General features: G+C 70.4%; 104 protein-coding genes and 1 pseudogene (2 of these 105 running past the window's edge). 38 read left to right on the forward strand and 67 right to left on the reverse strand.

The annotated features are described in order from the left end of the window. Positions 1-365, forward strand: partial view of an HAD-IB family hydrolase gene (locus tag HCT63_RS14325; RefSeq protein ID WP_167007162.1) — the end only. It extends 463 nt beyond the left edge of the window; only the last 365 of its 828 coding nucleotides appear in the window; the start codon falls outside the window, past its left edge; it ends in the stop codon at positions 363-365. 6 nt (positions 366-371) lie between these two features. Here the strand turns inward: HCT63_RS14325 and HCT63_RS14330 are convergent, their stop codons facing one another. From HCT63_RS14330 to HCT63_RS14375, 10 genes are all read right to left on the reverse strand, one after another. Beyond that, entirely contained in the window at positions 372-1,673 is a 1,302-nt protein-coding gene (locus tag HCT63_RS14330; RefSeq protein WP_243843040.1) for a lysophospholipid acyltransferase family protein, read from the reverse strand. Beyond that, entirely contained in the window at positions 1,666-2,649 is a 984-nt protein-coding gene (locus HCT63_RS14335; RefSeq protein WP_167006082.1) for an NAD-dependent epimerase/dehydratase family protein, read from the reverse strand. Before HCT63_RS14335 ends, HCT63_RS14330 begins: the two co-directional genes overlap by 8 nt. Before the next feature lie 16 nt (positions 2,650-2,665). Beyond that, entirely contained in the window at positions 2,666-2,767 is a 102-nt protein-coding gene (locus HCT63_RS14340) for an AURKAIP1/COX24 domain-containing protein (protein ID WP_100414870.1), read from the reverse strand. Positions 2,768-2,875: 108 nt separating this feature from the next. After that, the gene (locus HCT63_RS14345; protein ID WP_167006085.1) at positions 2,876-4,066 is read right to left on the reverse strand and encodes an acetoin utilization protein AcuC; all 1,191 of its coding nucleotides are present in this window, start codon (positions 4,064-4,066) and stop codon (positions 2,876-2,878) included. 66 nt (positions 4,067-4,132) lie between these two features. Beyond that, positions 4,133-4,930, reverse strand: a complete 798-nt coding sequence (proC, locus tag HCT63_RS14350) for a pyrroline-5-carboxylate reductase (RefSeq protein ID WP_167006087.1) — start codon at positions 4,928-4,930, stop codon at positions 4,133-4,135. 41 nt (positions 4,931-4,971) lie between these two features. Then, a complete protein-coding gene (locus HCT63_RS14355) occupies positions 4,972-5,709 on the reverse strand; it encodes an ABC transporter permease (protein ID WP_167006090.1) in 738 nt (245 codons plus the stop codon). Positions 5,710-5,715: 6 nt separating this feature from the next. Then, a complete protein-coding gene (locus HCT63_RS14360) occupies positions 5,716-6,453 on the reverse strand; it encodes an ABC transporter ATP-binding protein (protein ID WP_167006093.1) in 738 nt (245 codons plus the stop codon). Further along, positions 6,450-7,049, reverse strand: coding sequence for a TetR family transcriptional regulator (locus HCT63_RS14365; protein ID WP_167006096.1), 600 nt, complete (start codon positions 7,047-7,049; stop codon positions 6,450-6,452). Before HCT63_RS14365 ends, HCT63_RS14360 begins: the two co-directional genes overlap by 4 nt. 50 nt (positions 7,050-7,099) lie before the next feature. Beyond that, entirely contained in the window at positions 7,100-7,930 is an 831-nt protein-coding gene (locus tag HCT63_RS14370; RefSeq protein ID WP_167006099.1) for a sugar phosphate isomerase/epimerase, read from the reverse strand. 21 nt (positions 7,931-7,951) lie between these two features. Next, positions 7,952-8,875, reverse strand: a complete 924-nt coding sequence (locus tag HCT63_RS14375; RefSeq protein WP_167006102.1) for a Ppx/GppA phosphatase family protein — start codon at positions 8,873-8,875, stop codon at positions 7,952-7,954. Positions 8,876-8,924: 49 nt separating this feature from the next. Here HCT63_RS14375 and HCT63_RS14380 point away from each other — a divergent pair, with 49 nt between their 5' ends. The 5 genes from HCT63_RS14380 to disA all read left to right on the forward strand — a co-directional run bounded on the left by HCT63_RS14380 (position 8,925) and on the right by disA (position 13,457). After that, a complete protein-coding gene (locus HCT63_RS14380) occupies positions 8,925-9,671 on the forward strand; it encodes a DUF3109 family protein (protein ID WP_167006105.1) in 747 nt (248 codons plus the stop codon). 44 nt (positions 9,672-9,715) lie between these two features. Continuing rightward, positions 9,716-10,354 (forward strand): VOC family protein, encoded by a 639-nt coding sequence (locus HCT63_RS14385; RefSeq protein ID WP_167006108.1) that lies wholly within the window; start codon positions 9,716-9,718, stop codon positions 10,352-10,354. 88 nt (positions 10,355-10,442) lie between these two features. Further along, positions 10,443-10,889, forward strand: a complete 447-nt coding sequence (locus HCT63_RS14390) for a hypothetical protein (RefSeq protein ID WP_167006111.1) — start codon at positions 10,443-10,445, stop codon at positions 10,887-10,889. Positions 10,890-10,947: 58 nt separating this feature from the next. Beyond that, entirely contained in the window at positions 10,948-12,348 is a 1,401-nt protein-coding gene (gene radA, locus HCT63_RS14395) for a DNA repair protein RadA (RefSeq protein ID WP_167006114.1), read from the forward strand. A gap of 20 nt (positions 12,349-12,368) precedes the next feature. Then, positions 12,369-13,457 carry a DNA integrity scanning diadenylate cyclase DisA gene (gene disA / locus HCT63_RS14400; RefSeq protein ID WP_167006117.1) on the forward strand — a complete coding sequence of 363 codons (1,089 nt, stop codon included), beginning with the start codon at positions 12,369-12,371 and terminating at the stop codon, positions 13,455-13,457. A 33-nt stretch (positions 13,458-13,490) separates the two neighbouring features. On the opposite strand, the gene HCT63_RS14405 is transcribed toward disA, so the two are convergent. After that, positions 13,491-14,258 carry a hypothetical protein gene (locus tag HCT63_RS14405; RefSeq protein WP_167006120.1) on the reverse strand — a complete coding sequence of 256 codons (768 nt, stop codon included), beginning with the start codon at positions 14,256-14,258 and terminating at the stop codon, positions 13,491-13,493. Between the two features lie 46 nt (positions 14,259-14,304). Here HCT63_RS14405 and HCT63_RS14410 point away from each other — a divergent pair, with 46 nt between their 5' ends. After that, complete coding sequence (locus HCT63_RS14410) at positions 14,305-15,189, forward strand: A/G-specific adenine glycosylase (protein ID WP_167006124.1); 885 nt, start codon at positions 14,305-14,307, stop codon at positions 15,187-15,189. Between the two features lie 2 nt (positions 15,190-15,191). Here HCT63_RS14410 and HCT63_RS14415 read toward each other — a convergent pair whose 3' ends face one another. The 5 genes from HCT63_RS14415 to HCT63_RS14435 all read right to left on the reverse strand — a co-directional run bounded on the left by HCT63_RS14415 (position 15,192) and on the right by HCT63_RS14435 (position 21,584). Continuing rightward, on the reverse strand, positions 15,192-16,220 hold the full coding sequence (locus HCT63_RS14415; protein ID WP_167006127.1) for a sulfotransferase: 1,029 nt from the start codon (positions 16,218-16,220) through the stop codon (positions 15,192-15,194). A gap of 133 nt (positions 16,221-16,353) precedes the next feature. Continuing rightward, entirely contained in the window at positions 16,354-18,891 is a 2,538-nt protein-coding gene (locus tag HCT63_RS14420; protein WP_167006130.1) for an ATP-dependent Clp protease ATP-binding subunit, read from the reverse strand. 206 nt (positions 18,892-19,097) lie between these two features. Beyond that, positions 19,098-19,592: a GtrA family protein gene (locus tag HCT63_RS14425; protein ID WP_347877943.1), complete on the reverse strand. Its 495-nt coding sequence runs from the start codon at positions 19,590-19,592 to the stop codon at positions 19,098-19,100. A 28-nt stretch (positions 19,593-19,620) separates the two neighbouring features. Beyond that, on the reverse strand, positions 19,621-20,580 hold the full coding sequence (locus HCT63_RS14430; RefSeq protein ID WP_167006135.1) for an NAD-dependent epimerase/dehydratase family protein: 960 nt from the start codon (positions 20,578-20,580) through the stop codon (positions 19,621-19,623). Beyond that, positions 20,577-21,584, reverse strand: a complete 1,008-nt coding sequence (locus tag HCT63_RS14435) for a glycosyltransferase (protein ID WP_243843041.1) — start codon at positions 21,582-21,584, stop codon at positions 20,577-20,579. The genes HCT63_RS14430 and HCT63_RS14435 overlap by 4 nt, the downstream gene beginning before the upstream one ends. 172 nt (positions 21,585-21,756) lie before the next feature. Here HCT63_RS14435 and HCT63_RS14440 point away from each other — a divergent pair, with 172 nt between their 5' ends. Beyond that, on the forward strand, positions 21,757-23,241 hold the full coding sequence (locus HCT63_RS14440; RefSeq protein WP_167006138.1) for a hypothetical protein: 1,485 nt from the start codon (positions 21,757-21,759) through the stop codon (positions 23,239-23,241). A gap of 6 nt (positions 23,242-23,247) precedes the next feature. Here the strand turns inward: HCT63_RS14440 and HCT63_RS14445 are convergent, their stop codons facing one another. Next, positions 23,248-24,243: a glycosyltransferase gene (locus HCT63_RS14445; RefSeq protein WP_167006141.1), complete on the reverse strand. Its 996-nt coding sequence runs from the start codon at positions 24,241-24,243 to the stop codon at positions 23,248-23,250. A gap of 91 nt (positions 24,244-24,334) precedes the next feature. Between HCT63_RS14445 and HCT63_RS14450 the strand changes: the two genes are divergently transcribed. Next, positions 24,335-25,039: a class I SAM-dependent methyltransferase gene (locus tag HCT63_RS14450; protein WP_167006144.1), complete on the forward strand. Its 705-nt coding sequence runs from the start codon at positions 24,335-24,337 to the stop codon at positions 25,037-25,039. A 5-nt stretch (positions 25,040-25,044) separates the two neighbouring features. Here HCT63_RS14450 and HCT63_RS14455 read toward each other — a convergent pair whose 3' ends face one another. Further along, positions 25,045-27,066, reverse strand: coding sequence for a hypothetical protein (locus tag HCT63_RS14455; RefSeq protein ID WP_167006147.1), 2,022 nt, complete (start codon positions 27,064-27,066; stop codon positions 25,045-25,047). A gap of 137 nt (positions 27,067-27,203) precedes the next feature. Here HCT63_RS14455 and HCT63_RS14460 point away from each other — a divergent pair, with 137 nt between their 5' ends. Beyond that, positions 27,204-29,042: a glycosyltransferase family 2 protein gene (locus HCT63_RS14460; protein ID WP_167006150.1), complete on the forward strand. Its 1,839-nt coding sequence runs from the start codon at positions 27,204-27,206 to the stop codon at positions 29,040-29,042. Here the strand turns inward: HCT63_RS14460 and HCT63_RS14465 are convergent. Genes HCT63_RS14465 through HCT63_RS14475 form a run of 3 tightly spaced genes read right to left on the reverse strand, consistent with a single transcriptional unit; the run spans position 29,002 to position 34,459 of the window. Next, entirely contained in the window at positions 29,002-31,572 is a 2,571-nt protein-coding gene (locus HCT63_RS14465) for a CDP-glycerol glycerophosphotransferase family protein (protein ID WP_243843073.1), read from the reverse strand. The two genes, HCT63_RS14460 and HCT63_RS14465, sit on opposite strands and share 41 nt — an antisense overlap. After that, positions 31,572-34,199, reverse strand: coding sequence for a rhamnan synthesis F family protein (locus HCT63_RS14470; protein WP_167006156.1), 2,628 nt, complete (start codon positions 34,197-34,199; stop codon positions 31,572-31,574). Before HCT63_RS14470 ends, HCT63_RS14465 begins: the two co-directional genes overlap by 1 nt. Beyond that, positions 34,196-34,459: a hypothetical protein gene (locus HCT63_RS14475; RefSeq protein ID WP_167006159.1), complete on the reverse strand. Its 264-nt coding sequence runs from the start codon at positions 34,457-34,459 to the stop codon at positions 34,196-34,198. Before HCT63_RS14475 ends, HCT63_RS14470 begins: the two co-directional genes overlap by 4 nt. A 185-nt stretch (positions 34,460-34,644) precedes the next feature. On the opposite strand from HCT63_RS14475, the gene HCT63_RS14480 reads away from it, so the two are divergent. Beyond that, positions 34,645-37,683 carry a glycosyltransferase gene (locus HCT63_RS14480; protein ID WP_167006162.1) on the forward strand — a complete coding sequence of 1,013 codons (3,039 nt, stop codon included), beginning with the start codon at positions 34,645-34,647 and terminating at the stop codon, positions 37,681-37,683. A 9-nt stretch (positions 37,684-37,692) separates the two neighbouring features. Here HCT63_RS14480 and HCT63_RS14485 read toward each other — a convergent pair whose 3' ends face one another. The 3 genes from HCT63_RS14485 to lysS form a co-directional block, all read right to left on the reverse strand. Further along, positions 37,693-39,630: a methyltransferase domain-containing protein gene (locus tag HCT63_RS14485; protein WP_167006165.1), complete on the reverse strand. Its 1,938-nt coding sequence runs from the start codon at positions 39,628-39,630 to the stop codon at positions 37,693-37,695. Between the two features lie 92 nt (positions 39,631-39,722). Beyond that, complete coding sequence (locus tag HCT63_RS14490; RefSeq protein ID WP_167006168.1) at positions 39,723-40,061, reverse strand: Lsr2 family protein; 339 nt, start codon at positions 40,059-40,061, stop codon at positions 39,723-39,725. Between the two features lie 61 nt (positions 40,062-40,122). Further along, a complete protein-coding gene (gene lysS / locus HCT63_RS14495) occupies positions 40,123-41,628 on the reverse strand; it encodes a lysine--tRNA ligase (RefSeq protein WP_167006173.1) in 1,506 nt (501 codons plus the stop codon). Positions 41,629-41,738: 110 nt separating this feature from the next. Here lysS and HCT63_RS14500 point away from each other — a divergent pair, with 110 nt between their 5' ends. Then, positions 41,739-43,187 carry a glycerophosphodiester phosphodiesterase family protein gene (locus tag HCT63_RS14500; protein ID WP_167006176.1) on the forward strand — a complete coding sequence of 483 codons (1,449 nt, stop codon included), beginning with the start codon at positions 41,739-41,741 and terminating at the stop codon, positions 43,185-43,187. Positions 43,188-43,194: 7 nt separating this feature from the next. On the opposite strand, the gene HCT63_RS14505 is transcribed toward HCT63_RS14500, so the two are convergent. The 5 genes from HCT63_RS14505 to HCT63_RS20515 form a co-directional block, all read right to left on the reverse strand. Beyond that, positions 43,195-43,962, reverse strand: a complete 768-nt coding sequence (locus HCT63_RS14505) for a type III pantothenate kinase (protein WP_167006179.1) — start codon at positions 43,960-43,962, stop codon at positions 43,195-43,197. 26 nt (positions 43,963-43,988) lie between these two features. After that, positions 43,989-44,414, reverse strand: coding sequence for an aspartate 1-decarboxylase (panD, locus tag HCT63_RS14510; protein WP_167006182.1), 426 nt, complete (start codon positions 44,412-44,414; stop codon positions 43,989-43,991). Continuing rightward, positions 44,414-45,280, reverse strand: a complete 867-nt coding sequence (panC, locus tag HCT63_RS20505; protein ID WP_243843042.1) for a pantoate--beta-alanine ligase — start codon at positions 45,278-45,280, stop codon at positions 44,414-44,416. Before panC ends, panD begins: the two co-directional genes overlap by 1 nt. Beyond that, entirely contained in the window at positions 45,277-46,200 is a 924-nt protein-coding gene (locus tag HCT63_RS20510; protein WP_243843043.1) for a DUF2520 domain-containing protein, read from the reverse strand. Before HCT63_RS20510 ends, panC begins: the two co-directional genes overlap by 4 nt. Positions 46,201-46,311: 111 nt before the next feature. Next, on the reverse strand, positions 46,312-48,444 hold the full coding sequence (locus HCT63_RS20515) for an acyltransferase family protein (RefSeq protein WP_243843044.1): 2,133 nt from the start codon (positions 48,442-48,444) through the stop codon (positions 46,312-46,314). A gap of 109 nt (positions 48,445-48,553) precedes the next feature. On the opposite strand from HCT63_RS20515, the gene HCT63_RS14520 reads away from it, so the two are divergent. Beyond that, positions 48,554-49,660 carry a mannose-1-phosphate guanylyltransferase gene (locus HCT63_RS14520; protein WP_167006185.1) on the forward strand — a complete coding sequence of 369 codons (1,107 nt, stop codon included), beginning with the start codon at positions 48,554-48,556 and terminating at the stop codon, positions 49,658-49,660. Here HCT63_RS14520 and HCT63_RS14525 read toward each other — a convergent pair whose 3' ends face one another. Together HCT63_RS14525 and rfbA are read right to left on the reverse strand one after the other, a co-directional pair. Further along, positions 49,661-51,913: a CDP-glycerol glycerophosphotransferase family protein gene (locus tag HCT63_RS14525; protein WP_167006188.1), complete on the reverse strand. Its 2,253-nt coding sequence runs from the start codon at positions 51,911-51,913 to the stop codon at positions 49,661-49,663. Beyond that, on the reverse strand, positions 51,910-52,773 hold the full coding sequence (rfbA, locus tag HCT63_RS14530) for a glucose-1-phosphate thymidylyltransferase RfbA (RefSeq protein WP_167006191.1): 864 nt from the start codon (positions 52,771-52,773) through the stop codon (positions 51,910-51,912). The genes HCT63_RS14525 and rfbA overlap by 4 nt, the downstream gene beginning before the upstream one ends. 69 nt (positions 52,774-52,842) lie before the next feature. On the opposite strand from rfbA, the gene HCT63_RS14535 reads away from it, so the two are divergent. From HCT63_RS14535 to HCT63_RS14565, 7 genes are all read left to right on the forward strand, one after another. Then, on the forward strand, positions 52,843-54,606 hold the full coding sequence (locus HCT63_RS14535) for a glycosyltransferase 61 family protein (RefSeq protein WP_167006193.1): 1,764 nt from the start codon (positions 52,843-52,845) through the stop codon (positions 54,604-54,606). 36 nt (positions 54,607-54,642) lie between these two features. Continuing rightward, a complete protein-coding gene (locus tag HCT63_RS14540; protein WP_167006196.1) occupies positions 54,643-56,436 on the forward strand; it encodes a glycosyltransferase in 1,794 nt (597 codons plus the stop codon). 80 nt (positions 56,437-56,516) lie between these two features. Beyond that, complete coding sequence (gene rfbB / locus HCT63_RS14545; RefSeq protein WP_167006199.1) at positions 56,517-57,515, forward strand: dTDP-glucose 4,6-dehydratase; 999 nt, start codon at positions 56,517-56,519, stop codon at positions 57,513-57,515. Next, the gene (locus tag HCT63_RS14550) at positions 57,512-58,891 is read left to right on the forward strand and encodes a bifunctional dTDP-4-dehydrorhamnose 3,5-epimerase family protein/NAD(P)-dependent oxidoreductase (RefSeq protein WP_167006202.1); all 1,380 of its coding nucleotides are present in this window, start codon (positions 57,512-57,514) and stop codon (positions 58,889-58,891) included. Before rfbB ends, HCT63_RS14550 begins: the two co-directional genes overlap by 4 nt. A gap of 64 nt (positions 58,892-58,955) precedes the next feature. Further along, complete coding sequence (locus tag HCT63_RS14555) at positions 58,956-59,783, forward strand: hypothetical protein (RefSeq protein ID WP_208322445.1); 828 nt, start codon at positions 58,956-58,958, stop codon at positions 59,781-59,783. 108 nt (positions 59,784-59,891) lie between these two features. Beyond that, positions 59,892-60,584, forward strand: coding sequence for a class I SAM-dependent methyltransferase (locus HCT63_RS14560; protein ID WP_167006205.1), 693 nt, complete (start codon positions 59,892-59,894; stop codon positions 60,582-60,584). A 45-nt stretch (positions 60,585-60,629) separates the two neighbouring features. Next, positions 60,630-61,547: an SAM-dependent methyltransferase gene (locus tag HCT63_RS14565; protein WP_167006208.1), complete on the forward strand. Its 918-nt coding sequence runs from the start codon at positions 60,630-60,632 to the stop codon at positions 61,545-61,547. Position 61,548: 1 nt separating this feature from the next. On the opposite strand, the gene HCT63_RS14570 is transcribed toward HCT63_RS14565, so the two are convergent. Further along, the gene (locus HCT63_RS14570; protein WP_167006210.1) at positions 61,549-63,186 is read right to left on the reverse strand and encodes a long-chain fatty acid--CoA ligase; all 1,638 of its coding nucleotides are present in this window, start codon (positions 63,184-63,186) and stop codon (positions 61,549-61,551) included. Between the two features lie 186 nt (positions 63,187-63,372). Between HCT63_RS14570 and HCT63_RS14575 the strand changes: the two genes are divergently transcribed. The 3 genes from HCT63_RS14575 to HCT63_RS14585 are packed head-to-tail and all read left to right on the forward strand — an operon-like array spanning position 63,373 to position 66,865. Beyond that, complete coding sequence (locus tag HCT63_RS14575; protein WP_167006212.1) at positions 63,373-64,752, forward strand: M14 family zinc carboxypeptidase; 1,380 nt, start codon at positions 63,373-63,375, stop codon at positions 64,750-64,752. A 47-nt stretch (positions 64,753-64,799) separates the two neighbouring features. Beyond that, a complete protein-coding gene (locus HCT63_RS14580; protein ID WP_167006214.1) occupies positions 64,800-66,026 on the forward strand; it encodes an NADH-quinone oxidoreductase subunit D in 1,227 nt (408 codons plus the stop codon). Positions 66,027-66,079: 53 nt separating this feature from the next. Further along, positions 66,080-66,865 (forward strand): metallophosphoesterase, encoded by a 786-nt coding sequence (locus HCT63_RS14585; protein WP_167006216.1) that lies wholly within the window; start codon positions 66,080-66,082, stop codon positions 66,863-66,865. A 15-nt stretch (positions 66,866-66,880) separates the two neighbouring features. Here HCT63_RS14585 and HCT63_RS14590 read toward each other — a convergent pair whose 3' ends face one another. The 3 genes from HCT63_RS14590 to HCT63_RS14600 are packed head-to-tail and all read right to left on the reverse strand — an operon-like array spanning position 66,881 to position 69,335. Beyond that, positions 66,881-67,840 (reverse strand): ABC transporter substrate-binding protein, encoded by a 960-nt coding sequence (locus HCT63_RS14590; protein ID WP_167006219.1) that lies wholly within the window; start codon positions 67,838-67,840, stop codon positions 66,881-66,883. A gap of 41 nt (positions 67,841-67,881) precedes the next feature. Further along, a complete protein-coding gene (locus tag HCT63_RS14595) occupies positions 67,882-68,619 on the reverse strand; it encodes an ABC transporter permease (protein ID WP_167006222.1) in 738 nt (245 codons plus the stop codon). Beyond that, a complete protein-coding gene (locus tag HCT63_RS14600; protein ID WP_208322446.1) occupies positions 68,616-69,335 on the reverse strand; it encodes an ABC transporter permease subunit in 720 nt (239 codons plus the stop codon). Before HCT63_RS14600 ends, HCT63_RS14595 begins: the two co-directional genes overlap by 4 nt. Before the next feature lie 24 nt (positions 69,336-69,359). Between HCT63_RS14600 and HCT63_RS14605 the strand changes: the two genes are divergently transcribed. Next, a complete protein-coding gene (locus HCT63_RS14605) occupies positions 69,360-70,481 on the forward strand; it encodes a betaine/proline/choline family ABC transporter ATP-binding protein (protein WP_167007181.1) in 1,122 nt (373 codons plus the stop codon). A gap of 12 nt (positions 70,482-70,493) precedes the next feature. Here HCT63_RS14605 and HCT63_RS14610 read toward each other — a convergent pair whose 3' ends face one another. The 13 genes from HCT63_RS14610 to HCT63_RS14670 form a co-directional block, all read right to left on the reverse strand. After that, on the reverse strand, positions 70,494-71,114 hold the full coding sequence (locus HCT63_RS14610; RefSeq protein WP_167006224.1) for a hypothetical protein: 621 nt from the start codon (positions 71,112-71,114) through the stop codon (positions 70,494-70,496). A 53-nt stretch (positions 71,115-71,167) separates the two neighbouring features. After that, complete coding sequence (locus tag HCT63_RS14615) at positions 71,168-71,650, reverse strand: DUF3180 domain-containing protein (RefSeq protein WP_167006227.1); 483 nt, start codon at positions 71,648-71,650, stop codon at positions 71,168-71,170. Between the two features lie 4 nt (positions 71,651-71,654). Then, positions 71,655-72,218: a 2-amino-4-hydroxy-6-hydroxymethyldihydropteridine diphosphokinase gene (folK, locus tag HCT63_RS14620; protein ID WP_167006230.1), complete on the reverse strand. Its 564-nt coding sequence runs from the start codon at positions 72,216-72,218 to the stop codon at positions 71,655-71,657. Next, positions 72,215-72,592, reverse strand: a complete 378-nt coding sequence (gene folB / locus HCT63_RS14625) for a dihydroneopterin aldolase (RefSeq protein ID WP_167006233.1) — start codon at positions 72,590-72,592, stop codon at positions 72,215-72,217. Before folB ends, folK begins: the two co-directional genes overlap by 4 nt. After that, entirely contained in the window at positions 72,589-72,993 is a 405-nt protein-coding gene (locus HCT63_RS14630; RefSeq protein WP_167006236.1) for a nuclear transport factor 2 family protein, read from the reverse strand. The genes folB and HCT63_RS14630 overlap by 4 nt, the downstream gene beginning before the upstream one ends. After that, positions 72,986-73,837: a dihydropteroate synthase gene (gene folP / locus HCT63_RS14635; RefSeq protein ID WP_243843045.1), complete on the reverse strand. Its 852-nt coding sequence runs from the start codon at positions 73,835-73,837 to the stop codon at positions 72,986-72,988. The genes HCT63_RS14630 and folP overlap by 8 nt, the downstream gene beginning before the upstream one ends. Next, positions 73,837-74,430 (reverse strand): GTP cyclohydrolase I FolE, encoded by a 594-nt coding sequence (gene folE, locus HCT63_RS14640; RefSeq protein WP_167006239.1) that lies wholly within the window; start codon positions 74,428-74,430, stop codon positions 73,837-73,839. Before folE ends, folP begins: the two co-directional genes overlap by 1 nt. A gap of 1 nt (position 74,431) precedes the next feature. Beyond that, positions 74,432-76,474 carry an ATP-dependent zinc metalloprotease FtsH gene (gene ftsH / locus HCT63_RS14645; protein ID WP_167006242.1) on the reverse strand — a complete coding sequence of 681 codons (2,043 nt, stop codon included), beginning with the start codon at positions 76,472-76,474 and terminating at the stop codon, positions 74,432-74,434. A gap of 171 nt (positions 76,475-76,645) precedes the next feature. Further along, complete coding sequence (gene hpt, locus HCT63_RS14650) at positions 76,646-77,188, reverse strand: hypoxanthine phosphoribosyltransferase (RefSeq protein ID WP_347877948.1); 543 nt, start codon at positions 77,186-77,188, stop codon at positions 76,646-76,648. Between the two features lie 65 nt (positions 77,189-77,253). Beyond that, entirely contained in the window at positions 77,254-78,240 is a 987-nt protein-coding gene (tilS, locus tag HCT63_RS14655) for a tRNA lysidine(34) synthetase TilS (RefSeq protein WP_167006248.1), read from the reverse strand. Between the two features lie 10 nt (positions 78,241-78,250). After that, positions 78,251-79,333, reverse strand: coding sequence for a zinc-dependent metalloprotease (locus tag HCT63_RS14660; protein WP_243843046.1), 1,083 nt, complete (start codon positions 79,331-79,333; stop codon positions 78,251-78,253). Between the two features lie 10 nt (positions 79,334-79,343). Continuing rightward, the gene (dacB, locus tag HCT63_RS14665) at positions 79,344-80,813 is read right to left on the reverse strand and encodes a D-alanyl-D-alanine carboxypeptidase/D-alanyl-D-alanine-endopeptidase (protein ID WP_167006251.1); all 1,470 of its coding nucleotides are present in this window, start codon (positions 80,811-80,813) and stop codon (positions 79,344-79,346) included. A gap of 9 nt (positions 80,814-80,822) precedes the next feature. Further along, on the reverse strand, positions 80,823-82,514 hold the full coding sequence (locus tag HCT63_RS14670) for a 5'-nucleotidase C-terminal domain-containing protein (protein WP_167006254.1): 1,692 nt from the start codon (positions 82,512-82,514) through the stop codon (positions 80,823-80,825). Positions 82,515-82,659: 145 nt separating this feature from the next. On the opposite strand from HCT63_RS14670, the gene HCT63_RS14675 reads away from it, so the two are divergent. Next, positions 82,660-83,154: an inorganic diphosphatase gene (locus HCT63_RS14675; protein ID WP_167007190.1), complete on the forward strand. Its 495-nt coding sequence runs from the start codon at positions 82,660-82,662 to the stop codon at positions 83,152-83,154. Positions 83,155-83,329: 175 nt separating this feature from the next. On the opposite strand, the gene HCT63_RS14680 is transcribed toward HCT63_RS14675, so the two are convergent. The 8 genes from HCT63_RS14680 to HCT63_RS14715 all read right to left on the reverse strand — a co-directional run bounded on the left by HCT63_RS14680 (position 83,330) and on the right by HCT63_RS14715 (position 92,213). Further along, complete coding sequence (locus tag HCT63_RS14680; protein ID WP_167006257.1) at positions 83,330-84,571, reverse strand: C40 family peptidase; 1,242 nt, start codon at positions 84,569-84,571, stop codon at positions 83,330-83,332. A 52-nt stretch (positions 84,572-84,623) separates the two neighbouring features. Further along, positions 84,624-86,267, reverse strand: coding sequence for a phosphoglucomutase (alpha-D-glucose-1,6-bisphosphate-dependent) (gene pgm, locus HCT63_RS14685; protein WP_167006260.1), 1,644 nt, complete (start codon positions 86,265-86,267; stop codon positions 84,624-84,626). 9 nt (positions 86,268-86,276) lie between these two features. Next, on the reverse strand, positions 86,277-87,074 hold the full coding sequence (locus HCT63_RS14690) for a hypothetical protein (protein WP_167006264.1): 798 nt from the start codon (positions 87,072-87,074) through the stop codon (positions 86,277-86,279). A gap of 76 nt (positions 87,075-87,150) precedes the next feature. Continuing rightward, positions 87,151-88,062, reverse strand: a complete 912-nt coding sequence (locus HCT63_RS14695; protein WP_167006267.1) for a carbohydrate ABC transporter permease — start codon at positions 88,060-88,062, stop codon at positions 87,151-87,153. Beyond that, the gene (locus HCT63_RS14700; protein WP_208322447.1) at positions 88,059-89,057 is read right to left on the reverse strand and encodes a sugar ABC transporter permease; all 999 of its coding nucleotides are present in this window, start codon (positions 89,055-89,057) and stop codon (positions 88,059-88,061) included. The genes HCT63_RS14695 and HCT63_RS14700 overlap by 4 nt, the downstream gene beginning before the upstream one ends. Beyond that, complete coding sequence (gene ngcE / locus HCT63_RS14705; RefSeq protein ID WP_167006270.1) at positions 89,054-90,469, reverse strand: N-acetylglucosamine/diacetylchitobiose ABC transporter substrate-binding protein; 1,416 nt, start codon at positions 90,467-90,469, stop codon at positions 89,054-89,056. The genes HCT63_RS14700 and ngcE overlap by 4 nt, the downstream gene beginning before the upstream one ends. Positions 90,470-90,502: 33 nt before the next feature. Beyond that, positions 90,503-91,258: an SIS domain-containing protein gene (locus tag HCT63_RS14710; protein ID WP_167006273.1), complete on the reverse strand. Its 756-nt coding sequence runs from the start codon at positions 91,256-91,258 to the stop codon at positions 90,503-90,505. Between the two features lie 28 nt (positions 91,259-91,286). Continuing rightward, positions 91,287-92,213, reverse strand: coding sequence for a MurR/RpiR family transcriptional regulator (locus HCT63_RS14715; protein ID WP_167006276.1), 927 nt, complete (start codon positions 92,211-92,213; stop codon positions 91,287-91,289). Positions 92,214-92,318: 105 nt separating this feature from the next. Between HCT63_RS14715 and HCT63_RS14720 the strand changes: the two genes are divergently transcribed. Then, the gene (locus HCT63_RS14720; RefSeq protein WP_167006279.1) at positions 92,319-93,329 is read left to right on the forward strand and encodes a BadF/BadG/BcrA/BcrD ATPase family protein; all 1,011 of its coding nucleotides are present in this window, start codon (positions 92,319-92,321) and stop codon (positions 93,327-93,329) included. Here the strand turns inward: HCT63_RS14720 and HCT63_RS14725 are convergent. Further along, complete coding sequence (locus HCT63_RS14725; protein ID WP_167006282.1) at positions 93,321-94,235, reverse strand: GNAT family N-acetyltransferase; 915 nt, start codon at positions 94,233-94,235, stop codon at positions 93,321-93,323. The two genes, HCT63_RS14720 and HCT63_RS14725, sit on opposite strands and share 9 nt — an antisense overlap. Positions 94,236-94,240: 5 nt before the next feature. Further along, positions 94,241-95,905, reverse strand: a complete 1,665-nt coding sequence (locus tag HCT63_RS14730) for a DUF885 domain-containing protein (protein WP_167006285.1) — start codon at positions 95,903-95,905, stop codon at positions 94,241-94,243. Between the two features lie 119 nt (positions 95,906-96,024). On the opposite strand from HCT63_RS14730, the pseudogene HCT63_RS14735 reads away from it, so the two are divergent. The 3 genes and pseudogenes from HCT63_RS14735 to HCT63_RS14745 all read left to right on the forward strand — a co-directional run. Then, a pseudogene (locus tag HCT63_RS14735) lies at positions 96,025-96,622 on the forward strand (ribonucleotide-diphosphate reductase subunit beta); the annotation flags it as partial. A gap of 37 nt (positions 96,623-96,659) precedes the next feature. Beyond that, positions 96,660-97,136: a GNAT family N-acetyltransferase gene (locus HCT63_RS14740; RefSeq protein WP_167006288.1), complete on the forward strand. Its 477-nt coding sequence runs from the start codon at positions 96,660-96,662 to the stop codon at positions 97,134-97,136. Between the two features lie 31 nt (positions 97,137-97,167). Further along, positions 97,168-97,803, forward strand: a complete 636-nt coding sequence (locus HCT63_RS14745; RefSeq protein ID WP_167006291.1) for a maleylpyruvate isomerase N-terminal domain-containing protein — start codon at positions 97,168-97,170, stop codon at positions 97,801-97,803. Here HCT63_RS14745 and HCT63_RS14750 read toward each other — a convergent pair. The 4 genes from HCT63_RS14750 to HCT63_RS14765 all read right to left on the reverse strand — a co-directional run bounded on the left by HCT63_RS14750 (position 97,790) and on the right by HCT63_RS14765 (position 100,184). Continuing rightward, entirely contained in the window at positions 97,790-98,164 is a 375-nt protein-coding gene (locus HCT63_RS14750; protein ID WP_167006294.1) for a DUF2809 domain-containing protein, read from the reverse strand. The genes HCT63_RS14745 and HCT63_RS14750 overlap by 14 nt on opposite strands. An 88-nt stretch (positions 98,165-98,252) precedes the next feature. Continuing rightward, positions 98,253-98,885 carry a (2Fe-2S)-binding protein gene (locus HCT63_RS14755; protein WP_167006296.1) on the reverse strand — a complete coding sequence of 211 codons (633 nt, stop codon included), beginning with the start codon at positions 98,883-98,885 and terminating at the stop codon, positions 98,253-98,255. Positions 98,886-98,902: 17 nt separating this feature from the next. Next, positions 98,903-99,493 carry a class I SAM-dependent methyltransferase gene (locus HCT63_RS14760; RefSeq protein ID WP_167006299.1) on the reverse strand — a complete coding sequence of 197 codons (591 nt, stop codon included), beginning with the start codon at positions 99,491-99,493 and terminating at the stop codon, positions 98,903-98,905. Positions 99,494-99,590: 97 nt separating this feature from the next. Then, positions 99,591-100,184, reverse strand: coding sequence for a TetR/AcrR family transcriptional regulator (locus tag HCT63_RS14765; protein WP_167006302.1), 594 nt, complete (start codon positions 100,182-100,184; stop codon positions 99,591-99,593). 78 nt (positions 100,185-100,262) lie between these two features. Between HCT63_RS14765 and HCT63_RS14770 the strand changes: the two genes are divergently transcribed. The 4 genes from HCT63_RS14770 (at position 100,263) to HCT63_RS20280 (ending at position 104,694) form a co-directional block, all read left to right on the forward strand. Further along, on the forward strand, positions 100,263-101,765 hold the full coding sequence (locus tag HCT63_RS14770) for an NAD(P)/FAD-dependent oxidoreductase (protein WP_167006304.1): 1,503 nt from the start codon (positions 100,263-100,265) through the stop codon (positions 101,763-101,765). Continuing rightward, a complete protein-coding gene (locus HCT63_RS14775; protein ID WP_167006307.1) occupies positions 101,762-103,051 on the forward strand; it encodes a cytochrome P450 in 1,290 nt (429 codons plus the stop codon). The genes HCT63_RS14770 and HCT63_RS14775 overlap by 4 nt, the downstream gene beginning before the upstream one ends. 53 nt (positions 103,052-103,104) lie before the next feature. Beyond that, positions 103,105-104,073: an NADPH:quinone oxidoreductase family protein gene (locus tag HCT63_RS14780; protein WP_167006310.1), complete on the forward strand. Its 969-nt coding sequence runs from the start codon at positions 103,105-103,107 to the stop codon at positions 104,071-104,073. Positions 104,074-104,163: 90 nt separating this feature from the next. Then, positions 104,164-104,694: a tail fiber protein gene (locus tag HCT63_RS20280; RefSeq protein WP_208322448.1), complete on the forward strand. Its 531-nt coding sequence runs from the start codon at positions 104,164-104,166 to the stop codon at positions 104,692-104,694. 95 nt (positions 104,695-104,789) lie between these two features. Here the strand turns inward: HCT63_RS20280 and HCT63_RS14790 are convergent, their stop codons facing one another. After that, entirely contained in the window at positions 104,790-106,319 is a 1,530-nt protein-coding gene (locus HCT63_RS14790) for an amino acid permease (RefSeq protein WP_167006313.1), read from the reverse strand. Between the two features lie 165 nt (positions 106,320-106,484). Here HCT63_RS14790 and HCT63_RS14795 point away from each other — a divergent pair, with 165 nt between their 5' ends. Genes HCT63_RS14795 through HCT63_RS14815 form a run of 5 tightly spaced genes read left to right on the forward strand, consistent with a single transcriptional unit; the run spans position 106,485 to position 111,581 of the window. Beyond that, positions 106,485-107,852, forward strand: a complete 1,368-nt coding sequence (locus tag HCT63_RS14795) for a glutamine synthetase family protein (protein WP_167006314.1) — start codon at positions 106,485-106,487, stop codon at positions 107,850-107,852. 7 nt (positions 107,853-107,859) lie between these two features. Further along, positions 107,860-108,567 carry a gamma-glutamyl-gamma-aminobutyrate hydrolase family protein gene (locus HCT63_RS14800; protein ID WP_243843047.1) on the forward strand — a complete coding sequence of 236 codons (708 nt, stop codon included), beginning with the start codon at positions 107,860-107,862 and terminating at the stop codon, positions 108,565-108,567. Next, a complete protein-coding gene (locus tag HCT63_RS14805; protein ID WP_167006320.1) occupies positions 108,564-110,030 on the forward strand; it encodes an aldehyde dehydrogenase family protein in 1,467 nt (488 codons plus the stop codon). Before HCT63_RS14800 ends, HCT63_RS14805 begins: the two co-directional genes overlap by 4 nt. After that, positions 110,027-110,806 carry a 3-oxoacyl-ACP reductase gene (locus HCT63_RS14810; RefSeq protein WP_167006322.1) on the forward strand — a complete coding sequence of 260 codons (780 nt, stop codon included), beginning with the start codon at positions 110,027-110,029 and terminating at the stop codon, positions 110,804-110,806. Before HCT63_RS14805 ends, HCT63_RS14810 begins: the two co-directional genes overlap by 4 nt. Before the next feature lie 37 nt (positions 110,807-110,843). After that, a complete protein-coding gene (locus HCT63_RS14815; RefSeq protein WP_167006325.1) occupies positions 110,844-111,581 on the forward strand; it encodes an FCD domain-containing protein in 738 nt (245 codons plus the stop codon). On the opposite strand, the gene HCT63_RS14820 is transcribed toward HCT63_RS14815, so the two are convergent. The 4 genes in view from HCT63_RS14820 to HCT63_RS14835 are tightly spaced (at most 3 nt apart) and all read right to left on the reverse strand, a layout consistent with a single transcriptional unit that may run on beyond the window. Continuing rightward, the gene (locus tag HCT63_RS14820) at positions 111,578-112,411 is read right to left on the reverse strand and encodes an ECF transporter S component (RefSeq protein WP_243843048.1); all 834 of its coding nucleotides are present in this window, start codon (positions 112,409-112,411) and stop codon (positions 111,578-111,580) included. The two genes, HCT63_RS14815 and HCT63_RS14820, sit on opposite strands and share 4 nt — an antisense overlap. Further along, the gene (locus HCT63_RS14825; protein ID WP_167006328.1) at positions 112,408-114,033 is read right to left on the reverse strand and encodes an ABC transporter ATP-binding protein; all 1,626 of its coding nucleotides are present in this window, start codon (positions 114,031-114,033) and stop codon (positions 112,408-112,410) included. The genes HCT63_RS14820 and HCT63_RS14825 overlap by 4 nt, the downstream gene beginning before the upstream one ends. Then, entirely contained in the window at positions 114,030-115,112 is a 1,083-nt protein-coding gene (locus tag HCT63_RS14830; RefSeq protein ID WP_167006331.1) for an energy-coupling factor transporter transmembrane component T, read from the reverse strand. Before HCT63_RS14830 ends, HCT63_RS14825 begins: the two co-directional genes overlap by 4 nt. Before the next feature lie 3 nt (positions 115,113-115,115). Beyond that, positions 115,116-115,343, reverse strand: partial view of a hypothetical protein gene (locus HCT63_RS14835; protein WP_167006334.1) — the final stretch only. The gene runs 471 nt beyond the window's last position; 228 of the gene's 699 nt are visible here — the last part of the coding sequence; its start codon lies beyond the right edge, outside the window; the stop codon is at positions 115,116-115,118.

The following is a 115,343-nucleotide window of genomic DNA, read 5'->3' on the forward strand; positions in this document are numbered from 1 at the left end:
GCGCGCTCGGCACGGTGGCGGAGTCCGTCGACGGCGTCTACACCGGTCGGCTGGTCGGCGACATGCTTCACGGCCCCGCCAAGGCGGACGCGATCCTCGCGCTCACCCGCGACGAAGGCCTCGACCTCGATCGCTGCTCGGCATACTCCGACTCCTTCAACGACCTGCCCATGCTCTCGCTCGTCGGCCACCCCTGCGCCGTCAATCCCGACGCGCACCTGCGCGACCACGCGAGGCGCGAGGGCTGGATGATCCGCGACTTCCGCACGGGGCGTCGCGCGGCGAAGGCCGGGCTCGTCGGCGCCGCGATCGCGGGGGCCGTCACCGGCGCCGCCCTCGGAGCGGCCCGCGCCCGCCGCCACTAACCCGCGTCAGATGAAGGGGTGGCCGCGGTCGACGAGGAGGGCGTACAGCGTCTGCTGGATCGTCTCGCGCACCTGGTCGGTCACGTTGAAGACAAGCATCGGGTCGTCGGCCGCCTCAGGCGGATAGGCGTCGGTACGGATCGGGTCCCCGAACTCGATGATCCACTTGCTCGGCAGCGGGATCATCCCGAGCGGGCCGAGCCACGGGAAGAACGGCGTGATCGGCATGTACGGCAGCCCGAGCAGCCGCGCCAGCGACGGCACGTTGCCGACGAGCGGATAGATCTCCTCGGCCCCGACGATCGAGACCGGGACGATCGGCACACCCGCACGCATCGCGGCCGACACGAAGCCGCCGCGGCCGAAGCGCTGCAGCTTGTAGCGCTCGCTGTAAGGCTTGCCGACGCCCTTGAACCCCTCGGGCCACACCGCGACGATGTGCCCCTCGGCGAGGAGCCGCTCAGCGTCCTCGCTGCAGGCCAGGGTGGCTCCCATCTTGCGTGCGAGCTCACCGACGAACGGGAGGGTGAAGACGAGGTCGGCCCCGAGCAGCCGCAACGTACGGTGCGCGTGGTCGTTCACGACGAGCGTGGTCATCGCGGCGTCGACCGGGATCGTGCCGGAGTGGTTGGCGACGACGAGGGCACCGCCGTCGGACGGTATGCGCTCCGCGCCGCGCACCTCGATCCGGAACCACTTCTCGGCGATCGGACGGAGTGCGGCCATCCCGATCGCGTGCAGCTGCGGGTCGAGACCGAAGCTGTCGATCTCGTAGTCGCCGGTCAGGCGTCGGCGCAGCTGCGCGAGGAGCTGCGCTGCCTTGGACTCCCAGTCCTCGCCGAGAACGCTCTGCGCCCCTTCTGTCAGCGCGCTCACCCAGTCGGAGAGCGGGATGCCGGTAGGGGGGGTCGACGCGTCCGCGTCGTCGTCCTCGCCGTCGTTGCGGATCAGCTCGAGGCGTGGCGCGACCGGCTCCGGCTCGGGCGGCTCCGGGGACTCGGGCGGCGACGGCATCTCCTGCGGCGTCACCGAGATGAGCTCGACCGGGCTCCCGATCGGCGGCACATCGACCTTCGGCGCGATCTGGACGGCGGACGTTTCGGGTTCGACCGGGGAACCGGCGGCCTCGGTGGTCTTCTTCGCCGGCTTCGCGGCGGCGGTCTTCTTCGCGGCGGTCTTCTTCGCGGCCGTCTTCTTCGCGGGGCCAGCCAGCGACCGGGCGGCCGAGGACGGGGTCGCCTTGCCCGTCCCTCGCCCTGGGCGTCCACGCGTCCCGAGGGGGGCGTCGTCCTTCGGCACGTCAGCCACGCGCGCCTCCCAGCGCCGAGAAGAGCCCCGGATCGATCGCCTCGGCGAACGCGTCCAGGGTCTGCGGAGTGGAGTAGAGGACCTCGTACTGGAGCTCACGCTCCAGCTTGCTGCCGTCGACCACCCGGCCGTACATGAACAGCCTCGTCAGCTCGGGCGTGAAGTCGGAGCTCATCAGCCGCACCACGCGCTCGGTGACGCCGTTGAAGCCGACCGACGGCAGCCGCAGCAGCGGGCGCCCGAGTCTGCGGGCCATCTGGCTCAGCGTGAGCACCCCCGGCCCGACGACGTTGTAGCTGCCTGTGACGTCACCGGTCGCCGCGAGGGCCAGCACGTTGAGCGCGTCGTACGGATGAAGGAACTGCAGCCGCGGGTCGTACCCCAGCATCGCCGGGAGGACCGGCAGCTTGAGGTACTCGCCGAACGGCGACAAGACGTCGGCCGCGAGCACGTTGCTCAGCCGAAAGGTCGACACGGCCACGTCGGGGCGGCGCCGCCCGAAACCCCGGACGTACGCCTCGACGTCGACCGCATCCTTCGGGAAACCGACGGCGATGCCGGAGCGCGCCGCCATCTGCTCGGTGAACATCGCCGGGTTGCGCGCCGACGTGCCGTACACAGCCGTCGACGACTGCACGACGAGCCGCTCGACGGTCCGCGAGTTCTGGCACGCGGCGAGCAGCTGCATCGTGCCGATGACGTTGATCTCCTTGACCGCACTGCGCGAGCCGAGCTGGCGCTGCGGAGGAGCGACGTTCATGTGCACCACGGTGTCGACGTCCTCGACGGCAAGGACCTTGCCGACGACGGGCGTGCGGATGTCGGCGCGCACGTATTTGATCCCGTGCATGTCGCCGCTCGGCGGCGAGACGTCCAGCCCGACCACCTTGTCCACGCCGGGCGTGACGACGAGGCGGCGCGCGAGCCTCGAGCCGAGATCGCGCGCGACGCCGGTCACCAGGACGACGCGGCCCATCGCGGTGCGCCGAGGGCTACTTGCCGAGCTTGCGACGCTGGACGCGCGTGCGCTTGAGAAGCTTGCGGTGCTTCTTCTTGGACATCCGCTTGCGGCGCTTCTTGATGACAGAACCCACGGTTCACCTTCTCTGTATCTGACGCATGCCCCGGGCGTGGGGCAGACCAGCCAAGGGTACGGGCACTGCGGGCAGGAGCGCCAAACGCCCCTGCCTGCAGAGAGAAGATCAGGGCATCGGGTCGAGGCCCCAGAACGGAAATACCTCGTTGCGGGTGGCGAGGATCTGCCGGTCGAGCCAGCTCGCGGGGTCGTAGCCCGAAGACCAGTCCCGGTACGACGTCGAGCGCCCGTCGGTCATCCGCAGAGGCGCGCTGCCGCCGCCCTTGATCTCCACGACGCGGCGCCGCCACGCCTCCGGCGTGAGGGTCTCAGGGTCGATCGGGCGCCCCGCGACGATTGCCATGAGGTGCGCCCAGGCCCGCGGCACGACGTCGAGGACGGCGTAGCCGCCCCCTCCGTACGCCACCCAGCGCCCTTCGCAGACCTCCTGGGCGAGGTCGTGCAGCGCGAGGTACGACGCGCGCTGGCCGTCGACGCTGAGCATGAGGTTGGTGAGCGGGTCGTCCATGTGGGAGTCGCAGCCTTGCTGGGTGACGAGCACGTCGGGCTTGAACTCGCGGACGACCTGGGGGACGACGGCGTGAAAGGCCCGCAGCCAGCCGGCGTCGGAGGTGCCCGGCGGCAGGGCGACGTTGACCGAGGTGCCCTCGGCGTCGCCGGCCCCGATCTCGGAGGCCAGGCCCGTCCCCGGGAACAAGGTCTGCGGTGTCTCGTGCAGGGAGACCGTGAGGACCCGGGGGTCGTCGTAGAAGACCGCCTGGACGCCGTCGCCGTGATGGGCGTCGACGTCGACGTATGCGACCCGCTGCGCACCGTGGTCGAGCAGCCAGCGGATCGCGACCGCGACGTCGTTGTAGATGCAGAATCCGCTCGCCCGGTCGGGCATCGCGTGGTGCAAGCCCCCGCAGACGTTGAGTGCGTGCAGGCTGTCGCCGGTCCACACCCGCCGCGCGGCCTCGACGGATGCGCCGACGATCAACGCGCTGGCGGCGTGCATGTCGGCGAAGGCCGGGTTGTCGTCCGTCCCGATGCCGACCGAAGGGTCGGGGCGCGAGGGGTCGGCGCTCACCGCACGGACCGCCTCGATGTAGCGCGGCGTGTGCACGGTCGCCAGCAGCTCGTCGGAGGCGGCTTCGGCGCCCACCTTCTGCAGGCCGTCGCCGATCACGCCGAGCTCGGTGGCCAGATCCATCGCGAGGTCGACCCGGATCGGCGCCATCGGGTGCGTGGGCCCGAAGTTGTAGCCGGTCAGGCGATCGTCACAGACGACGCAGGCGCTCCCGGGTCCCTGATCCATGCCACCCAGCGTAGCCCTGGCGTGTGAGACAGGTCTCTCCGTGTCGGTGTCCCCCGACGGCCGCCGTCAGCCGCCGATCTCGGCCGACCGGTCGCGAGCGGCCCTCGTGGCGGCGAGGAAGGCAGCCCGGATCCCGCGGGCCTCGAGCTCGCCGAGCGCCGCCGCGGTCGTCCCCCCAGGAGAGGTGACGCGCTCGCGCAGCACGGCGGGGTGCTCACCGGTCTCGGCAGCCAGTCGCGACGCACCGACGAACGTCTGCATGGCGAGCTGCGTCGAGGTCGTACGAGGCAGCCCCAGGTGGACGCCGGCCTCGATCAGCGCCTCGATCGCCAAGAAGACGTACGCCGGACCGGACCCGGAGACCGCTCCTGCAGCGTCCTGGAGCTGCTCGGGCACCCGGACCACGGTGCCGACGGCGCTCATGATGTCGTCGACGACGCCCAGCTGCGCGTCGTCGCAGGACGCGCCCGCCGAGATGACGGAGACTCCGGCGCCGATCTGCGACGGCGTGTTGGGCATGACCCGGGCGACCGACGTCCCCTCAGGCAGGGCGGACTCCAGATGCGCCGTCGTGAGTCCGACGGCGAGCGAGACGACCAGTGCATCGGGCCGCAGGCGGGGCCCGATCTGCATGAGGACCCCGTGCACGTCGTACGGCTTGACGCCGACGAGCACCACGTCGGCCTTCGCTGCCGCTGTGACGGCATCGGTCACCTCGACGCCGTACGACTCCCGCAGCGCCTCGGCGTGCTCCGGCCGTCGCACCGCCAGCACGAGATCGGCGGGCTGCCACCCCCGCGCGAGCATCCCGGCGACGATCGCCTCTCCCATCGCACCGGCACCGACCACTGCAACTGTGCTCATGATCCGAGGATAGAGGGACGGCCGCCTGTGCCGGTCGGGCGTCAGGGCGTACGACGGCGCAGCGTCGCCGAGCCGAGCAGCAGTGCGGCAACCACGAATCCGACCAGCACGAGCACGTCGACGGTGAGGTCGCTCGTCCAGTCGGCGTGCGCCGCGACCTGCGACGCCGCATCCACCGCGTACGTCAGCGGGGTCACGTACGAGACCCACTCCAGCACGACGGGGAGCTGGTCGGTCGGCACCAGCAGCCCGCACACCAGCAGCTGCGGCAGCACGAACGCGGGCATGAACTGCACGGCCTGGAACTCCGTCGCTGCGAACGCCGAGACGGCCAGGCCCAGTGCCGTCCCCAGCAGGCCGGAGAGCACCGCGACCCCGACCAGCCGCCCCATGCCTCCGGCGACGTCGAGCCCGAGCAGCCACACCGAGAGCCCGGCGACCAGCGCGCCCTGCACCAGGGCGACCACCGCGAACGCCAAGGCGTACCCGACGAGGAAGTCGAGCTTGGCCATCGGCAGCGTGAACAGGCGCTCCAACGTGCCCGAGGTCCGCTCCCCCAGCGTCGTCACCGAGGTCACGAGGAACATCACGACGAAACCGAAGATCCCGAGCAGCTGCGGGCCGATCCCGTCGAACAGCGCCCCGGCGTCGGAGTAGACCCACCACAGCAGCGTCATGAGGACGCACGGAACCACCAGCATCAGCGCCATCGTGCGGCGGTCGTGGCGGAGCTGGGTGAGCACCCGCACGGTGACGGCAGCCGTGACGCGGCCGTTCATCGCGCCTCACCCCGCTTTCTCGGCGACGAGGGCGAGGAACGCCGCCTCGACGTCGGACGTGCCGGTACGCCGCAGCAGACCGGCCGGAGTGCCCTGGGCGAGCAAGGCCCCGTCGCGGAGCAGGAGCAGGCCGTCGCAGCGCTGCGCCTCGTCCATCACGTGGCTGGAGACGAGCAACGAGATGCCGTCGGCGGCGAGGCGCGCGAACAGGTCCCACAACCGCACGCGCAGCACGGGGTCGAGGCCCACCGTCGGCTCGTCGAGCACGAGCAGCCGCGGCGATCCGAGCAGTGCGGCCGCGAGCGAGACGCGACTGCGCTCGCCGCCGGACAGCCGGTCGACACGCGTGCTGGCGTACCGGGTCAGGTCGACGAGGTCGAGCACGCGGTCGACCTCGCCCGTACGGGCCCCCAGGACCCGCGCGAAGAAGCGCAGGTTGTCGGCGACCGTGATGCCTCCGTACACGCTCGGGCTCTGCGTCATGTAGCCGACACGGTCGCGCAACGACGGGGACCCTGCAGGCTCGCCCAAGACGCGGACCTCGCCGCCGTCGACCGTCTGCACCCCCACCACGGATCGCATGAGTGTGGACTTGCCCGAGCCCGACGGCCCCAGCAGCCCCGTCACCGTCCCCACCGGCACCGTGCACGAAAGGTCAGCGAGGACCTCGCGACCCTGGCGGACGACACGGAGGCCGTCGACCGTCACAGCGTCGTTCCGTCCGGCCGGCGACCGGTCCGTCATGTGGCGGCGGCCCCTTCGGACGAGCGCAGCGCCAGGTAGCCCTGCACTGTCGGTCCGACCACCTCGACGATCTCCTCGACCGGCATCGAGGCCAGCGGCTCGACCGCCAGCAGGTAGCGTGCCGTCAGCAGGCCCACCATCTGCGACACCAGCAGCGCGGACGTCAGCGGCGGGGCCTCCGGGCAGTGGCGCTCGACCAAGGCGGCGATCTGCCCCTTCAGGACGAAGTCACGGGTGAGCTCGCCCTGCTCCGCGCTGCCCAGGCCGCTGCGGGCGGCAGCAACCACGGCCTCCCGGTTGACGGGGTCGTCCCACGAGGTCAGCAGGACACGAACGAAGGTGCGGCCGACCTCCTCGTACGGGGCCTCGAGCACCGGCTCCATCGCCTCGCTCATGGCGTGCGGGAGCTGGAGCGCCGCAGCGACGAGCCGCTGCTTGTCCTTGAAGTAGTGGTGGACGAGAGCCGGGTCGACACGGGCCCGGCGAGCCACGGCGCGGATCGACGTACCGTCGTACCCGCGCTGCGCGAGCTCTGCTCGCGCTGCGGCGACGATCTCGCCGCGAGTGTCCGGTGTGCCCGGCCGCCTTCCCGCCATGGGCGAAGCGTACGACCGGAACTGGTCCGCGACGGGCCGAAATGCATCGATCAAAGATCGTGCGAGGCGACCGCAGAGGCCAGATGGAGCCTCGTGAAAGCAAGCGCCTCCGCGAGATCGGCCTCGCGCTCGAGGCGGTCGGCGGCCTTGCGGGTGGTCACCTCGACGGCGACGTCGCCGGCGTACTCGTGCTCGGCGAGCAGGCCGAGCAGCTCGCCGACGGGCTGGTGCCCACGTCCGGGGACCAAGTGCTCGTCGCGGGCCGAGCCGGTCCCGTCACCGAGGTGGACGTGCGCCAACCGACGTCCGAGGTCGGAGGCCATCTCGAGCGGGTCGGTGCCCGACGTCGCACAGTGGGAGACGTCGAGCGTCACGTGCTCGTAGCCGAGCACCACCGGGTCCCAGCCCGGGGCGTACGCCTGGAACTCCCGCTTGCCGGTGCGCCAGGGGTACATGTTCTCGACGGCGAAGACGACGCCCGTGCTGTCCTCCAGCTTGGCCACACCCTCCTCGAACGCGCGCGCGTAGTCGCGCTGCCAGCGGAAGGGTGGGTGGACGACGACGAGCCCGGCTCCGCAGGCACGTGCCATCTCCGCGCTCTTCTCGAGCTTGACCCAGTGGTCGGTCCCCCAGACGCGCTGCGTGATGAGCAGGCACGGCGCGTGGACGGAGAGGACGGGGATCTCGTGGTACTCCTGCAACCCGACGATCGCGTCGATGTCGGCGCTCGTCGCGTCCGTCCCGACCATCACCTCGACCCCGTCGTAGCCGAGCCGCTTGGCGATCTCGAAGCCGACCTCCGTCGACTCGGGATAGACCGACGAGGTCGAGAGCGTCACCCGTGCGGACGGCACGGAGACAGGCGGCACAGGGTCTGTCACTGCTCCAGGTTACGCGGTGTCTCACATGTGGTCGTGGCGCTCGAGCAGGACGCCCTCGCGCAGCGCCCACGGACACATCTCGAGCTCGGGGAGCTCGAACAGGTCCATCACCGCGTCGGCGACGATCGCACCGGCCACCATCTGGTGGGCACGGTTCGGCGAGACCCCCGGCTGCTCGGCGATCTCGGTCACCGACATGGTGCGCAGCTCCTCGAGGTGCGCGACGACGAGGTCGTGGCGCAGCGACCTCTTGACGTACGGCCCGGCCTCCGACGGCGCGGCACCGGACAGCCGTGCCAGCGACCGGAAGGTCTTGCTGGTCGCGACCACGTGGTCGAACCCGCCACCCCTGCGCAGTGCCCCGACCGAGTCGGCGATCTGCTGGCGGACGAACAGCCGCAGGGCGTCGTACTGGGCGTCGCTGGGGACCCCGTCAGGGAACCACTCGCGCGTCAGCCGCCCCGCGCCCAGAGGCAGCGAGGTGCAGACGTCGGGAGTCTCGTCGCGCCCGGTCGCGATCTCGAGCGAGCCGCCGCCGATGTCGAAGACGCCCAGGCGACCCGACGACCAGCCGAACCAGCGCCGTACAGCCAGGAACGTCAGCCGCGCCTCCTCGTCTCCGGGCAGCACGTCGAGGCGCACCCCGGTCTGGGACTCGACCTTCGCGAGCACCGCGTCGGCGTTGACCGCGTCACGCAGCGCCGACGTCGCGAACGCGATGACCTCCGAGCACCCCTTCTCGGAGGCGACGGCACGCGCCTCGTCCACGAACCGCACCAGCGCCTTGACCCCGCGCGGGTCGACAGCGCCGTCGTCGTCGAGGTGCTCCGCGAGCCGCAGCGGCTCCTTGTAGGTGAACGCGGGCAACGGCGGAGCGCCACGATAGGCGTCGACCACGAGCAGGTGACCCGTGTTCGAGCCGATGTCGAGCACTCCGATGCGCATGACATCGAGCGTACCGACCACATGTGGCGATCCGTTCTATGGTGGAGGCGTGCCCGAGGTGATGCTCGACTTCCCCCGTACGTGGGCAGAGTTCCCGGACCCCGCCGACGACGACCAGGTGTTCCGCTGCGATCTCACCTGGCTCACGTCCCGCTGGACCTGCATCTTCGGCAACGGGTGCCGCGGGATCTACGCCTCCGCGCCCGACGTCGGCTGCTGCACGCTCGGTGCGCACTTCGCCGACGAGGCGGACTACGAGCGGGTCGCCCCGTACGTCGAGAAGCTCGGCCCCGAGGACTGGCAGCACCGCAAGGAGGGGCGCAAGCACGGCTGGACCGAGCGCGACGAGGACGGCGAGCTCAAGACCCGCGCTTACGAGGGCGCATGCATCTTCCACAACCGTGAGGGCTTCGCCGGCGGCGTCGGGTGCGCCCTGCACAAGTGGGCCCTCGACCACGGCGAGTCGCCGGTCGCGGTCAAGCCGGACGTGTGCTGGCAGCTGCCGATCCGCCGCCAGTTCCGCGAGGTCGAGCGCGGCGACGGCACCTCGTACACAGAGGTCGCGATCGGCGAGTACACCCGGGCCGGCTGGGGGCCGGGCGGTCACGACCTCGACTGGTACTGCTCGTCCAACACCGAGGCGCATGTCGGCCTCGAGCCCGTCTACGTGAGCAACGCCGACGAGCTCACTGCTCTGATGGGCCCAAAGGGCTACAAGCAGCTCGTCAAGCTCTGCGAGGAGCACCTTGCCGGCGAGCACCGTCGTACGCGACACCGCGCCGACCCCGGGGCCTGACCCCACCCTCGAGGCGGTATGTGTCGCGGGTCACAATGACGCACATGCGACTGGACCATCTCTCGTTCGCCGCCGGGCCAGACGGCCTCGCCGCGACCACCGACCGGCTCGGCACGCTTCTCGGCGCGGATTTCCTGGACGGCGGCAACCACCCCCGCTTCGGCACCCGCAACATGATCCTGCCGTTGGTGGGCGACCAGTACGTCGAGGTCGTGGCCGCACTCGACCACCCCGCGTCGGACAAGGCTCCGTTCGGACAGGCCGTGCGCGCACGGACCGAGCTCGGTGGCGGCTGGCTCGGATGGGTCGTCCGCGTCGACGACATGACGCCGGTCGAGCACCGGATGGGCCGGCACGCGGTGCCCGGCAACCGCAGGCGCCCCGACGGCTTCAACCTCGAGTGGAAGCAGATCGGCGTACGAGGAACGCAGGCGGACCCTCAGCTGCCGTTCGTCGTCCAGTGGGAGGTCCCCGACGAGCAGCACCCGTCACGCTCGGGCCCCGCGGCACTGTCGCTCGGCTCGCTCGAGATCGCCGGCGACCCCGCGCGCGTGACGCAGTACCTCGGGGAGTCGGTCCTCGACGCGCTGACCGACGTCGAGGTGCGATGGGTCGCCCCGAACGGCACGCCGGGAATCGTCGCGGCCACCTTCGTCACTCCGGAAGGCACCGTCCGGATCTGAGGTGGTCGAACTGATTGAGATCCGAACTGGTTGAACTGAGTACTACAACGGATGGTCTGAGGCTCAGGCTCGCCACACCCTGGAGAGCATGAGCAGTGTCCTCGGAATCACCGGCCACCTGGGCGCAGTCGCAACCGTCGTGGTGTCGATGGCCGCCACGGTATTGCTGGGGGTCGTGGGGATCAACCTGCTGGTCACGCAGAGCGCCGGAGCGGCGGGCTACGACGCGGCGGCGGTCATGGCCGCGGTCGTGGCGCTGTGCTGCTTCGCCGGATCACTGGCGCTGATGCGCCAGACGGGCAAGCTGCGTCCCGCGCTGTGGGGCTATCTCCCCGGGCTGATCGCGGTGCTCACCGCCGGGCTGCTCGTCAGCGAGGGCGGCACCCACGCGGCCGCCGACGCCGTGCCACCGCTGATCGGCGCGGTGCTGTTGCTCGTCCCGTCGACGTGGCTGCCGATCTACGCCGCCGTCCGCGCCCACCTCGAGACGCGCCGCGAAGACGTCAGCGCGCGGTCCTGGCGCGGCCGGCTCTGATCCACAGGTCGGGCGAGCCGCTGCCGACCTGTCACCCCTCTCGCCTAGCGTGTCCGTCATGGCGAGAAGCGCGACGACGTTCCGGTGCAGCGAGTGCGGGTGGACGAGCACGAAGTGGGTCGGCCGATGTGGCGAGTGCCAGACGTGGGGCACGGTCGACGAGACCGGAGGCCCTGCCACCGCGCGCACCACGCCGACGTCCGTCACCCGAGCCGCGCGCCCGATCGGGCAGATCGACGTCGAGTCGTCGCGCTCGCGTCCCAGCGGCATCGCCGAGCTCGACCGCGTCCTCGGGGGCGGCTTCGTCCCGGGGGCGGTGGTGCTGCTCGCGGGTGAGCCCGGCGTCGGCAAGTCGACGCTCCTCCTCGAGGTGGCCGCGCGCTGGGCCCGTGGGCTTGCGACCACTCTCTATATCTCCGGCGAGGAGTCGACCGCTCAGATCCGCCTGCGCGCCGACCGTACGCGGGCCGTCCACGACAGCCTCTACCTCGCCAGCGAGACCGATCTCGGCGCCGTCCTCGCCCACATCGACGAGGTGAAGCCCTCGCTGCTGGTTCTCGACTCCGTCCAGACCATCGGCTCGAGCAGCATCGACGGTGTGCCTGGCGGTGTCACCCAGGTCCGCGAGGTCGCCTCGACACTCATCCAGGTCGCCAAGTCCCGCAACATCCCGACCGTCCTCGTCGGCCACGTCACCAAGGACGGCTCGATCGCCGGTCCCCGCGTGCTCGAGCACCTCGTCGACGTGGTCCTCCAGTTCGAGGGCGACCGCAACACCCGGCTCCGGCTGCTCCGTGCCGTCAAGAACCGCTTCGGCCCGGTCGACGAGATCGGCTGCTTCGACCTGTCCGAGGAAGGCATCGTCGAGGTCCCCGACCCGACGGGCCTGTTCGTCTCGCGCCACCACCAGCCGGTTTCCGGCACCTGCATCACGGTGACGATGGAGGGCAGGCGCCCCCTGCTCGCCGAGGTCCAGTCGCTCGTGTCCGCCACCGAGCTCCCCCAGCCTCGCCGCGCGACGAGCGGGCTCGACAGCTCGCGGATGGCGATGATCCTCGCGGTGCTGTCGCGTCGCTGCGGCCTCGTCCTCGGGCGCAGCGACGTCTATGCGGCGACGGTGGGCGGGGCACGGCTCAGCGAACCCTCCGCTGACCTCGCGACCGCCATCGCCGTCGCCTCGGCGGCCACCGACACGATCGTCCCCAGCGATCTCGTCGCGCTCGGCGAGGTCGGGCTGGCCGGCGAGGTCCGGCGGGTGACCCACCTGGGGCATCGCCTGCGCGAGGCCGCCCGCCTCGGGTTCCGGCGCGCGATCGTGCCGCGCGACGGCGCCGACGCGACGCCCGACGCACGCAAGGTCCCTGGGTTGTCCGTCGTCGCGGTCGACGACCTCGCAGGCGCGCTCCGCGAGCTCGGCGTCGGTGCGGGGACCAGCCACTACACTGATCGCAGTCATTGAACCAATCTCGCGGGGGAACTGTGTCGATCAACGATCGAGCGGGCGGCACGCCGCCGATCCTGCGGGCGACGCTCGCCTCGGTGGCCCCAGGAACGGCACTGCGCGAAGGCCTCGAGCGCATCCTTCGAGGACGCACCGGCGCACTGATCGTCTTCGGCCAGGACAAGGACATCGACGCCCTGTCGACGGGCGGCTTCGTGCTCGACGTGCCGTTCACGCCGACCGCTCTGCGGGAGCTCGCCAAGATGGACGGCGCGATCATCCTCGACAAGGGCGCGACCCGGATCCTCCAGGCGGGGGTCCACCTCATGCCCGACCCGTCGATCCCCACGCACGAGACCGGCACCCGGCACCGCACGGCCGACCGGGTGGCGAGGCAGACCAACGTCCCCGTCATCTCGGTGTCGGCGTCGATGCACATCATCGCGCTGTACGTCGAAGGCAACCGCCGCGTGCTCGAGGAGGCCGGCGCGATCCTCGGCCGCGCCAACCAGGCGCTCGCCACGCTCGAGCGCTACAAGCTGCGCCTCGACGAGGTCTCCGGCGCACTCTCGGCGCTCGAGATCGAAGACCTGGTGACCGTGCGTGACGTCGCAGCGGTCGCACAACGGCTCGAGATGGTGACCCGGATCGCCGTCGAGATCGAGGACTACGTGCTCGAGCTCGGGACGGACGGACGCCTCCTCTCGCTCCAGCTCGACGAGCTCGTGACCGGTGTGGAGAGCGAGCGCGAGCTGATCGTCCGCGACTACGCCCCTGCTGGCCGTCGGGGCAAGCCCCCGGCCGAGGTCCTCGCCGACCTCTCCGAGATCGTCTCCACCGACCTCGTCGACCTGGCCGCGATCGCCCGCGCACTCGGCCTCGGCACCGGCGAGCACCTGGAGTCGGCGGTGTCTCCTCGGGGCTACCGGCTGCTCGCCAAGGTCCCCCGGCTCCCCAACAGCGTCATCGAGCGTCTGGTCGAGCACTTCGGCACGCTCCAGAAGCTCCTCGCTGCGAGCATCGAGGACCTTCAGGCCGTCGAGGGTGTCGGCGAGCTCCGCGCCCGCAGTGTCCGCGAGGGTCTGTCACGCCTCGCCGAGGCGAGCATCCTCGAGCGCTACGTCTGACCGACAGCCCCGCGGGCGCTCACGGGGACTGCGTCACGGGGTCTGAGCCGTCGACGGGCTCGTGCTGGGCTTGCCCGTGGCCGCCGGCGCTGTCGGCTTCGTCGTCGGTGGCGGCGTGGGTGTGGGTGTGGGTGTGGGCGTGGGCGTCGGAGGCGCGGCGAGCGTGAACTCGCCGATCGCCGGCTCACCGCCGAGAAGCGCGGCCTTCGCCTCGTACGCTCCGGGCTTCACGAATGCGCCCTCCTTGTCGCACCCGTCACCGTCGGCCCGCCCGCTCCACGGAACGTCCACCACCGTCGCCCAGGTGGGGTGGACATCGACCGTCAGACCCCGGATCCGGTCACAGGTCTGGGTGTCCCAGACCTGTCCGTCGGAGTCACGCACCTCAAGGACGAAGGTCGTCGGGTCGATCCGGACCGTGCACGGCTCCTTCGCCGACGTGACGACCCGCAAGGTCACGGGGATCGCCCGACCCGCCAGCGTCCCGGCGGCGACCGACGGGACGACCTGGACCGAGGCAGGGGCGCAGGACCCGGTGACCGTACCGAGCCGGACCCCGACCTCGACGTCCTTTGCCTTGCGGCTGCGCGGCGTGGGAGGCGGCGTGGTCGGCGCGGGCCCGCTCGGCGTCGCCGAGGGGCTGGCGGGCGACTTCGGGGCCTTCGCGTCTGCGTCGTCACCTCCGCCGACGACCCGCGAGACCAACCAGACGACCAGCAGCACGACGACGGCCACGACGATCCGTCGACGCCAGTAGACACCGGGGGGCAGCTTGCCCGAAGGCCGCATCACCGAGCTCACGCCCACACGCTAACCGTCACCACGGCCGTGGCAGGATCGACTCGCCATGGTCGCCCCGAGCTCCTCCTCACTCCACACCGCCGTCGTCGCCTGGTACGCCACGCACGCCCGCGAGCTGCCGTGGCGCCGCAGGTCCACGACCGCCTGGCACGTGCTCGTCTCCGAGGTCATGCTCCAGCAGACGCCCGTGGAGCGGGTCGCCCCCGTCTACGAGCAGTGGGTGGACCGATGGCCGACACCGTCGGCGCTGGCCGCCGAGCCGAGCGGCGAGGCGGTCCGGGCCTGGGGACGCCTCGGCTATCCCCGCCGGGCGCTGCGCCTGCATGCTGCCGCCACCGCCGTCCGCGACCGGCACGACGGGGTCGTCCCCGAGGATCTCGACACGCTCCGCGCCCTGCCCGGCGTCGGTGAGTACACCGCCGCCGCAGTCGCCGTGTTCGCGTACGGGCACCGGCACGCGGTGCTCGACACGAACGTTCGGCGGGTGCTCGCACGGGTCCTCGACGGGTCGGCGCTCCCCTCCCCCGCCCTCACCGCCGCCGAGCGTGTACGCGCGGCGGATGCGCTGCCGGACGACCGCTCGACGGCGGCGACCTGGTCGATCGGACTGATGGAGCTCGGCGCGCTCGTCTGCACGGCACGTTCGCCGCGGTGCGGGGACTGCCCGATCCGCGCGCGGTGCCGCTGGTTCGATGCCGGGCGGCCGGCGTACGAGGGTCCGGCGCGGCGGGTGCAGACCTATGCAGGCACGGACCGTCAGTGCCGCGGGCGTCTGCTCGCCGTGCTGCGCGAGTCCGACGTGCCCGTGGGTGGTGAGGTCCTGCGTGCCGTCTGGGACGACCCCACCCAACGCGAACGCGCGCTCGACGGCCTGCTGGACGACGGACTCGTGGCCCTGGTCGACGACGACGTCTACGGTCTGCCCGGCTGAGCTCAGCTCGCCCGCGGAGGACGGATGCGCCGCGCGACCGAGCGCAGTCCGCTCTCGCGGCCCGACCGACGCCGTGCGCGGGCGACCGCGGCCTCCCGCTCGCGGCGATAGTGGTCCGCGGCGAAGGCGACAGCCTCCTCGTGCTGGGCGGCGTACGCCGCGCCGAGCGCGTCGAAGGTGTCGTCGAGGTCGGGTGTGAGGGCCTCCTGGTCACCGGGGGCGGCACTGAGCGCTGCGTACGCCTGCCACACTCCCTCGCCGAGCTCCACCAGCGCGGCGGGGATCTCGAGCCCCGACCAGTCGACGACGTTGCGCCGAAGTCCCGCGTCGAGGAACTCGTCGACCGGGTGCGGCTCGGTCGTCAGGTCCGGCTCGTACGTGAGGTCGAGGCCGCGGCGTACGCGCTCGGCCTGGCCTCGCCAGTCCTCGAGCAGGTCGGTGTAGCGGACGACCACCCTGTGGGCCCCTCGGGTCACCCGCTCCGACTCGAGGGCGATGTTGACCCAGCCCCCGATCTGGCGGACGGCCAAGGCACGGCGGCGGTCGTCGTCGGTCGACTTCGTGTAGTGCATGGTGCGGCTCGCGGAGACCTCCGCCGGGTGCCGCATCATCGTCACGAAGCCCGGCGTGATCCCGAGATCCTCGGCCGTCTCGAGCCACAGACGCGAGAGGAGGACGGTCCGCGGGTCCTTCACGATGATCTGCTGCGACTGGGTCAGGGCATCGGCGAGCCACGTGCGCAGGCGCTGGGCGTAGTCGCCGCTGCGAACCACCGCGTCGACGCGAGCCGGAGCGTCGGGGGCGAGGTCGAGCGTGCGGACACTGGCGGCGTCGAGGACCTCTTTGTGGAAGTCGATGACCCACTGTGGCTCGTAGAAGCCGCGAGGGTTGCTCTTGTTGGGCGGGACCTCGGGCTTCGGGACGTGAAGACCCAACCGCGCGAGCGTGCCCGCCATCGAGCTCGTCCCGCTCCGACCGGGCCCCAGGATGATCACGAGTCGTGAGCCGGTCGGGGTCGCGGGATCAGGCACGAGAATCCACCTCGGCGCGCGCGGCGCCAGTCGTCTGCAGGGGCGGTGGCTCACGCTACCACGCGTCTCAGCGCACCCCGGAGACGTCGAAGGGGACCCCGTACGGGGTCCCCTTCGGTCGTCGTGACGTCGGTCAGCCGGCGGCTGCGGTGCCACCGTTGGTGCCGCCGTTGCCACTGCCCGCCGTTGCCTCGAGAGGCGTGTCAGGCAGCTCGGCCTTGGCCTCACCCTTGAAGGTGAAGGTCGCGGCGGGGCCTTCGCCCTCGACGTCGACCAGCACGATCTGGCCGGGACGGACCTCCCCGAAGAGCAGCTTCTCGGCGAGGGTGTCCTCGATCTCGCGCTGGACCGTCCGGCGAAGCGGACGGGCACCGAGCACCGGGTCGAAGCCGCGCGAGGCGAGGAGGTGCTTGGCGGCCGGCGTGAGCTCGAGCGCCATGTCCTTGTCCTTGAGCCGCTTCTCGACCGAGTCGAGCATCATGTCGACCATGTCGACGATCTCGTCCTGCGTCAGCGGCGGGAACACCACGATCTCGTCGACACGGTTGAGGAACTCGGGACGGAAGTGCTGCTTGAGCTCCTCCGACACCTTGGCCTTCATCTTGTCGTACGAGCCCTGGACGTCGCTGGCCTGGCTGAAGCCGAGGTTGACGCCCTTCGCGATGTCTCGCGTGCCCAGGTTGGTCGTCATGATGATGACGGTGTTCTTGAAGTCGATGACCCGACCCTGCGAGTCGGTCAGTCGACCCTCCTCCAGGATCTGCAGGAGCGAGTTGAAGATGTCCGGGTGGGCCTTCTCGACCTCGTCGAACAGCACGACCGAGAACGGCTTGCGGCGCACCTTCTCGGTGAGCTGGCCACCCTCTTCGTAGCCGACGTAGCCGGGAGGCGAGCCGAACAGCCGCGAGACGGTGTGCTTCTCGGAGAACTCGCTCATGTCGAGCTGGATGAGCGCGTCGTCGTCGCCGAACAGGAAGTTGGCGAGCGCCTTGGACAGCCAGGTCTTGCCGACACCCGAGGGCCCGGCGAAGATGAACGAGCCGCCGGGGCGACGCGGATCCTTGAGGCCGGCACGCGTACGGCGGATCGCCCGCGACAGGGCCTTGATGGCCTCTTCCTGACCGATGACCCGCTTGTGCAGCTCGGACTCCATGTTGAGCAGCCGGGTCGACTCCTCCTCGGAGAGCTTGACGATCGGGATGCCGGTCGCGAGCGCGAGGACCTCGGCAATGAGCTCCTCATCGACCTCGGCCACCTCGTCCATGTCACCGGCGCGCCACTGCTTCTCGCGGTCGGTCTTGGCGGCCAGGAGCTCGCGCTCCTCGTTGCGCAGGGACGCTGCGGACTCGAAGTCCTGGACGTCGATCGCGTTCTCCTTGCGGCGGCGCACGTCGGCGATCTTGTCGTCGAAGTCGCGCAGGTCCGGCGGTGCGGTCATCCGGCGGATGCGCAGCCGCGAGCCGGCCTCGTCGACGAGGTCGATGGCCTTGTCGGGGAGGAACCGGTCGGAGATGTAGCGGTCGGCGAGCGTCGCGGCCGAGACCAGAGCCTCGTCGGTGATCGTCACGCGGTGGTGCGCCTCGTAGCGGTCACGCAGGCCCTTGAGCATCTCGATCGTGTGCGCGATCGACGGCTCGGCGACCTGGATCGGCTGGAAGCGGCGCTCCAGCGCAGCGTCCTTCTCGAAGTGCTTGCGGTACTCGTCGAGCGTGGTCGCGCCAATGGTCTGCAGCTCACCACGGGCCAGCATCGGCTTGAGGATGCTGGCGGCGTCGATCGCACCCTCGGCCGCGCCGGCACCGACGAGCGTGTGGATCTCGTCGATGAACAGCACGATGTCGCCGCGGGTGCGGATCTCCTTGAGGACCTTCTTGAGGCGCTCCTCGAAGTCACCGCGATAGCGCGAGCCGGCGACCAGCGCGCCGAGGTCGAGAGTGTAGATCTGCTTGTCGCGGAGCGTCTCGGGGACGTCGCCGCGGACGATATCCTGCGCGAGGCCTTCGACGACCGTCGTCTTGCCGACGCCGGGCTCACCGATGAGCACCGGGTTGTTCTTGGTGCGGCGCGAGAGCACCTGCATCACGCGCTCGATCTCCTTCTCACGCCCGATGACCGGGTCGAGCTTGCCCTCGCGGGCAGCCTGCGTGAGGTTGCGACCAAACTGGTCGAGGACAAGTGAACTGCTCGGCGCGGACTCGCCGGCAGGAGCCCCGGCGGACGCGGTCTCCTTGCCCTGGTAGCCCGACAGCAGCTGGATGACCTGCTGGCGCACACGGTTGAGGTCGGCGCCGAGCTTGACGAGGACCTGGGCGGCGACGCCCTCGCCCTCGCGGATCAGGCCGAGCAGGATGTGCTCTGTGCCGATGTAGCTGTGGCCGAGCTGGAGCGCCTCGCGGAGGCTGAGCTCGAGGACCTTCTTGGCACGCGGCGTGAACGGGATGTGGCCGCTCGGCGCCTGCTGGCCCTGGCCGATGATCTCCTCGACCTGCTCGCGGACCGCCTCGAGCGAGATGCCGAGGTTCTCCAGCGCCTTGGCCGCGACACCCTCACCCTCGTGGATGAGACCAAGAAGGATGTGCTCGGTGCCGATGTAGTTGTGGCTGAGCATGCGCGCCTCTTCTTGGGCGAGCACGACAACACGACGGGCGCGGTCGGTGAACCTCTCGAACATGCAACTCCCCTTGATCCGAGACCCTTCTCCAGGTCGGGCCCCTCAGTCCGTTCCATGCTAGTCGTGGCTGCCAACGTCGGCGGCACGCCCGAGCACCTGGGATTTCCCTGATTACAAGGGATCGCGGGCCTTCAGGCTTCCTGTGTTCACGCAGGGCGAACACCACAGAGGGCAATGTTCGCCGACAGCGAACGCGACGAGGGTGGCTAGCGGCTGGCGAAGACGAAACGTCGGTAGAGGACCCACCGCGTCGCGGTGCCGAGCACGAGCCCGACCACGTTCGCGGCGACGTTGTCGGAGACCACCGAGGACAGCCCCAGGACGTACCGGCTGACGCCGAGGCAGAGGGCGGGGATCGCCAACGCAATGGCGTTCGCCACGACGAAGGCCACGAGGTGCCGCCACATCGACTCCGGCGCCTCGGTCCCGAACGCCCAGAAGCGGTTGCCCAGGTAGTTGACGGCCAGCCCAGCGACCACACCGACCGCGTAGGCGGTGATGGGACGGTCACTCAGGACCGCGAGCGGTCCGCCGTGGACGAGGAGGTTGAAGAGGCCGACAGTCGTCACGGTGGACAATCCGCCCACCAACAGGAATCTGACGGCGGCCCAGATGCTCCTGCGCCTGAGGCGAAGAGAGGCGCCGGCCGAGTCGTCGGCGGCCTGTGAAGAAGGCGCGCCTTCGGCTTGGGTCAGTTCCACGTCGGCCAGGATAGGTCATCGCCGCAGGTTAGGCGGACAAGGCGGCGGGTCCCTGCGTGTGGAGCCGACGCCCGAGGTCGTCCACGGTCGACGCGATGCCCGAGGGAAGGGTCGTCGTCACGAGGGAGTCGAGGTGCGTCCAACGGGTCGACCGCACCCTGAGGTCGCGCACCTGGAACCGGCGCGCCGGAGAGTCTCCGAGGACGACAGGAGGTCGTCTCTTGACGACACGGTGGAGGGTGTCGAGGAGGCTGGCGATGGTGACCGGCCGTCCCGACCCGATGATCTTGGTGACCGGCTCGGCCATGCCTGCGCTGTCGGGCAGGAGCGCGAGAGCGCTGAGGACGACCTTGGCGCAGTCGTCCGCGTACAGGTAGTCGCGGGTCGTGTCGAGGGGGACGTAGAGCGAGAGCGGTCGCCGCAACAGCGATGCCTTGGCGAGCTGGGAGATCAGGCCCTGCGCCTTCGCGAGGTTCTGTCCGGGTCCGTAGACATTCGTGAGCCGTCCCACCATGGTCGGCACGCCACTGCGTCGGACGAGATCGGCGGCGATCGCCTCGATCTCGAGCTTGTGCCGGCCGTACGGCGCCAGCGGCGCCACGGCAGTGGCCTCGGTGAAGGGCGGTGCCGTACTCCCGGCATACACCCCACCGGCCGACGAGGCGACGAAGAGCGCACGCGGCCCACGCCCCCCCATGCGCGCCAGCTCGTCGGCGAACGCGGTGAACACTGTCGTCTCTGCGGCCAGCGCGCTCTCGTCGGTCCCGACCACGCCTGCACCTGCGACCCAGACCAGGTTCCATCCCCCGCCGCGTCGCTCATCAGCGGCGGCGGCGGCTCGGAGTGTGGACGTCAGTGCGGCGATCTGGTCGTCCGGACGGCTGCCCCAGGGGACGAGGACACGTCGCGTCTCCAGACCCGTGCGGGCGGCCCTGCGCAGCACGGCCGACCCGACCAGGCCTGACGCTCCCACCACCCACGTCGTCATGGAGTGGGCCCGACCTCGCCCTCGCGCTCGTCCGTCCGCTGGGAGACGACCTCCGCGCGACCCAGTGGGCCGTCCGCGGGATCCCCGACCACGAGATAGGCGGGGCGTCCCATCGCCATGTTCACGGCGGTACCGAGATACTCGGCAAGCACGCCCAGCGCGAAGAGGATCGCGCCGGAGGTCAGGAGCACGACGGTGATGAGGGACGTCCAACCCGCCTGGACGTCCGATCCCGCGAGCTTCGCGATCACGAGGACGACGGCGACCGTCACACCGAGCGCAGCCAGCAGCGCCCCGAGCACACTCACCAGCCGCAGCCCTCGGGTCCCGCTGGTCACGACCATCCGCCAGAAGTGCGACAGCAGTGAGCGGAAGCGATAGCCCGAGACTCGGTCACCCTCGTCGCGCAGAGTGACCGGGCTCGTCGCCGCGTTGCGGGCGACCCAACCGAGCGCGACATCGAGGTAGATGCCCGCGCCGGAGTAGGCGGCCACGCTGCGGCCGACCTCGCCCAGCACCAGGCGGAAGCTGTTGTACATCGTCACCTCAGGGGTGCCGCCGATCTTCGCGATCAGCCACTTGGCCGTCCGCGAGGCGCCGTTGCGGAGTGCACCGTGCGGGGCCTCGTTCACCGGAGCGCCATAGACGACGCTCGCCTGCTCCCGTAGCGCGGTGTCGAGCATCCCTCCGATGTCACCGGGGTCCTGCTGGCCGTCCTCGTCCATCGTGACGATCCAGTCACCGCCCGTCGACGACATCCCGGCGAGCGTCGCGGCGTGCTGTCCGAAGTTGCGACTCAGCCACACCACCCGGACCCACGAGTGCTCGTCGGCGAGCGCACGCATCACCGACGGGGAGTCGTCGGGGCCGTTGTCGTCGACGAGGACGATCTCGCCGATCCTTGCCGTAGCCCCGCCCGGCGTGGTGAACGGCTTCGTGTAGGGCGTCAGCTCGTCGACCACCGCGCGAAGGTGCTGTTCACCTTGGTAGACGGGAATCACCACGGAAAGGTCGTGACACTCGCCGAGCAGGCCTGAAGATCTCTCTGACACTCGCGCAGTCTAAGCGACTTCCGGCCAAGGAAGAGCGTGTTCGAGCCGCACCCTCCGAAGACTGCCGTCCTGTGCCGTTCAACGACTATCCTGGCCGTCGCCGTTCCCGATGAAGGATCACCGAGTGACGCTCGTCCCTGCCGCCCCCAAGCCGGCACCGAACGCGGCGCGACGCACGCGCCGCGCCTGGCGGGTCAACCCGTCCGCCGTGGTCCTCGTGCTCGTCGCCGCCCACGTCCTCCTCAAGCTCGCGCTCCTGCCGATCGCCCTGCGCACGCCGCTGCAGGGCGACGAAGTCGCGTACCACGCTGGCGCGCAGGCGCTCGCCGATGCCGTGCGGGCGTTCGTCAGTGGCCACGAGATCTCCGGCTCGGAGCTCCAGTCGGCGGTGATCGACCGTGGCTGGTTCATGCCCGGAGTCTCGCTGACGCTGACCCCTCTTTATCTGGTTGCGCCCGACGCTGGCCTCGAAGCGGCTCGCCTGTACGTGGGCGTGCTCACGCTCGTGGTGTTCCTGCTGGGCGTGCGGGCCCTCGCCCGGGTGGCCGGTCGCAAGTACGCGGCGGCGCTCCTCGTCTTCCCCGGGCTCGTGCCACTGTGGGTGCTGTTCAGCTACACGTCGTGGGGCGACCTCGCCGCAGGGCTGGTGCTGATCCTGCTGGTCGCCGCCCTCGTGAAGGTCTGGCGCCGGCTCGACGGTGGCGAGGCGGTCCGGATTCGCGACGGCGCGCTCGTAGGCCTCCTGCTGATCTCGACTCTCTATCTCCGGTCGAGCGTGCTGCCACTGGTGCTCGCCGTCCTGCTGCTCAGCGTCCTCACGGTCGTGTGTCGGACGCGCGGCGCGTCCCTCGTGCGTTCTCTCGCGAGCTGCGCTGTTGCTGCCGCAACCTTCGTGACCCTCCTCTTCCCGTGGTCCTACGCCGTGAGCCAGACCTTCGGATCACCCGTCACCACCACGACGACCGTCCCCATCTCGATGGCGTACGCCTTCGGCGACCACGACGAGCTGTGCTTCGGCCCGTGCCGCGGGGGCAACCCGTGGTACGCGATGACGGACTACGCGGCCGAGGTGGCCGAGCGGACGGGGCAGAACGAGCTCGAGGTCCAGCAGGAGATATCTGACCATGCGCTCCGGGACGTGACCCTCGGCTCGTACGCGGCTGCCGTGCTCGACAACTTCGACCGCTACGTGCTCGATCCGACCGGGTTCGAACCGCTCTTCCGCGTGCCGGCCGACACTGACGACTTCGTCCCGCGCCCGCCCGGGCCGGTCTCGGAGACCATCGTGTGGACGACCAAGATCGTCTTCTTCTCCGTGCTCGGGCTGGCGGCTCTGGGGATCCTGCTCGTGAGGCGCCTCCCAAGAGTCGCCCAGGTGGTGGCGCTGCTCGCCGGGATCCTGGGCGGTGCCCTGATGTCCCAGCCGTTCGTCCACGTCGGCTCGCCGCGCTACTGGCCCGTCTACGCCCCGATGATGGCGCTCGCCGCGGTCGGTCTGCTCGTCCGCTCGGACGCCTCGGCCTCGAGCGTGTGGTTGCGCAGACTGCAGATCCTCGTCGCCGTCGGCTGGATAGCGGTGCTGCTCGGCCTCGCCCTCGTCGCCGACTGACCATCCTCACCGCGGGGTCGGCACTCCGAGCTCTCGCGGCTCATCCGCCGGCGATGCTTCGGCGACCACGGGCATCGTTGGCGGCGCGAGCCTCAGGTAGTTGAGCCGCGCGGCCTCCCGTCGCGCCATCGTGATCGCGTCGAGCACGAGCCCCACTGCCCACCCGAGCAGCCCCGCGAGGGCGAGCGTGGCGGCGAGCAGCGCCGTCGGAAGGCGGGGGACGAGCCCTGTCTGCGCGAAGTCGAGCACGACCGGGATGCCGAGCGCCAGGGCGAGCACGATAGCGAGGGACCCGATCAGCCCGTGGAACAGGATCGGCCGCTCGAACCGGGTCAACTGCGCGATCCGGTTCAGGATCCTGAACCCGTCGCGGTAGGTGCTGAGCTTCGAGAGGCTCCCCTCGGGGCGCTCCCGGTATGCGACGGGCTGCTCGGTCGTCGGGACCCGCAGCGTCACGCAGTGGACGGTCAGCTCGGTCTCGATCTCGAACTCGCGGGAGAGCGCCGGGAACGACTTCACGAAGCGCCGCGACATGACACGGCATCCGCTGAGCATGTCCGTCACCGGAACGCCGAAGAGCCTGCTGACCAGCTGGTTCAGGGCCTTGTTACCGGTCGCGTGCCCCTTGCGGTAGGCCAGGAGGCTCGTCATCTCGCGCACTCCCAGCACATGGTCGTACGGACCCTCGAGAAGCCGCTCGATCATCTGCGGGACGGCGCTCACGTCGTACGTGTCGTCGCCGTCGACCAGGACGTACACGTCGGCGTCGACGTCCGCGAAGGCGCGCCGGACGACGTTGCCCTTCCCCTTGGAGTTCTCGTAGCGGACGATCGCGCCCGCCTCGCGGGCCAGGTGGTCCGTGCTGTCGGTCGAGAGGTTGTCGTACACGTAGACGTGGATGCCGGGGACTGCCTCGCGAAGGTCGGTCACGACCTTCGCGACGGACAGCGCCTCGTTGTGGCAGGGGACGATCGCAGCGACGACCTGCGCTGACGCACCCATAGGGCTCCTTCGATGCCGGGAGGGGACGGCGTTCTCACCCCAACACCCTGACATGATGGGGGCCGACTGGGTAGGGCCCGAAGGAGAAACCGTGGCAACCGACGACTTCGTTTACACCGGAAGCGACAACCTCGAGGTGATGGCGGACGCCGTCAACTACAACCGCTTCCTGCTCGACTCCGTGATCCGCCACGTCCCGTCACCGGAGGCGTCGGTGCTCGACTTCGGCGCGGGCGCCGGCACGTACGCCGACATGATGACGACCCGCGGCATCCGCCCCGACGTGCTGGAGCCGGACGGCGACCTGCGGAAGGTGCTCACCGGGAAGGGCCACCGTGTCGTCGATCTGGACCACGGTGACGACACGGTGGAGGGTGGGTACGACGTCGTCTACACCCTCAACGTGCTGGAACACATCAAGAACGACCAGGAGGCGTGCGAACAGCTGGCCTCGCTGCTCAAGCCCGGCGGCCGGCTCGTGGTCTACGTCCCGGCCTTCGAGGTGCTGTTCACCTCGATGGACGAGAAGGTCGCCCACTACCGGCGCTACCGCCGACGTCCGCTCGAGCGCCTCCTCCGCAACGCAGGCCTCGAGGTCGTCGAGTCGTCCTACTGCGACCCGGCCGGCTTCTTCGCGACGCTGAGCTACCGCTTCCTGGGAAGCTCGGACGGCTCGATCTCGCCGGCTGCCCTGAAGCTGTACGACCGCGTCGTCTTCCCGATCAGCCGGGCGCTGCACCGCGTCACGGGTCGCCTGTTCGGCAAGAACGTGCTGGTGGTCGCGACCCGCGGCTGAGGCCGTCAGCCGCCGGCGGGCGGCACCACCTCGTAGATGGTGTGCGTGATCTGGCCCTGCTCGTACGACTCGAGCGCCCTCAGGCACGCGGTGCTCGGCGGCACGGCATCGGCGATCACGTAGTCCACGTGGCGCTGGGCGAACATCTCGCAGGGATCGAACGTGACCTGGAGGACGTCGACCCTCGGCGTGGTCGGCACCGGCGGTCCGCTCCCCCAGCGCCATTGCACGTGCGCCAGACGGTTCCAGAGATCCTCGTACCGGCCGTCCGGGTCGATGCGGTCCCACATCTCCTCGGAGGGGTAGGTCTGGACCCCGCTGTAGCCGGGGACGCCGGCCGAGAAGACGGCAGCCATCGACGCCGGGGTCCCGACCCCCACCCAGGCGGCGTCTGTGTCGCGCTCGGCGATCTCGGTCAGCGCGCGCCCCGCGGCCGTGTCGGTCCTGAGGTCGAACACGCCTTGATAGAGCGGGTTGACCCCCGCTCCCACGGCGAGCGAGGCGACGAGGAGGGTCGTCGCACCGACGGACACGTAGCGGCGGGCGAACGCCACGACGGTCACGGTGAGCAGCGCCGCGACGGCGATCGCCGCCCTCGACGGCACGGCGGGAGACCCGGCCTCGTCCAGCTTCTGCCACACCCAGCCGAAGGACAGCACGACCACGGCGCCTCCGCTGAGCGCCGCCCACCACGGGGCACGCCGGCCCATCACCTCGAGCCGCTCGACCAGCACGACGACGGTGACAACGAGCAAGGGAAGGAAGGCCGCTCTCAGGCGGACGAACTGCGAGCGGTCGAGGAGCAGCAGCCGCGCGAGGTCGTCCCATCCCGGGATGAACAGGAAGGCCAGCACGAGGGCGTTGACGGCGAGCAGCGTGAGAACGAGCCAGTCGACCGTCCGCCGCTTGCGATAACGGGACCAGACGATCCAGACCAGGGGAACCGCCAGGTAGAGGCTCAGCAGGAACGGGACCGACGCCGTCGACTCGTTGGTCCCGAGGCCTTCGAAGTTGCCGTGGAGGAGTGCGCGCTGGAACGGCCCGCTCAGCAGCCCGACGAGGTAGTCAGTGTCCGCCTCCCCGGTGGGCGTCAGCCGCTGTCCCGGATAGACCGTGCCGAGCAACGCCTCGACAGTCTCCCGACGCGTCCACAGCCACACGGCCATCACCGCCGCGGAGACGACGGCAGCGACCCCCAAGGGCACCATCCGGAGGAGGACCTGCTTGCCCGGCACGCCGTCGTTGCGCCACCTGCACAGGAGGTATCCGACGACGAAGGCGGCTGCCGGGTACGCGACCGCCAAGATGAACGGCAGGTAGATGCTCATACCCAGCATGACGACGAGGTATCCAGCCACGACGGCAGGCACGACGACTCCGGCGCGGGTGGACGAACGCTGCCCCCAGACCACGGCCGTCATCACGGCGAAGGCGACGGCGACGGCGAGCGTCATGATCGGCATCCACCACCACTGCACGAGCGGCTGGAACATGAGGACGAGCGCGAGCACCGGTCCGAGCAGCACACGCGTCGGCAGCATCGTCACGACGAAGGCGTGGACGGACGAGAGCAGGAGGACGGCGGGGAGCCACCAGCGCCACGCCATGCCGTGGTCGAGGCCGAGGAACAGCGACCCCCACAGGTGCGGACGGAAGATCGTCGACCAATCCCAGGACGGCGAATCGTTCATCACCGTCGCGTCCATGCCGCCGGGGAACACGTGGTTGACGGCCGGGAAGCCCTGCGCGGTCTGTGACACCAACCAGCTCCCCTGGACGAACCACTCGTCGCTGCGGATCGGTCGTGGGGTCCCCGCGAGGAGGTTCGGGTCGGCGCCCTCACCGAAGGTCCGCCACCAGGCCCCGCTCGAGGTGCCCGAGACCTCCAGGACGACGGCGAGCGCAAACAGGACGAGAAGCAGCACGGGGAACCACAGGAGGACCCATACCCCTGGCAGGCCGTCAGGACGCGGAGCTGCGTGAGCGATCCACCACTGACTTCGACGATCTGCCGTTCGGTCACTCATCGCGCCACCGCTCACCGGGATAATGGGATCGACGGGACGCGCCCTGGTCTCTCCACGGTCACGGGCCCGATCCTAGTGGCGACGGGGCCATCCCGTTCCACTTGTTCGAGCACGACCAGGCAACGCGAGAGGAAAGCATGTCGATCGACGTGAGTGTGGTCGTCGCCACGTACAACACGGGGGACAAGCTCGACGCCCTCCTCGGCTCGCTGACCGCACAGACCCTTCCGCCGGAGCAGTTCGAGGTGGTGGTCGTCGACGACGGCTCCACCGACGACACCTGGACACGGCTGCAGGAGGCAGCAGAGGCGACGCCGAACCTCCACCTCGAGCGCATCCCCAACTCCGGCTGGCCCGGGCGCCCGCGCAACGTCGGGACTGACCTGGCCCGCGGCCGCTACGTCTTCTACGCCGACCACGACGACGAGTTGTTCCCCGAGGCGCTCGAGCGGATGGTCGCTCTCGGGGACCGTGCCGATGCCGACGTGGTCGTCGGCAAGGAAGTCCGCTCGGGGGCGCGGACCATCGGCGCGGAGGCCTTCTTGGCCGATCGTGAGCGAGCCGACCTGTTCGACAACGACGTGCTCGCCATCCTGACTCCGCACAAGCTCTTCCGTACCGCCTTCCTGCGCGAGCACGGCATCCGGTTCCCGGAAGGACGCCGGCGGTTGGAGGACCACGTCCTCCTCGCCGAGGTCTACACCCGTACCGACAGGATCGCCGTGCTGGCGAGCTATCCCTGCTACCGCTGGATCATCTACCCCGACGGCAGCAACAACTCCGACGACCTCGGCGACCTCGACGTCTACTTCTCGAGCCTCGCCGACGTCTTCGACGTGCTCGACCGCGCCGACATCACCCCGGAGCAGCGCGATCGCCTGACGCAGTTCTGGTACGCGACGCGGATGCTCCGCAGGCTCGCGCCCTTCTGGTTCGACAAGTGGACGCCCGAGTATCGCGACGAGGCCGTCAAGATCATCGCGGACCTCGCGTCCGAGCGGATCCCGCCTCGGCTCGACGCAGGGCTTCCGCCCGTCCTGGCGCGGCGCGCGGCACTCCTCCGCGAAGGTGACTTCGCCGGCATCGTCGCCCGGGCCGATGCTGACCGCGACGTCCATCTTCGGACGGACGACGTGCGCGTGCGCTGGGACGATGGTCGCTTGACGATCTCCCTCAGAGGCACCCTCGCGCACGAGGACTCCCCCGTCGCGCTCGTCACGCACCGCGACGGCCTCTTCCTCACCGATGACGTCGCGCGGCAGCACGACATCGCACCCTTCCTCGACGAGGCGTACGTCGACCTCTCCCTGCGCCGACCCAAGAACGGCGTCGAATGGTACGCGAACCAGCCGATCGCCCTGCGCCCGATCGAGCGCGACGGGATGCTCGTCCTCGAGGCAACCGGCACCTTCGTCATCGACCCGACCGACGTCGCGTTCGGCTCCCCCCTCGACCGCGGCCGTTGGTCGGTCTACGCCCACGGGCAGGCGCTCGGCTACACGACCAGGCCGCGGCTCCTCGCCGAGTCGCCTGGGCCCGCGATCGTCGACGGCATCGCGCTGCGCACGCTCACCGACGACGAAGGGCGGCTCACCCTCGTCGTCGACGCCCCGGTGGGGGCCCTCGCAGACCTACGGACCTCGCTCACGGTCGCCGGCCGCGGCCACCGGGCGCGAGTGGGTGTGGACCTCTCCGGCGTCCACGTCCGCAATCTTCAGGACGCCGCCTTCGGGTTCCGCATCCTCGGCGAGGACGTCTCCGCGACACTCTCCGCCGGCGACCCTGTGCATCTCGACGCGCGGCTGGAGGTGCCGTCCGGCCGCCATCCCGTACGGCTCACACTCGGGTCGGCCGCGGGCCCGCCGATCGCGACGCTGTTCGTCGGCCGATGGTGGCAGCGAGTGGAGACCGCTCCTCCACGCTGGAGGAGAGCGCTCAGGCGCCTGGCACGATCCCTTCGACGTACAACGCCTTGACCCGCTCGACGACGCGCCGCGAGCTGCTGTCGTCGACGTGGTCGAAGAAGATGCTCCGTCGCCACGCGTAGTCCTCATCCTGCTCGGTCGTCCGCGGGGCGAGCATGGTGTCGAGCGCCGACGAGAAGGACGCGAAGTCACGGCAAACCGGGCCGGGAAGCACCTGCTCCAGATCGTAGAAGAGCCCACGCTCGGACCCCGCGTACCGCTCGTAGTCGTAGGCGAAGCTGATGACCGGCTTGCCCGTCATCAGGAAGTCGACTACGCAGCTGGAGTAGTCGGTCACGAGCCCGTCGGCGACCCGGTACAGGACCTCGAGATCGGGATAGCGACGCGAGGACAGGTTCAGCGGCTCGAGGGGGGCGAGCATCCGCGAGTAGGTGTGGGCACGGTCCGCCATGTGCTCCCGGACGCCGATCACCACGTTCTCGCGCTCGCACCAGTCCCGCAGCCAGGAGATCTCGTCGTCGGAGAACTCGTAGTAGGCCTTCTCCTGGTCCTGCTTGAACGTGGGCAGGAACATGACAAGCCGCCTGCCGGCCACCTCGTCGCGGAGCCTGTCGAGCGTCTCGCGCAGGTCGTCGGGCAGCTGCTCCTCGTCTCGCACGATGAAGTCGTTGCGCGGGAGACCGGTCATCCAGAGCTGGTCGAGCCCGAGCGGGGCGAACGCGGCCTCCATCGCCAACGAGTCGATGCGCGAGGAGGTGATCACCGCGGTGCAGGCGAGGTTGTGCCGGACGATCGCCTCGCGCTGCGCGCCGCCGTCGATCGCCGCGGTCCCGAAGCGCTTGAGCGGGATCCCGTGCCAGAGGTTGACGAACCGGTGGCGTCGGGGCGACAGCGGAAACGGCACGTTGATGCGCGGCGTGTGCTTGACGAAGATGTGACCGGCGCGAAGGACGTGCCACTGGCCTTCGGGGCTGTGCAGCGGCACGACGACCACGTTCTCGCCTTCGGCGACGACCTCCCGCGAGCGGGTGAGGATGATCTTCTTGATCGAGGGATCGTCACGCACCTCCTCGAACACCGCCCGCTCGTTGCCGGCGAAGGTGTGGTCGTACGCGCAGACCGGGAAGGCCCACCAGTGGTCGTATGTCGGCGTGCGGGCGTCGGCGTGCCGCATCTCGCGCCGGGTCAGGGTCTGCGGCACGTCGACGGTGCCGTCGGGGCGGGTCCGCACCGCGAAGGAGCGGCGGATCCGGTCGTCCGCGGCGACCCGCAGGAGGTTGCGCTCGAACATCTCGACGGGGGCGTCGGGAACGATCTCGGTGACGAGCCGCTTCCAGTCGGCGACGTCGGGCAGGTCGAGAGGGTTCTCCGCCATCAGGTTGCGCTTGAGCAGTGGGAACCCGTCACGCAGCAGCTCGACGTAGGCGCCGGTGTAGAGCGGGTGGAACGGCAGGAGCACGTCGACGAAGGCGTCCGCGCGATAACCCCGCAGGGCGAGGAACTGGTTCAGCCCGATCTCGTACTTGACGGTGACGTCCGACTTGCGGGGTTGCCGGCAGACGGCCTCGACCCATTCACGGAAAGCGGGATCGTCGACGACCTGCTTGCGCAGCGCGAAAAAGGAGGAGCCGAGGTGGAGACGGTCGGTCATCCGCCACTCGGGGGCAGCCCACGCGTCGGCCAGGCCGGAAAGCGGGACGGGGCCGGAGGCACCGTGCTCTGCCGAGTAGGTGCGGCGGACGGCGACCAGCCCCCACACCTGCGCCTCCGACGCGTCGCGGCGGACGAAGACCTCGTCGAGCGGACGGAGCAGGTAGGCGCTGTCGTTCACCAGCACCACGTCGTCGTACGCGGAGAGGGCGTCCCAGCCGACGAGCTCGCGGGCGAGCAGCGCGTACGCACCGACGTCGTGCATCCCGTGTGGCCAGGCCCACGCGCCGCGGGTGACCTCCTCGAGCCTGGCCCTCTCGCTGTCGGCGAGGACACAGTCCGCGAGGACGTAGACGTCGCAGAAGCGGCTCAGCTCGCGCAGGTAGGCGACGAGGTAGTCGTCCACGACGCCGTCGACGTCGTAGGCGGCGAACAGGCAGGCGCGACGCGAGGCCCGGGAGTGGTCTCGCGCGACCGGCGTAACCGGCGCGTGGCGCTCCGGAAGCGGGGCGAGTCCGGCGTGACGGCCGACGAGGAGGTAGTGGAGGTACGGGTTGATCGCGTCCGAGCCGGGGTCGAGGTGGGCGAGCCAGTACGACCAGACGTCAAACCCCAGCTCAGGATTGCCCAGGGCGCGCCACCCGACACGGCAGAAGTGCTCGATCGCGTCGGCGTCCGGGTCCAGCGCTTCGTCGCGGGCGGCGCGATAGCCGGCCTCGTCGAAGGCCCCTGCCGCCGCGACGACGGCGACGGCGCACTCCCGCTCGATGGTCCGGTCCGGCGGGCCGTTCGGCGCCGTGTCGGGGACCGTCAGCCCGGATGTCGACGCAGCCGTCAGCAGCGCGGCCGCCGCATCCGGGTCGTCCGTACGGAGCACGTCCCATCGGTGGACGAGGTCCTGCCACGCCACGGTGAACTGGTCCGGCGACATCACGGGGCCTTCCTCGCCTGCTGGCGCACGTGGTGGACGAAACGTGCCGCGTTCGAGCCGTCGACATGGCGGCGCAAGAGGCGTCGCGCACGGACGTAGCGGTGCGAGGGCGTCTCGGCGGCGAGCGCCGAGTCGAGCGACCGACGGACCATGGAGAAGTCCCGGCAGATCTCGGCGGGCATCACGTGCTCGAGGTCGACGAGGTAGTTGTCCGCGTCGACCGCGGGGAAGAACGGGACGACGGGACGTCCGGTGACCGTGAAGTCGAGGGCGAGCCCGGGGTCCTCGCTGACGAGGGCGGCCGCCTCCCGCACGACCACCGCGGTGTGGCGGAACCGCCGGTGCCCGAGGTCGAGGGCGATCGCGCTCAACGCCCGCCAGGTCTCACGCGCGGCGCTCCCGTCGACCTCGCGGATGCCGACGACGGCACCGTGCTTCTCGCACCACTGCGTCAACCATGCGACATCGTCGTCGGTGAACGGGTACGCGCCGTCACGCGACGGGGTGAGGAGAAGGAGCCGCCGTCCCGCGACCAGTGCGCGAAGCTCCTGCTGCTCGCGCCGAAGATCCTCCGGAAGGCGCTCGTCCGGCATCAGCACGAAGTCGTCGGCAGGGATGCCCGTGACGGCACCCCCCTCGTACGGGACCGGGTGGAGGACGTCCGCCATCACGGTGCGGTCGACGTCCGAGGCGGCGACGTAGCCGCTCAGCGGGGACGTGAGGTCCTCGGTCTTGCGCTCAGGCCGTACCGTCGGCGGCGTCCTGCGCACCAGGTCGATGCCGTCGCGGACGGCGATGACACGGTGCGCGGGCGACAGCCGCAGGCCGAGGGCGGCACCGGGTCGACCGGGGACGAGGACCACGCCGGCGCGCATGAGACAGTCCTGACCCTCGGGGCTGGCCAGTGGCGCCACCACGACGTTCTCGCCCTCGAGATCGAGCCGTCGCGACCGCGTGAGGACGACCTTCTTGATCGACGGGTCGTCCCGCACCTCCTCGAAGATCGCGCGGGCGTTCGGCGGCAGTTGGCCGTCGGTCGCAGACACCGCGAACGCCCACCAGTGGTCGTACGTGGGGCTGAGGCGATCGGCCTCGCGAAACGCCCGGCGGTCGCGCACCGAGGGCACGCTCACCGTGCCGTCGGAGGCGGTGACGATCGCGAAGCTCCGGCGGAGGCGGTCGTCGGGCGCGGTACGGAGCAGATTGCGCTCGAACATGTCGACAGGCGCGTCCGGCACCGCTGCCCGCACGCGCTGCTTCCAGTCGCGCAGGTCGGGGGTGTCGTAGTGGTTCTGGTAGAGGAAGTACTTCTTGAGGAGCGGGAAGCCCTTGTCGAGCAGGCGGAAGTACTGGTTGGTGAAGACCGGCTGGAATGGGTACAGCGCGTCGATGTAGGTGTCGAGGTCGTACCCGGACGCGACGAGGTACTGGGAGAGCCCGATCTCGTACTTGTGCACGATCGGCGCCTTGCCGCGCTGCCGGTGCACCGAGTCCAGGATCCGGCGGAAGCCGGCGTCTCGGATCACCGGTTGCCGGTATGCGAGGAAGTAGGAGCCGACGTGGAAGTCGAACTCGGGCTCGCGGGCGAACTCGGCGAGGAGCTCGCCGCGCACCCGCTCCATCGGGATCGGCGCGACGGTGACGTCCTGGACCGGCTCGGCGGTCCGGGCTACTCCCTTGGTGGCCTGCATGCCCCACCAGTCGCACGCCTGTCGGGACATCCGCGCGAACACCTCGTCCAGCGGACGGAGCAGGTAGCAGCTGTCGTTGACCAGCAGCACCTCGTCGTACGTCTCCAGCCGATCCCATCCGACCAGGTCCCGGGCGAGCATGCTGTAGGAGCCGAAGTCGTACGCGCCGTGCCGCACCGTCCAGGCACCCGCGGTCACGCCGGCCAGCTTCTCGAGCTCGGCGTCGTCGACGTGGCAGTCGGCCAGCACGAAGACGTCGGCGAAGCGCGACAGCTCACGGACGTACTCGATCAGGGAGTCGTCGAGGATCCCGTCGGCGTCGTACGCCGCGAAGAGGCAGGCGCGGCGCACCTCGCGCTCGGTCGGCAGCACCGTGCCAGGTCGCGGCGGCACCCACTCGGCACGGGTGCTCAGCCCCTGGTCCCTGCCCGCCACGAGGTAGTGGACCAGAGGGTTGAGCTCCTCTCGGGCCGGGTCGAGGTGGGTGCTCCAGTAGTGCCACGTGTCGAAAGCGGCGCTGGGCAGCTTCGCCTCGCGCCACCCGAAGCGGCAGAAGTGGAGGAGGAGATCGTCGACGCGCTCGGCGACCGTCGGGTAGGCGTGGGCGTAGAAGTCGCGGTCGAAGAGTCCTGAGGCGGACACCAGAGCCACGTCACGAAGGAGCTGACGGTCGTCGGCATCGGGAGGAGCGGGATCGACGGTGTCGACCGAACGCTCACGGTAGGGCCCGTCCTGCATCGCCGCCACGGAAGGGTTGGGTGCAAGGCCACGCGCGGCGCCCTGCGTCAGGTAGTGGTCGATGGCCTCGTCGATACCGGCGAAGTCCTGGCCGACCTGCGTGCGGTACCAAGCGACGTCGAGCCAGCCGGACGCCCGCAGGAACTGACGGCGGGACTCCAGCATGGCGAGGTCCGTCCGAGTGGACGACGCCGTCATGAGCGACCGACGCCTCCACGCCGCAGGAGACGCTTCACGCGGCGAGGGATCCTCCGCCAGCCAGCGCCGCCGGTCTGGAGTCGCTTGACCTGGGCAGCGAGCCGGTCGGCACGAGCCTTCGCGCGAGCGCGCTGCTCCTTGACGGCGCTGAGCTCCTCGGCCCAGCCCTCCTGCTCCTGCCGAAGCTGGGCGAGCTCGAGCCGACACTGCCGTAGCTCCTCGTGGAGCCGTCGTTCGGACTCCGTTCGGACTTGCGCCAACCCCGGTCCTCTCTGGGTCTCGCCCCGCGCGATCATCGTGCCGCGACATGGTGGGCCGTTTTGCGACGTGAGCGTTGAAAAGGTTATCAGAGGAGAACCGCACACCTCGCGATGCCGCGGACGCAGGCTCGGGCGCGGACGGAGCGGTCGGTATCGTTCCCGTTAGTCGACGTCTGAGGAGAGCCATGCCTGGCGGCCTGAGCAGCAAGATGCGGCGTGCGGCCGGCCGCGGCCGACGCAGTGTGCGTGACTGGCGAGACAGCCAGTCGCACGCGACCGGCGATGCCGCCGCGCTGCTTGCGTCGGGCCTCTTCGACCCGTGGTACTACAGCCTCCAGGTCGGCAAGAAGTACGGCGCGACGCGAGCGGCTGAGCAGTTCCTGACCTCCGGAGCTGGTGACGGGATCCTCGCGAACCCTCTCACGGACTTCGCCGCGACGGGGTTGTCGTACGAGCAGATCGTCTCCGACCTCCTCGACGGATCGGCGCGCACCTACCCGGTACGGGACCTGCTCGACGACCTCGCCCTTCTCGACGAGCTCCCCGAGTGCGCCGAGCACCCCGGCGGCCCCGTCGGGTTCTCTCTCCAGCACGCCCACGCCGGCGCCCCTGTGGCCGCCTTCGGCACCCGCTCGTGGCGCCGGTTCCGAGAGCAGCGCGCCCGACAGTCCCGGGCGTTGCGCCTCATCCTGGGGTCCGGGCTCTTCGACCGCGCGCACTACGAGCGCCAGGTCGGCAGGGCGTTCCTCAGCGATCGCGCAGCCGCCTGGCACTACCTCGAGGACGGCGAGGTTCAGCGCCTGTCCCCGCACCCGCTGTTCGAGCCCGAGTGGTACAGGCTCTCCGCCGATGTCCGCGCGGCCGGGTCGTTCGCCCACTTCCTGCGCAACGGTCAGACGGAGGGGGCAGCGGGGCCGCACTTCGACGGCCGGACGTATCTCGACCGGTTCCCCGAGGCAGCCGACCATCCTGCCGGCCCGCTGGGGCACTACCTGGCCACGGCCACGGCGCAGACCCTGACCGTGCCGCCACCGGGCGAGGACGTCGAGGCCACGACGTGGGGCCGACTCGCCGAGCAGATCCGCACCGGCGCACAGGAGTTCGGGCGTCAGCAACAGCTCACCCGGGCGCCAGCGACGCGGTGGGCTCGGTGGCACCTCGAGACGGTGACACCTCAGGAGGGCGCTGCCGAGACGGCCGTGGCGATTCTCGCCGACGCCGACGCCTGGAGCGACGAGGCGCGCGACAACCTGCAGACCGTGATCGACCAGCGCCATCAACGGTGGGTGCTCCGGGTCGCGGTGAGCACCGACGGATCCGCCCCCGCTGAGCTCGTCGGCGCGGCCGCCGCCGATCCACGGATCGTCCTCGTCCCCACGGCCGGTGTCACGTGGGTCGATCGCACGCGCGAGCTCCTCGGCACGGTCGACGAGCCGTGGGTGTGCCGCTGGCAGCCCCAGGAACGGTGGTCTCCCTACGCGCTCAGCGGACTCCTGTCGGCCGCCTCTCCCGGATCCGGGGCGCACGCGGCTGCCGTGGACCTGGCAGGGACGGAGCCGACCTGGTCGCGCGAGCTCCCCGACCCGTCGTCGATGCTGTGGCAGCCGTTCCGCTCGCTGTCGGCAGTGCTGCTGCCCACCGACGAGCTGCGCCGCACCCTCACCGTGGTGGACGAGCAGGCCGGCGACGCGTACGAGTGGGACGTCCTGCTGCGCCTGGAGACACCGTCGACCTTCGTTCCGTTCGTCGCCGTACGCGGCGAGGAGCTGGGCGCGTTCCCGCTGTCCCCCGGCATGACGAGCCCCTACGAGCACGTGGTCCGGGCTGGACGGCTGCTCGACTGGGACGCGTTGGTCGACGGCCTCGGGGGCCGCGTGAAGGGCCGCGTGTCGATCCTGATCCCGACCTTCCAGGACTGGCGCTTCACCCGACGTGCCGTCGCGCTCGCCTCCCGCGCGCAGGCCGACGTCGAGGTCGTCGTGATCGACAACGGGTCCCGGCGCGACATCACCAGCGTCCTGACGTCCGCGTTCGCCGGCGACGAAAGCGTCGTGATTCGACGGGCCGCCTGCAACACCAACTTCTCGACCGGTTCCAATCTCGCCTTCGCCGAGTCCACGGGTGAGCGTGTCGTCTTCCTCAACAACGACACCGAGCCGCGCGACGGGTGGCTCGAGCCGCTCCTCGCGCGCCTCGAGGAGCCCGACGTCATCGGGACGCAGCCCTTGCTCCTGTATCCGGATGACTCGATCCAGACCGCCGGCACCGTGTTCTACGGGAAGTTCGCCGCTCCCGGACACCTTCTCGTCTCGCACCCGTCGACCGACTACCCCGTTGACGCCGACCTGCACTTCACCGCGATCACCGCGGCCTGCATGGCGCTCACAGCCCGCTCGGTCGCCGAGGTGAGCGGATTCGACCCTGTCTTCGTAAACGGCTTCGAGGACGTCGACCTCTGCCTGAAGCTGGTCGAGTCCCACGGAGGCCGCTTCGCCGTCGCTCCCGAGGCGAGGGTCGCCCACCACGAGAGCAAGTCGCCGGGGCGGTTCGCGCGCAGCGAGCCGAACCGTCTGCGGTTCGCCGATCGCTGGGGCGCCCGCTTGCCCAAGCCCGAGACTCATCTGTGGGCGGCCGCCGGCTTCGAGGTCGTCAGCCTGCGCGTCCCGGCCGGGCTCCCGAAGAGTCACCGGCGCTCGAGCATCGTCCCGCACGTCGTCCGTCGGCCCTCACTCGTCGAGTCCGGTCCTGGGAAGGGTCTCCCCCGCCTGCGATGGGCGCTCAAGATCGCCGCTCCGGGCGGCCCGCTCGGCGATCGGGCTCCCGACGCCCTGCTCGCCGACGAGGTGGCCGCGGCGCTGCGCTCTTGGGGGCAGGAGGTCGTGATCGACCGTCACGGCGCGCACGAGCGCCCGCTCTCGGACTACCTCGACGACGTCACCCTCACGCTGCGCGGGCAGGACCGTACCTCTCCGGTCCTCGGGTGGTCGACCAACCTTCTGTGGGTGGTCAGCGACTTCGAGGACGTGGATGCGGACGAGCTGACGATCGGGTTCGACCGCGTCTACTCAGCAGACGCGGCGTGGGCCGTGAGCGCGGCCGAGCGGACGGGCCAGCGCAAGAGCATCCGCCCGCTCGCGGTCGTCGAACGGCCGTTCGACGAGCAGGCCCGACGCCTGCTCGTCGACGTCCTCGACGTCCGCGGGGTCGCGCACGACCTCGCTTGACGTCGTCGGTCAGGAACCGGGCCGCAGCTTGCGCGCCGCCCGGCGCACCGCGGCGGACGCGCGCACGGTACGAGAGGCCCGCAGCGTCCGGAGCTCGGCCCTGACCTCCTCGAGCTTCTCGTGCTGGGCCCTCGCCTTCTCGCGGGCGGCCGCTACCTTCGCGCGCTGAGCGGTGATCCGCTCCCGCTGGCTGGCGATCTTCTCGCGCTGACGCGTGATCCTCGCCTGCTGGGCACGCAGCTCGTCCTGCTTGGCGGCGATGTAGTCGCGCAGCGACGCCTCGCGGGCGACCTGGACGTCGTACTGGTTGTGCAGGCGGCGTCCGAGGGCCGAGTCCCACACATCCCGATCGTAGTAGTTCGTCTGGAGGCTCTCGCGGCATCGTGCGAGCGCCTCCGGGCCGGTGTGGTTGGTCGTCAGCGCGACCTGCAGCTCGGCCTCCTCGTCGAGGACGCGCGAGGCGAGCTCGTCGTCGACCGTCCGGTCGAGCAGACCCATCAGGTAGACGAACACCTCACCCAACGTCCGTGCAGGTGCCCACATCTCTGGCGGCGTGTCACCGAGGAGCGAGTTCGCGAACCAGAACAGCCCTCGCTCGACCACCCGGTCGACCGAGCCCTCGGTGTGGAACTCGTTGTCGATGAGCTGGAGCTCTCCGTCGTCGGCGACGATCACGTTCGTCGGCATCGCGTCCAGCGGGACGACGCCGTCGACGGTCGTCGACTCGACGAGGCGACTCCAGCGTGCCAGCAGGTCACGGCGCTCGGCCTCGTCGCCTTCGACGAAGACCTCGGCGAAGGAGCGTCCCACCCGGAACGGCCAGGACGTCATCCCGTCGGCGATCATCTTGCCGGGCTGGGGACTGTACTGGCGCTCCACCAGCACCTCGTCGTCCACGACGCGGATGGTGGTCGATGCGGCGTACTCCCGCCTGCGGTTGATCGAGAAGAACCGCGCGAGGCGATCCTCGGGCCAGACGCGGGCGGGCTCGTCGGTGCTGCCAACGACCAGGAGGGAGTTGGCGAAGTGGCCGCTCAGGCCGGCCCGCGACAATTGCGCCCAGACACGCCGCTCGCTGGCGAGGTGGACTCGTCGGGTGCCCGCGTAGCGGCTGGGGAAGCTGGGCAAGTCCTCGAGCAGGCCGGGCGCGGTACGGGTGAGCCCGTCCGTCTCCATCACCACCCGGGTGTGCTTGTAGTCGGGAAACACGCCGAACACGCGGGGCGTGAACCCCGCGCGCTCGACGAGGTCGGCGAGCGCGGGTGCACTGAAGGTACGCGCCGGCGATCCGCGCGGGTAGTCCTCGACGGAGTCGTACATGCGTCCGCTGTGGTCCTCGGCGGTCCCGGTCAGGTATTTGACCCCGAGCTTGTTCTCGATGGCGAGCACGAGCGACCCGCCGGGGACGAGCCGCGACCGCGCCTCGTCCAGGAACGCGAGGTAGGGCGCCGGGTCAGGCTCCCCCGACCCTACGTATTCCAGGACTCCCACGATCACGACCAGGTCGTAGGCCGCCTCGCGTGGGATGTCCTCGACGTTGCCCGCGAAGACCTCGACGTTCTGGAGGTCACGGGTGCGCTCGCGTCCGACACGAGCGCGGCTCAGAACCGGCTCGACGGAGTCGACCAGGGCGGCCGTCTCACCGAGGTACCGGGTGATCGGTCCGCACCCGGCACCGATCTCGAGAACGCGGGCATCGGGCGAGATGTCGAGCGCCCGCAGGACGTTGGCCCGGGCCGGATGGGTGTGATAGGTCTCGGCCCAGCCCTCCGCGACCTCCAACATCTCGGTGCTGTCTGACGTGATGTCCTTGGCCCCGCGGACGATCTCGAGAACCCGCTCTTCTGCGCCGTCGCGGTACGGGATATCGGGATTGGGCCGCAGCAGACGGACACCGTCCTCGGTATCAAGGTCACGGGTCCGCAGAGGTGTCGAGAGTGGCGCCACGGTACTCACAGTCTCCAACGCATCGGGGGCAGGGCAGTCCATGCGGGCACAGCCTAGTGAATCCCGACGCGTCATTCACCCCTCAGCCCGATTCAGTGGGCCGCCTCGTACGCCGAGCGGACCTCCTCGCTCACGCGTCCCCGCTCGGACACCTCATAGCCGTTGTCGCGCGCCCATGCGCGGATCTCGGATGCGCTGCCCGCGCCGCCGCTACGACGACGATTCGTACCGCCGGCCGCCGACCTCCGGCGCCCGCCTCGCGACTTGCGTGCCTCAGCCACGTACGGAGCAAATGCATCGCGCAGCTTCTTGGAATTCTTCGCAGAGAGGTCAATCTCGTACGAAACACCGTCAAGCGCGAACGAAACGGTCTCTTCTGCCGTGCCGCCATCGATATCGTCGACCAGGATCACCTGAATTTTTTGAGCCATGCTTGGCACAATACGCCTCGCAAGAAATCCCGACAATGACCGACACGGGGGTGCGACGAAATCAGGCCTCGCGAGACGCCGGGAAAAGAATTGCCTCGCGAATACCGACGCCCATGAGAAGCATCACAAGGCGATCGACACCCAGACCCATTCCACCGGCCGGCGGCATGCCGAACTCCAACGCGCGCAAGAAGTCCTCGTCGACATCCATCGCCTCCGGGTCACCCGCTGCGGCGAGCGCCGCCTGCTCGGTGAGCAGCTCGCGCTGCAGCACAGGATCGTTGAGCTCGGAGTAGGCCGGCGCAAGCTCGACGCCGTTGATGATGAGGTCGAACGCCTCGGCGAGACCGGGCTTGCTGCGGTGGGGCTTGGCCAACGGGCGCACGGACTGGGGGTAGTCGGCGACGAAGGTCGGCTGGATGAGCGTGTGCTCGACGAGCTTCTCGAACAGCTCCAGGACGATCTCGCCCGGCCCCCAGCCGTCTCGCAGCGCGACTTCGTGCTCGGCGGCCAGCTTGCGCAGCGTCTCCTCGTCCGTGTCGAGCGCGACGTCAGCACCGACGGCCTCGGAGACGAGCTCGTGGATGCTGGCCCAGCGCCACTCGGCCTCGAGATCGATGTCGCTGCCGTCGCGTCCGGTGACGACGGTGCGACCGAGTGCACGGGCGGCGTCACGGACGAGGTCACGGAGAAGATCGGCCATCGTGTGGTAATCGCCATAGGCCTGATATGCCTCGAGCATCGCGAACTCGACATTGTGGGTGTTGTCGACGCCTTCGTTGCGGAAGGTCTTCGCGATCTCGTAGACACGATCCACCCCTCCGACCAGCGCGCGCTTCAGGTGCAGCTCGAGCGCAATGCGGAGCAGCATCTCCTGGTCGAACGCATTCATGTGGGTGGCAAAGGGACGCGCTGCGGCACCGCCATTGGTGAACTGCAGCACCGGGGTGTCGACCTCGATGAATCCACGGGTGTCGAGCGTGCGGCGCAGCGACTGGAGGATGGTCGCCTTGGCGCGGACGACCTCGCGGGCCTCGGGCCGCACGACGAGGTCAACGTAGCGCATCGTCGCCCGCAGCTCCTCGGACAACGGGTTGTGCTCGTTGGGCAGCGGCCGCAGCGTCTTGGCGGCAATCTGCCAGGCACGCACCTGGATCGAGAGCTCGCCGCGACGGCTGGTGACGACCTCGCCCTCGACCGCGAGGTGGTCGCCGATGTCGACGAGCGCCTTGAACTCTGCGAGCGACTCCTCGCCGACCTCGGCGAGAGAGATCATGCCCTGGATCTCGGAGCCTTCACCCTCGCGCAGCCGGACGAAGCAGAGCTTGCCAGTGTTGCGCAAGAAGATCACGCGCCCGGCCGTCGCGACGTCCTCGCCGGTGTGCGCGTCGGGCCCGAGAGCCTCGGCGTCGTGCGCCGCGACGATCTCGCGGATCGTGTGGGTGTAGGGCACGGTGAGCGGGTACGGCGAGACGCCCTTGTCGAGCAGCCTCTGACGCTTCTCGCGGCGGACGCGCATCTGCTCCGGGAGGTCGTCGGCGGGCACGGTGGGGACGGCGTCGGTCATGCGTCCCAGGGTATCCGGGCCCCTGACCCTCCTGTGGGCGGACCGGGCGCCGAGACGGCGTGAGCAGTCGCCGCGAAGCCCGAGTGTGGAAGATGCGTTACCGTCCTGTGGTGGGCCGCTCGACCATCGCGACCATCGCCGCACTCCTCGTCGCGGCGGGCCTGCTCGTGCCCGGCCCCACCGCCGCGGCCGCGACCGCGGAGCGGCTCCGCGCGTACGACGCGATCTCGACCCGCGACGCCCCCACGCGCGTCGCCCGAGCACCGCGCGCGGCACCTGCCCGCCCGATGCTCGGCGAGGCGACGACGCTGCGCGGCACGATCCCTTCGAGGCAGCGGCGGCCGGTGGTCCTCCAGCAGAGGCGCAACGGAACGTGGCGCACGGTCGCGCGCGCCATGACGCGCCGTGACGGGACCTACCGGTTCCGGGTCGCCGCGGCACGGACCCGCCTCCGGGTGGTCGCTCCCCGCCGCGCGGCCCGGGGCCTGCCCCGTGTCCGCAGCAGGTCTGCCCGCCTCGTGCCCCGACCGCAGCAGCTCGTCGCGACCGTCCCGCACGTCGTGGCGCGCCGACGGAGCGTGACGCTGCGGGTCCGGCCCCTGCCCGCGCGCGCCGGGCGCAGGGTGACGATCGTCCTGCGCCACCCGCGTCTGGGCACGCGCAGGGTGACGCTTCGCACTCGCGCCGCCGGGACCGCGCGGACGCGGACCGCGTTCGCTCGCTCGGGTGCGGTGCAGGTGCGCGTCACTGCTCGGCGCTATCGCGGCGCTGCCGCCACCACCGTCCGCCGCCGGCTACGCGTCGTGCCCCGTCCTCGGCCGGCCGTGGTCTCGCACCGTGGGCTCTTCGGAGCAGGCGCGGAGAACACCGTCCCCGCCTTCACGCGGGCGGTGGCGGTCGGCGCCGACGCGGTCGAGGCCGACGTCCGCCGTACGAGCGACGGCGTGCTCTTCCTGATCCATGACGAGACCTTCGCCCGGACGACCGACGTCGCCGCTGTCTTCCCCGGCCGCGAGGACGACCCCGTCGGCTCGTTCACCTGGGCGGAGGTCCGTCGGCTCGATGCCGCCGCAGGGCGGTCCACCTCGCCCACACCGGTGCCGTCGTTGGACGAGCTGCTACGCGCTGTCGACAAGTCGGGCGTACGGGTCGTGCTGGACGTGAAGCGTCCCGACCTCTATCCCCGCATCGAGGTCGAGGTGCTCGAGACGGCGCAGGCACGCGGCCTGGTACGCCCGGGCGACGGCGATCTGGTGAGGTTCGACTGCTTCGACTGGACCGCGGCACACCGGATCGCGCTGGCCGATCCGGACGCGGAGACGGGGCTGCTCGCGATGAGGGCGCCCCCTTCCCGCCTCACTCCGTACCGGTGGGCGGACCAGTGGGTGGTCAACCAGCGTGTTGTCGACGCGTCGTTGCTGGCCCGCGTACGCGCCTCTGGCGCAGGTTTGGACGTATGGACGGTCAACAGTCCAAGCGCCGCCCTGGACTTCGCCGATCTTGGCGTGGACGCGCTCATCACCGACAACCTGCCGGCGCTGCGCCGCGTGCTTCGGTGACGACGCGCTAGGCGTTGCGCTCCGCCACGATGCGCAGCCCGATGAGCGTGAGGTCGGGCTCGTGCCGGGTGATCGTCGTGCACTCCCCCAGGACGACATCGGCGTGGCTCCCCGTCGCGACCACCGTGACGTCGTCGTGGTCGAGTGCACGCACCATCCGCGACACGATCCCGTCGACCAGACCGGCGAACCCGAACACCATGCCCGACTGGATCGCCTCGACGGTGTTCTTGGCGATCACGCCGCGCGGCCGGGTGAGCTCGACCGACCGGAGCTGCGCCCCGCGTCGCGCCAGCGCCTCGAGCGAGATGCCGATGCCTGCCGAGATCGAGCCGCCGACGTAGCGGCCGCGCTCGTCGACGACGTCGAAGGTCGTCGCGGTGCCGAGGTCGACCACGACGCACGGCCCGCCGTACAGCTCGCCGGCGGCGGCGGCGTTCACGATCCGGTCGGCACCGACCTCGCGCGGGTTGTCCATCAGGATCGAGACCCCCGTACGGGTGCCGGGCTCCACGATCGAGACAGTGCAGTCGTCGTAGTGCCGCTCGAGCAGGGCGCGCATCTCGTGCAGGATCGCCGGGACGGTGCACGACAGGGCGACCGCGTCGATGTCCGCGATCCCCCGCTCGGCGAGGAGCCCCTTGATCATCAGGTGCCACTCGTCAGCCGTCCGCGTGTCGACCGATGCCACCCGCCAGCTCGCGACCAGCCGCAGACCGTCGAACACGCCGACGACGGTCTGGCTGTTGCGGACGTCGAGACAGAGCAGGCTCACCGCTCCATCATGGCGCAAAGCCCTCCTCAGACCGACCGGGCTGCAGTGACGTCGCCCCGTACGGTCGCGGACCCCGGGACGGGCTCGGCAGGGTCGGAACCGGTGGCGACGAGTCGGTTCTCGGTGTCGACGAAGACGACCCGCGGCTCCAGGGCGCGGGCCTCCGCGTCTGTCACCTGGGCGTAGGCGATCAGGATCACGAGGTCGCCGGGGTGGACGAGTCGCGCGGCGGCTCCGTTGATCCCGATGACGCCCGAACCTCGCTCGCCCGCGATCGTGTACGTCTCGAGCCGCGCGCCGTTGTCGATGTCGACGATGTGCACGAGCTCGCCGGGCAGGATGTCGGCCGCCTCGAGCAGATCGGCGTCGACCGTCACCGAGCCGACGTAGTGCAGGTCCGCCTGGGTCACGGTGGCGCGGTGGATCTTGGACTTCATCATCGTGCGGAGCATCAGCGGTCCTCCGGCGGTCCGAGGGTGAGGGCGACGTTGTCGATCAGCCGGGTCTCGCCCACGTGGGCGGCGACCAGGAGGCGTGCGTCGCAGCCCGGGCGGGGCGGCGTGAGGTCGGGTGCACGCAGGGCCAGGTAGTCCACGACGACCGCACTCTCGGAGTCGAGGACCTCGCGCGCGGCGGTGAGCACGGCCTCCCCACCGAGCGGTGCGGCGTCGCGGCCCGCGGCAAGCGCCCTGGACAGGGTGACGGCGAGCGCGCGCTGCGCCTGGTCGAGGTAGCGGTTGCGCGAGGACATCGCCAGGCCGTCGTCCTCCCGTACGGTCGGGCAGCCCTCGACGGCGACCGGCATGCACAGCGCGCGCACCATCTGGCGGATCAGCACGAGCTGCTGGTAGTCCTTCTCGCCGAAGACCGCGACGTCCGGACGCGTCAGGCCGAGCAGCTTCGCGACCACCGTCAGGACACCCCGGAAGTGGCCCGGCCGCACGGCGCCCTCGAGCTCGGCACCGAGAGGTCCCGGGTCGACGGTGACGCCGCTCGTGTCCGGACCGTCGGGGTACATCTCGGAGATGGCCGGATGGAAGACCACGTCGGCCCCGGCCCGGGTCAGCTGGGCGAGGTCGCGCTCGAAGGTCCGGGGATAGCGGGCCAGATCCTCGCCGGCACCGAACTGGGTCGGGTTGACGAAGATCGACACGACCACGAGGTCGGCGCGCTCGCGGGCGTACGAGACGAGGCTGAGGTGGCCCTCGTGGAGGGCACCCATCGTGGGGACGAGAGCGACGGTGCGGCCGTCGCGGCGTGGGATGGCAAGTGCGGTGTCGAGCTCTTCGCGCGTCGTGGCGACGACCGGGGCGCTCACGCGCCGGTCCGGGTGCCCTCGTCGGCGACCAGGGTCGCCAGGACATCCCACTCGGACTCGCGCAGGATCCGTCGGATCTCGACCGCGCCACCCGCATCGAGCCGGCCGTCGGCGACGGCGTGGGCGGAGGTGGCACGTGCCATCGCCACGTACGCGTCCATCGTCGGCACGGGCTGGTCTGCCATCGCCGCCAGGTGGGCGCGCACGGTCTCGATGTCGCCACGCACCACCGGGCCGGTGAGTGCGGCGTCCTCGTAGAGGAGCGCGTTCTCGAGCGCGGCGGTCAGGAGCGGGCGCAGGACCCCGGCTGGGTCGGCGGCGCCCGTACGACGCAGGATCTGCATGGCCTGCGACACGATCGTGACGAGATGGTTCGCGCCGTGAGCGAGCGCCGCGTGGTAGGTCGTCCGGTCCTCGTCGCGCACCCACATCGGGCGCCCGCCGAGGTCGGCGACCAGGGTCTCCGCGATCTCGCGCTCGTCCTCGCCGGCGGTGAGGCCGAAGACGGCTCCGGACAGGTGCGCGAGGTCGACGTCGGTGCCGGTGAACGTCATCGCGGGGTGGAGCGCGACGGGGCGCGCGCCGACGTGCGCGGCGGCGGCGAGCACGCCGAGGCCGTGGCGTCCGCTCGTGTGGGCGACGACCTGGCCGGGCCGCAGGTGGCCGTCGAGGGCGAGCTCGGCGACAAGACCGGGGAGCGCGTCGTCGGGGACGGCGAGCAGGAGGAGGTCCGCGCGGGTCGCGACCTGTGCGGGCGTAAGCACGGGGACGCCAGGGAGCAGCGTGTCGGTGCGGGTGCGAGAGGCGGCGGACCGGCCGCTGACGGCGACGATCTCGTGGCCGGCTTCGCGCAGCCGGGCGGCGAGCACCGCTCCGACGCGACCTGCGCCGATCACACCTACGGCGTGGAGGGACTTCATCGAATGCCTTTCGTTCCAGTCCCCGTACGGGGTACCAGACAAACGGACTCTTTGAGTCTACGTGCGCGAAACCTTGCTGTAACCGAGTTGTGGGGCGGGTCACATCCAGGCTCAGTCGAGGAGCCCGGCCTTCGCGAGCGCCGCCTTGTAGTACGGCGCAAGGGTGCGGGCGTACGTGATCGTCACGTGGTTGCTGTCGCGGTAGACGTTCGCGCCGCCGATGACCACCGGGCACTCGTCCTTGTCGCAGTACCACTTCGTCATGTCGACGTACGTGGTCCGCTTCGAGCGCTCGACCGCCTGCTCGTACGGGTCGAAGATGTCGGTCACCGAGGCCCTGCGCGACAGCGCGCAGTCGTCGGCACGCGCGATCCCGGCCTCGCCTAGGCAGATGTTGGGGTCGTCCTCCGCGGACCGGCCGCCCTCGGGGTTGTCCCGGATCGCGACGATCGGCGTCTTCGCCTTCAGCGCCGGCGCCCAGACGTCGAGCACCCCCTGGACGCGCTCCTCCTCGCTCGCGCGCTGACTCGAGGCGCGGCTGGTGGTGACGATGAAGTCGAATCGGTCCGGTTCTGCCGTCAGGAGCTCGTCCAGGTTGGCCTTCATGTCGGCGCATGCGGCCTTGCGAGACTCGGGGTTGCCGGCTGCCGGCGGCACAGTCGACCATCCGCACCCCGGGGAGGCGAACATCTCCGCGGTGACGACACCCTGGTCGACGAGGATCTCGAACATCGGCATCAGCGCACGGGCGTGGGAGTCGCCGACGACGGCGACGTGCGGGACACCGCGGCGCGGGGTGCCGAACGGGCAGCCCTCGAAGTCGTCGCCGCGGAGGTACTTGAGGCAGCGGCGGTAGGCGGCGTGGTCCTTCTTGACCTCCGACGGGTCGGGGATCACCACCTTGTCGAGCGCCGGGTCCGGGCATGTGTCGGCGAGCTTCGGGTCACGCGCCGCCGCGCCGAAGCATGCGCCGTGCTGCTTGAGGAGCGACTCCGCTGCCTCCGCGCGGGCGGCGTTGTCATAGTCGACGACGCTCCAACCGACGAAGCAGCCGGCGACGAGGGCGCCGGCAGTCGCGCCAACCAGGCCGAAGGTCACGCCCGAGCGCGGGATGCCGAGGCGCCGCGTCGTGCGTACGGGATCCTCGACCCACTTCTTGGTCGCCCAGGACAGCAGGATGGTCACGACGGCGATGGCGATCTTGTCGAGCGTCCCGAGCGACGAGCCCGTCGCGTACGGGAGGATCACGATGAGCGGCCAGTGCCAGAGGTACACCGAATACGAGATGTCGCCGATGAACTGCGCGGGGCGCCAGGACAGCGCGTGCGTCGGCGACCAGGCGACCGACGACGGGTGGCCGGCCCACAGCAGCGCCGCCGTCCCCAGCACGACCCACACCGCCGCCGTGCCTGGCATCGGGGTCGCCTCGTCCATGCGCATCGCGCAGACCGCGAGCGTGACGAGGCCGAGCAGCGACACCAGCGCCCGCAGGCTCGCGCGCCCGGCCAGCACCGGCACGAAGGCGAGCAGCGCTCCGACGCCGAACTCCCAGGCACGGGTCGTCGTGACGAAGTACGACGTGGCGGGATCGGTGGCGGTGAGGTGGAGCGAGTACACGAACGACGCGACCGTGACGGTCGCCAGCATGGCGAAGATAGCGATGTGCTGGCGGCGCTGGCCCAGCCGCGTCGACAGGATCGGCGCGCACCACAGGGCGGCGATCACCAGCACCGGCCAGACGATGTAGAACTGCTCCTCCGCCGACAGGGTCCAGTAGTGCTGCGCGGGTGAGGCGACGTTGTCGGCAGCGAGGTAGTCCACGGCGTCGGCGGCCAGCGCCCAGTTCTCGACGTACAGCGCAGCGGCGCCGATCTCGCGGACGAACTGCTGCCACAGCATCCGGGGCACCCACAGGAAGACCGCGATCAGCGACACCCCGAGCACGAGGTAGGCCGCGGGCAGCAGCCGCCGTGCCCGTCGCGCCCAGAACTTGCCGAGCGCGATCCGTCCGGTCCGGTCGGACTCGCGCAGGATGTGGGCCGTGATCAGGTAGCCGGAGATGACGAAGAAGACGTCGACGCCGAGATAGCCGCCCGGCAGCCGGTGGGGCCAGAGGTGGAAGATCACGACCAGCCCGACCGCGATCGCGCGCAGCCCCTGGATCTCCGGGCGGAGATAGCTGCTCGCGGACGCAGGTGTCCCGACCGTGGGGAGAGCGCGTCGGCTCTGAACGGTCGCGGACATCCCGAGCATGGTAGACCGTGGCCGAGTCGGGTTTCGCCGTGGGCTGGGCGCCTGTGAAGCGGCGCCCCCTACGCTGAGGCGAGCGACGTCCGACCTCCCGAGGAGCGCCATGTCCGAACTCGTCCCGTCCTTGCAGGCGATCGTGCCGGCCGGCGGCGCGGGCACGCGGCTGTGGCCCGTCTCGCGCAGGTCACGGCCCAAGTTTCTGCTCGACCTGACCGGAAGTGGCCGCTCTCTGCTCCAACACACGTACGACCGGCTGGTGCCACTCGTCGGGCCCGCGGGCGTGAACGTCGTCACCGGCGTCCACCACCGCCATGCAGTCGCTGCCCAGCTGCCCGACCTGCGGGCTGAGAACCTCATCGCGGAGCCTTCGCCTCGCGACTCGATGCCCGCGATCGGCCTCATGACCGCGCTGATCGCGCGGCGTGCCCCCGACGCCGTGGTCGCCTCGTTCGCTGCCGACCACCTCGTCGAGGGCGAGGAGGAGTTCGCCGACGCTGTGCGCCAGGCGACCGCCGCGGCGCAGTCCGGCTACGTCACGACGATTGGGATCACACCGACCGCGCCGTCGACGGCGTACGGGTACGTCGAGGCGGGCGCGCCTCTGGGCCTCTCCGGTGCGCCCGACGCCACGGCCGTCTCCCGATTCGTCGAGAAGCCCGATGCCGACACGGCCCGCAGCTATGTTGAGTCGGGTGCGTTCCGATGGAACGCAGGGATGTTCGTCGCCCGCGCCGACGTCCTCCTGCGCCACCTCGGTGAGCAGCAGCCGCGGATGCGCGAAGGCCTCGATGCCATCGCCGACGCGTGGGACGGCCCGGAGCGCGCGACGACGCTCAAGCGACTCTGGCCGACTCTCACCCGGATCGCGATCGATCACGCGGTCGCCGAGCCGGTCGCCACAGCGGGCGGCGTCGCCACCGTCCCCGGCACCTTCAAGTGGACCGACGTCGGGGACTTCGCTGCCGTCGCTGAGGCGCTCGGCGCACAGCCGGGTGAGGTCACCGTGCTCGGCGACCCTGCTCTCGTCGAGTCCGTACGGAGCGGCGGTCTGATCGTCACCGATCGACGGACCGTGTCCGTCCTCGGAGTCGACGACATCGTCGTGGTCGATACGCCCGACGCGCTGCTCGTCACCACGACAACCCACGCCCAGCAGGTCAAGGAGCTCGTCGCACGCTGGCGCGACGCGGGGCGCGACGACCTCATCTGATCAGCCGCCGTCGAACACCGCGTCGACGACACGTGCGGCGGCGTGGCCGTCGTCGCGCGGGTTGTACGTGGTCCGCCAGGCGGCGTACCGCTCCGCGTACCGTGCACGGACGGACTCGAGGTCCGCGAGCGCGGCCACGACCTCCTCCGTGGTGGACGCGACGGGACCGGGGCCCCTCTCCGCGAGGTCGAAGTACGTGCCGCGACGCCGGTCGCGGTAGTCCTCGAGGTCGGGCGCGAAGAAGACCAGCGACTTCCCTGTGACCGAGAAGTCGAACATGATCGACGAGTAGTCGGTGATCGTGGCGTCGGCGGCGAGGAAGAGATCGTTGATCTCCGGATAGTCGGTCACGTCCACGATCGACCGGCTCGTGCCCGCCCATGCCCACCGGCGGGTGAGCATGTGCCCTCGTACGAGCACGGTCACGCCTGGTCCGAGGGCAGCTGCGACCCGCTCGACGTCGAGCAGCATCGGCATCACCCGGTCGCCGTCGCGCACGGTCGGCGCATAAAGGACGACCAGGTCGTCACGGTTGAGACCCAGTCGGACTCGCGCCACAGCCTCGTCGTCGTCGCTCGCGAGGGCGAGGACGTCGTTACGGGGATAGCCGAGCTCGAGGATGGGACCCTCGAAGTTCCACGCCCGACGGAAGACCTCCGTGCTCCACGGGTTCTGCGAGAGCAGCACGTCCCACCGGGAGATCGCGCGCTCCCATGCCTCCTGGTATCGGGGCTGGTTGGCGCGCACGACGCCGCGATCACTCCCGAGTCGTTTGAACGGCGTGCCGTGCCAGGTCTGCAGGATGGTCTGGCCAGGCCGGCGCTCGAGCTGAGCCGGGACGGCCGCGTCGTACGTCTGGTACGACGCCGTGGAGACGACGTCCCACCACTCGCGGGAAAACCGGACGACTCCGCGGCCGCCTTCGGGGACGGGGACGGACCAGTCCTGGAGACCCCACACGAGCTCGAGGTCCGACCCCCGTCGGCGCAGTTCGTCATGGATCGCACGCGCGGCGTCGGTCGCACTCGAACCGCTGTAGCACTCGAAGTAGGCGATGCGCAGCGGTGATGGCGACGTGGCGCGGTACTGGTCGTGCAGTGCGCGCTGGAGGGCCGGCGCACGCTCGTCGAGGCGAAGCGGCGACTCGACCTCCACCGTGACGCGGTTGGCGGTGGTGACCTGGACAGCTGCCGACCACCGGTCGCATACTCCGCGGACCGGGGCATCGGGCAGCCCATACGGTGTGGTCTTGAGGAGCCGTTCACCCTCCTGGTCGAACGCGAGGTCGTACCGGCCGCTCGGTGGGGTCGAGGGCTCGCCGTACCAGCCGGTCACCTCGAGCGGCAGCCGGACCGAGAACCGATCGCCGTCCCAGGAGATCGAGGCCGAGAAGCGTCGGTGAGGACCGATCATCCACATCTCGCTCGGGCGCTCGACCTGGCCGACCGACCGCCCCCGGACGACGACGGCGCACCCGGACGATCCGCCGCCCGTCACCTCGACCGCGTCGGCGAGCATCGCCGGCTGCGCGCTCAGCCGCACCCGACCGTCGCGCATCGCGTCGAGACGCAGGCCGTGGGCGGTCGCGCCCGTCACCGGATGCCCGACCGCCCACGTGACGGGCTCCCACGTCCTGCGGCGACGGGCCCAGAGCGGGGACGACCCGTCGGGGACATCGGTCGCCGACACCTGCCCGGCACCGTCGCGCACCGCGATCCGGGTCGGACCCGCTCCCTCGAGTCCTCCGACGCCGAGCGCGTCGTACGTGCCCTCCACGTCGAGCACCAGGGCGTCGCCGTCGACGCGAACCTCGCGCAGCACGGCGCCGCACGACTCTGACTGCACGATGAGACCTGCCTCGTCGTCCCAACGCAGGCGGATGCCCAGCCCGCCCTGTGCCCCCGACCACGACAGGCGACGACTCGCTGCCCCGCGTGGGCGTGCCTCCCAGGGCAGCTCGTGCCGGCGCCCGCCGGCCTCTACGACGACGAGCACCTGGGCCGGACCGTCCAGGGCAGGGCGCCGCCACCATCGGCGAGGCACGGGGTTCAGCGCTGTCAGGTCCAGCGTGGCGACGAAGGCGTCAGCGCTACCGGTGACGTCGGCGCGGAAGACGTCGTCACCGTGCGGTCCCTTGACCGCGACGGCTACGGGCACGCCGCCTCGGGTGAGGCGTCCACGCAGCTCGAGCGCGTGTAGGCCGCTCCAGCTGGCTCGGCCGAGGAGGGCGCCGCCGAAGGCGACCTCGCTCACGAGCCGAGAAGGCCCAGCAGGTAAGCGCCGTAGCCGCTCTTGACCAACGGCTCGGCGCGCTCGCGCAGCTCGTCATCCGAGAGGAACCCGGCCCGCCAGGCAACCTCCTCCGGGCACCCGATCTTGAGGCCCTGACGACTCTCGATCGTCCGGACGAAGTTCGACGCGTCGTTGAGCGAGTCGAAGGTCCCCGTGTCGAGCCAGGCGGTGCCACGCGGCAGGATCTCCACCTGGAGCCTGCCCTGATCGAGGTACACCCTGTTGAGATCGGTGATCTCCAGCTCGCCTCGGGGCGACGGCTCGAGCGAACGGGCGATGTCCACGACGTCGGAGTCGTAGAAGTAGAGGCCAGGAACCGCAAAGCTGCTGCGCGGCTCGGCGGGCTTCTCCTCCAACGAGAGCGCTTTGCCGGCGTCGTCGAACTCGACGACGCCGTACGCCGTCGGGTCGCTGACCTGGTAGCCGAAGATGGCCGCGCCCTCGAGCGCATCGAACCGGGTGAGCTGGCCGCCCATGCCGGGTCCGTAGAAGATGTTGTCGCCCAGGACGAGTGCCGCCGCGCCACCGTCGAGGTGGTCCGCGCCGAGGATGAAGGCCTGCGCGAGCCCGTCGGGGCTGGGCTGCTGGACGTACGTCAGGGAGATGCCGAAACGCGAGCCGTCGCCGAGGAGGCGCTCGAACTGCGGCGCGTCCTCAGGTGTCGTGATCACGAGGATGTCGCGGATCCCGGCGAGGATCAGCGTCGACAAGGGGTAATAGATCATCGGCTTGTCATAGACCGGCACGAGCTGCTTGCTGGTGCCGAGGGTGATCGGGTGAAGGCGCGAGCCGGTGCCGCCCGCCAGGATGATGCCACGCATCGGGCCATCGTAGAGGGACACGCGTGCACAACGAGTGGCGCGAGCCCGCAAGACCGGCACGATGGCTGCATGACGGACGAGTCGCTCGATGCGATCGGGCTGCGGCGGGGGGTCCCGCAGGCCTCCGCCGCGCTCGACCATCTCCACGCGTACGAGGCAGCCGTCGATGGCATGGCGGTGCCGCTGACCGAGGTGGTCGTCGTCGGGCGTGCCTACGCCACCGCGCTCGCCGACACGTTCGCGGAGCGCTATCCGGAGGCGACCGTGCACGTACTCGCAGCGCCGTGGAACCCCCCAGAGGGAGTGTCCGACCAGGAACCACTCGACAACGTGCGCCGACACCCGTGGCACGGCAGCGGGGGGTTCAGCGCCATCTTGTCCGTGCTGCCGCGCCCGCAGCTGCTGGTGATCGCGCTGCATCGCAAGACCTTGGGCCAGATGACGGCGCTGCGCAAGCTCCACGGATACGTCGAGGCAGGCGGGGTGCTCGCGGTCGAGCACATCGATCGCACCCCCGGGGACAAGACTGTTGCCGACGCCGGAGAGTCGGTCAGGGCCGTCATCGAGGAGGCCGTACGACGCTCCCCCGAGCCACCGGCTGCCCACGGCTGGTCGAGCTGGCTGGACGCCTTCGCTCACTCTCTCGAGAGCGTCTCGTACCACCGCGATCTCGCGCTCGTGACCAAGCGGCACACGCTCTTGCGCATGCTGCACATCGCCGAGACCGTGCCGGTTCTCGAGGCCCGGTACGGCGAAGGATCGCCGGTGACAGGCCTCCTCGAGCTCCCCGGCACCACGTTCACCGGACGGGCCGAGGTCACCACGCACGGGAGGGGGCCCGACGTCGCCGCCGGGCCGTTCACCGTCCCGCCGCTCGCGCTGCGGCACTACACGCGGGCCCAGACCTACCCTCGGCAGCTCGTCTCCTATGGCGACTACTGGCTCCCCGACTCGTTCCGACACCAGTACGCGCCCAGGCTGCGGCACCCCGGGCTCGTCCGGTCCAGTGACGACATGGCAGTGATCCGGCCGCGGTGGCGTCCGGACCAGCACCGGACGTGGGACGGCCCGCTCTACTACCTGGACACCGAGTACCCTGGGCACTTCGGCCACGTGTCCACCGAGGTGGTGTCGCGGCTATGGGGCTGGGAGCGTGCCCGCGAGGAGCACCCCGACATCAGGCCGCTCATCAGCCTCCGCCCGGGTCAGTCGCGCGTGCCCCAGTACGTCCACGACATCCTGACCGCCTACGGCATCCCGCGGTCGAGCATCGTCACCCAGTACGGAGACGAGGTGCTCGACGTGGAGAACCTCGTCGCCGCAGACCCGGAGTTCGAGAACCCGCGCTACGTCTCGCCGGCGATCGCGCAGACCTGGGCCCGCATCCGCGAGGCGTTCGCCGACATCGAGCCACCTCTGCGCGCCGAACGGATCTTCGTCACCCGCAGCTCGCGGCGCCTCTGCCACCAGGGACCGGCGATCGAGCGTCTCTTCGCCGACCGCGGGTTCGCGATCGTGCATCCCGAGCAGTACTCGTACGGCGAGCAGGTGCAGCTGTTCGCCCGGGCGCGGATCGTCGCCGGGTACGGCGGGAGCGGGATGTTCACGATGATGCACGCTCCGCAGGCGCGGATCATCCTCATCTCCGGAGACGGCTACCGCGCACAGAACGAGGCGCTCATCGCCGCCGTCAACGGCAACGACATCCACTACTTCTGGGGCCGGAGCATCCCGCAGGAGCGCGACCCCACGATGCGCAAGATCGCCTTCGGCGACGACTTCACCTTCAACCTCCGACGACACCGCTGGGCGCTGCGGCGGCTGCTCCGCTGAGATTTCACGCATGGTGCGCAAAAGGGTTGCGCGAGTATGGTGACGACCGTGTGCCCGCACCGTGCCCTCGTTCCCGAGGGCACGTACGTGTCGTTCGCGAGCGCGTTGAGGCTCGACAAGGGCGGCCGGACGGCGGTGATGCTGATGCGGGCGCGGATGCTCGCCGAGCACGACGGTGTCAGGAGCGTGATCGCCACCGTCGGCGATCTCCCCGATCTCGACCGGACCTGCGAGGTCCTCCTGGAGCGCGGCACGCTCACCGAGCATGTCGAGGTCGCGAACATCTACGACGACTACGCGACCCGCGACCCCGCGACGATCGGCACCGGCACGGAGGCGCTCCCCGCGGTCGACCTCGCCGCAACTGCGGTGAATCGCGCCGACGGCACCCCGTACCAGGTCGTCTACCGGCACCCCGGAGCCGCGACCGACGCCAGGCCCGAGGTGGTCGACTACCTGCGGGCGGACGGGTCCGTGGCCGTCCGGACGACCCTCGCGCCGCGACTGGTCGAGATCGTTGACCACGACGGGCGCGTCGTGCGCTGCCACGACAGCCGCGCCGCGTTCGTCCAGCAGTGGCTTCGTGAGCTGGTCGGTCCTGGCGACGGATTCGTCGTGTCCGACTCGGGGCGCGTGCTGCCGCTCCTGCTCGGACTCAGCGAGCGCCGCATGCACCTGGTCGCCGCGTTCCACAACCCCCACACGCCCGGCGGCGGTCGGTGGGACTCTGCCCTCAAAGCCCCCTACGCGAATGTGCTGGGGCGTCTTCACGCCCTTGACGGCGTCGTGCTCCTCACCGAACGACACCGAGACGAGCTCGCCCTCAGGGAGGGCGCGACCAACAACCTGTTCGTCGTCCCCAACGCCGTGGAGCCGCGCACGCTCCCCGACCCGGCCCCTCCGCGCGACCTCAAACGTCTGGTGACGGTCGCCCGCCTGGAGGGGCAGAAGCGGGTCTCGCACGCGCTGCGCGCCCTCGAGATCGCCCGACGCACAGACCCGGCGCTCCGGCTCGACATCTACGGCGACGGAGCCAACCGCGCGGCCCTCGAGGCCGGGGCCCGAGATCTCGGGATCGACGATGCGGTCACCTTCCACGGGTACGACCCGAGTGCCCGAGACGCGATCGCGACAGCTGCTGCCTTCGTCCTCACCAGCGTCCACGAGGGATATCCGCTGGCCACGCTGGAGGCGATGAGCCGAGGCTGCCCCGTGATCAGCTACGACATCCGGTATGGACCGCGCGAGCAGATCAGCGACGGCGTCGACGGCTACCTCGTGCCGCCCGGGGACGTCGAGTCCTTCGCCGCCCGCATCCTGGACCTGACCTCCGACCCCGACCTCGTGGCTCGGATGAGCGCCGCCGCCTATGTGAAGGCCTCGGAGCACTCACCGCAGCGCTTCGCCGAGGACTGGGCGCGAGTCTTCCGCACGGTCAAGGCGCAGGCGTCCTCACGCGTGACCTTCCACGGCGCCATGGTCCACGCCGTACGCCTCCGCGCAGACCGGTTCGACGCCCGGCTTCGGACTCGTGCCGCCGGAACGGGCGCGTCACACGTCGGCACGGTGACCGCGACGCTCGACGTCATCGGCGAGGAGACCGGGGACGTCGTACAGACCCCGCTGGACGTGCGGGCCCCGAAGATCTCGCCACGGGTGGACGGGTTCAGGATCACGGGCGACCTCGACACGCCTACGCTCGCGACCTCGATGGGCGAGCAGCCCGTTCGCTTCCGCCTCGCCGTCGTGTGGCACAACGACTGCTGGATGACGAACGTCGCACGCGGTCAGGCCACCGGCGGCCGCCTCGCGCTCGACACCGTCTCCTGAGCCGCCCGGGGGCCTCGTCACGTGAGACGAAGTGGGGTCTACAGTCTCCGTCTCGAACAACCCCTCGCTACCCTGGTCCGATGCGCGCGATTCTCGTCACCGGCGGCGCCGGGTTCATCGGCTCCAACTTCGTCCAGCACCTCGTCGAGACGACCGATGCCTCGGTCACCGTGCTCGACAAGATGACCTACGCCGCCAACCGCGAGGCGATCGACGCGCTGCCCTCCGACCGGGTGAGCCTGGTCGTCGGTGACATCGCGGACGCCGACGTCGTCGACCCGCTCGTCGCCGACCACGACGCGGTCGTCCACTTCGCCGCCGAGTCGCATAACGACAACTCGCTGTCCGACCCGAGCCCGTTCGTGCGGACGAACCTCATTGGCACGTTCACGCTGCTCGAGGCGGTCCGCCGTCACGGCACCCGCTTCCACCACGTCTCGACCGACGAGGTCTACGGCGACCTCGAGCTCGACGACCCGGCACGCTTCACCGAGTCGACGCCGTACAACCCCTCGAGCCCGTACTCGTCCACCAAGGCAGGCTCCGACCTCCTCGTACGCGCCTGGGTCCGGTCGTTCGGCGTCCCGGCGACGCTGAGCAACTGCTCCAACAACTACGGGCCCTACCAGCACGTCGAGAAGTTCATCCCGCGTCAGATCACCAACGTCCTCGACGGGCGCCGCCCGAAGCTGTACGGCCAGGGCCTCAACGTCCGCGACTGGATCCACACCGAGGACCACTCGAGCGCGGTGCGGACGATCCTCGAGCACGGCAAGATCGGCGAGACCTACCTGATCGGCGCCGACGGCGAGAAGAACAACCGCGAGGTCGTCGAGACCATCCTCGAGCTCATGGGCCAGCCCGCCGACGCGTACGACCTCGTCACCGACCGTCCCGGCCACGACATGCGTTATGCGATCGACTCGACCAAGCTCCGTACCGAGCTCGGCTGGGCACCTCAGTTCACCGACTTCGGCGCGGGCCTGGAGGCGACGATCGCGTGGTACCGCGACAACGACGCGTGGTGGCGCCCCAAGAAGGAAGCCGTCGAGGCGCGCTACGCCGAGGCTGGCCAGTGAGCACGAGCCCCTCCGTCCGGAGCACCTCGATCGAGGGCCTCCTCGTCGTCGACCTCCCGCTCCATGGCGACAGCCGAGGCTGGTTCAAGGAGAACTGGCAGCGCGAGAAGATGCTCGCGCTCGGCCTGCCCGACTTCGGCCCCGTCCAGAACAACGTCTCCTACAACGCGAGCGCGGGCGCGACCCGCGGCATCCACGCCGAGCCGTGGGACAAGCTCGTGTCGCTGATGACCGGCAAGGCCTTCGGGGCGTGGGTCGACCTGCGTCCCGGCCCGAACTTCGGGACCACCGTCACCGTCGACCTGCACCCGGGCGTCGCAGTCTTCGTCCCCCGGGGCGTCGGCAACTCCTACCAGGCACTCGAGGACGGCACGACCTACGCCTACCTCGTCAACGAGCACTGGCGTCCCGACGTCGCCTACACGGCGGTCGCCCTCGACGATCCGGCCCTGGGGATCGACTGGCCGATCCCCCTCGCCGACGCGGAGGTCTCCGACAAGGACCGCGCCAATCCCCTCCTGGCCGACGTCACTCCAATGGAGCCCCGTCGCGCGCTCGTCCTCGGCGCGTACGGCCAGCTCGGGCGTGCCCTGCGCGCGATGCTCCCCGAGGCCGACGCCGTCGACCTCGACACCTTCGACATGACCGACCCTGCGGCGTACGACGCGGTCGACTGGTCACGCTACGACACGGTGATCAACGCTGCGGCCTACACAGCGGTCGACGTCGCCGAGACCCCGGAGGGCCGCATCGCTGCATGGGCGGCCAACGCCAGCGCGCTCGTGCACCTCGCGACGACCGCCACACGCCACCGGCTGACGGTCGTGCACATCTCCAGCGACTACGTCTTCGACGGCACGCGCGAGCTCCACGACGAGTCGGAGCCGCTCTCGCCGCTCGGCGTCTACGGGCAGACCAAGGCCGCCGGCGACGTGGTGGTGTCGACGACCCCGCGCCACTATGTCGTACGGACGAGCTGGGTGATCGGCGACGGCAGCAACTTCGTCCGGACCATGGCACGGCTCGCGAAGGACGGCGTCAACCCGTCAGTCGTGGACGACCAGGTCGGCCGCCTCACGTTCACCACCGAGCTCGCACGCGGGATCGTCCACCTGCTCGAGACGGGCGCCCCCTACGGCACGTACAACCTCAGTGGGGGCGGCGAGCCCGCGTCCTGGTACGAGGTGGCGCGCGACGTCTTCGCCCGCTGCGGTCGTGACCCCGAGGACGTCACGCCGATCTCCACCGAGGCGTACGGCGAGGGCAAGGACCTCGCGCCGCGCCCCCGACACTCGGTCCTGGACCTCGCCAAGATCGAGGCGACCGGGTTCGTGCCGCTGCCAGTGAGCGAATCGCTGGACTCCTACCTCGCCTGATCGGCTGCACGAACCGTCCGGCTGGCTACAGTGTTCTGCAGCCGACCCGCGGAACGAGGCAGACGTGAGCCAGCCTGCGAAGTCCTTCGCCGTCAAGTGGATCAAGCCCTTGGTCGGTGACGCCGCGTGGGGCCGCCTGCGCGACCCGCTTCGGCGCCGCCCCACGCCTGCGCCACCCCGCAAGCCTCGCGCGCAGCGGCTCGCGGAGATGGACCTCACGCAGCTGGCGCGGCACTTCCGCACGGACAAGTGGGGGACCCACCGCTACACGCCGCACTACGAGCGCCATTTCGCGCCCCTCCGCGACCAGCCGATCAACCTCCTCGAGATCGGCATCGGGGGTTACGCCCGCAAGGGGCGCGGCGGCAAGTCCCTGCGGATGTGGAAGCACTTCTTCCGCCATGCGCAGGTCGTTGGGCTCGACCTCCAGGACAAGTCGTTCGTCGACGGCGAGCGGATCACGACCTACCAAGGCAGCCAGGCCGACCCTGCGGTGCTCCAACGCATCCTTGACGAGGTCGGCGAGCTCACGATCGTCATCGACGACGGGAGCCACCGCTCCGAGCACGTCCGCGCAACTTTCGCCTACCTGTTCCCCAGGCTGGCCAACGGCGGGTTGTACGCGATCGAGGACACCCAGACGTCGTACTGGCCCGAACGCGGCGGCAGCGAGGACCTCGCCGACCCGACGACCACGATGGCGCTGGTCAAGTCCCTCGTCGACGGTCTGAACTACGAGGAGTTCGTGGACGAGTCGTACGAACCCACCTACACGGACCTCCACGTCGTCGCCGTGCACTGCTACCACAACCTCGTGATCATCGAGAAGGGCGACAACCGCGAGGGCACGCGGCGGCGCGCGATCCTCCGGTCGCGGTACGCGCCGCGGTGAGTGCCCATTCGTTGCGGTGAGGACACGACCTCGCCAAGGGGTGTCGGACGCGGCGGATCTCACGTAGCGTACGTGCATTCACACTCCCCCATCGGAAGTCGAGCGAGGATGAAACAGAGCGAGATCGCAAAGCTCGCATCGATCGAGGACAAGCACTGGTGGTTCCGCGAGCGGCGTGCGCTCATCGCCTCGTTCATCGCAGACGTCCCACCGGGCCGCGCTCTCGACATCGGTGCCGCGGCCGGCGGCAACACGCGCACGCTGGAGGCGGCGGGCTGGAAGTCGACGGCGCTCGAGTACGACGAGTCGGCGGTCGAGCTTGCCCGGGCCCGCGGGCTCGATGTCGTCCAGGGGGATGCCCGCGACCTTCCGTTCGACGAGGACGAGTTCGACGCGGTCGTCGCGTACGACGTGCTCGAGCACATCGTCGAGGACGACGCCGTCGTGTCCGAGATCGCTCGGGTGGTGCGACCGGGCGGCAAGGTCTACATCGCCGTGCCCGCCGACCCCAAGCTGTGGAGCGCGCACGACGATGCCGTCGGCCACGTCCGCCGCTACACGAGGGACTCGCTCGTCGCCCTCTTCGAGCGCCCGGAGTTCACGCTCGACCTCGTCAAGTCGTGGAACGTCCTGCTTCGCCCGGCAATCCGGCTCGCGCGGCGCGACAGTGAGGGAAGCGACATCGAGCCAATGGCCGCGCCGATCAACGCAGCGCTGTCGGGCATCATCAAGCTCGAACGCCACCTGCCGGTCGGCAGGCGCAAGGGCGTCTCGCTCCTGCTGAACGCGACCGTCCGCTGATCCTGACCCACCCGTGCCCGTACGCCCCGCTGGTAGCGTCGCCGAGTGATCGGCTGGCGTGAGGCGTGGGACGACGCCCTGTACGGACCTGACGGCTTCTATCGCCGCGAGTCACCGGCGGCGCACTTCCGGACGTCCGTGCACGCGTCGACGGTCTTCGCGGCCGCGATCCTCGCCTATGTCCGCCGCCATGACCTGCATGCGGTGGTGGACGTGGGCGCGGGGCGCGGAGAGCTGCTGACGGCGCTCGACGCGATGGCGCCGGGCCAGCTCGCACTCCTCGGGGTCGACGTCCGTCCGCGTCCCCCCGAGCTCCCCGAGCGGATCGGGTGGAGGGACCACCTCCCTGAGCAGCTCGAGGGGCTCATGTTCGCCAACGAGCTGCTCGACGACGTGCCGTGCGAGATCGTCGAGCGGGACCGCGACGGCGTCCTCCGTACGGTGCTCGTCGATCCGGCGACCGGCGCCGAGCAGCTGGGCGCCCCCGTACGCGACCCTCGGACGCTGGAGTGGGTCGAGGCCTGGTGGCCGCTGACCGAGCCCGGTGAGCGGGCGGAGGTCGGCGTCGCCAGGGAGGCGCTCTGGCGCGACGTGGTCTCACGCGTGGAGGGTGGGGCGGCGATCGCCGTCGACTACGGGCACCGTGCAGCCGACCGGCCCCCGTACGGGAGCCTGCGGGCCTACCGCGACGGGGTGGAGGCCGATGTCGTTCCCGACGGCAGCTGCGACGTCACCGCGCACGTGGCGGTGGACGCCCTCGCCACCGCCGTCGGCGGCACCCTCGCCCGCCAGCGCGACGTCCTCCGCGATCTCGGCGTCGACGGCTCGCGCCCGCCGCTCTCGCTCGCCTCGTCCGACCCGCAGGCCTATGTCGCCGCGCTCGTCACGGCGTCGGAGGCGGCCGAGCTGACCGCGTCGGGGGGCCTCGGCGACTTCTGGTGGGTCATCACCCCCGTTCGCTGAGTCACTCCCCCCGTACGACCTCCAGGTCGCCGTCGGCGTACGCCTTGCGGAGCACCTTCTTGTCGAACTTGCCGACCGAGGTCCGCGGGACCGCCTCGACGAACGTCCACGCGTCGGGCAGCTGCCACTTCGCGACCGAGCCCGACAGGTGCTCGCGCAGGTCCTTCGGTGTGACCGTCGCACCCGCCCGGACCACGACGGTCGCGAGCGGGCGCTCCTGCCACTTCTCGTCCGGGATCCCGACGACCGCGGCCTCGACGACATCGGGGTGGGCCATGAGCGCGTTCTCGAGGTCGACCGAAGAGATCCACTCCCCGCCGGACTTGATGACGTCCTTCGCGCGGTCGGTGAGCGTGACGTAGCCGCGCGGATCGATCGTGCCGACGTCGCCGGTCCGCAGCCACCCGTCGCGGAACTTCTCCGGGTCGTCGTCGCGGTGGTAGGCGCCGGTGATCCACGGGCCGCGCACCTCGAGCTCGCCGACCGCCTCCCCATCGTGCGGCAGCGGTTGCCCGTCGTCGCCGACGAGACGTCCCTCGACCCCGCCGAGCATCCTGCCCTGGCTCGCGCGGTATCGCCAGGCCTCCTCGTCGGCGACGCCGACCGGCGGCATGCCCGAGGTCGCCACGGGTGAGGTCTCGGTCATCCCCCACGCCTGCTGGACGCGCACACCGTGCCTCTCCCACAGCGCCTGCTGCAGCGAGAGCGGCACCGCGGACCCACCGCAGAGGGCGAGCCTGAGCGAGGTGAGGTCGGCCGGGTGCTCGTCCACCCAGCCGAGGACGTCGTTGAAGATCGTCGGCACCCCGCCCGTGAGCGTGGGACGCGTCTCCTCGATCAACCGCACCAGCGGCTCGGCCTGGAGCCACCGGTCCGGCATCACGAGCGAGGCGCCGACGAGGACGGCCGCGTACGGGAGGCCCCAGGCGTTCGCGTGGAACATCGGCACCACTGGGAGGACGCGATCGTTCGGCCCGATGCCGGCGTTGTCGCCCATCGCCATCGCCATAGAGTGCAGGTACGCCGAACGGTGGCTGTAGACGACACCCTTCGGGTTGCCGGTGGTGCCGCTCGTGTAGCACATCGCCGCCGCGGCACGCTCGTCGATCTCGGGCCACGCGAACCAGTCGGGTTCGAGCGCGAGCGCGTCCTCGTACCGGAGCACGGCCTTGCCCGACGTCTGCAGAGGAGCGAGGTCGATCGTGTCGGAGCCGGGCCCGGTCACGAGCACGTGCGTGACGGTCTCGAACGTCGGCAGCAGCGGCGCGAACGGTGTCACGAGCGACGCGTCGACGAGGACGACGGAGTCCTCGGCGTGGTTGACGACATAGGTGACCTGCTCTGGGAACAGCCGGATGTTGATCGTGTGGAGCACGGCCCCCATCGACGGGACCGCGAGATAGGCCTCCAGGTGCTCGGCGTTGTTCCACATAAACGTGCCGACCCGTTGGTCCCCGGTCACGCCGAGGCGGCGCAGGACGCGTGCGAGGCGGGCCGCGCGACGTCCGATCTCGCCGTACGTGGTCGTTCTCGTGCCGTCGGCCGTCGCCGTCACGACCGTGGCCTCGGCGTGCACGGTCGTGCCGTACTGCATGAGCCGGCCTAGCCCGAGCGGGACGTCTTGCATCGTGCTGCGCATCGCAACCTCCGAAGGTGTGACCTGGGAGCGACCTTTTAACATCTCAACGCCCATCTTGTCTTCGATTTTCACGAACTCGGGTTGCCGAGCCTGCTCCGGTCCACGAACGTGAGCGGAACCTCACGTGGCAACCGCGAGGACAGCACGTCGCTCGGGCACGGTCTGCCACCAGCGAAAGGAACACCCTTGCGCTCCACACGACCCATCCCCTGGTCCAAGGTCCTCGCCACTGCCGCGGGAGCGGCGCTGGCAGGATCGCTCCTCGCCGCAAGCGGGACGTCGGCCGGCGCCGACCAGCGCGACGACTCCCTCGAGAAGGCCCTCACCGCAGCCGCGGGCAAGGCGCCGGCCACTCTGCAGACCCCGTTCGAGAGGTCGGGTGGTGCGCAGTGGACGACCCACCCGGAGTCGCTCGCGTTCTACCGCCAGCTCGACCAGTCCAGCAAGCGGGTCTCGGTCAGCGACATCGGACGTACGACGCAGGGCCGCCCGCTCCAGCTCGTCTCGATCGGCGCCCCCGCACCGAAGAACCAAGCGAAGGCCGCAGAGGGCTCCGTCGCGATGTTCGTCTGCTCGGTGCACGGCAACGAGCCGTCCGGCCGTGAGGCCTGCATGAAGCTCGCGCGTGACCTCGCCACGAGCAAGTCCTCCACCGTCACCCGGCTCCTCTCGCGTACGACGGTGCTCTTCGTCAACGCCAACCCGGACGGCTGGGTCGCCAACACCCGCGGCAACGCCGACCGCGTCGACGTGAACCGCGACTACCTCGGGCTCGCGACGCCCGAGGCCCGTGCCATCACGAAGGTGATCCGCGACTGGAACCCCGACGTGCTCAACGACCTCCACGAGTACGGTCCGAGCGAGTACTACCGGACCGACCTCCTCCACCTCTGGCCGCGCAACCGCAACGTCGACGACACCATCCACAGCCTGAGTGAGGAGATGAGCGAGGAGTACTCCGCCGCTCAGGCCCGCGACGAAGGCTTCACAGCCGGCATCTACGGTCACTACGTCAAGGACGGCGAGCCGTTCCTCCAGGTCGCCGGTGACGAGCAGGTGCGCATCCTGCGCAACTACGCTGGGCTCGTCAACGTCGTCGGCATGCTGAGCGAGACGGCCACCCGTCCGCTCAACGACGACGAGGCGGCCGACGTCCGTGTCCTCAACAACCGACGAGTCGACACGAACTACGCCAGCGCGCTCGGTTCGGCGCAGATGATCGCGGAGAACCGCCGGACGCTCGCGCGCGAGACGGCGGCGGCCGCCGAGCGGGCGATCGACCTGGGGGCGTCGCAGGGCGGCATCGTCTACTTCGGCGGGCAGGACGACATGGTGCCGACCCTCCCCGAGCAGGTCGAGCCGGAACCGATGTGCGGCTACCGGATCACGCCCGAGGTCTTCGCGCAGGTACGTCAGGCACTCGACCTGCACGACCTCAAGGCCACGCGGGCTGCCGACTCGTACGTCGTGAGCCTCGCGCAGGCCAACCGCGCGCTCGTCCCGCTGATGTTCGACGAGCGCTCCGAGTGGCGTGTCGCCGACGGGACACCGCTCGAGAGCTGCTGAGGCGCACCGGGCTCGCTCGCGGCGCCCGCGCCGCTAGGCTGAACGGCATGTCCGTGAGCGAGCCCGGAGGCGACCAGCCCGGCACCCCGACCCGCCTCACCGTCGGCGTCGGCGCGGGTGCCGCCGGGTTCGGTCACGAGCGGGGCGGCGGCATCGATCTCGGCACGGCCGACATGGTCCTCAACGTCGGCCCGCAGCATCCGGCGACCCACGGTGTGCTCCGGCTGCGCCTCACCCTCGACGGTGAGCGGATCGTCGGGTGCGAGCCGATCGTCGGCTACATGCACCGCGGCGTCGAGAAGCTCTTCGAGGTCCGCGACTACCGCCAGATCCTCGTGCTCGCCAACCGCCACGACTGGCTGTCGGCGTTCTCCTCCGAGCTCGGTGTGGTCCTCGCGGTCGAGCGGATGCTCGGGCTCGAGGTGCCCGAGCGCGCGACCTGGGCCCGTACGCTGCTGGCCGAGCTCAACCGCGTCCTCAACCACCTGCTCTTCCTCGGCTCCTACCCCCTCGAGCTCGGCGCGATCACGCCGCTGTTCTATGCGACCCGCGAGCGCGAGACGATCCAGGAGGTCATGGAGGAGATCTCCGGGGGCCGGATGCACTACATGTTCAACCGCGTCGGTGGGCTCAAGGAGGACCTCCCGGCCGGTTGGCTCGACCGCGTCACCTCCGCCGTCGGCGCCGTACGGGGCCGTCTCGGCCAGATCGAGGACATGCTCCTCGACAACGAGATCTTCGCGGCCCGGACCAAGGGCGTCGGCGTTCTCAGTCCCGACCTCGTCCACGCGTACGGAGTCTCCGGGCCGATCGCTCGCGCGTCTGGTGTCGACTTCGACCTGCGCCGCGACGTGCCCTACCTCGCGTACGCCGACCTGGCCGCCGACAAGCACCTGAAGGTCGTGACTCGGACCGAGGGCGACAGCTATGCGCGGTTCTCGTGCCTGATGGACCAGGTGCGGGTCTCGCTCGATCTCGCCGATGCCTGCGTCGCGCGGATGCGCGACCTTCCGCAGGGTCCGATCAATGTGAAGCTCCCCAAGATCGTGAAGGCACCCGAGGGGTCGACGTACGTCTGGACCGAGAACCCGCTCGGCATCAACGGCTACTACCTCGTCTCGCGCGGCGAGAAGACGCCGTGGCGTCTCAAGCTGCGCTCGGCGTCGTTCAACAACATCGCGGTCCTGCCCGAGGTCGTACGAGGCTGCGTCGTGGCCGATCTGATCTCGATCCTCGGCTCGATGTTCTTCGTCGTCGGCGACATCGACAAGTAGCGCCCACCGACCCTCGACGGGCCGCCTCGCGCGGATCGCCCTAGGGTCGGGGGGTGGGAGAGGTCTGGGCGGCGAGCGACATCCATGGGCACCGCGACGAGCTGGAGGCAACGCTGACTGCTGCGGGCCTGTTCGAAGACGGCCACTGGGCAGGCGGTGACGCACGTCTGTGGCTCCTCGGCGACTACGTCGACCGCGGCCCGGACGGGGTCGGCGTGATCGAGCTGGCGATGCGCCTCGAGGACGAGGCGGAGCAGGCCGGCGGCGAGGTGACCGCGCTGCTCGGCAACCACGAGATCCTCATGCTCGGCATGCACCGGTACGGCCCGACACCGGTCCCGGGCGACAACCGATACAGCTTCGAGGCGAACTGGTTCGGCAACGGCGGCATCGTGAGTGACCTCGAACGTCTCGAGGAGCGTCACCTCGACTGGCTCACCACGCGCCCCGCGCTCGGCCAGGACGCCGACCAGCTCCTCCTCCACTCCGACACCACCGCCTACCTCCTGTGGGGCGATGCCGTCGACGAGATCAACGCCGCCGTCCGTGCGGAGCTGCAGATGCCCGACCTCGACACGTGGTGGGAGATGTGGCGGCGGCTGACCTCGCGCTACGCGTTCGCACGGGAGGACGGCGTCGAGACGGCGACCCGCATGCTCGAGGCGCTGGGCGGGCGCCGGATCGTGCACGGCCACACGATCGGCGCCCTCATCCGCGGAGGCACCGTGACGCCGCAGGACGAGCCCGTGCTCTACGCGGACGGGCTCGTCCTCGACATCGACGGCGGGATCTATCTCGGCGGACCGTGCCAGCTCGTCCGCCTGGACGAGCCGGCCTGACGGTCGCCTGCGCGCCTAGCCCAGCAGGCCCTGATCCTCCAAGTACTCCTTGGCGACGTCGGCAGGCTTCTCGCGGTCGATGTCGACCTTGACGTTGAGCTCGGCCAGATCCTCGGTGGTCAGCGCCGTGGAGAGCTCGTTGAGAGCGGTCGCGACCGTCGGGTTGTCGTCCAGGAACTCCGTGTTGACGGCAGGGATCAGGTTCTGTGCGGGCTGAAGGCCCTTGTCGTCCTCGAGCAGCACCAGCCCGTCGTCCTCGAGAGCACCGTCGGTCGTCGCGACCTGCACGAGCTGGACCTCACCGCTGGTCGCGGCGTCCTTGCCCTCGCGGCTGCCGAAGCCGAGCGGCAGGACCTCGGTGATGTCGATGCCGTAGACCTCACGCAGCCCCTTGGCGCAGTCCTGGCGGTCCTTGCAGTCCTGGGCCGCCGCGAGCTTGACCGGCACCTTGGAAGCCGCGAGGTCGGACAGCGTGGTCAGATCGTGCTCCTTGGCGAAGTCCTCCGTGACCGCGTAGGCGTTCTGGTCGGTCGCCGCGGCCGGCTCGAGCAGCGTGATGCCGACGCTCTCGGCGAGCGTGTTGACCGCATCGAGGGTCTGCTCGACGTTGTTGCTGGTCACCGGCTTCGCCGAGGGCCCGTTGGCCTGGGTGTTGAGGTAGTCGCCGATCCCGGCGAGGTATTCCGGGACGACCTGAACCTTGTTGCTCGAGAGCTGGTCCATGTAGACCGCGCGGGTGTCGACGAGCTTCTGGGTGACGTCGTAGCCCTCGTCCTCGAGCATCTGCCCGTACAGCTCGGCGAGGATCTGCATCTCTGTGAAGTTCTGGCCGGACACGGTCACCGGGCCCTTGGACCTGACCCCCGACTCCGGGTCGGGGTCGTCCCCACCACAGGCGGGCAGGGCGACCAGCGCGGCGGCGCAGGCGAGAGTGGCTGCTGCGCGGCGGACGCGGCGCAGTGTCGTGCTGTCCATGGAGTCCCTTTCGTCGTCACGACCGGCGGCCGCGATGGCTTCTACGGTGTCGTGATCTGCGGTGTCTGGACCAGACCATCATCGCCGGAACCTCTGACACGGCGCATCGGGTCGACCGCCCGCTCGACGAGCGCGGCGATCCCCTCGAGGACGAGGGCACCCAGCGCGACGACGATCGCCCCGCCGATGACGTACCTGTACGTGTTGTTGCTGAACCCGTACGTGATGGTGTTGCCGAGCCCCGGTCCCGCGACCAGGGCTGCGATGGTGGCCGTCGCCCACAGCTGGACGACCGCGAGGCGTACACCGTTCGCGACCAGCCGCGCAGCCAGCGGCAGCTCGACGGTACGGAACACCTGCCACTCGCTCATCCCGGTGCCGCGCGCGGCCTCCACCACCTCGGGGTCAACCTCGCGCACCCCCACGTACGCGTTGGTGATCACCGGGGGCAGCCCGAACAGCACCAGAGCGATCAGCGTCGCCATGCCGGCACGCCCGTACGGCCCAAGGACGGCCGTCCCGACCGGACCGAGGGACAGCAGCGCGAGCACGGCGAACACGGGGATCGCCCGACCGACGTTGGAGACGTTGATCGCGAACGTCCCGCCGCGTCCTCGGTGCCCCAGCCACAGTCCGAGCGGCAGCCCCACGACCGCGACGACCAGCAGTGCGGTCACCGTGAGGAGCGCCTGCTCGGTCAGCTGCTTGCCAAGACCGTCGGTGCCCGTCCAGCTGGCCGGGTCGAGGAGGAACGCGAACGCCTCGCCGAGCTCGTTCATGTCGCCACCCCCCTCGTCCAGGGAGTGACCATGCGGGTGAAGGCCACCAGAAGCAGGTCGAGGAGCACGGCGAGGACGACGCACAGCACGCTCGTCGTGAAGACCTGCGCCTTGAAGCTGTCGTCGATCCCGTTGGCGAGCATGTTGCCGAGGCCTCCGTACGCGACGATCGTGCCGAGCGTCACCATCGCCACCGTCGAAACCGTGGCGACCCGCAGGCCTGCCATGACGATCGGCACCGCGAGAGGCGCCTCGACGCGGGTCAGCAGCCGCAGGCGCCCGTACCCGAGCCCTGTCGCCGCCTCGACCACCTCGGCGGGCACGGCGTCGAGACCGGCAAGGACGTTGCGGACGAGGATCGCGAGCGAGTAGAGGCCAAGGCCCACGATCACCGTGGTCGGACTCAGCCCGGTCGCCTGCGCGAGCAGCGAGAACATCGCCAGCGACGGGATCGTGTAGACGATCGTGGTGCTCCCCATGAGCAGCGAGCGCATCCTCGGCCGGTTGCGTGCCACCAGTGCGAGCGCGACGGCGAGCACGAGCCCGAGCGCCACCGACGCCACGGTCAGCATGAGGTGCTGGATCGTCGCGTCGACCAGCTCCGGCGCATAGCGCTCCACGTACTCCGGGCACACCCATGCGTTGACGCTGCGTGCGTAGCACGGTGGGTCGGCCGCGAGGAGTGCGGACGAGGTCGCGCCGACGGCTAGGCTCACGACATGCACCGTACCGAGGACGCGATGATCGTGCTCGAAGGCGTCGGCAAGCGGTACGACGACGGCTCCGTCGCCGTACGTGAACTCTCGCTGTCCGTCCCTCAGGGGTCGCTCGTCGCTCTCGTCGGCCCGTCGGGCTGCGGCAAGTCGACCACGCTCAAGATGGTGAACCGCCTCATCGAGCCCACGTCGGGCCGCATCCTCCTGGACGGGCAGGACATCATGAAGGCCGATCCGGTCGCTCTACGGCGCGGCATCGGCTACGTCATCCAGCAGGTCGGGCTGTTCCCGCACCAGAGCGTCCGCGAGAACGTCGCGACCGTGCCGACTCTGCTGCACTGGGACCGCAAGCGGGCACGGGCCCGCGCCGACGAGCTGCTCGACCTCGTCGGCCTCGACCCTGCCGCGTACGCCGGTCGCTACCCGCACCAGCTCTCCGGCGGGCAGCGACAGCGCGTCGGTGTCGCGCGCGCGCTCGCCGCGGACCCGCCCGTGCTGCTGATGGACGAGCCGTTCGGCGCCGTCGACCCGATCGTCCGCGGGCGTCTTCAGGACGAGTTCCTCCGCCTCCAGCACGAGCTCGGCAAGACCGTCCTGCTCGTCACCCACGACATCGACGAGGCGGTGCGCCTGGGCGACCGGGTCGCGGTGCTCGCCAACGGCGGCGACCTCCGCCAGTACGACTCTCCTGCGGCCGTCCTCGGTGCGCCGGCCGACGACTTCGTCGCGGAGTTCGTCGGCGCCGACCGAGGGCTTCGACGCCTCGCCGTCACACCGATCGACGTCGACGAGCTCGAGGAGGCGCCCGTCGTCCGCGTGGACACGCCGCTCGATGAGGTTCGCCGCCGTGCCGCGCGGGCGGACGTGCCGTGGGCGATCGTCGTCGACGAGTCCGAGCGTCTTGTGGGGTGGGTTGCCGCCGAGCACCTCACCACCGCCGAGACCCTGCGCGCGCGACCGATGGAGGCCACGCTGCACCGCAACGCCACGCTCAAGGAGGCGTGGTCGGTGATGCTGCGCTACGACGCCGGGTGGGTTGCCGTCCTCGACGACGACCGACGCTTCCTAGGCGTCCTCACACCGGAGTCGCTGCACGCGGCGCTGCGCCGGTCCGTACGGACGACGGAGCCGTCCAGCGCCCCGTGAGCCTGAGCCGGCTCAGGCCTCCTTGGCCTCGGGAAGCTCCTCGACGGCGTCCTTGGCATCCTTGTCCTCGGCCACCGCATCGGCGGCCTCGTCGGCCGCCTGCGCACGCGCAGCGGCGGTCGCCTCCCAGCTGAGCAGGTCGACGATCGTCGGCACGTCGGCGCCGTCCCACAGCGTCATCGTGCTCGGCGCCGCCTCGTCGTCGCCGTCGGTGCGCAGCGTCTCGACCTCGCGCTGCAGCTCCTCGCGGCGCGCGTCGGACTCGTCGGCGCGCGCCTCGGCGAGACGAAGGGTGCCGTTGAGCTCGGTGATGCGCCTGGTGGTGATCGAGAGCGTCTCGTTCACGGCCTCGATGAACTCCATGTTCTCGCGGGTCCGGTCGACCGAGATGTCGCGGTATGCCTGAGCCTGCTCGGCGCGGTCCTTGAACCATGCGCGACGGGTGGTGAGGACCTCGTCGGCGATGACCCGGGCCGCTGCGACTCCGACGATCACCGCTGTCACCGACGCCGCGACCAGCACCCCCTGCGAGGCCGACACGACTGCGACGGCGACGAAGACGGCAGAAGCCGCCAGCATGAGGCTGGCGGCGAGGATGCGCACGGAGCGCTGGCGGCGGCGATCGTTCGACATGGTGAGAACCCTACGCTACGGAAGACCCGTTCTGGCCTACCGACACCAAGCGTTCAGGCCTGCGCGGCCTCGTCGGAATCCTCGTCATCGTGGGGCACCTCGCACGCGCGCTCGAGGGCGAGCGCGGCGGCCAGCGCCACGAGTGCGGCGATGGCCGCAGCGGCAGACCTGACCACCCGTTCACGGGGCAGCGCGAGCTCCATGTCGCCCGCGAACGACAACGCGAACCCGACGTAGTAGCCGGCGATCAGCGCCGTCACGATCGCCGAGGCCTTGGCGAGCGCGAGCAGCCGCAGCGCTCGCGTCGCGTGCATCGTCCGCCGCTCGCGGTGGAGCGACTGGAAGGTCGTCCATGCGAGCACACCGAGGATCGCGGCGAGGAAGAGCATCGTGCCCGCGGCGACCCACGAGACCGTGGGGACGACGGAGTCGCGCCACTCCAGGAAGGGACGCATCGCTCGTCCGACAGCCAGACCGACGACTCCGAGGACGGCGAGCTGGACTGCTGACGACCGGCGCAGCGGACGGCGAGCCATCAGATCAGACGAGGATCTCGAGGTCCTCGCGCCGCGTGACGCCGGAGGTGTCGAGACCCTGCGCGAGGTCGACGACGTAGCCCTTGCCGGGGATCTCGCCCTCGAGGTCGAGCTCGAGCCACGGCATCAGCACGAACGCACGCTCGTGGGCACGCGGGTGCGGGAGCGTCAGTCGGTCGTCGTGCGCGACGCGGTCACCGACGACGATGAGGTCGACGTCGAGCGTGCGCGGCGCGTTCTTCTCACCGCGCTCGCGACCGAACGCGTCCTCGATCGCGAGGCAGCGGTCGAGCAGCGTGTGCACGGTCAGCGTGGTGTCGATGAGGACGGCGGCGTTGAGGAAGTCGCGCGAGCCCGCGGGCGCGCCGACCGGCACCGTCTCGTAGACCGACGACACCGACACGACCGTGACCTCCGGCGTGTCGGCAAGCGCGGCGACGGCACCCTGGACGTTGTTGAGCCGCTCCCCCAGGTTGGACCCGACCGCGATCACGGCCTGCCGGATCGGGCGCATGCCCCCGGTCATCGTGTCCGCGTCGGGGATGTGTGGGTTGGGCGTCTCGGTCACGTACGACTCCGCTCTATCGTCACGGCGACGTCCGAGAACGTCACCGGTATCGGTGCATCCGGCTTGTGAACCGTGACGCTCGCCCACTGCACCGGTGCGAAACCGAAGCAGATCCCGAGGATGCGGAGAGCGAGCGTCTCGATCAGGTCCACGGGGTCCGACGCCACGGCGTCCGCGACCCTCTCCGACAACGTACCGTAATGAACCGACGCTTCTAAGTCCCCTGTCTCCGCCGCACGCCCGAGGTCCAGCCCGAGCACGACGTCGACGACGAACCGCTGGCCCCGGTCGCGCTCGAACGCGAGCAGGCCGTGGTAGCCGTACGCCTCGATCCCGGTCACGGTGATCCGGTCCAGTCCGCTCGGCACGGTCATCCCTCCATCACCGGCCCGGAGTGGTGCGACCAGAGCTTCCACCCGGTCGCGGTCTCGACGAGGACGTCGGTCGCGACGCCGCGCCCGCCGGCGAACACCGTGGGCGCCTCGCCTTCGGCCTCGGAGAGCACGTTCTCGACGCACGACACGATCGCGATGCCGTCACGACGCCGCACCTCGACGTCGGTGAGGATGAACTGGATGTAGCCGACGTTGGCCATGAGCATCGCGAACGACCGCAGGATCGCGCCACGGCCGAGGATCGGCTCGGCGCCAGGGTGCACACACACCGTGTCCTCGCCGGGCAGCCACAGCGACGACATGAGGTCGAGGTCACCGTGCTCGATCGCGTCGTAGAACGCCTGGTGGGTCACGAGGACCGGGTCACGCCGCTCAGCCATCGCGCCACCGCTCGGCGACGCGCACGGCGTCGGCGTTGGGCGCGACGTCGTGGACACGCACGCACCACGCGCCCGCCGCCGCCGCTAGCGCAGTGGTCGCGACCGTCGCGGAGTCGCGCTCCCTCGGAGGCCGCAGGCCGTCGTCGTCCGCGAGCAGCTCGCCGAGGAACCGCTTGCGGCTCGCCGCGACCAGCAGCGGATAGCCGAGCGAGGCGAACGCCTCGAGGTGAGCGAGGACGGTCCAGTTCTGGGGGCCTCGCTTGGAGAAGCCGATGCCGGGATCGACCACGACCTGCTCGGGCCGGACCCCCTTGGCGAGCGCGAGGTCGACGGCGCTGCCCAGCTCGTCGACGACGTCGGGCACGAGATCGTCGTAGTGCGTCGCGGCGTCGCCCTGCATCGTGTCGGAGTGCCCTCGCCAGTGCATGACGACGTACGGGACACCGGTGCGCGCGGCCACCTCGAGGATGTCGGGGTCGGCGAGCCCGCCGGAGACGTCGTTGATGACCCGCGCACCTGCGGCGACAGCACGCTCCGCGACCTCGGCGCGCATGGTGTCGACAGAGACGACGACACCGCGCTCCACAAGAGCACGGACGACCGGCTCGACCCGCGCCAGCTCGGTGGCCGCGTCGACGCGCTGGGCCCCGGGACGGGTCGACTCGCCGCCCACATCGACGAGGTCGGCACCGGCGGCGACGAGCTCGAGGCCGTGACGGACCGCGTCGTCGGCGTCGAGCCACAGCCCCCCGTCCGAGAACGAGTCGGGGGTGACGTTCACGACGCCCATCACCTGGCACCGACCCGCGTCGGGGAGCAGCGGCACCACGCGACGCGCAAACATCAGCGGCCCGTGATCAGGGCCATCGCCTCGGCCCGGGTCGCAGGATCGCGCAGCTGTCCGCGTACGGCGCTGGTGATCGTCTTGGCCCCGGGCTTGCGGACGCCGCGCATCGTCATGCACAGGTGCTCGGCCTCGATCTGGACGATCACACCGAGCGGGCGCAAGGTCTCGGTCAGCGCGTCCGCGATCTGCGTGGTCAGCCGCTCCTGCACCTGCGGGCGGCGGGCGTACACGTCGACGAGCCGCGCGAGCTTGGACAGCCCGACCACGCGGCCGTCCTCGGCGGGGATGTAGCCGACGTGCGCGACCCCCGTGAACGGCACGAGGTGGTGCTCGCACATCGACCACAGCTCGATGTCCTTGACCAGGATCATCTCGTCGTGGTCGACCTCGAAGGTGCGCGACAGCGCCTCCTGGGGATCCCGGCGCATGCCGGCGAAGATCTCCTTGTAGGCGCGGGCGACCCGCTCCGGCGTGTCCTTGAGCCCGTCGCGGTGAGGGTCCTCCCCGATCGCGGCGAGGAGCTCACGGATCGCGGCCTCGGCACGCGGCGTGTCGAACTCGGGCAGCGCCCCGCTCTCGGCCTGCGCCACGTCAGTGCGCTCCGGGCGACGGCGGCTCGGGCGTTCCTCCCGCCGGGTCGGAACCCGGGCCGTGCAGGTCGGTGCCACCTTGACCGGGCGCGAGGACGATCGTGCCCTCGTCGCCGTCACGCTCGGGCTCGTGGCCGTTGATCTCCTTCGGGGAGAGCACCGGCGGCAACGACGACGGCTTGCGGGTCTCCGAACCGGTCCACGCCGGACGCGCGGACCGACGCTTGAGCGACTCGAAGATCGCGGCGACCTCGGCCTTGTTGAGCGTCTCCTTCTCGAGCAGCGCGAGCACCAGGTCGTCGAGGACGGCGCGGTTCTCGGCGAGGATGTCGAACGCCTCCTGGTGGGCGTAGCTGATGAACTTGGTCACCTCTTCGTCGACGATCGCCGCAAGCTCCTCGGAGTAGTTGCGCGAGTGGCCGATGTCGCGGCCGAGGAACGGCTCCGAGCCGTTCTCGCCGAGGCGCACGGCACCGATCCGCTCGGTCATGCCGTACTGGGTGACCATCGCGCGAGCGAGGTTGGTCGCCTTCTCGATGTCGTTGGCGGCGCCGGTCGTCGGGTTGTGGAAGACGAGCTCCTCGGCGGCGCGACCGCCCATCATGTAGGCCAGCTTGTCGAGCATCTCGGCACGCGTCTGGCTGTACTTGTCCTCGTCGGGCAGCACCATCGTGTAACCGAGGGCACGGCCTCGCGGCATGATCGTGATCTTGTGCACGGGGTCGCTGCCGGGCAGCGCTGCGGCGACCAGTGCGTGGCCACCCTCGTGGTACGCGGTGATCTTGCGCTCGTGCTCGCTCATGAGGCGGGTCCGCTTCTGCGGGCCAGCGACGACGCGGTCGATGGCCTCGTCGAGCATGTGGTTGTCGATCAGCGCCTGGTTGCTGCGGGCGGTGAGCAGCGCAGCCTCGTTGAGGACGTTGGCGAGGTCGGCGCCGGAGAAGCCGGGCGTGCGCCGCGCAACCGACTCGAGGTCGACGTCGGGCGCCAGCGGCTTGCCGCGCGAGTGGACCTGCAAGATCTGCAGACGGCCCTTGAGGTCGGGCGCCTCGACCGCGATCTGGCGGTCGAACCGGCCCGGGCGCAGCAGCGCTGGGTCGAGGACGTCGGGACGGTTGGTGGCGGCGATGAGGATCACGCCGCCGCGGACGTCGAAGCCGTCCATCTCGACGAGCAGCTGGTTGAGCGTCTGCTCGCGCTCGTCGTGCCCGCCGCCGAGGCCAGCGCCACGGTGACGCCCGACGGCGTCGATCTCGTCGATGAAGACGATCGCGGGCGCGTTCTCCTTGGCCTGCTCGAACAGGTCACGGACACGGCTCGCACCGACACCGACGAACATCTCGACGAAGTCCGAGCCCGAGATCGAGTAGAACGGCACGCCCGCCTCGCCGGCCACGGCGCGCGCGAGGAGGGTCTTGCCGGTGCCGGGAGGGCCGTACAGGAGGACGCCCTTGGGGATCTTGGCACCGACCGCCTGGAACTTCTGTGGGTCGGCCAGGAACTCCTTGATCTCGCCGAGCTCCTCGACGGCCTCGTCCGCACCCGCGACGTCGGCGAAGGTCGTCTGCGGCGTGTCCTTGGAGATGAGCTTGGCCTTGGACTTCGCGAACTGCATGACGCGTCCGCCGCCGCCCTGCATCGAGTTCATCAAGAAGATGAACAGCAGGAAGATCAGCGCGAACGGCAGCAGGAGTCCGAGCAGGTTGCCGAGGAAGCTCGGCTTGGGGATATCGACGTCGTACGTCTTCATCTCCTTGTCGGAGACGCTCTCATCCGCAAGCTTGCGCAGCTGGTTGCCCTGGTCGCCGAGCCAGTTGGCGCGCACCTTCTTGTCATCGTCGAGCGTGGCGCGGATCTCGTTGTCGCCGGCGCCGACGAAGGTCGCCTCGGCGACCTTGCCCTGCTCGAAGTACCGCACCATCGTCGCGGTCTTGACCTCTTGATAGCCGCTGTTGGACGACACCAGCTGGAGCAGGGCCAGAACCGCGATGACACTGATGATGATCCAGAGCCACGGGCCCTTGAAGATGCGTTTGACGTCCATGATCCGAGGCCGCGCCTCGCTCCTCCTGCGTAGGAATGGGTACGGGAACCGACGGTACACGCCCTCGCCATGAAGGCAGGGCGAGTCTTGTCCCCCGGTGCTTCAACGTCTGGCACCCGTCCACATGTTCCCAGAAGCCGCGCGGATCTTGCTCCGTGACGGCTGCTTGGGTCAGGAGTAGACGTGCGGAGCGAGCGTCGCGATGTCGCGCAGGTTGCGGTAGCGCTCGTCGTAGTCGAGCCCGTAGCCGACCACGAAGGCGTTGGGGATCTCGAAACCGACGTACTTGACGTCGACGGCCATCTTGAGCGCCTCAGGCTTGCGCAGCAGCGTGCAGATCTCGACCGAGGCCGGCTTGCGCGAGCGCAGGTTGGACGTCAGCCACGACAGCGTGAGGCCCGAGTCGATGATGTCCTCGACGATCAGGACGTGCCGGCCCGAGAGGTCGGTGTCGAGGTCCTTGAGGATCCGTACGACGCCGGACGAGGTCGTGCCCGACCCGTACGAGGTGACCGCCATCCAGTCCATCTCGACGTCGCGCTCGAGAGCACGGGCAAGGTCGGCCATCACCATGACCGCACCCTTGAGCACGCCGACGAGCAGCAGGTCCTCGCCCTCGTAGTCGCGCGCGATCTCAGCGGCGAGCTCTCGGAGGCGGGCCTGGATGTCGGCCTCGGGGATGTACGTCTGGTCCAGCGCGAGGTCGCCCTCGATCTGCTTCGCGTCCACGGAGCCAGCCTCGCACAGCGACCCTGACGACGCGTCCGGGGGCCCGCCGCTCACGACGGGATGAAGAGGAGTACACCGCCCGTGCGGCGGACGGTCAGGCCGCCGGGAAGCGCCGGGCCGCCCTGGCCGCGCCAGGCGGTGACCAGCTGCTCGACCCCGGCGACGTGCGCTGCCGTGAGGTCGTTCGCGGTCGATCCGGCGCCGATCGCGGCAGCGCGCAGAACCCGCGTCCGTAGGGCGCGAGGGAGGGCAGCGAGCGCGGCGACGTCGAGCGCCCCGTCGTCGCGGGTGACCTCGCGCGCTGCCGTACGGGCGAGCACGTCGAGGGCGTCGGCGTCGTCGCGCAGGCCGTCAGCCGTACGCGCGAGGGCGGCCGCGACACCCGGTCCGAGCTCGCGCTCGAGCAACGGCAGGACCGTGCGACGGACGCGCACCCGGGCGTAGCGGGCATCGTCGTTGTGAGGGTCGTCCCACCAGGTGAGGCCGACCGCGCGGCAGACCTGCTCGGTGTCGGCGCGGGTGAGGCCGAGGAGCGGGCGCCGCCAGATTCCCGTACGGGGTGCCATGCCGGCGAGCGAGCGTGCACCGGACCCTCGGGCCAGCCCGAGGAGCACGGTCTCGGCTTGGTCGTCGCGGGTGTGCGCGAGCAGGACGGCGGCAGCACCGAGCTCGTCGGCACAGGCCTGCAGCGCCTCACGACGTGCGACGCGCGCCGCACCCTCCGGGCCCCCGTCGGACCCGACGTCGACCCGCTCGACGCGGGCCTCGACCCCGAGGTCGCGCGACTGCGCGGCGGCGCGCTGCGCGACCTGGTCCGACCCCGCCTGCAGGCCGTGGTCGACGACGAGCGCGAGCGCACGACCGCCACGGCCGGCAACGACGAACGACGTCAGCGCGGCCAGCGCGAGCGAGTCGGCGCCGCCCGAGACGCCGAACACGACCGTGGCGTCGCCAGGGAGGTCGGCGAGCGCGTCCGAGACCGCACGGCGCCCGCGCGCGACCACGGGGTCGAGGGGCGGCGTACGGCGCGCGGTCATGGCGACGATCTCATCCGTGAACGCGTGCGACCCACTGGTCGGGCTGCTCGATCTCCTCCGCGGACGGCAGGTTGACCGGCGAGGCCCACACGGCGTCGAAGCCCTCACGACCGACCGACTTCTCGACGGATCGGACGAACGCGGCGCCGTCACGGTACTGGCGGATCTTCGCGTCGAGGCCGAGCACCTGGCGTACGAGCCGGTCGAGCAGACCACCGCCCTGACGGCGCTTGTCGAAGCGACGCCGGATGTGGCGCACGGTCGGGATCACCGAGGGCCCGACCCCGTCCATCACCACGTCGGCGTGGCCCTCCAGGAGCGACATGACGCCGGTGACCTGCGCGATGATCTCGCGCTGGCGATCGTTCTGGAGCACGTCCATCAAGGAGACGCGCTCGCCTCGTACGAAACGGCCTGCTGCCTTCGACGCCTCGCCGAGCGAGCGCGAGACGCCCTCGGGATCGGTGTCGGTGGCGTCGATCAGCCCGTCGACGAGTCCTTGGATGTGCGCCCGCATCCACGGCACGGCCGTGAACTGCACGCGGTGGGTCTCCTCGTGCAGGCAGACCCAGAGCCGGAAGTCGTGCGCGTCCACGTCCAGCTCGCGCTCGACGTGCACGACGTTCGGGGCCACCAGCAGGAGGCGTCCGCCGACCGGGAGCCCGCCGTCTGCTGCGGGCGCGGTGTAGAACGGGTCGAACTGCCCGAGCACCTTCGTCGACATGAAGGCCAGCGCAGCGCCGACCTCCGCCCCCGTCACGCGGGCGCCGATCGCCCGTCCGAAGCGCCCGGGAGCCTGCCCCTTCGCCTCAGCCGCCGCCTGGACCTTCTCGAGCATCGGCCGGAGCACGACCTCGAACGACGACACGTTGGCCGTGACCCAGCCCGGGCGGTCCACGACGAGGACGGGTGCGGTCGCCGACTCCGCCACGAGCCCGGTGAACTCGCGTACGGGGCCTTCCGACCGCGCCGCGCCCTCACGGAGCTCGGCGACGACCTGCTCGGCCTCGGCACTGGCGATCTCGGGACCGGGCCGGGTCATCCGCGCGGCGGTCGTCAGCGCGAAGTCCCAGTCGATCATGCTGTCCGTCATGCCTGCGAGCCTACGCGGAGGCTGCGCAGGAGCAGGCCGACAGCCGCGCAGCGATGCGGTCGAGCATCGTCCGGGCGTCGAGGGTACGCCGATCGGGCACGCGGTCGGTGAAGATCACGAAGCCGACGGGTGTCCCGTCGCGGGTGGCGGTCGTGCCGGCATAGGAGTGGACACCAGACAACGTGCCGGTCTTCACACGGACGACACCGAGCCCCGCCTCCGTACCGCTGTCGGTGAAGCGCGTCGCCAGCGAGCCGTTGAAGCCCGCGATCGGATAGCGGTCGAAGAGCTCCGACGCGGTCGACACGACCTGGAGCATCGAGGCGAGCGTGACGCGGTTGTCGCGCGAGAGCCCGCTCCCGTCGTAGACGCGGTTGCCCTCCCAGTCGACCCCGAGCCCGGTGAGCACGTCCCGGACGGCCTTGGCCCCGCCCTCGAACGTCGCGGGCTGCTTCTCGGCGATCGCGACGTGGCGCAGCAGCACCTCCGCCGCCTGGTTGTCGCTGTGCTCGATCACCGACTGCGCGATCTGCGCGACGGTGCCGCTGCTGACCGCGGCGAGCTCCTCGGACTCCACCGGCCGGCCCGTGCTTGCGACGCCCGTCACCTTCAGGCCGCGCGCCTTCAGCTGCTTGGCGAACGTCGCGGCGGCCTGGCGGGCCGGGTCGGCGGTGCGACGCCACCCGTCACGCCCCTGGTCGACCCACAGGGCGCTGACCGGCGAGGTCACGAACGAGGTGATGTAGCTCGGCTCCCAGGTCGGGTTTGTCGCCGGCCCGGTGAACAGCGAGGTGTCGTACCCGAGCGAGACCTCGGTGACACCGTCGGCCTGCAGCGCTTTGGCTGTCTGGCGGGCGAGTTGTGCGAGGGACGCCTGCTGCGGGTACGACACGCGTGCGGCGGCGTTCGACGTCGCCGTGAGATAAGGGTCGCCGCCCCCGACGAGGACCAGCTTCGCGGGCCCGGGTGCGAGCGCGTCGGCCGTCGGTGCCGCGTCGGTCGCGGACGGCTGCTCCTCTCCGGTGGTGTCACGGAGCACGGTCGTACGGAAGCGGTGCTCCGGCCCCAGCGTCTGCATCGCGGCGAGCGAGGTGAACAGCTTGAGCGTCGACGCGGGGATGAACGCGCCCGTCCCGGAGCTCCAGACCTGCTCCCCCGAAGAGAGATCCGACACGGCGAACCCGACGTGCGTGCCGAGCGCCTTGCGGCCGAGCAGCGGCGCGATCGCGCGCTGCACGCGGTCCGCGTCGAGAGGACGGGACTGCGGCGCGGCGAGAACCGGCGCGAGTTCGGGCTCGGCCGGGGTGACAGGCACTGACGCGGGATCGGCCTCGCGTGACTCGCAGGTGCCGCCCTCGCAGAGCCAGCGGTCGAGGTGGCCGAGGCTGTACGCGGCGACGCCCCCGCCGGTCAGGACGAGCACCACCGCGAGGAGCACGTACGGCCAGGCGCGGCCGCGCTCGGAGTGGTGTGAAGGCATGTTTCGAGCCTAGCCAAGGAGGGGAAGGTCGAGGACGGCGAGCGGCTGACCGTCGTGGAGCAACCGCCAGTGCGGCTCCTGCGCGTACGGGCGCCCGTCGGCGAGGTGCCTGGCGACCAGTGTCCGCAGCGGCTCGGTGAGCTCGTGGACGACGGGCGCACCGCTGACGTGCGGGTACGAGGCGGCGCCCGAGGCACGGTAGCGGCTGACGACGACGTGGAAGTGCTGCGCGTCTCGCAGTGGACGGCCGTCGTACGACAGTGCAGCGATCCGTGCACCGAGCGGGCGCGCGAGGTCGATGTCGTACGTGAGAGGCGCCTCGGCCCCGTACGCGACGTCGTAGTCGAAGTCCGGCGTGCCGTGCGGCGTCCGCGGGGTGGGGGCGTTGGTGAGCGCGTCGGGATGGTGGGGGCCGGGTGCCTGTGTGGCGGCGAAGAACGCGGCCGCGTGCTCGAGGTGCGCACGCAGCTCGGCCCCGGTCATGGCGACCACGACCAGCCCGCTGTCGAACTGGCACAACGCCGCGACGTGGCGCTGGCGCACCGGGCCCGCCGGCACCCTCGCGTACCGGTTGGTCGGGCTCACGAGGCTGAGCAGGGGGAGGTCGCCCGGCAGCATCCCGCGCAGCGCGCCGGATTGTGCGGCGGCGACGAGGGCGAGCGCCGTGGTCGGCCGGTAGCGCGCCGGCTCGGTCTCGATCGGCGCCTCGGCGTGGCCCACCACGCGGTCGCCGCAGGCACGGACGTGTGCGTGCTGGGGCGCGACAAGCGCGACGATCTCGGGGTCTTCCTCGGCATCGGCGGTGTCGACGAGCCGCGAGCGCGCCTCGTGAGCGGCCCAGCCGTCGGCCGTGCGTGCGAGGTCGATCTCGACCACCGCCACCCGCATCCCCCAGCACAGCGGCTCGGTGAGCAGGACCGGACGCCCGTCCGGTCCGGTGACGTGCCGCTCGGCGACCTCGACGTGCGCGTGGCCCGCCACGACGACATCGACGCCAGGGACGCAGCGCGCGAGGTCGAGGGCCGCGTTCTCCGGGGTCGACGGCTCCACGATCCCCGAGTGCACGACCGCGACGACGACGTCCGCGCCGGCCGCCCGCACCTCGGCGACCAGCGGCCCAGCCGCGTCGACGACGTCGGTGAAGCGGAGGTGGGCGCGCACGTCGCGGTTCCAGGAGGTCACCTTCGGCGTGGTGAGCCCGACGATCCCAACCCGTACGGGCGGCTCGCCAGGGATCACGACGACCTCGCGCATGACCGACGCCGCCAACGCGGGCTCGCCTGTCACGGCGTCGTGCGCGTTGCCCGCCAGCAGCGGGGCGTCGAGCTGCTCGCGGAACCGCGCCAGCGCCCGTACGCCGTAGTCGAGCTCGTGGTTGCCCAGGGCCACGGCGTCGTACCCGAGGTGGTTCATCGCGGCCGCCATCGGGTGCAGCGGCACGTCGTCGTCTGCCGCCTCGGCGAGCAGCCGTGCGTACTCGTGCGACAGCGCACTGCCTTCGAGCACGTCACCGGCGTCGACGAGCAGCGCCGTGGGTATGGACTCGCGGAGGCGACGCACCACGCCGGCCACCCGGGCGAGACCGATGCGGTTGCCGTACGCGTCCTCGTACGGACGGTCGGTGCCGTAGTCGTGGTCGCGGACCTGACCGTGCAGATCCGTCGTCGCGAGCACCGTGAGCCGCGGCGTCACCGCGGGCATACGCTGTTGCGTACGTCACAGGGGCCAACCCCGTGTCCCGTGTCTTTGCCCACGTACGAGAGACTAGACAAGTCTTGCGTGCCCGGGTGGACAGGCCCTGCGTGCGCTGCTCGGACCACTCGCACGAACCAATGGAGGAACAGTGCTGGAATTCGACGTCACGGTCGAGATCCCCAAGGGCGTACGCAACAAGTACGAGGTCGACCACAAGACCGGCCGGATCCGGCTCGACCGCACCCTCTTTACCTCCACCCAGTACCCGGCCGACTACGGCTTCATCGAGAACACCCTCGGCCAGGACAGCGACCCGCTCGACGCGCTGGTCCTGCTGTCCGAGCCGACGTTCCCCGGCTGCCTGATCCGCTGCCGCGCGATCGGCATGTTCCGCATGACCGACGAGGCCGGCGGCGACGACAAGGTCCTGTGCGTGCCCGTCGACGACCCGCGTCAGGAGCACCTCCAGGACATCCGTCACGTCCCGGAGTTCGACCGCCTGGAGATCCAGCACTTCTTCGAGGTCTACAAGGACCTCGAGCCCGGCAAGTCCGTCGAGGGCGCCGAGTGGGTCGGCCGCCGCGAGGCCGAGGACGAGGTCGAAGCCTCGTTCAAGCGCGTCTCCGAGCACGGCGCCGACCACTGAGCCTGCACTGACGTCGTACGAAGGCCGCTGACCCCGCGAGGGTCAGCGGCCTTCGTCGTCCTCGGCGCCCAGCTGCGCCAACCACCGCAAGGATGCGTCGAGGCCGTGGCGGGCGGGGCGGGTCGGCCCTGACGCACCTCTGGTGCGTCTTGACGAACCCCGGACGGGACGGAGGTCAGCGCACGCGGGCGGCAAGATCCGGCGCGGTCCACGAGTAGACCGACACCACCTGGACGTTCTTGCCGGGCCGCGGAGCCTCGACCATCCAGCCGTCGCCGAGATAGAGCGCGACGTGGTGGATCGAGTCCGGACCGCCACGGCTCCAGAACAGCAGGTCGCCCCGTCGCGCCTCGGGCACCGCGATCGGCGCCGACACGGCGTACTGCGCGCCGCTGAAGTGCGGGAGTCCCTTGCCTGCGGCCTGCCACGCACGCATCGTCAGGCCCGAGCAGTCCCAGACGTCCGGCCCGGCCCCTGCCCACACGTATGGCTCCCCCACCTGCGTCAGCGCGAAGCGAACCGCCGCCTCGACACCCTTCGCCTGCTTCGGCGGGTCGGCATCAGGGTCCAGCGTCGGGGGCGCAGGAGCCGGCGAGGGCGCCGGGCTGTCTGTCGGTGGCAGGCTGGGCGCGCCCGTCTGCGGGCGGTTGGCTGCCTCCTGGGCCTGCTGGGCGAGCTGTTCGAGAGCCTTTTGACGCCTGCTGGCCAGCTTCACCGAGATGCCGTCCGCGTTGGCGAGCTCGCGGATGAGCTGGTCGCGGTCGCGCTGGAGTCCGGCTCGCGCCGCCGCCGCACCCGCGACCGCCTTCTCGGTGTCGTGCTTGGCCTTCGTGGCAGCAGCCGCCAGCTTCTCGCGACGCGCGAGCGCCGCGTCGGCCTCACGCTTCAGGGTCACGGCGACGGCGCGCTTGGACTCGTACGTGGCGAGCGCCGCACGGCTGGCGTCACCGACCGCGTTGTAGGAGCTCATCTGACCGAGCAGCGAGCTCGGCCCTCCGCCGGAGAAGAAGCTGCGGATGCGGTGGTACGGGGCACGCGCCGTCACCCCGGCAACCGTGAGCCGCTCGACGACCAGCCGCTGGGCCTCCGCGTCGCGGGCGGCGGTCTGCGCAGCCTTCTGGGCGGAGCGCGCGGTGGCTGAGGCCTCTTCGAGGGCGTACTGAGCACCGTTGTATGCCTCGGCGGCCTGAGCAGCGTCCACGGCGAGTGCGTCGACACGGGCCGTCGCGGCGGCGATCCGGGCACGGATGTCGGTGACGTCGCCCGACTTGGTGGCGACCCCGGCCCGCGCGTCACGCACATCGTGGGCGCTGGGCGTCTCATCCGCGTGGACGGCCGGCGTCCCCGCGAGGACCAGCGCGGCCACGGCGAACAGAGGCGCGACCCTGCGCGCACTGCGGTCCGTCGCGAGCCTCACGTATGTCCCCCGTCGTCGCAGGTCAACGAGCTGACCCGCCTTTCTCAGCACTTTACGTCAGCGCCGCGTCCACCGTGGCTCTTGCCGCAGCCTGGACCTCCGCCAGATGGTCGGCTCCTCGGAACGACTCGGCATAGATCTTGTAGACGTCCTCCGTGCCGGAGGGACGGGCGGCGAACCACGCGTCCGCGGTCTCGACCTTGATCCCGCCGATCGGGGCGTCGTTGCCGGGGGCGTGCGACAGGATGCGGGTGATCGGGTCGCCGGCGAGCTCGGTCGCCGTGACCGCTGCCGGGTCGAGCGCACCGAGGCGGGCCTTTTGCTCGCGGGTCGCCGGGGAGTCGACGCGGGCGTACGCGGGATCGCCGTGCCGCGCGGTCAGGCCGGAGTAGTGCTGGCTCGGACTGCGTCCGGTGACCGCCTGGATCTCCGACGCGAGCAGCGCCAGGATGAGGCCGTCCTTGTCGGTCGTCCACACCTGACCGTCGCGCCGCAGGAACGTGGCGCCCGCACTCTCCTCGCCGCCGAAGACGACCGATCCCGAGATGAGCGGGTCGACGAACCACTTGAAGCCGACCGGCACCTCGTACAGGGCACGCCCGGAGTCGGCGACGACCCGGTCGATCATGGTTGAGGAGACGACCGTCTTGCCGACCCCTGCCGCGGCGTCCCAGCCGCGGTGCTCGGTGAGGTACGCGATGGCGACGGCGAGGAAGTGGTTGGGGTTCATCAGGCCTGCGTCAGGCGTGACGATGCCGTGCCGGTCGGCGTCCGCGTCGTTGCCCGTGGCGATGTCGAAGCGGTCGCGCTGCTTGACCAGCGACGCCATCGCGTACGGGGAGGAGCAGTCCATGCGGATCTTGGCGTCGTGGTCGAGGGTCATGAACCCCCACTGCGGATCGACCGCGGTGTTGACGACGGTGAGGTCGAGACCGTACTGCTCGCCGATCCGGCCCCAGTACGCGACCGAGGCGCCGCCGAGCGGGTCGGCCCCGATCCGTACGCCTGCCCGCCCGATCGCCTCCATGTCGACGACCGAGCCCAGGTCGTTGACGTAGTGCGTGAGGAAGTCGTACGCCTGCACCCGGTCACGCGTCTCGTCGGTCGTCGCCCGCTTGACCCCGCGCAGCCCGTCACGCAGCAGCGCGTTGGCACGGTCCTGGATCCAGCCGGTGATGTCGGAGCCGGCCGGGCCGCCGTTGGGCGGGTTGTACTTGAAGCCGCCGTCGCGGGGCGGGTTGTGCGACGGCGTGACGACGATGCCATCGACCTGTCCTGCGCCTCCCCCTGCGTGACCGCTCAGCCCGTTGAGGCGAAGGATCGCGTGGGACACGGCGGGCGTCGGGGTGAACCCGTCGTCGGTGTCGACGAGCGTGACGACGTCGTTGCCGACGAGCACCTCCAGCGCGGTATGCCAGGCCGGGAGTGAGAGGGCATGCGTGTCGCGGCCGACGAGCACCGGACCGGCGATGCCCGCCTGCGCGCGATACTCCACGATCGCCTGCGTGGTCGCCAGGATGTGCGCCTCGTTGAACGCGCCGTCGAGGCTCGACCCGCGGTGGCCGCTCGTCCCGAACGCCACCTGCTGGGCGGGGTCGTCAGGGTCAGGGACGCGGTCGTAGTACGCCGCAGCGAGGGCGTCGAGATCGACGAGGTCCTTCGGCTCTGCCGGCGTGCCGGCCCGTGGGTCCACCATGGGGCCAGCCTAGGGGCGCGGTACGGGGACGTCTGCGCGGAGCGGCTCCCTCGGGACCACCACGCCCCGCTCGGTCCAGGCGACCACCCAGCCGCCAGGCCGGACGCTCCCGCGCAGCGTGATCGGATCGCCCACACGGGGCCGGTCGCCACGGACCTTCACCCGCGCCACGTACGCGGCAGACCCGGCGGCGACGTGCAGGTCGCCGCGGCGCTCGTCCACCGTGGGCCAGAAACCGTCGACGACCCCGGTGACCTCGGCCCGGCGGCGCAGCAGCGAAGGGAGGGCGCGCGGGGTGAAGCCGAGGATGAGGCGGACGATGCCGTACAGGGCGGCGAGCGGGATCGCGATGCCACGGAGCGCCCCCGGCATCAAGAGTGCCCAGTCGATCACCCGGAGGACGAGGGGATGATCTGCGGGCACCTCGTCGACCAGGAAGGCGAGGTCGCGCCCGGGGAACTCGATAACCTCGATCTCCTCACCTTGCGTCAGGGAAACGCTGCGATCAGGTTGATCCGATCGCCACAACGGCACCGTCCTGCCATCCTCGAGGCGGACGCTCTCGTCGCTGTCCCACGAGAACGACAGTCCCGCCGATGCGTCGTCGTCCGCATGGACGTACGTCCCGACCTGGTGAGGCGCATGCCGGACGAGCGCATCCGCCTTCGCCTGAAGGACCACCGTGTGGTTCGCCACGACGCCGAGCGCGATGAGCCCTGTGATGCCGAGGAGGCCTGCGACGACCGTCGCGACGACGACTCGGGCCCGCAGCAGGGTGGGCAGGCGACTGGGGGGCGACGCGTTCACGGGCACTCCTGGGGGAAGGCGGGCAGCCGGATCGTACGAGGCGCTCGGGGTCGTTGGCTGCGGAAGTGCGCGACCGTTACTTTCCGGCCCCCTGCGACACCGATCCCTGCAGCTGGCGCTGGAAGATCACGTAGACGATCAGCACCGGCACGATCGTGATGATGACCGCCGCGAACAACCGGCCGTAGTCGGTGTTGTAGCCCGCCCGCGACGCGAACGCCGCCATCCCCTGCGACAGCACGTAGTTGTCGCGCTTGGTGTTGAGCGCGACCGGGAGCAGGAACTGGTTCCACAGCCCGAGGAAGTTGAAGATCGCCACGGACGCGATGCCCGGCTTCGCCATCGGGAGCATGACCTGGAAGAACTTCCGCCACTCCCCCGCGCCGTCGATGTCTGCCGCCTCCGAGACGTCCTGCGGCAGGATCCGGAAGAACGGATAGAGGAAGAAGACGGTGAACGGAAGCGCGAACGCCACATAGGTGACGATCAGGCCCGGCAGCGTGTTGAGGATCCCGAAGCCCTTGAGCACGAAGAAGAGCGGGACGATCGCCAAGAAGATCGGGAACGTCAGCCCGACGAGCATCAGGTAGTAGATCAGCCGGTTGCCCCAGAAGGAGAAGCGCGCGAGGACGTACGCGCACATCGAGCCCAGCAGCATCACGATCACCAACGCCGTCCCGACCACCACGACGGTGTTGACGAAGTAGCGGCCGATGCCCTCTGACGTCCATGCCGAGACGTAGTTCTCGAAGCTCCAGCTCGCGGGCAGCGTGAACGGCGACTGGAAGATCTCGCTGCTGGTCTTGAACGACGACAGCAGCGTCCACAGCAGCGGGATGATGACGAGCAGCGCCCAGATGCCGAGGATGACGTGCGCGACCGTCGTCACCGCACGGTCGCCGGAGCCTATGCGCTTCTCGCCTGACGAAGAGGGCTCGCTCGCGGCAGCCGCTCGCTGCGAGGTCTTGGTGTCGGCGCTCGCGGTCATCGGCGCTCTCCCTCGGGTCGGCCGCCCACGAGGCGGTTCACGGTGAAGACGATTGCGGCGAAGATCATCGTCGCGATCGCCATGACGACGCCCATCGCGCTCGCCAGCCCGAACTGGCCCTTCTCGAAGGCGGTGAGGAGCAGACGCTGCGGCATGACCAGCGTCGAGTTCTCGGGACCGCCGCCCGGGTTGAGCGCAACCATGTAGACGAACGCGTCGAGCGCGAGGATGCCGAGATAGATGTATGCGGTCTGGACGTTGTCGCGGATCAGCGGCAGCGTGACCGAGAACGCCGTACGGAGGCGGCCCGCGCCGTCGATGCGCGCCGCGTCGTACAGCTCGCCGGGGACGCTCTTGATCGCGGCCACGAACAGCACCATGTAGAACCCGACGAAGCCCCAGATGATGACGAACATCGACGCCGGCATCGCCGTCCGGGTGTCGCCAAGCCACGGGAACGACTCGAACCCGTCCAGCCCGATCCCTGTGAGGACGCCGTTGAGCAGGCCGTTCGACGGGTCGAACATCTGCAGCCAGATGAGGCCGATGACGATCGCCGGGATCGTGTACGGGAAGAACGACACGACACGGTAGAAGCTCGAACCTTTCAGCCCTCGGGTCGCCCCGTGCGTGGAGCCGCCGACCGTGATCATCGTCGCCAGCGCGAAGGCGAGCACGACGGTCACGAACGGGACGACGAGCGCCAAGATGATGTTGTTGCGCAACGACGTCATGAAGATGTTGTCATCGAGCAGCTTCTGGTAGTTCTCCAGCCCGACGAAGCTCATGTCGGGCGTGAACCCTGACCAGTCCGTCAGGGAGTACCAGAAGGCCTGCACGAAGGGCCACACCACGAACACCGAGAAGAGCGCCAACGGCAGCACGAGGAAGACGAGCACGAAGCTCACTCGGTCGAACGTCAGCGGCCGCCGCTTCTTCTTGCGCGGCGGGAGCTTCCCGGTGTCCGCGGTGGGGACCAGAGGGGACTCGATCACGTGGCGGGGATCTTCGTGACGGAGTCGTCCTCGCGCACCTTGTCCGTGATCTCCTGCAGGCGCGACGTCAAGTCCTTCACGCTCGACTTGCCGGCGAGGAAGCTGTTCCAGACCACCAGCTGGTCGACGTTCATGCCGTACAGGTCGACGAACTTCCAGGTGAAGACGTCCGAGCCTGCCGCCGTGAGCATCTCGCTCTGCGACACGAGCGCGGTCGAGCCGAATCCGTCGGCGGGGACGGTGTCCTTGACGATCGTCGGCGCCAGCTTCGTCTTGGCGAAGTTGGTCGCTGCCTCCTTGGAGAGCATCGTCCGCAGCAGCTCCTTGCCGCCGGGCACGTTCTTGCCCTGCGACGGGATCATGAACGGCTCGCCCGCCGCACTGTGCAGCGCCTCCCACGGCATCGCCGAGTCGGAGTTGACGACCATCTCCGGGAAGCCCTTCATGTCGAACCCGGCCTTGGTCTGGTCCTTCATCTCGTTCTCGATCCAGGACCCGGACGGATAGAGCAGCGCGTCCTGGTTGTTGCTCCACTGCGCCTGAGCCGCCGTGAACTGCGTGCCGGCACCACCGGGCTTGACGTAGCCGGCGTCGACGATCTTGCCCATGGCCTCGAAGACCTGCTGGACGGCGGGGTTGGACCAGCAGTTCGCCTCGAGGTTCTCCAGCGCGAGCCGGACCTCGTCGCCGCCCTGCTTGATCGCCGAGCCGATGGCGAGGGTTTGGTAGTACGTCGCCGCCTCCTTGCCCCAGAGGAAGAGGTACTTCCCTGCGGACTTCGCCTTGGCACCGAGATCGATCGCCTCGTCCCACGTCTTCGGGGGCGTCCACCCGTTCTCCTCGAACAGGCTCGACGAGTACCAGACCGCGTACACCGTCATCACGTAGTTCAGGGCGGCGAGCTTGCCGTCGAAGGTGCCGGGCGCCTCGACGCCACCGAAGAGCGTGTCGCGGATCTTCGTACCCTCGAGGTTGTTGGCGTCCAGGACGTCGGTGAGGTCCTCCACCTGGTCGAGGATCGCGCTGAACCCGATCGAGTTCTCGCCGGAGTTGTCGATCAGGTCCGGCGGGTCACCCGCGACGAAGCGAGGCTGGAGCTCCTGGGAGATCTCAGTGGTCGGAGTGACCTTGACCGTCGAGCCCTTGTGGTTCTTCTGCATGATCGTCGCGGCGAACGCGACGTAGTCGGTGCCGTAGCCGCCGTCGAAGATCACGGCGTCGGTGGTGGAGTCGGCGGCCATGCCGAACGGGTTGTCCGTGCTCTTCTCGCCACCCTTGGTGGAGTTGTCGTCGTCGTTGTTGCTGCTCCCCGCGCATGCAGCCAGGGCGCTGCTGAGGGGGATGACCGCTGCGGCCGCGAGCGCACCTCGGAGCAGGGTGCGCCGGTCGACCGTCTTCCTCTCGATACTCATCTGGAGTGCCTTCCTGTGGTGATGGTGGTGGTGTCAGGCGTGGCGCCGGATCCGGTCGCCGTACATGTCCTCGAGCTGGTGGTTGTGGTCGTCCCCGCCGGGGATGTTGGCGGAGAGGTAGATCGGCGGGACCGAGCCTGCGGCCGCCAGGCGTTCGGCGACCCCGATCGTCAGCAGCTGTGCGACGAAGGCTGCGGTCAAGGACGAGACGGCGCCGACACCGATGTCGTCGCCGGTGGTGAGGGTCGTGTCGCCGTACGGTGCGAGGTTGTCGATGACGACATCGGCGACCTCGCTCAGACGCTTGCCGCTCGGGTGCTTGGGAGTGACCCGGCTCGTGTGGGCGATGCTGGTCACCGCGATCACCGGGTTGCCGTGCGCCTTCGCTTCCAGCGCCATCCCGACGATCGACCCGTTGACGCCAGAGTTGGACGCGATCACGAAGACGTCCTGCGGGCTCGGCGCCGTGATCTCCCACAGCTCCTCGACCACCGACGGGTCCCGCTCGAGCTTGGGGTCGGACAGGATCGACACGTCCTGGCTGCCGAACAGCGCCACGTCGCGCAGCGCGATGTTGTTGGTCGGGATGAGGCCGCCGGCACGCCCGGCGATCTCCATCGCGAACGCCTGCGAGTGACCGGTGCCGAACGCCTGGACGATCCCCCCGTTCTGCAGCGCGCCCGCGATCAGGTCGATGGCCGGGTCGAGGCCGCCCTCTGCCGCGACCGCCGCAAGCCGCTCGAGCCGGCTGGTCGTCTCGTTCAGGAACTGGTGCGAGGTGTCGGACATGCGGCGCTCTCCTGGATCGGTGGTCAGGTCACTGCGTTCGGGACCGGGTGCGTACGGATTTGCGGTGCGGGAGCACAGCCATCGCGGAGGCCGCGAGCTTCGTCGTCGTCCGCGCGAAGTCCTGCTGGGCGACGAGGAGGTAGATCAGGTCGAGGAGGAAGAGCTGGGAGTGCTTGGCCGAGAGGTCGTCCGGCTGGAGGTACTCCTCCGGCGCGGCGGCCACGACGTGCTCGTGGGCGACCGCGGCGAGGGGCGAGTCGGGCCGGTTGGTCAGGGCGACGCTGAACGCGCCGGAGGAGTTCGCCTGGCCGAGCATCTGGATCGTCTCGCTGGTGCGCCCGGTGTTGGAGATCGCGAGCGCCACGCAGGTCTCGTCCTGGATCGCTGCGCTCGCGAGGCCGGCGTGGACCTCCGTCCAGGCGTGGGCGCTGAGGCCGATCCGGTAGAGACGCGACTGGAGCTCGTCGGCCATGAGGCCGCTCCCACCGATGCCGTAGATGTCGAGGTGGCGGCACGTGGCGATCGCGGTCGCGATGCGGTCGATCTGCTCGAGGTCCACCGAGCTCGCCGTGGCCTGGACCGCACGCGTGTGCGAGCCCAGCAGCGCGTGCAGGACGTCGCTGGAGGTGTCGTCGGGGTCGAAGCTCTTGCCGATGTCGGCGTGCCACGAGGCGTGGACGTCCCCGCGTCCGACGTCGGCAGCGACGCCCACCCGCAGCGGGACGTATCCGGAGTAGCCGATCAGCCTGCAGAACCGGGTGACGGTCGCGGCCGAGGTGCCTGCCTGCGCCGCCAGCTCGGTGATGGACATCTCGAGAGGGGCGGTGGGATGCTCGACCAGCAAGGCGGCGATCTTGGCCATCGCGCTCGACATCTGCGGACGTCGAGCCTGGATCCGATCGGCGACTCCGAGCGCGCCGAGAGTCAGCGTCACGCCGTCGATCGGGTGGTCCATGATCACGCTCCGTGAAAATCCATCTCAAAAGATCTGGAATTCGTTGAAAACTATTCCCATGGGGCTGACGTGGTCAAGATCACACGCGGTATCGGATCAGTAACGATGCCGGTGCTCCTCGCCGTCGACGCCGGTGGCACGTCCACGCGCGCGGTCGTGGTGGACACCAGCGGCCGCACGCTCGGGTACGGGAGGGCCGGGGGCGGCAACCCGGTCTCGTCGGGTCCTGGCGATGCGGCGGAGTCGTTGAGCACGGCGGTCCAGGGCGCGATCGCGGGAGCGGGCGCCGACCCCTCGACGATCGCCTCGACGACGATCGCGATGGCCGGGGCGGCGACGCACCTGGCGGCCGACGACCCCCGCAACCGGGTGCTCGTGGACGCGCTCGCCGCGTGCGGGATCCACGCGCCGCTCGCCCTGCGCTCCGACCTGCTGGCGATGTACTGCGCGGGGACTCCTGCGCTCGACGGCTACGCGATGGTCGCCGGGACGGGCGCCGCCGCGATCCGGGTCCGCGACGGGGTTGTCGGGCACGTCGTCGACGGCATGGGCTGGCTGCTCGGCGATGCCGGGTCGGGGTTCTCGATCGGGCACGCGGTCACCCGCGCCGTGGTCGCCGACCTTGACGGCCGCGGACCGGCCACGCCGATGACACCGGCGCTGCTCGAGAGGCTCGGGCTCTCCGCGGCGGCCGGCACGGCGACCACGGCGACCGGACCACGGCTGCCGGTACTGGAGGAGCTCGTCGACGTCGTCTATGCGATGCGTCCGGTCCGCCTCGCCCAGTTCGCCCCGCTGGCCTTCGCCGACCCGGCGGACCCGGTCGCCCGCGCGATCGTGGACGAGACCACCACCGCCCTGTCGCGGACGATCGTCGCCGCCATCGATCAGGACGTCGACGGTCCTCTCGTCCTCGGGGGCAGCGTCCTGCTCCGTCAGGAGACGGCGGCGCGGGCCGTCGAGAAGGCGTGGCGCGCCCGCGGGCGTACGGGCTCGGCGCACCTCGTCGAGGAGGGCACCGCGGGCGCCGCCGTCCTCGCCTTGCGCGAGAGCGGCGCGACCGTCGACGAAGCGGTCTTCGCGCGGGTCGTGCGCAGCCTCGCCGACCTACGCTGACGCGGGGATGCCGGTCAGCGGCTTGCGCAACGCGACGAACGTACGGCCGAGCTCGGCGCCGACGGTCCGGGCATAGAAGTCGACCGGACCGACCCAGGCGATCTCGCAGGTCGTGCGCCCGGCGGCGAGGTAGTCCGACAGGCAGGCCCGCAGGAGCGCCGAGCCGACGCCTCGTCCGCGGGCCGTCGGGGACGAGCCCATCGGCCCGAACCAACCCGCCCGGTTGGTGTCGTACGCAGCGAAGCCGAGGTAGACGCCGTCCTCGACTGTCACGAAGCAGCTGACCGGCCGGCGCCGCAGCGCTCCCCCGGCCTCCGCGGCCCACGTCTCGCCCCACGTCTGCATCATCCACGCCTCGAACGCCGGCCACTCCTCAGGCGTCAGGCGGCGCATCGGCACCTTTGGCGGGGGCGGTTCGGTGATCAGGTCGCGGTGCGCCACGAGGTCGACGTCAAGGTTGGTCGCCACGGAGTCGCCGGGCGGTTCGTACCCGCAGGCGAGGAAGAACGCGGTCGCCTCGTGGTCGGCGGTGTCGACCCCCGGCCACCAGTACGCCGGTGCGCTGCCGCCGGCCTGGAGGTCAGTCGCACCGCGCGCACGCGCCGCGTCCTCGAGCGCGCTCAGGAGCAGCCGGCCAATGCCGGAACGCCGGTGGCCGTCGGCCACGGCGACAACCTTCACGTACGCGCGCAGCGCCCCGTCGCGCTCGGCCACGCTCCCGAAGGCGGCGCCGACGAGCTCACCGTCGCGCTCGGCGAGGATGGCCAGGCCGTGGTCGTCCGGATCACCCCACAGCAGGTGCTCCAGGCCGTCGCCATCGTCGCCCGCGTCGCGAGCGAGCCCAGCGCGCAGCAGGTCGAGGACGCGGGTGCGGTCGTCGGCGGCCGCGGGGAGCACCGTGATCACGGCTGCTACTCCCCCAGCAGCGACCGACGCAGCGTGCCGAGCCCGATGCTGCCGACGGCGAGCGCGCGACGGTGGAAGTCCTTGAGATCCGCGCCGTCTGCGCCGTTGGCCGCGACCCAGTCGTCGCGCAGCTGCTCCCACAGCCGCTGCCCGACCTTGTACGAGGGCGCCTGACCGGGCCAGCCGAGGTAGCGGTTGACCTCGAACCGGACGAACGCCTCGCTCATGTTGACGTGCTCGAGCATGAACGGCAGCGCGTCGTCGCCGGTCCAGGGCCCGGAGCCGTCGGGCTTGGGCAGCCCGAGGTGCACCCCGAGGTCGACGACGACGCGCGCGGCGCGCATCCGCTGCCCGTCGAGCATGCCGAGGCGGTCCGCAGGGTCGTCGAGGTAGCCGAGATCAGCCATCAGCCGCTCGGCGTACAGGGCCCAGCCCTCACCGTGCCCGGAGTTCCAGTTGAGCCGGCGCCAGGCGTTGAGCTCGGCACTGTTGTAGGTGGCGAGCCCGACCTGGAGGTGGTGCCCCGGCACGCCCTCGTGGTAGACGGTGGTCAGTTCACGCCACGTGTCGAACTCCGTGACTCCCTCGGGCACGGACCACCACATCCGGCCCGGCCGCGAGAAGTCCTCCGTCGGCCCCGTGTAGTAGATGCCGCCTTCCTGCGTCGGCGCGATCAGGCACTCCAGCGTGCGCAGCGGGTCGGGGATGTCGAAGTGCGTCGCCCCCAGCTCGAGGACGGCGCGGTCGCTCGCCGCCTGCATCCACTCGCGCAACGCGTCGGTGCCGTGCAGGCGACGGGCCTCGTCCGCCTCGAGGTACGCGACGGCCTCGGCGACGGTGGCGCCAGGGAAGACCTGGTCGGCGACCGCCTCCTGCTCGGCGACCATGCGCGCGAGCTCCTCGACGCCCCAGGCGTAGGTCTCGTCGAGGTCGATCTGCACGCCGACGAAGCCGCGCGACGCCAGCGCGTAGCGCTCCCGCCCTGCCGCGTCGTCGGTCGGCGCCACCGGGGCGAGCTCGTCGGACAGGAACGTCGCGAGCTCTCCGTACGCCTCGGCGGCCGCACGCGCCCCGCGCTCGAGGTCTGCACGCAGCCCCCCAGGCGCGGCGGGGTTCGCGACGAGGGCGCCGAAGAACCCGTCCGGCGCCGCGTAGGTGCGCGCCTGCTCCGCGACCTCACGGACCTGTCGTACGGCCGGGATGTCGCCTGCGGAGATGCCGGCGCGCAACGACGCGACGTATCCGCCGAGGGCTGTCGGAACGTTGCCGAGCCGCTTCGCGACGTGCTCCCAGTCGGCCTCGGACTCGGTCGGCATCAGGTCGAAGATCTCGCGGACGCTCTGCGCGGGCGACGCGATGACGTTGAGGTCGCGCCGCCAGTTGCCGGCGTCGTGCTGCTCCACCTCGAGCTCGAGCGTACGGATGAGCTCGTCGCGCGTGATCGCGTCGGTCTCGTCGCGCACCTCGGTCGTACGGACGCGGGCGAGCGCCCGGCGCGCGGCCTCGGCGTGGGCCTCGGCGCCCTCGGGGGAGAAGTCGGTGTACTCCCCCTCGCGACCCGGCCGGCCGAGCTCGACGTGCAGCTCGGGGTTGAGATCGAGCATCTCGATGAGCCATGCGTCGGCGAGCTGGTCCATGGGCGTGGTCGTACGGGGGGTGGAGTCACTCATGGACCGAAGGTACCCACTCCCCCGCCCGCCCCACGATTTGCGCGGTTATCCACGTTGTTCGGCGTCGAACCGGTGGATGAGGCGTCAAATCGTGGGGCGACCTGGTTCGAAGGTGCCGACTTCTCCGTACGGTCAACAAGGCGCTCGCGGTTGGCGTCTCCCCGTACGTCAACGCCGCGGAGTGTCACCTCTATCTCGCGAAGCAGATGTGGGAGGAGGCGAACCACTGCATGTCGTTCGCGTATGCCTCTCACGTCGAGGTGCCGTCGATGGCGGCGAAGGAGGCGTTCGAGGTCCGTGACATCACGCGGATGACCGAGCAGACCCTCGCCCTCACGACCACCGCAGGCAAGCAGGACTTCGTCCGCAACCTCATCGCGTAAAACGTGATCCTGGAGGGCACTGGATCGTGCGTGACGAGAGCCTGCGCCTGAAGTTCGGGATCAACCTCATCCTCACCGTGCTCGACGAGAACCCCGATGTGGCGACGCCTGAGTTCGCCGACGAGATCCGGCAGATGATCCTCGATGCGGTGGAGATGGAGGAGGCGTACAACCGCGACCTGCTGCCCGGCGGGATCCTCGGGCTCAATTCGAGCCGCACTACCGCGCCGCGAATCAAGCGAAGTGGATGGCGACCGCGAACGACTCCTTGCAGCTGGTGAACTTCTTCGAGTCGACCAACACCTCGTACGAGGTCAACGCGCGGGCGCACTGATGAGTGCTGGGCGCACAGCACCACCTAGCCTGACGGGATGACCCCGCAGCTGCGTCCCGCCCGCACGGAGGACGCAGCGGCGGTCGCGGCGATCTGGCACGAAGGCTGGGGAGACGGGCACCTCGGCCAGGTCCCGGAGGCGCTGGTCGCCGCGCGGACACGGGCGTCGTTCGAGGAACGGTCGCTCGCGCGCGTGCCTGACACGACCGTCGCGGTGGTCGGGGACGACGTGGCGGGGTTCGTCATGGTCGCCGGCGACGAGGTCGAGCAGGTGTACGTCGACCGCGCGTTCCGTGGCAGCGACGTGGCATCGGCCCTGCTCGCGGAGGCCGAGCGTCGGGTCGCGGCGGCGGGAAACCCACAGGCGTGGCTCGCGGTGGCCCCGGGCAACGCGCGGGCGCGCCGCTTCTACGAGCGGTGCGGGTGGATCGACGCCGAAGGCTTCGCGTACGAGGCGGAGGTGGCCGGCGGGCGGTTCGCAGTGCTGTGCCGCCGGTACGTGAAGGACGTCTGAGCTCCGCCCCGCACGCCTAGGATCGCGTGTCATGGATCCACGAGATGCCGCGTTCGTGACCGCCGCCCACATCGCCGCTGCTCTCCTCACGAGGCCCGAGGTCGCAGCGAAGTGGGGCGAACCGAGCGCGTTGCCGAGGATGACGGTGGGGATGCTCGCGTGCCACCTCGGGCGGCAGACCGTCGCTGCCGGCGACCTCCTTGGGGTCGACGGCGCCACGTCACCGCTGCCGGACACGGCCGAGCACTACCGTCGTGCCGCGTGGGTGACCGCGACGAGCCTCGACGACCCCGCGCACGACCGCACGCGCGACGAGCAGGAGGCGGCCCTTGGCTTGGAAGCGCTTCAGGTCCGATGCGCTACGTCGCTCGCGAACGTCGAGCGGCTCCTCGAGGACGGCGAGGTCGCTGACGTGGTCGCGATCCCGTGGCAGGGCTGGAGCCTGACGCGCTCCGACTTCCTGCTGACGCGGATGCTCGAGATCGTCGTCCACACCGACGACCTCGCCCGCAGCATCGACCTGCCGACGCCTGAGTTCCCCGACGACGCCTATCTGCCGGTCGTCCATCTCCTCGTCCAGCTCGCCGCCGAGCGCCACGGGCAGGCGGCGCTCACCAGCGCGCTGACGCGGAGCGAGCGGATGCCGGAGGCGATCAGCGCGTTCTGAGCTGCCCGACAACGCTGCAGAGCACGCCGCCGACGGCCGCCCCTACGGCGTACCGAAGCAGGTCAGGCGCCCAGAACGTTGTCCCCAGCACGAGCCGTGCGGCTGGCACGTGCTCCGCCACCGCGACCGGGATGCCGGTGAGCTGGAAGAGCTCGACGGCGACGCACACCGCGAACCCGACGAGCGCAGCCACGGGCGGCGGCGTAGTTGGCCGGACCGCCACCACGAGCAAGACGACCAGGGTCGCGTAGAGCGCGTCACCGGCTGGTCCCGCAATCGGTGCGGGAAGGACGGCTCGTGCGGCCAGCCCAGCCGCGACCACACCGAAGATGGCGACGGACGTCGCGGTTCGAGGACTCATCGGGTCGAGATGTTAGGCGGGCCAGGGGTCGCGGCGCTTGTGCTTCGATCGGTGCTCCCCGGTGACACCGATCGACCGCACACGGGGCTCACTGGGGTTGGGTGAGGACGCAGTCGCCGCAGTAGCCGCCGCCCGGGACGCGGTAGTAGAGGCAGCACGACCTGCGTACGAACCAGCCTCGTACGACGTCACCGGTGCCGGCGAACGGGGCGCGGGCGAGAACCGCCGACGCGTACGTGGCGGCTGACGGCGCGAGCTGTGGATGCATGGAGCGGAGCGCGGCCACCGCTCCGAAGAGTGCCGACGTCGCGTTGCCCCACAGGACCGTGCGCGACAACGCGAAGCCCGTGGCGAACCGCTCGACGAGCGGCGTGAGCATCTCACCCGGGTCGACGGCACGCGCGTGCGGCTCAACCGCCAACGGCCACGGGCCGGTCTCGAACGGACGCCACCACGTCGCGTCGAGCGTCACTGGCGGTGCCGGCACGCCGAGCGCGGCGGCGCCAACCGCGGGCGAGAGCAGCCGTGAGAACAATCCGAGCGCCACCGTCGATGCGGCGACCCGCTCCTCGACGTCGGTCCCGCCGAGGGCCTCCCGCGTGGAGACGACCCGCTCCTCCAGCGGGCCCGGCGCGAGCAGGTCGGAGAGCGGTCGCCACCCCGCGACGGTCGGGTCGACCGGGAGTGCGTCGACCGCGAAGTACGGGCCGAGCGACGACACGCCCCCCGTACGAAAGCTCACTGCGGCACGCGCAGCAGCGTGACCGCGAAGTCCGCCGTGTCGTCGTACGGCACGAGGTCCCACGTCGCGAACCGCTGCTCGACCTCCAGCCCGACGGCTTCCGCGTCCGCGTCGAGCGCTTCGACCCCGTACGGCCGGTCGGTCCGGAAGCCGAGCACGATCCGGCCGCCGGGGCGTATGTGCGCCCGCAGCCGCTCGAGCACGGCGCGCTCCGAACCGGGCGCGAGGAACACCATGACGTTGCCGGCGACGACGGCGAGGTCGAACGGGTCACCGGGGAGGTCGAGCGTGGCGAGATCGGCGACCTGCCACGTCGGACCCGGATGATCGTGCGCGGCGGCCTCGATGAGCGCCGGGTCGACGTCGACGCCGACCACGTCGTGGCCTGCCGCGTACAGGCGCGACCCCACGCGGCCCGGGCCGCACCCGCCGTCGAGGATCCGGGAACCTGGCGGGACGAGCGCGTTCACGAGCCGCGCCTCACCGCCGAGGTCCGCACCCTCGCGCTCCATCGTGCGGAAGCGCTCGATGTACCACTGCGAGTGGCCGTCGGAGGTCTCGCTGAACCAGCGCGGTGTCGAGGTCATGCCTCCATCCTGCCTCGCGCGCTCGACCCACCGCCGCGCGCGTCGGCTGCTCGCTGGTCACGCGAGTCGGGCGCGGTGACCACACACGTACCAGCGCTCAGCCGGCCTCCGGCGGGAGGAGCAACGAGCGGATCGTGGCGGTGAACGCGTGCACGTCGATGGTCGGGTCGAGCGAACGCTGCGCCCCCATGCCGATCCCGAGGCTCAGGAGCGCCAGCGCGACCTGGTCGGCGGGCAGCACGAGCCGCATCCCCGTACGGCGCCCGATCTCGAGCAGCAGTGCCGCGATCGCCTCGCGGATCTGGACGTGCCGGGCGGCGAGCTCGGTCGCCACGAACGGGCTCGTCCGCACCACCGCGGCGAACTCGACCTCCAACGCGGTCCAACGCGGCTGCCCGAGCCGTACCTTCAGCCAGCCCTCGAGGCCGTTGATCGCGTCGTCGTACGTGGTAGCGACCCCCACGGCCTCCACGACCTCGGCCACCATCTCGCGGTGGATCTCGTCCAGGACGGCGAGCCCGAGCTCCTCCTTGCTCTTGAAGTTGGAGTAGACCGCCCCCTTGGAGAAGCCGGCCTCGAGCGCCACCCGATCCAGGCTCGTCGCACCGTAGCCGTCGTCGAGGAAGAGGGTGCGCGCCGTCGCCACCAGCGCCGTGCGCGTCATCGCCTGACGTTCTGCCCGAGTGGACATCGAACCCCTCTCGCGAAAAAAGAATATGACATCAAGAGTGTTGCATCCAGCTCAGATACCATTAGTATCTGAGCCGTGATGACCCAAGATATCGTGATCATCGGCACCGGCTTCTCCGGTATGGGCATGGCCATGAAGCTCGAAGAGGCGGGGCGCGACGACTTCGTCATCCTCGAGAAGGCCGACGACGTGGGCGGCACCTGGCGGGACAACACCTATCCCGGCTGCGAGTGCGACGTCCCGAGCCACATGTACTCGTTCTCGTACGAGCTCAACCCGCACTGGTCCAAGTCGTTCTCCGGCCAGGCCGAGATCTGGGACTACATGCGCAAGGTCGCCGACGAGCGCGGCATCCGCAAGCGCATCCACTTCGGCAAGGAGGTCGTCGGCGCCCACTGGGACGAAGCCCGCGAGCGCTGGACGATCAACACCGCCGACGGCGACGTGTACGACGCGCGCGTGCTCGTCGCGGGAGTCGGCGGGCTCCACATCCCCAACATCCCGGAGATCGAGGGCGCCGACACTTTCGCGGGAGCACGTTTCCACTCCGCGGAGTGGGACCACTCGGTCGATCTCACCGGCAAGCGGATCGCCGTGATCGGCACCGGGGCGAGTGCGGTCCAGTTCGTGCCGATCATCGCCGAGCAGGCATCACACCTGACGCTCTTCCAGCGCACTCCCCCATGGGTCCTGCCGAAGAACGACCGCCCGATCGGCCCGGTCAGGCAGGCGATCTTCGAGAAGGTCCCCGGCGCCAACCGTGCGTACCGCGATGCTCTCTACTGGGTGCTCGAGTCGCGCGCCATCACGTTCAACGGCCATGTCCCGGCGTTCCTGAAGATCGCCGAGAAGGTCGTCCACGCCCACATCGCCCGGCAGGTCGAGGACCCGGCGCTCCGCGAGAAGCTCACCCCCGACTACCGCCTGGGCTGCAAGCGCGTGCTCCAGTCGAACGACTACTACAAGGCGTTCAACCGCGACGACGTGGCGCTCGAGACGACGGGCATCGCCAAGATCGTGCCCGAAGGCGTCGTCGACCGCGACGGGGTGCTCCACGAGGCCGACGTCATCGTGTACGGGACGGGCTTCCACGTCGTCGACGCCTTCGATCACCTCAACTTCACCGGCCGCGGCGGCACCGACCTGGGTCGGCTGTTCGCCGCGCAGGGCGTCGAGACGTACCTCGGCATCACCATCCACCAGTTCCCCAACCTCTTTTTCATGCTCGGCCCCAACACCGCGCTCGGTCACAACTCGGTGGTCTTCATGATCGAGCAGCAGGCGAAGTACATCGTCCGCTCGCTCGACGAGATGGACCGCCAGCGCGCCACGACGATGGAGCCGACCAAGCTCGCCCAGGACGCGTACAACGCCGACATCCAGGCGCGGGTCGAGAAGGGCATCTGGACGCAGGGCGGCTGCACGTCGTGGTACCTCGACGCAGCTGGCAAAAACCGGACGATCTGGCCGAAGTTCACGTTCCAGTACTGGTGGGACACCCGCATGGTGCGCGACCAGGACTACGTGTTCACCCGCGCCCGACGCACGGAGAAGGCGGACCTGGAGAACGCGTCGGCATGACCCTCCCACCCGGACCGCGCTGGCCTTCCGTCGCCCAGACGGTGGCGTTCATCGCGTTCCGCAACCCGCTCCTCGACCATCTCTCGCGCACGTACGGCGACTCGTTCACCCTGCGGATCCTCCCCGGCCCGCGCACGATCGTCGGGATCAGCAGGCCCGACGAGATCAAGCAGGTGTTCGCCGGCAGGTCTGAGGACTTCCACGCCGGCGAGGGCAACGAGATTCTCCGCCCCGTCATGGGAGACCACTCGGTGCTGCTCACCGACGAGAGCGAGCACCTGCGCGCCCGGAAGCTGCTGATGCCCGCGTTCAACGGCGCGTCGCTGCGCGGCTACCGCGGACTCGTCGAGGTCATCGCCAAGAGGGAAGTCGACCGCTGGCACGACGGTCAGCGCCTCGTCACGCACACGCGGATGAACGCGCTCACGCTCGAGATCATCCTCCAGGTCGTCTTCGGGGTGACCGACGAGGAACGCCTCTCCACGCTGCGACCACGGGTGATGCGGATGGTGGAGGTGTCGCCGCTGCTGCTGCTCGGCTGGGCCTACCCGAAGCTGCACCGCTTCGGCCCCTGGAAGGCATACTTCGGCAACCAGGCCGCCGTCGACCGGCTCCTGTACGACGAGATCCGCGACCGGCGCGGCGTCAGCGACCTCGCCGACCGTACGGACGTGCTGTCGCGGCTGCTGCAGGTCGGGGCGACCAGCGAGGACGAGCCGCTGACCGACGCCGAACTGCGCGACCAGCTCGTCACACTGCTCCTCGCGGGCCACGAGACGACAGCGTCCGCACTCTCGTGGACGCTGCACGAGCTCGGCGCCAACCCCGACGTCCAGGCCGAGGCGCTGCGCGCGGCGGACCAGGGTGACGGCGACTTCCTCGAGGCGTGCCTCAAGGAAGCGATGCGGCTCCACCCGATCATCGACCAGGTCGCACGCCGCGTCACCTCGCCGCAGAAGATCGGCCGCTGGTCGTTGCCGACCGGCGCCGTTGTCACGCCGTCGATTGCACTCGCCCACGCGTCGAGCGACAGCTTCGGCGACCCGCAGCGCTACCGTCCTCGCCGCTTCCTCGACGAGACGATCGCGCCGAACACGTGGCTGCCGTTCGGCGGCGGCGTACGACGCTGCATCGGCGCCGGGTTCTCGCTGATGGAGGGGACGGTGGCGCTCAAGGAGGTCCTCACGCGCTACCGCGTCTCCGTCGACGGCGAAGAGGTCTCGATGCTGCGCAACATCACCCACGTCCCGAAGCACAAGGCCGTCGTGACGCTGCACGGGCGCTGACTCAGGCCGTGGACTCGATGACAACTAAGCGCACGCTTAGGTAGGCTCCGAGGATGCGTGCCGTGCAGATCACCTCACTCGAAGGACCGTCCGCCGTCGAGGTCGTCGAGATCGACGCCCCCGAGCCCGGACCCGACCAGGTCGTCATCGACGTCAAGGCGTCGGGGGTGTCGTTCCCCGAGTTGCTCCAGAGCCGCGGGCAGTACCAGTACAAGCCGGACCTCCCGTTCGTCCCCGGATCCGAGGTCGCGGGCGAAGTCGTGTCGGCGCCGTCCGGGTCGGGCTTCTCCACCGGCGACCGCGTCACCGCACTCACGATCCTCGGTGGGTTCGCCGAACGCGCCGTCGCCGACAGCGACGTGACCTTCCACCTGCCCGACAACGTCTCGTACGAGCAGGGGGCGGGCCTGCCCTTCAACTACCTCACCGCGCACTTCGCGCTGCTCAAGCGTGGTCATCTGCGCAACGGCGAGTCCGTGCTCGTCCAGGGCGCGGCCGGCGGCATCGGGACCGCGTCGATCCAGGTTGCGAAGGCGTTCGGCGCGGGCCAGGTCATCGCCGTCGTCTCCACCGACGCCAAGGGCGAGGTCGCCGTGGCCGCCGGCGCGGACGCGTACGTGCTCGTCGACGGGTTCAAGGACGCCGTCAAGGAGCTCACCGGTGGCCACGGCGTCAACATCGTGGTGGACCCGGTCGGCGGCGACCGCTTCACCGACTCGCTGCGCAGCCTCAAGGACGACGGCCGCCTCCTCGTCATCGGGTTCACCGCCGGCACGATCCCCGAGGTGAAGGTGAACCGTCTGCTGCTCAACAACCTCGACGTCCGCGGCGTGGGCTGGGGAGCGTACGTCATGAAGCGCCCCGGCTACATCGCGGCGCAGTGGCAGGAGCTCGTGGCGCACCTGGAGTCCGGTGCGCTGATCCCCCCGATCGGCGGCCGCTTCCCGTTCGAGGATGCGTCTCGCGCACTCGAGGTCATCGACAGCCGCGAGGCCCTCGGCAAGGTCGTGCTCGTCCCCTAGCTCCTCAAGATCCGTACGGGCGACCCCTCGCTCGCTCCACACTCCAGGTTGGCGGCGCCCGACCGCGGTGCCGCGGACAGGAGAGGTGAGATGCGCGGTGCATCGATCGCTGCAGCGACAGTCGGCGCGGGAGCACTCGTGCTCGGTGGCGTCGTCGTCGCGGACGCGGCCACGACGGCACGCACGGTGAAGGTGTGCACGACGAAGAAGGGCGTCGTCGTCAGCGCCACGAAGTCGGGGAAGTGCCGAAGGGGCTTGAAGAAGGTCACGCTCAACACCCGCGGACCCGTCGGTTCGCGCGGACCCGTCGGACCCCGCGGGGCGACCGGCCCTGCGGGGACGACCGCGTTCGGGAACGGCACCGGGACGTTCGCCGCTGGGAAGGGCACCGAGTGCACCATCGGCGAGGTGCGGCTCTTCGCCGGCGCCGTGGGGACCGGCGTCCCCGCGAACGGACAGGTGCTGCCGATCGCCCAGAACACCGCGCTGTTCTCCCTCCTCGGAACCACGTACGGCGGCAACGGGCAGACGACGTTCGCGCTGCCGGACCTGCGCGCAGCAGCGCCGGACGGCATGACGTACTTCCTCTGCGTCGAGGGGGTCTTTCCCAGTCGCGACTGAGCCGAGCCGGATCGACTGACCGACGTGACCCGACCGAGGGAGTGCGCCGCACCGAATCCCCCCGTGATCCGGCGAGGCGCACCCCGGTACGGGGGTCAGTCGGTGTGGCCCTTGAGGATCTCGTCCTCGATGGTCCCGCCGACTCCTTCCTTCTCCGGGTCGTACCCGTGCAGACCGCCGGTCACCGCGTACTCCTCCTCCGGCGACAGCACCAGGCGGTGGCGTCCCCAGAGGGCGAAGAGCAGCAGCATGACCACGTAGATCAGGACGATCGCGATCACGGCCGGGCGGTAGGTCTCGTTGAGCAGCACGCCGATGAACGTGACCGCTGCGATCACTCCGGCGACGACCGCGCCGCCGATCCCGACCGGGCTGACGTACGGGCGGACGGCGTTGGGGAACTTCCGCCGCAGCAGCACGAAAGCGACCATCTGCAGGAAGTACGCGAGGACCGCGCCCCAGACGGCGATGTTGAGGACGATGTCACCGGCCGCGGAGCCGACGATGTCCACGATGACCAGCGCAACAAATCCGATCACCGCTCCCGCCACCAGCGCGACCCATGGCGTTTGGCGCGCACCGGTGAGCGAGAGGAACTTCGGGTAGTAGCCGGCCCGCGACAGGGAGAACATGTTGCGCCCGTACGCGAACATGATGCCCTGCAGGCTCGCCAGCAGACCGATCAGCGCGAACGCCGACAGCAGCGCGGCGAGGTCGGCGGACAGGAACGCGCGGAAGCCGTCGAGCAGAGGCTCTCCGGACTCGCGGATCTCCTGCGACCCGGTGACCGCCGGGTTGAGGAACAGGACGATCGCGGCCGTCGCGATCAGCGTGATCAGACCGCCGATCCCGGCACGCGGGATGTCCTTCTGAGGCTCGTGCGCCTCCTCTGCCGCGAGCGGGAGCTCCTCGATCCCGAGGAAGAACCACATCGCGAACGGCAGCGCGTACAGGACGCCCTCCCACCCGAACGGGAGGAAGCTGGAGTTGCCCTCGTCCGGCGTGATGTTGTTGAGGTTGCTGAAGTCGACGGCGCCATTGGCGAAGGCGAGGATCGCGAAGAGGACCAGGACGCCGATCGAGATGACCGACACGATGATCGCGAACTTGAAGGAGATCTCCGCGCCGAGCGCGTTGAGGCCGACGAACACCGCGTAGAGGACGATCCACCAGATCCACATGTTGTCGCTGAGATCGAGCCCGATGAGCTCGTCGGTGATCGAGTTCGCGTAGATCGCGGAGAACAGCACGATGACGCCGGTGGTGAAGACGTACTCGATCGTCTCGGCGAGCCCGGTGACGAAGCCGCCCCACGGACCCATCGCCGCCCGCGAGAACGAGTACGCGCCGCCGGTGTGCGGCATCGCGGCCGACATCTCGCCGATCGAGAAGAGCATGCCGAAGTACATGACGACGATGACGATGCTCGCGACGAGCAGACCGCCCCACCCTGCGGCGTCCAGACCGAAGTTCCAGCCGGAGAAGTCGCCCGAGATGACCGCGCCGACGCCGATGCCCCAGAGTCCCCAGAAACCGGCGGAGCGCTTGAGCTGACGTTTCTCGAAGTAGCCGTCCTGGGCGTGGGAGTACGTCGCCCCCGACGCCGTGAGCTTGTCACCGGACATCTGGTCTCTCCTGTCGCAGGGCCGTTGCTTGGTCTGACCCTAGACCCGCCATTGGTGGCCTCGACATACCTTTGACTGCACAGTTCTGTTGAACTTGCGGCTGACGCTCGAAAAAACGGGCAATCCAATGGTTGAATCGAGCCATCGACCACGACGGGAGCCACCATGGGAGTGACGTCGGGCAACCTCACGCTGGGGGAGCTCGCTGACGCCATCGCGATCGGCGAGATCGACACGGTGATCGTTGCGTTCGCCGACATGCAGGGCCGCCTCACCGGCAAGCGGGTCTCGGCACGCCTGTTCCTCGAGGAGGTCGCGGAACACGGCGCGGAGTGCTGCGACTACCTGCTCGCGGTCGACGTCGACATGAACACGGTGAGCGGGTACGCGATGTCGAGCTGGGAGACCGGGTACGGCGACATGGTGATGCGCCCGGACTTCGACACGCTGCGGCGCATCCCGTGGCTCGACGCGACCGCACTCGTCGTCGCCGACCTCGAGGACCACCACCGTGGCCCGGTCGGCCCCGCACCCCGTACGGTCCTGCAGCGCCAGGTCGCGCGTCTCGCCGAGCGGGGGCTCGTGCCGTACGCGGGAACGGAGCTCGAGTTCATGGTGTTCGACACCGGCTACCGCGAGGCGTGGGCCAAGGGCTACCGCGAGCTGACGCCCGCGACCGACTACAACGTCGACTACGCGATGCTCGCCTCGACCCGCATGGAGCCGCTGCTGCACGACATCCGGCGCGGCATGGACGGTGCCGGCATGTACTGCGAAGGCGTCAAGGGCGAGTGCAACCGTGGCCAGCAGGAGATCGCCTTCCGGTACGCCCACGCGCTGGCGACCTGCGACAACCACACGATCTACAAGAACGGCGCCAAGGAGATCGCCGATCTGCACGGCAAGAGCCTGACCTTCATGGCGAAGTATGACGAGCGCGAAGGTAACTCGTGCCACGTCCACCTCTCGCTGCGCGGTGTCGACGGCGCGCCGGTGTTCGCCGACGACGACGGCCCGCACGCCATGTCGCCGATGTTCCGCAGCTTCGTCGCCGGGCAGCTCGCGACCCTACGCGAGCTCACGCTCTTCTCTGCGCCGCACATCAACTCGTACAAGCGCTTCGCGGAGGGCAGCTTCGCTCCGACGGCGGTCGCGTGGGGTCTGGACAACCGGACGTGCGCGCTGCGCGTCGTCGGGCACGGCGACACGATGCGGATGGAGTGCCGTGCCCCCGGCGGCGACGTCAACCCGTACCTCGCCGTGGCCGCGCTGATCGCCGGCGGCCTGCACGGCATCGACGCGGAGCTCGAGCTCGACGCCCCGTGCGAGGGCAACGCCTACACCAGCGACGCCCCGCACCTGCCGACGACGCTGCGCGAGGCGGCGACGTTGTTCGCCGAGTCGAAGGTGGCACGCGAGGCGTTCGGCGACGAGGTCGTCGAGCACTACCTCAACAACGCGCGCGTGGAGCAGACGGCGTTCGACGCGGCGGTCACCGACTGGGAGAGGGTGCGCGGCTTTGAGAGGCTCTGAGCGACCGGTGATCGGACTGACGACCTATCTCGAGCAGTCGGCCACCGGCGTGTGGGACGTCCAGGCATCGTTCCTGCCACGGATCTACTTCGACGCGATCACCCGGGCCGGTGGCGTCGCCGTGCTGCTGCCGCCCCAGCCGCCCGACGGCGCGGCGCGCGTCCTCGACGGGCTCGACGGCCTCGTCCTCACCGGAGGCAAGGACGTCGACCCCACCTCGTACCGGCAGGAGCCGCACCCACTCACCGACGAGCCGCGGCGCGACCGCGACGCGTGGGAGCGCGCGCTGCTCGACGGCGCGCTCGTACGCGACCTGCCGGTGCTCGGTATCTGCCGTGGCGCGCAGATGCTCAACGTCGCGCTCGGGGGCACGCTTCACCAGCACCTCCCCGACGTCGTCGGGCACGCGCGCCACCAGCTCGGTGACGCCGTGTTCTCCACGACGACCGCCCGGATCGTCCCCGGTACGAGGCTGGCCACGATCGTCGGTGACGCGGTCGACGCCCAGTGCTACCACCACCAGGGCCTCGACCGGCTCGGCGACGGGCTGGTCGTCAGTGCCCGCGCCGACGACGGCACGGTGGAGGCCGTCGAGCTGCCGTCCGCGCCGTTCGTCGTCGCCGTCCAGTGGCATCCCGAGGAGACCCTCGACGACCTCCGACTCTTCGCCGCGCTCGTCGACGCCGCGGCCGACCGCCAGGAGCTCCGCGTATGACCACGACCGACGTCCACAACCCGGCCGACGGCTCGGTCCTCACGACGCTCACGCTGCTCGATGCCGAGGCCGTCGACGACGCCGTCGCGCGCGCCCGTACGGCCCAGCGGGCGTGGGCGCGGCTCGCTCCGGCCGGACGGGGGGAGGCGATGCGGGCGTTCTCCGGCGTCGTCCGCGCGCACGTCGAGGAGCTGGCGGCGCTCGAGGTCGCCAACAGCGGGCACCCGATCGGGCAGGCGCGCTGGGAGGCCGGCCACGTCGCGGACGTGCTGACCTACTACGCGGCGGCGCCCGAGCGGTTGTTCGGGCGGCAGATCCCGGTCGCGGGCGGCGTCGACCTCACGTTCGCCGAGCCGATCGGCGTGGTCGGCGTCATCACGCCGTGGAACTTCCCGATGACGATCGCGTCGTGGGGCTTCGCACCCGCGCTCGCGGCCGGCAACGCGGTGCTGGTCAAACCCGCCGAGTGGACGCCGCTCACGACGATCCGGCTCGGCGAGCTGGCGTCGGAGGCCGGGCTGCCCGCGGGCCTCCTGCAGGTGCTGCCGGGCAAGGGCTCGGTGCTCGGCGAGCGGCTCGTCACGCATCCGGGCGTCGGCAAGGTGGTCTTCACCGGGTCCACGACCACCGGTGCGCGGGTGATGGCCGCGGCCGCACCGACGATCACGAACGTGACATTGGAGCTCGGCGGCAAGAGCGCCAACGTCGTCTTCGCCGACGCCGATCTCGAGCGCGCCGCAGCGACGGCCCCGTACGGGGTCTTCGACAACGCAGGGCAGGACTGCTGCGCCCGCAGCCGCATCCTCGTCCAGGAGTCGGCGTACGAGCGGTTCATGGAGCTGCTCGAGCCTGCCGTCGCGGGAGTGCGCGTCGGCGACCCGGGCGACGAGACGACGGAGATGGGGCCGCTGGTGTCGGCGCCGCACCTGGCGAAGGTCGCCTCGTACGTGCCGGACGACGCGCCCGTCGCCTTCCGCGGATCGGCGCCGGACGGACCGGGCTACTGGTTCGCACCGACCGTGCTCACGCCGTCGTCGCGCACCGACCGGACGGTCGTGGAGGAGATCTTCGGGCCCGTCGTGACGGTGCAGCGGTTCCGCGACGAGGCGGACGCGATCGCGCTCGCGAATGACACCGCGTACGGGCTGTCCGGCTCGATCTGGACGCGTGACGTCTCACGTGCGATGCGGGTCGCTCGTGCGGTCGAGGCGGGCAACCTGTCGGTCAACTCGCACGCGTCGGTGCGCTACTCGACCCCGTTCGGAGGGTTCAAGCAGTCCGGGATCGGGCGTGAGCTCGGACCCGACGCCCCGTTCGCCTTCACCGAGACCAAGAACGTCTTCCTGGCCGTCGAAGACGGGCCAGGAAGCAACCAGCACAGCCTGGCCGTCGAAGACGGGCCAGGAAGCAACCAGCAACGCGTGCTCGTCGAAGAGGACCCAGCATCCGAGGAGTCCGCATGACCGTCGACCTCACCCAGCGCCTCGCCGGCCGCGTCGCCGTCGTCACGGGGGGTGCGAGCGGCATCGGGCTCGCGAGCGCCGCCCGGATGGCCGCCGAGGGCGCGAAGGTCGTCATCGGCGACATCGACCCGGCTGCCGGCAAGGAGGCCGCCGAGACCGTGGGCGGGCTATTCGTCCCCGTCGACGTCGCCGACGAGGCACAGGTGAGCGCGCTGTTCGACGCCGCTGCCGACGCATACGGGGCGGTCGACATCGCGTTCAACAACGCGGGCATCTCGCCTCCCGAGGACGACCTGATCGAGGCGACCGGCATCGACGCGTGGCAGCGGGTGCAGGACGTGAACCTCACGTCCGTCTACTTCTCGTGCCGCGCTGCGCTGCGCCGCATGGTGCCCGCGGGTCGCGGGTCGATCATCAACACGGCCTCGTTCGTCGCGGTGATGGGGTCGGCGACGTCGCAGATCTCCTACACGGCGTCCAAGGGCGGCGTGCTCGCGATGTCGCGCGAGCTCGGCGTCCAGTACGCACGTCAGGGCATCCGGGTCAACGCGCTGTGCCCGGGGCCGGTCAACACGCCGCTGCTGCAGGAACTGTTCGCCAAGGACCCGGAGCGGGCGGCACGCCGCCTAGTCCACGTGCCGGTCGGCCGGTTCGGCGAGCCCGAGGAGATGGCGGCGGCGGTCGCGTTCCTCGCCAGCGACGATGCCTCGTTCGTCACCGCCACGACGTTCATGGTCGACGGCGGCATCAGCTCGGCCTACGTGACGCCCCTCTGACACGCCGCCATGAACGTGCCGAGATAGGGTCGCGGCGATGAGCACCGCACCGTCCGACGGGGGCGACGACGGCGGCGTGGAGGACGCGCTGCTGCGCCCCGTGCGTACCGGCAACGCCTTCGAGGACACCGTCTCGCGCCTCTTGCAGACCGTGCGCCTCGGCGTCGTCGCGCCTGGCGGCTCGCTGCCGCCGGAGCGTGAGCTGGCACTGCGCCTCGGCGTCAGCCGCGACACGGTGCGCGAGGCGATCCGGTCGCTGGCGGACGCGGGTTACCTGGTGTCCCGGCGCGGCCGGTACGGCGGCACGTTCGTGGTCGACAAGCTGCCGCCTGCCGCGCACCACGGGACGGACGGCGCGGAGGAGATCGACCTCGACGACGTGCTGCGCCTGCGCGAGATCCTCGAGGTCGGTGCCGTCCGCGCGGCGGCCGGCCGCACGCTCAGTGCCGCCGAGCGCGAGGGGGTGTGGTCACGGCTGCAGGACGTACGCGGCTCCTCGCCTGCGGACTACCGGCGGCTCGACTCGCGGCTGCACCTCACGCTCGCCGAGCTCGCGGGCTCGCCGTCGCTGCTGCCGCTGGTCGCCGATGCCCGGACCAAGGTCAACGTCTTCCTCGACCACCTCCCGCTGCTCCCCCGCAACATCGCGCACTCCGACGAGCAGCACGAGACGATCGTGATCGCTGTCCTCACCGGCGACGCGGACCGTGCCGCCGCGGCGATGGAGGAGCATCTCGCGGGCTCCGCCGCGCTGCTGCGGGCGTTCTTGAGCTAGCGCGGCCGTACGCCGGAAGGGCTCGCGGCTGCGCCAAACGTCGGAGTACGGCCGAACGACGCGCGCCGTGCCGCACGCCGCAGCGTGATCAGCACCGCGGGGCCGAGGACGGCGATCGCGACCGCGTTGGTGATCGCGCGGCCGGTGTCCCACGAGCCGGTCGAGGTGAGCAGGGTGAACCAGAAGAACCGCTGCAGGTTCTCCGCGAGCGACGCGCCGGGCACGAACGCGAGGCCCTGCTCGCCGCTCGGGTCGACGCCGGCGAGGTACGGCCAGAAGGACAGGTTGAGCAGCGCGCCGTAGAAGTACGCCGCGAAGACTCCGTACGCGGTGAGCATCGCGATCTCCCAGCGACCGGTGACGTGCTTCGGGAGCAGTCCGGCCCCCATCCCGAGCCACGCCGCGCACATCATCTGGAACGGCAGCCACGGTCCGACGCCGGCGGTGAGCAGCGCCGAGGCGAACAGCGAGGTGCACCCGAGCAAGAAGCCGAATCCGGCGCCGAACACGCGTCCAGCGAGGACCAGCAGGAAGAAGACGAGGTCGAGCCCAGCCGTCCCGGCGCTCAGCGCCCGCATCCCGCACTGGATCGCGGACAGCACACCGAGCATCGCGAGCGCCTTGGCGTCCATCCCGCCTTCGGACAGCTCGGCCGCGACGACGAGGAGGAGCAGCGGCAGGAGCAGCACGAAGTACATCGGCGCCTGGGCCTCCTGCTGGCCGCTCGACCCGGGCTCGAACAGCAGCGGCCAGGCGAACATCGCGAGCCCTGCGACCGTGGCGAGGACCAGCACGGCGGTGGATCGGGGGCGGAGCGCGATCGCGTTCACGGGCGCTCCCCGAGGGCCGTACGGACGTCGCGGACGGTCAGCCACGGCTCTCCGAGGACCTTCGTGACCTGCGGGGCGAACGCCGGCGAGGTCGCCAGGACCTCGCGGACGTCACCGGCCGCGATGACCTCACCTTCGGCCATCACGGCGGCGCGATCCGCGACTGCGGCGACGAACTCGACGTCGTGCGTCGCGACCAGGACGGCACCGCCGCCCGCCGCGAGGTCGCGCAGGATCGTCGCGAGGGCGTCCTTGGCCGCGTAGTCGAGACCGCGCGTCGGCTCGTCGAGCAGCATCACGCGTGGCGCCGCGGTGAGCTGGACGGCGAGGACGAGCGCGAGCTTCTGGCCCTCGGAGAGGTCGCGCGGGTTGGCCGCGGGGTCGATCGTGCCCGCGAGGCGGGTGAGGAGCGCGGCGCACGTGCCGTCGTCGGCACCCGCCTCGGCATCCGCCGCCGCGCACTCGGACGCCACCGACTCGAGGTAAAGAAGGTCACTCGCGGTCTGCGGGACCAGGCCGATCCGGCGCCGCGCCTGCGTGCGGGACAGCCGGGCAGGGTCCTCCCCCGCGACCTGGACGTCACCGCCGTGCCGCGATCCCGATCCCTGCAAGGCCCAGAGCAGCGTGGACTTGCCCGAGCCGTTGCGCCCCATCAGTGCCGTGACCGAACCCGCGGGAAGGTCGAGGTCCACCCCTCGTACGGCGAGCAGCGGCCCGTACCGCACCTCGACCCCGCGCGCCGTCAGCAGCGGCCCCGCCGGTCCCGTCCCCGTTGTGTGCACAGATCGGGGACGGAACGGGGGCGGGAGCTCGGCGAGCTCCTTGCGCAGGGTCTTGGAGGTGCGGCGGGCCTCTCGTACGGTCAGCGGGAGCGGGTCCCACCCGGCAAAGCGGCCGAGATCGACGATCGGCGGCGCGATCGGGCTCGTCGCCAGGATCGCCGCGGGCCCACCGGCGGTCACCGAGCCGTCGGTCCCCACGTACACGAGCACGTCCGCGAACGGCACCACCCGCTCGAGCCGGTGCTCGGCGAGCACGACGGTGGTCCCCAGGTCGTGCACGAGGCGCGCCAGCGTCGCGAGGACGTCCTCCGCCGACGTCGGGTCGAGCGCGGACGTCGGCTCGTCGAGCACGAGCACGGGCGGGTGCATCGTGAGCACCGCGCCGATCGCGACCCGCTGCTGCTGGCCTCCCGACAGCGACCGAAGCGACCGCGCCCGCAGGTCGGCGATGCCGAGCAGGTCCAACGCCTCCTCGACGCGGCGCCGCATCGCCTGCGGGTCGACGCCGAGCTGCTCCATCCCGTACGCGAGCTCCTCCTCCACCGTGTCGGTGACGAATCCCGCGAGCGGGTCCTGCCCGACCCAGCCGACGGTCGCGGCGAGCTCGCGCGGCGGGTGGTCCTGTGTCCGCAGCCCGGCCACGGTCACGGTCCCGTCGAGATTGCCACCCGTGAAGTGCGGGACGAGTCCGTTGAGCAGCCCGAGCAGCGACGACTTGCCTGCGCCCGTCGGCCCTGTGACGACGATGAGCTCGCTCTCATCGACGTGCAGGTCGACGTCGCGCAGCACCGGACGCGTCGCGCCGTCGTACGTGACGGTGACGCTTTCGATCTCGATCACGCCGCCACCCCCTCGGCCGCACGGGCAGTGGAGGCGGTCCGCAGCGCGGCGTACGGGGACGTCGGCTCGGGCGTCAGCAGCGCCGGCAGCGCGGCGACGACGAGCCCCGCGAGGACGACCGGCGACAGCGTGTAGTCCACGAAGAAGGTCGCCGCGACGGCGACGCCGCACAGCGCGGTGAACCACTCCCAGCCACGCCACGGGTCGGGCCGATAGCGGGTGTGCCCTACCTTGCGCCCGGAGCGCCAGAACCCGATCCCGGCCACGGCGAAGCCGGCGACCAGCATCGGCGCCGCGAGGATCCGCGGGGCGGTGAGGTCGGCGGTCGCGTACGCACCGACGCAGACGCCGAGCAGTCCTCCGAGCAGCAGGACGCCGGTGAGCCTGCGCGTACGGGCGTCGGCGGTGCCCTTGCGTCCGTACCCGCGCGCGTCCATCGACGCCGCGAGCTGCATCGAGCGGTCGAGCGCGTCCTCCATCACCGGGATCACGATCGACCGCAGCGCCCGCATGTTGCGCGACGAGTCACCCCGCAACCGCCGGGCACGACGGACGCGTCCGACCGACTCGGCGAGCTGCGGGAACAGCGTCATCGCGACCACGACGGCGGCTCCGACCTCGTACAGCGCCGCCGGCAGCGACTTGAGCAGGCGGCGCGGGTTGGCCAGCGAGTTCGCGGCGCCGACGCAGATGATCAGCGCCGCGAGCTGGAGACCCGCCGCGAACGACCGCTGCAGCGACTCCGCCGTGACCGGACCGAGCAGCCGCACGCCGTCGGCCCACGACGGCAGCGGCACCTGGGGCAGATCGAGGATCACGGTGCCGGTGGATGCTCCGCCGAGGAGCACCCCGAACAGCACCCGGATCACGATGACCAGGGCACCGAGGCCCAGATAGAGCCGGAACGACATCGCCCACGGCGCGACCGGCCGACGCGCAAGGACCACCAGCGAGGCCACACCGATCACGAGCCCCAGGAGCAGCACGTCGTACGTGCGGGTGGCCGCGACCGCAAGCCCGAGCGCCCACACCCACCAGGCTCCGGGATGCAGGTCACGCCGGGTACGGCGCTCGGGCACGGCTCAGACGTCCTCGCCGCTGCGGCGTCGCACAAGAGTGACGGCGATCGCGACGGCGAGCAGGATGGCGACCGCGATCCCGATCCAGACGATCGAGGTGCCGTCGTTCTCGTCGTCGGCGTCCTCGTCGCTGGTGTCGGCGGCGGCGTCGGCCTTGTCCGAGGAGTCCGAGGCCGCCGCGGTCGGCGGGTTCGCCGGGTCGAAGTCGGGCATCGGTGTGGACTCAGCCGG

It is taken from the genome of Mumia sp. ZJ430 (assembly GCF_011751845.1).
Lineage (GTDB): Bacteria > Actinomycetota > Actinomycetes > Propionibacteriales > Nocardioidaceae > Mumia.

Excerpts from the sequence above, each read along its gene's own strand:
- HCT63_RS14335 (WP_167006082.1), bottom strand. The coding sequence starts at position 2,649 with ATGGGCCGCGTCGTCCTGGTGACCGGCGTCGCGCGCGATCTCGGCTCG.
- HCT63_RS14345 (WP_167006085.1), bottom strand. The coding sequence starts at position 4,066 with ATGGATCAGGGACCCGGGAGCGCCTGCGTCGTCTGTGACGATCGCCTG.
- proC (WP_167006087.1), bottom strand. The coding sequence starts at position 4,930 with ATGAGCACAGTTGCAGTGGTCGGTGCCGGTGCGATGGGAGAGGCGATC.
- HCT63_RS14355 (WP_167006090.1), bottom strand. The coding sequence starts at position 5,709 with ATGAACGGCCGCGTCACGGCTGCCGTCACCGTGCGGGTGCTCACCCAG.
- HCT63_RS14360 (WP_167006093.1), bottom strand. The coding sequence starts at position 6,453 with ATGACGGACCGGTCGCCGGCCGGACGGAACGACGCTGTGACGGTCGAC.
- HCT63_RS14365 (WP_167006096.1), bottom strand. The coding sequence starts at position 7,049 with ATGGCGGGAAGGCGGCCGGGCACACCGGACACTCGCGGCGAGATCGTC.
- HCT63_RS14375 (WP_167006102.1), bottom strand. The coding sequence starts at position 8,875 with ATGCGCATCGGAGTGCTCGACATCGGCTCGAACACGGGTCACCTGCTC.
- HCT63_RS14385 (WP_167006108.1), top strand. The coding sequence starts at position 9,716 with ATGCGACTGGACCATCTCTCGTTCGCCGCCGGGCCAGACGGCCTCGCC.
- HCT63_RS14390 (WP_167006111.1), top strand. The coding sequence starts at position 10,443 with ATGAGCAGTGTCCTCGGAATCACCGGCCACCTGGGCGCAGTCGCAACC.
- radA (WP_167006114.1), top strand. The coding sequence starts at position 10,948 with ATGGCGAGAAGCGCGACGACGTTCCGGTGCAGCGAGTGCGGGTGGACG.
- HCT63_RS14410 (WP_167006124.1), top strand. The coding sequence starts at position 14,305 with ATGGTCGCCCCGAGCTCCTCCTCACTCCACACCGCCGTCGTCGCCTGG.
- HCT63_RS14420 (WP_167006130.1), bottom strand. The coding sequence starts at position 18,891 with ATGTTCGAGAGGTTCACCGACCGCGCCCGTCGTGTTGTCGTGCTCGCC.
- HCT63_RS14430 (WP_167006135.1), bottom strand. The coding sequence starts at position 20,580 with ATGACGACGTGGGTGGTGGGAGCGTCAGGCCTGGTCGGGTCGGCCGTG.
- HCT63_RS14445 (WP_167006141.1), bottom strand. The coding sequence starts at position 24,243 with ATGGGTGCGTCAGCGCAGGTCGTCGCTGCGATCGTCCCCTGCCACAAC.
- HCT63_RS14455 (WP_167006147.1), bottom strand. The coding sequence starts at position 27,066 with ATGAGTGACCGAACGGCAGATCGTCGAAGTCAGTGGTGGATCGCTCAC.
- HCT63_RS14460 (WP_167006150.1), top strand. The coding sequence starts at position 27,204 with ATGTCGATCGACGTGAGTGTGGTCGTCGCCACGTACAACACGGGGGAC.
- HCT63_RS14465 (WP_243843073.1), bottom strand. The coding sequence starts at position 31,572 with ATGTCGCCGGACCAGTTCACCGTGGCGTGGCAGGACCTCGTCCACCGA.
- HCT63_RS14470 (WP_167006156.1), bottom strand. The coding sequence starts at position 34,199 with ATGACGGCGTCGTCCACTCGGACGGACCTCGCCATGCTGGAGTCCCGC.
- HCT63_RS14480 (WP_167006162.1), top strand. The coding sequence starts at position 34,645 with ATGCCTGGCGGCCTGAGCAGCAAGATGCGGCGTGCGGCCGGCCGCGGC.
- HCT63_RS14490 (WP_167006168.1), bottom strand. The coding sequence starts at position 40,061 with ATGGCTCAAAAAATTCAGGTGATCCTGGTCGACGATATCGATGGCGGC.
- lysS (WP_167006173.1), bottom strand. The coding sequence starts at position 41,628 with ATGACCGACGCCGTCCCCACCGTGCCCGCCGACGACCTCCCGGAGCAG.
- panD (WP_167006182.1), bottom strand. The coding sequence starts at position 44,414 with ATGCTCCGCACGATGATGAAGTCCAAGATCCACCGCGCCACCGTGACC.
- HCT63_RS20510 (WP_243843043.1), bottom strand. The coding sequence starts at position 46,200 with ATGAAGTCCCTCCACGCCGTAGGTGTGATCGGCGCAGGTCGCGTCGGA.
- HCT63_RS20515 (WP_243843044.1), bottom strand. The coding sequence starts at position 48,444 with ATGTCCGCGACCGTTCAGAGCCGACGCGCTCTCCCCACGGTCGGGACA.
- HCT63_RS14520 (WP_167006185.1), top strand. The coding sequence starts at position 48,554 with ATGTCCGAACTCGTCCCGTCCTTGCAGGCGATCGTGCCGGCCGGCGGC.
- rfbA (WP_167006191.1), bottom strand. The coding sequence starts at position 52,773 with ATGCGTGGCATCATCCTGGCGGGCGGCACCGGCTCGCGCCTTCACCCG.
- HCT63_RS14535 (WP_167006193.1), top strand. The coding sequence starts at position 52,843 with ATGACGGACGAGTCGCTCGATGCGATCGGGCTGCGGCGGGGGGTCCCG.
- HCT63_RS14540 (WP_167006196.1), top strand. The coding sequence starts at position 54,643 with ATGGTGACGACCGTGTGCCCGCACCGTGCCCTCGTTCCCGAGGGCACG.
- rfbB (WP_167006199.1), top strand. The coding sequence starts at position 56,517 with ATGCGCGCGATTCTCGTCACCGGCGGCGCCGGGTTCATCGGCTCCAAC.
- HCT63_RS14560 (WP_167006205.1), top strand. The coding sequence starts at position 59,892 with ATGAAACAGAGCGAGATCGCAAAGCTCGCATCGATCGAGGACAAGCAC.
- HCT63_RS14570 (WP_167006210.1), bottom strand. The coding sequence starts at position 63,186 with ATGCGCAGCACGATGCAAGACGTCCCGCTCGGGCTAGGCCGGCTCATG.
- HCT63_RS14580 (WP_167006214.1), top strand. The coding sequence starts at position 64,800 with ATGTCCGTGAGCGAGCCCGGAGGCGACCAGCCCGGCACCCCGACCCGC.
- HCT63_RS14590 (WP_167006219.1), bottom strand. The coding sequence starts at position 67,840 with ATGGACAGCACGACACTGCGCCGCGTCCGCCGCGCAGCAGCCACTCTC.
- HCT63_RS14595 (WP_167006222.1), bottom strand. The coding sequence starts at position 68,619 with ATGAACGAGCTCGGCGAGGCGTTCGCGTTCCTCCTCGACCCGGCCAGC.
- HCT63_RS14605 (WP_167007181.1), top strand. The coding sequence starts at position 69,360 with ATGATCGTGCTCGAAGGCGTCGGCAAGCGGTACGACGACGGCTCCGTC.
- HCT63_RS14610 (WP_167006224.1), bottom strand. The coding sequence starts at position 71,114 with ATGTCGAACGATCGCCGCCGCCAGCGCTCCGTGCGCATCCTCGCCGCC.
- HCT63_RS14615 (WP_167006227.1), bottom strand. The coding sequence starts at position 71,650 with ATGGCTCGCCGTCCGCTGCGCCGGTCGTCAGCAGTCCAGCTCGCCGTC.
- folB (WP_167006233.1), bottom strand. The coding sequence starts at position 72,592 with ATGACCGTGCCGAGCGGACTGGACCGGATCACCGTGACCGGGATCGAG.
- HCT63_RS14630 (WP_167006236.1), bottom strand. The coding sequence starts at position 72,993 with ATGGCTGAGCGGCGTGACCCGGTCCTCGTGACCCACCAGGCGTTCTAC.
- folP (WP_243843045.1), bottom strand. The coding sequence starts at position 73,837 with ATGTTTGCGCGTCGCGTGGTGCCGCTGCTCCCCGACGCGGGTCGGTGC.
- ftsH (WP_167006242.1), bottom strand. The coding sequence starts at position 76,474 with ATGGACGTCAAACGCATCTTCAAGGGCCCGTGGCTCTGGATCATCATC.
- tilS (WP_167006248.1), bottom strand. The coding sequence starts at position 78,240 with ATGACCGCGCGCCGTACGCCGCCCCTCGACCCCGTGGTCGCGCGCGGG.
- HCT63_RS14660 (WP_243843046.1), bottom strand. The coding sequence starts at position 79,333 with ATGACGGACAGCATGATCGACTGGGACTTCGCGCTGACGACCGCCGCG.
- dacB (WP_167006251.1), bottom strand. The coding sequence starts at position 80,813 with ATGCCTTCACACCACTCCGAGCGCGGCCGCGCCTGGCCGTACGTGCTC.
- HCT63_RS14670 (WP_167006254.1), bottom strand. The coding sequence starts at position 82,514 with ATGCCCGCGGTGACGCCGCGGCTCACGGTGCTCGCGACGACGGATCTG.
- pgm (WP_167006260.1), bottom strand. The coding sequence starts at position 86,267 with ATGGTGGACCCACGGGCCGGCACGCCGGCAGAGCCGAAGGACCTCGTC.
- HCT63_RS14695 (WP_167006267.1), bottom strand. The coding sequence starts at position 88,062 with ATGACCGCGAGCGCCGACACCAAGACCTCGCAGCGAGCGGCTGCCGCG.
- ngcE (WP_167006270.1), bottom strand. The coding sequence starts at position 90,469 with ATGAGTATCGAGAGGAAGACGGTCGACCGGCGCACCCTGCTCCGAGGT.
- HCT63_RS14710 (WP_167006273.1), bottom strand. The coding sequence starts at position 91,258 with ATGTCCGACACCTCGCACCAGTTCCTGAACGAGACGACCAGCCGGCTC.
- HCT63_RS14715 (WP_167006276.1), bottom strand. The coding sequence starts at position 92,213 with ATGGACCACCCGATCGACGGCGTGACGCTGACTCTCGGCGCGCTCGGA.
- HCT63_RS14720 (WP_167006279.1), top strand. The coding sequence starts at position 92,319 with ATGCCGGTGCTCCTCGCCGTCGACGCCGGTGGCACGTCCACGCGCGCG.
- HCT63_RS14730 (WP_167006285.1), bottom strand. The coding sequence starts at position 95,905 with ATGAGTGACTCCACCCCCCGTACGACCACGCCCATGGACCAGCTCGCC.
- HCT63_RS14740 (WP_167006288.1), top strand. The coding sequence starts at position 96,660 with ATGACCCCGCAGCTGCGTCCCGCCCGCACGGAGGACGCAGCGGCGGTC.
- HCT63_RS14745 (WP_167006291.1), top strand. The coding sequence starts at position 97,168 with ATGGATCCACGAGATGCCGCGTTCGTGACCGCCGCCCACATCGCCGCT.
- HCT63_RS14750 (WP_167006294.1), bottom strand. The coding sequence starts at position 98,164 with ATGAGTCCTCGAACCGCGACGTCCGTCGCCATCTTCGGTGTGGTCGCG.
- HCT63_RS14760 (WP_167006299.1), bottom strand. The coding sequence starts at position 99,493 with ATGACCTCGACACCGCGCTGGTTCAGCGAGACCTCCGACGGCCACTCG.
- HCT63_RS14765 (WP_167006302.1), bottom strand. The coding sequence starts at position 100,184 with ATGTCCACTCGGGCAGAACGTCAGGCGATGACGCGCACGGCGCTGGTG.
- HCT63_RS14770 (WP_167006304.1), top strand. The coding sequence starts at position 100,263 with ATGACCCAAGATATCGTGATCATCGGCACCGGCTTCTCCGGTATGGGC.
- HCT63_RS14775 (WP_167006307.1), top strand. The coding sequence starts at position 101,762 with ATGACCCTCCCACCCGGACCGCGCTGGCCTTCCGTCGCCCAGACGGTG.
- HCT63_RS14780 (WP_167006310.1), top strand. The coding sequence starts at position 103,105 with ATGCGTGCCGTGCAGATCACCTCACTCGAAGGACCGTCCGCCGTCGAG.
- HCT63_RS20280 (WP_208322448.1), top strand. The coding sequence starts at position 104,164 with ATGCGCGGTGCATCGATCGCTGCAGCGACAGTCGGCGCGGGAGCACTC.
- HCT63_RS14790 (WP_167006313.1), bottom strand. The coding sequence starts at position 106,319 with ATGTCCGGTGACAAGCTCACGGCGTCGGGGGCGACGTACTCCCACGCC.
- HCT63_RS14795 (WP_167006314.1), top strand. The coding sequence starts at position 106,485 with ATGGGAGTGACGTCGGGCAACCTCACGCTGGGGGAGCTCGCTGACGCC.
- HCT63_RS14805 (WP_167006320.1), top strand. The coding sequence starts at position 108,564 with ATGACCACGACCGACGTCCACAACCCGGCCGACGGCTCGGTCCTCACG.
- HCT63_RS14810 (WP_167006322.1), top strand. The coding sequence starts at position 110,027 with ATGACCGTCGACCTCACCCAGCGCCTCGCCGGCCGCGTCGCCGTCGTC.
- HCT63_RS14815 (WP_167006325.1), top strand. The coding sequence starts at position 110,844 with ATGAGCACCGCACCGTCCGACGGGGGCGACGACGGCGGCGTGGAGGAC.